Annotated in this window: 99 protein-coding genes (1 of these 99 only partly in view); 39 read left to right on the forward strand and 60 right to left on the reverse strand. The window is 73.2% G+C overall.

Translation table 11 applies throughout. The annotated features are described in order from the left end of the window. Positions 1 to 82: 82 nt before the first annotated feature. On the forward strand, positions 83 to 334 hold the full coding sequence (locus ADK52_RS12930) for a DUF6332 family protein (RefSeq protein WP_053689922.1): 252 nt from the start codon (positions 83 to 85) through the stop codon (positions 332 to 334). Positions 335 to 371: 37 nt separating this feature from the next. On the opposite strand, the gene ADK52_RS12935 is transcribed toward ADK52_RS12930, so the two are convergent. Together ADK52_RS12935 and ADK52_RS12940 are read right to left on the reverse strand one after the other, a co-directional pair. After that, positions 372 to 1,304, reverse strand: coding sequence for a spherulation-specific family 4 protein (locus tag ADK52_RS12935; protein WP_078988283.1), 933 nt, complete (start codon positions 1,302 to 1,304; stop codon positions 372 to 374). Positions 1,305 to 1,467: 163 nt separating this feature from the next. Next, positions 1,468 to 2,166, reverse strand: a complete 699-nt coding sequence (locus ADK52_RS12940; RefSeq protein WP_053689923.1) for a TetR/AcrR family transcriptional regulator — start codon at positions 2,164 to 2,166, stop codon at positions 1,468 to 1,470. 144 nt (positions 2,167 to 2,310) lie between these two features. On the opposite strand from ADK52_RS12940, the gene ADK52_RS12945 reads away from it, so the two are divergent. After that, positions 2,311 to 2,769, forward strand: coding sequence for a nitroreductase/quinone reductase family protein (locus ADK52_RS12945; protein ID WP_053689924.1), 459 nt, complete (start codon positions 2,311 to 2,313; stop codon positions 2,767 to 2,769). A gap of 279 nt (positions 2,770 to 3,048) precedes the next feature. On the opposite strand, the gene ADK52_RS12950 is transcribed toward ADK52_RS12945, so the two are convergent. After that, complete coding sequence (locus tag ADK52_RS12950; RefSeq protein ID WP_053689925.1) at positions 3,049 to 4,308, reverse strand: geranylgeranyl reductase family protein; 1,260 nt, start codon at positions 4,306 to 4,308, stop codon at positions 3,049 to 3,051. Between the two features lie 299 nt (positions 4,309 to 4,607). On the opposite strand from ADK52_RS12950, the gene ADK52_RS12955 reads away from it, so the two are divergent. Both ADK52_RS12955 and ADK52_RS12960 read left to right on the forward strand, forming a co-directional pair. Further along, on the forward strand, positions 4,608 to 5,972 hold the full coding sequence (locus tag ADK52_RS12955; RefSeq protein ID WP_053689926.1) for a dipeptidase: 1,365 nt from the start codon (positions 4,608 to 4,610) through the stop codon (positions 5,970 to 5,972). 98 nt (positions 5,973 to 6,070) lie between these two features. Then, positions 6,071 to 6,772: an MBL fold metallo-hydrolase gene (locus ADK52_RS12960; RefSeq protein ID WP_053689927.1), complete on the forward strand. Its 702-nt coding sequence runs from the start codon at positions 6,071 to 6,073 to the stop codon at positions 6,770 to 6,772. Between the two features lie 120 nt (positions 6,773 to 6,892). Here ADK52_RS12960 and ADK52_RS12965 read toward each other — a convergent pair whose 3' ends face one another. Continuing rightward, a complete protein-coding gene (locus ADK52_RS12965; RefSeq protein WP_053689928.1) occupies positions 6,893 to 7,933 on the reverse strand; it encodes an NUDIX hydrolase in 1,041 nt (346 codons plus the stop codon). Positions 7,934 to 8,089: 156 nt separating this feature from the next. On the opposite strand from ADK52_RS12965, the gene ADK52_RS12970 reads away from it, so the two are divergent. Beyond that, positions 8,090 to 9,127, forward strand: coding sequence for a LacI family DNA-binding transcriptional regulator (locus ADK52_RS12970; protein WP_053689929.1), 1,038 nt, complete (start codon positions 8,090 to 8,092; stop codon positions 9,125 to 9,127). A gap of 38 nt (positions 9,128 to 9,165) precedes the next feature. Here the strand turns inward: ADK52_RS12970 and ADK52_RS12975 are convergent, their stop codons facing one another. Further along, positions 9,166 to 9,360 (reverse strand): hypothetical protein, encoded by a 195-nt coding sequence (locus ADK52_RS12975; protein WP_053689930.1) that lies wholly within the window; start codon positions 9,358 to 9,360, stop codon positions 9,166 to 9,168. A 199-nt stretch (positions 9,361 to 9,559) separates the two neighbouring features. On the opposite strand from ADK52_RS12975, the gene ADK52_RS12980 reads away from it, so the two are divergent. Beyond that, complete coding sequence (locus ADK52_RS12980; RefSeq protein WP_053689931.1) at positions 9,560 to 12,052, forward strand: WD40 repeat domain-containing protein; 2,493 nt, start codon at positions 9,560 to 9,562, stop codon at positions 12,050 to 12,052. Positions 12,053 to 12,118: 66 nt separating this feature from the next. Here the strand turns inward: ADK52_RS12980 and ADK52_RS12985 are convergent, their stop codons facing one another. The 6 genes from ADK52_RS12985 to ADK52_RS13005 form a co-directional block, all read right to left on the reverse strand. Beyond that, complete coding sequence (locus ADK52_RS12985) at positions 12,119 to 13,417, reverse strand: DUF6986 family protein (RefSeq protein WP_053689932.1); 1,299 nt, start codon at positions 13,415 to 13,417, stop codon at positions 12,119 to 12,121. Positions 13,418 to 13,570: 153 nt separating this feature from the next. Beyond that, the gene (locus ADK52_RS12990; RefSeq protein ID WP_053689933.1) at positions 13,571 to 14,533 is read right to left on the reverse strand and encodes an electron transfer flavoprotein subunit alpha/FixB family protein; all 963 of its coding nucleotides are present in this window, start codon (positions 14,531 to 14,533) and stop codon (positions 13,571 to 13,573) included. A 58-nt stretch (positions 14,534 to 14,591) separates the two neighbouring features. Then, positions 14,592 to 15,377: an electron transfer flavoprotein subunit beta/FixA family protein gene (locus tag ADK52_RS12995; RefSeq protein ID WP_078988286.1), complete on the reverse strand. Its 786-nt coding sequence runs from the start codon at positions 15,375 to 15,377 to the stop codon at positions 14,592 to 14,594. A 203-nt stretch (positions 15,378 to 15,580) separates the two neighbouring features. Continuing rightward, positions 15,581 to 16,105 (reverse strand): flavin reductase family protein, encoded by a 525-nt coding sequence (locus tag ADK52_RS13000; protein ID WP_053689935.1) that lies wholly within the window; start codon positions 16,103 to 16,105, stop codon positions 15,581 to 15,583. 71 nt (positions 16,106 to 16,176) lie between these two features. Next, positions 16,177 to 16,383: a putative leader peptide gene (locus tag ADK52_RS45000; RefSeq protein WP_420714854.1), complete on the reverse strand. Its 207-nt coding sequence runs from the start codon at positions 16,381 to 16,383 to the stop codon at positions 16,177 to 16,179. Further along, entirely contained in the window at positions 16,380 to 16,721 is a 342-nt protein-coding gene (locus ADK52_RS13005; protein WP_053689936.1) for a thioredoxin family protein, read from the reverse strand. Before ADK52_RS13005 ends, ADK52_RS45000 begins: the two co-directional genes overlap by 4 nt. A 236-nt stretch (positions 16,722 to 16,957) precedes the next feature. Between ADK52_RS13005 and ADK52_RS13010 the strand changes: the two genes are divergently transcribed. Further along, the gene (locus ADK52_RS13010; RefSeq protein WP_053689937.1) at positions 16,958 to 17,680 is read left to right on the forward strand and encodes a lysophospholipid acyltransferase family protein; all 723 of its coding nucleotides are present in this window, start codon (positions 16,958 to 16,960) and stop codon (positions 17,678 to 17,680) included. Positions 17,681 to 17,759: 79 nt separating this feature from the next. Here the strand turns inward: ADK52_RS13010 and ADK52_RS13015 are convergent, their stop codons facing one another. Next, the gene (locus tag ADK52_RS13015; RefSeq protein WP_053689938.1) at positions 17,760 to 18,974 is read right to left on the reverse strand and encodes an alginate lyase family protein; all 1,215 of its coding nucleotides are present in this window, start codon (positions 18,972 to 18,974) and stop codon (positions 17,760 to 17,762) included. A 120-nt stretch (positions 18,975 to 19,094) separates the two neighbouring features. Then, the gene (locus ADK52_RS13020; RefSeq protein WP_053689939.1) at positions 19,095 to 19,661 is read right to left on the reverse strand and encodes a CGNR zinc finger domain-containing protein; all 567 of its coding nucleotides are present in this window, start codon (positions 19,659 to 19,661) and stop codon (positions 19,095 to 19,097) included. Between the two features lie 83 nt (positions 19,662 to 19,744). Here ADK52_RS13020 and ADK52_RS13025 point away from each other — a divergent pair, with 83 nt between their 5' ends. After that, positions 19,745 to 20,995: a hypothetical protein gene (locus ADK52_RS13025; protein WP_053689940.1), complete on the forward strand. Its 1,251-nt coding sequence runs from the start codon at positions 19,745 to 19,747 to the stop codon at positions 20,993 to 20,995. On the opposite strand, the gene ADK52_RS13030 is transcribed toward ADK52_RS13025, so the two are convergent. From ADK52_RS13030 to ADK52_RS13050, 5 genes are all read right to left on the reverse strand, one after another. Further along, complete coding sequence (locus ADK52_RS13030) at positions 20,940 to 21,539, reverse strand: transglutaminase-like domain-containing protein (protein WP_053690017.1); 600 nt, start codon at positions 21,537 to 21,539, stop codon at positions 20,940 to 20,942. The genes ADK52_RS13025 and ADK52_RS13030 overlap by 56 nt on opposite strands. Before the next feature lie 72 nt (positions 21,540 to 21,611). Further along, positions 21,612 to 22,673 (reverse strand): threonine aldolase family protein, encoded by a 1,062-nt coding sequence (locus tag ADK52_RS13035; protein WP_030161907.1) that lies wholly within the window; start codon positions 22,671 to 22,673, stop codon positions 21,612 to 21,614. Continuing rightward, positions 22,670 to 23,434, reverse strand: coding sequence for an SDR family NAD(P)-dependent oxidoreductase (locus ADK52_RS13040; RefSeq protein WP_053689941.1), 765 nt, complete (start codon positions 23,432 to 23,434; stop codon positions 22,670 to 22,672). Before ADK52_RS13040 ends, ADK52_RS13035 begins: the two co-directional genes overlap by 4 nt. A gap of 26 nt (positions 23,435 to 23,460) precedes the next feature. Beyond that, complete coding sequence (locus ADK52_RS13045; protein ID WP_053689942.1) at positions 23,461 to 24,867, reverse strand: DUF6421 family protein; 1,407 nt, start codon at positions 24,865 to 24,867, stop codon at positions 23,461 to 23,463. Between the two features lie 226 nt (positions 24,868 to 25,093). Next, a complete protein-coding gene (locus ADK52_RS13050; RefSeq protein WP_053689943.1) occupies positions 25,094 to 26,215 on the reverse strand; it encodes an LLM class flavin-dependent oxidoreductase in 1,122 nt (373 codons plus the stop codon). 49 nt (positions 26,216 to 26,264) lie between these two features. Here ADK52_RS13050 and ADK52_RS13055 point away from each other — a divergent pair, with 49 nt between their 5' ends. Further along, positions 26,265 to 26,912, forward strand: coding sequence for a PadR family transcriptional regulator (locus ADK52_RS13055; protein ID WP_053689944.1), 648 nt, complete (start codon positions 26,265 to 26,267; stop codon positions 26,910 to 26,912). A 188-nt stretch (positions 26,913 to 27,100) separates the two neighbouring features. Further along, positions 27,101 to 27,790 carry a glycerophosphodiester phosphodiesterase gene (locus ADK52_RS13060; protein WP_053689945.1) on the forward strand — a complete coding sequence of 230 codons (690 nt, stop codon included), beginning with the start codon at positions 27,101 to 27,103 and terminating at the stop codon, positions 27,788 to 27,790. An 18-nt stretch (positions 27,791 to 27,808) separates the two neighbouring features. Here ADK52_RS13060 and ADK52_RS13065 read toward each other — a convergent pair whose 3' ends face one another. Then, positions 27,809 to 28,348, reverse strand: coding sequence for a GNAT family N-acetyltransferase (locus ADK52_RS13065; protein ID WP_053689946.1), 540 nt, complete (start codon positions 28,346 to 28,348; stop codon positions 27,809 to 27,811). 147 nt (positions 28,349 to 28,495) lie between these two features. On the opposite strand from ADK52_RS13065, the gene ADK52_RS13070 reads away from it, so the two are divergent. From ADK52_RS13070 to ADK52_RS13080, 3 genes are all read left to right on the forward strand, one after another. After that, positions 28,496 to 29,023 carry a DUF5134 domain-containing protein gene (locus ADK52_RS13070; RefSeq protein WP_053689947.1) on the forward strand — a complete coding sequence of 176 codons (528 nt, stop codon included), beginning with the start codon at positions 28,496 to 28,498 and terminating at the stop codon, positions 29,021 to 29,023. Between the two features lie 91 nt (positions 29,024 to 29,114). After that, positions 29,115 to 30,053, forward strand: coding sequence for a M56 family metallopeptidase (locus ADK52_RS13075; protein ID WP_053689948.1), 939 nt, complete (start codon positions 29,115 to 29,117; stop codon positions 30,051 to 30,053). 244 nt (positions 30,054 to 30,297) lie between these two features. Further along, a complete protein-coding gene (locus ADK52_RS13080) occupies positions 30,298 to 30,927 on the forward strand; it encodes a TetR/AcrR family transcriptional regulator (RefSeq protein ID WP_053689949.1) in 630 nt (209 codons plus the stop codon). 21 nt (positions 30,928 to 30,948) lie between these two features. On the opposite strand, the gene ADK52_RS13085 is transcribed toward ADK52_RS13080, so the two are convergent. Continuing rightward, positions 30,949 to 32,436, reverse strand: coding sequence for an LVIVD repeat-containing protein (locus ADK52_RS13085; RefSeq protein ID WP_053689950.1), 1,488 nt, complete (start codon positions 32,434 to 32,436; stop codon positions 30,949 to 30,951). 92 nt (positions 32,437 to 32,528) lie between these two features. Here ADK52_RS13085 and ADK52_RS13090 point away from each other — a divergent pair, with 92 nt between their 5' ends. Both ADK52_RS13090 and ADK52_RS13095 read left to right on the forward strand, forming a co-directional pair. Beyond that, positions 32,529 to 33,185, forward strand: coding sequence for a DUF305 domain-containing protein (locus tag ADK52_RS13090; protein ID WP_053689951.1), 657 nt, complete (start codon positions 32,529 to 32,531; stop codon positions 33,183 to 33,185). Between the two features lie 52 nt (positions 33,186 to 33,237). Next, entirely contained in the window at positions 33,238 to 34,599 is a 1,362-nt protein-coding gene (locus tag ADK52_RS13095) for an FAD-dependent oxidoreductase (RefSeq protein ID WP_053689952.1), read from the forward strand. Positions 34,600 to 34,649: 50 nt separating this feature from the next. Here the strand turns inward: ADK52_RS13095 and ADK52_RS13100 are convergent, their stop codons facing one another. The 3 genes from ADK52_RS13100 to ADK52_RS13110 form a co-directional block, all read right to left on the reverse strand. Next, positions 34,650 to 34,997, reverse strand: a complete 348-nt coding sequence (locus ADK52_RS13100; RefSeq protein WP_053689953.1) for an ArsR/SmtB family transcription factor — start codon at positions 34,995 to 34,997, stop codon at positions 34,650 to 34,652. Between the two features lie 99 nt (positions 34,998 to 35,096). Next, on the reverse strand, positions 35,097 to 36,248 hold the full coding sequence (locus ADK52_RS13105) for an NADH:flavin oxidoreductase/NADH oxidase (RefSeq protein ID WP_053689954.1): 1,152 nt from the start codon (positions 36,246 to 36,248) through the stop codon (positions 35,097 to 35,099). A gap of 80 nt (positions 36,249 to 36,328) precedes the next feature. Next, on the reverse strand, positions 36,329 to 37,717 hold the full coding sequence (locus tag ADK52_RS13110) for a wax ester/triacylglycerol synthase family O-acyltransferase (protein ID WP_053689955.1): 1,389 nt from the start codon (positions 37,715 to 37,717) through the stop codon (positions 36,329 to 36,331). Between the two features lie 212 nt (positions 37,718 to 37,929). On the opposite strand from ADK52_RS13110, the gene ADK52_RS13115 reads away from it, so the two are divergent. The 3 genes from ADK52_RS13115 (at position 37,930) to ADK52_RS13125 (ending at position 40,786) form a co-directional block, all read left to right on the forward strand. Then, positions 37,930 to 39,021: a WD40/YVTN/BNR-like repeat-containing protein gene (locus tag ADK52_RS13115; RefSeq protein ID WP_053689956.1), complete on the forward strand. Its 1,092-nt coding sequence runs from the start codon at positions 37,930 to 37,932 to the stop codon at positions 39,019 to 39,021. Positions 39,022 to 39,044: 23 nt separating this feature from the next. After that, positions 39,045 to 39,731 (forward strand): uracil-DNA glycosylase, encoded by a 687-nt coding sequence (locus ADK52_RS13120; RefSeq protein WP_053689957.1) that lies wholly within the window; start codon positions 39,045 to 39,047, stop codon positions 39,729 to 39,731. A gap of 134 nt (positions 39,732 to 39,865) precedes the next feature. Further along, the gene (locus tag ADK52_RS13125; RefSeq protein ID WP_078988287.1) at positions 39,866 to 40,786 is read left to right on the forward strand and encodes a sirohydrochlorin chelatase; all 921 of its coding nucleotides are present in this window, start codon (positions 39,866 to 39,868) and stop codon (positions 40,784 to 40,786) included. A gap of 123 nt (positions 40,787 to 40,909) precedes the next feature. On the opposite strand, the gene ADK52_RS13130 is transcribed toward ADK52_RS13125, so the two are convergent. The 6 genes from ADK52_RS13130 to ADK52_RS13155 all read right to left on the reverse strand — a co-directional run bounded on the left by ADK52_RS13130 (position 40,910) and on the right by ADK52_RS13155 (position 48,830). Then, entirely contained in the window at positions 40,910 to 41,989 is a 1,080-nt protein-coding gene (locus ADK52_RS13130; protein ID WP_053690018.1) for a lactonase family protein, read from the reverse strand. 122 nt (positions 41,990 to 42,111) lie between these two features. Further along, positions 42,112 to 43,248: a nitric oxide synthase oxygenase gene (locus ADK52_RS13135; protein ID WP_053689959.1), complete on the reverse strand. Its 1,137-nt coding sequence runs from the start codon at positions 43,246 to 43,248 to the stop codon at positions 42,112 to 42,114. Between the two features lie 237 nt (positions 43,249 to 43,485). Further along, on the reverse strand, positions 43,486 to 44,979 hold the full coding sequence (locus ADK52_RS13140) for an FUSC family protein (protein ID WP_053689960.1): 1,494 nt from the start codon (positions 44,977 to 44,979) through the stop codon (positions 43,486 to 43,488). A 274-nt stretch (positions 44,980 to 45,253) separates the two neighbouring features. Continuing rightward, positions 45,254 to 45,895 (reverse strand): class I SAM-dependent methyltransferase, encoded by a 642-nt coding sequence (locus ADK52_RS13145; RefSeq protein WP_324615911.1) that lies wholly within the window; start codon positions 45,893 to 45,895, stop codon positions 45,254 to 45,256. 91 nt (positions 45,896 to 45,986) lie between these two features. Continuing rightward, positions 45,987 to 48,188: an FUSC family protein gene (locus ADK52_RS13150; protein ID WP_078988288.1), complete on the reverse strand. Its 2,202-nt coding sequence runs from the start codon at positions 48,186 to 48,188 to the stop codon at positions 45,987 to 45,989. Positions 48,189 to 48,236: 48 nt separating this feature from the next. Beyond that, complete coding sequence (locus tag ADK52_RS13155; RefSeq protein WP_053689962.1) at positions 48,237 to 48,830, reverse strand: histidine phosphatase family protein; 594 nt, start codon at positions 48,828 to 48,830, stop codon at positions 48,237 to 48,239. A gap of 204 nt (positions 48,831 to 49,034) precedes the next feature. On the opposite strand from ADK52_RS13155, the gene ADK52_RS13160 reads away from it, so the two are divergent. Beyond that, positions 49,035 to 49,610, forward strand: coding sequence for an RNA polymerase sigma factor (locus ADK52_RS13160; RefSeq protein WP_053689963.1), 576 nt, complete (start codon positions 49,035 to 49,037; stop codon positions 49,608 to 49,610). On the opposite strand, the gene ADK52_RS13165 is transcribed toward ADK52_RS13160, so the two are convergent. The 3 genes from ADK52_RS13165 to ADK52_RS13175 all read right to left on the reverse strand — a co-directional run bounded on the left by ADK52_RS13165 (position 49,537) and on the right by ADK52_RS13175 (position 53,666). Further along, complete coding sequence (locus ADK52_RS13165) at positions 49,537 to 50,499, reverse strand: MerR family transcriptional regulator (RefSeq protein WP_053690020.1); 963 nt, start codon at positions 50,497 to 50,499, stop codon at positions 49,537 to 49,539. The genes ADK52_RS13160 and ADK52_RS13165 overlap by 74 nt on opposite strands. Before the next feature lie 135 nt (positions 50,500 to 50,634). Continuing rightward, positions 50,635 to 52,020, reverse strand: coding sequence for a cryptochrome/photolyase family protein (locus tag ADK52_RS13170; RefSeq protein ID WP_053689964.1), 1,386 nt, complete (start codon positions 52,018 to 52,020; stop codon positions 50,635 to 50,637). Continuing rightward, positions 52,017 to 53,666: an SDR family oxidoreductase gene (locus tag ADK52_RS13175; RefSeq protein ID WP_078988289.1), complete on the reverse strand. Its 1,650-nt coding sequence runs from the start codon at positions 53,664 to 53,666 to the stop codon at positions 52,017 to 52,019. Before ADK52_RS13175 ends, ADK52_RS13170 begins: the two co-directional genes overlap by 4 nt. Positions 53,667 to 53,797: 131 nt before the next feature. Between ADK52_RS13175 and ADK52_RS13180 the strand changes: the two genes are divergently transcribed. After that, positions 53,798 to 54,277, forward strand: a complete 480-nt coding sequence (locus ADK52_RS13180) for an Lrp/AsnC family transcriptional regulator (protein WP_053689965.1) — start codon at positions 53,798 to 53,800, stop codon at positions 54,275 to 54,277. 46 nt (positions 54,278 to 54,323) lie between these two features. Further along, complete coding sequence (locus tag ADK52_RS13185) at positions 54,324 to 55,001, forward strand: HAD family hydrolase (protein ID WP_053689966.1); 678 nt, start codon at positions 54,324 to 54,326, stop codon at positions 54,999 to 55,001. Between the two features lie 29 nt (positions 55,002 to 55,030). On the opposite strand, the gene ADK52_RS13190 is transcribed toward ADK52_RS13185, so the two are convergent. Both ADK52_RS13190 and ADK52_RS13195 read right to left on the reverse strand, forming a co-directional pair. Further along, on the reverse strand, positions 55,031 to 55,888 hold the full coding sequence (locus ADK52_RS13190) for a hypothetical protein (protein ID WP_053689967.1): 858 nt from the start codon (positions 55,886 to 55,888) through the stop codon (positions 55,031 to 55,033). Further along, positions 55,885 to 61,086, reverse strand: a complete 5,202-nt coding sequence (locus tag ADK52_RS13195) for a caspase family protein (protein ID WP_063783829.1) — start codon at positions 61,084 to 61,086, stop codon at positions 55,885 to 55,887. The genes ADK52_RS13190 and ADK52_RS13195 overlap by 4 nt, the downstream gene beginning before the upstream one ends. Positions 61,087 to 61,247: 161 nt before the next feature. Between ADK52_RS13195 and ADK52_RS13200 the strand changes: the two genes are divergently transcribed. After that, positions 61,248 to 62,360, forward strand: coding sequence for an FAD-dependent oxidoreductase (locus ADK52_RS13200; protein ID WP_053690021.1), 1,113 nt, complete (start codon positions 61,248 to 61,250; stop codon positions 62,358 to 62,360). 94 nt (positions 62,361 to 62,454) lie between these two features. On the opposite strand, the gene mltG is transcribed toward ADK52_RS13200, so the two are convergent. After that, positions 62,455 to 63,369: an endolytic transglycosylase MltG gene (gene mltG, locus ADK52_RS13205; protein ID WP_053689969.1), complete on the reverse strand. Its 915-nt coding sequence runs from the start codon at positions 63,367 to 63,369 to the stop codon at positions 62,455 to 62,457. A 63-nt stretch (positions 63,370 to 63,432) separates the two neighbouring features. Continuing rightward, positions 63,433 to 65,289, reverse strand: coding sequence for an ABC transporter ATP-binding protein (locus tag ADK52_RS13210; RefSeq protein ID WP_053689970.1), 1,857 nt, complete (start codon positions 65,287 to 65,289; stop codon positions 63,433 to 63,435). 112 nt (positions 65,290 to 65,401) lie between these two features. Between ADK52_RS13210 and ADK52_RS13215 the strand changes: the two genes are divergently transcribed. The 4 genes from ADK52_RS13215 (at position 65,402) to ADK52_RS13230 (ending at position 72,658) form a co-directional block, all read left to right on the forward strand. Beyond that, positions 65,402 to 65,863: a MarR family winged helix-turn-helix transcriptional regulator gene (locus tag ADK52_RS13215; RefSeq protein ID WP_053689971.1), complete on the forward strand. Its 462-nt coding sequence runs from the start codon at positions 65,402 to 65,404 to the stop codon at positions 65,861 to 65,863. Between the two features lie 80 nt (positions 65,864 to 65,943). After that, positions 65,944 to 68,892, forward strand: coding sequence for an FAD-binding and (Fe-S)-binding domain-containing protein (locus ADK52_RS13220; protein ID WP_053689972.1), 2,949 nt, complete (start codon positions 65,944 to 65,946; stop codon positions 68,890 to 68,892). Positions 68,893 to 69,026: 134 nt separating this feature from the next. Continuing rightward, positions 69,027 to 70,880 carry an ABC transporter transmembrane domain-containing protein gene (locus tag ADK52_RS13225; protein ID WP_053689973.1) on the forward strand — a complete coding sequence of 618 codons (1,854 nt, stop codon included), beginning with the start codon at positions 69,027 to 69,029 and terminating at the stop codon, positions 70,878 to 70,880. After that, positions 70,877 to 72,658 (forward strand): ABC transporter ATP-binding protein, encoded by a 1,782-nt coding sequence (locus tag ADK52_RS13230; RefSeq protein ID WP_053689974.1) that lies wholly within the window; start codon positions 70,877 to 70,879, stop codon positions 72,656 to 72,658. Before ADK52_RS13225 ends, ADK52_RS13230 begins: the two co-directional genes overlap by 4 nt. Before the next feature lie 94 nt (positions 72,659 to 72,752). Here ADK52_RS13230 and ADK52_RS13235 read toward each other — a convergent pair whose 3' ends face one another. Next, complete coding sequence (locus ADK52_RS13235) at positions 72,753 to 73,544, reverse strand: metal-dependent hydrolase (RefSeq protein WP_053689975.1); 792 nt, start codon at positions 73,542 to 73,544, stop codon at positions 72,753 to 72,755. Between the two features lie 145 nt (positions 73,545 to 73,689). On the opposite strand from ADK52_RS13235, the gene ADK52_RS13240 reads away from it, so the two are divergent. The 3 genes from ADK52_RS13240 to ADK52_RS13250 all read left to right on the forward strand — a co-directional run bounded on the left by ADK52_RS13240 (position 73,690) and on the right by ADK52_RS13250 (position 77,700). Further along, the gene (locus tag ADK52_RS13240) at positions 73,690 to 76,212 is read left to right on the forward strand and encodes a DEAD/DEAH box helicase (RefSeq protein ID WP_053689976.1); all 2,523 of its coding nucleotides are present in this window, start codon (positions 73,690 to 73,692) and stop codon (positions 76,210 to 76,212) included. 106 nt (positions 76,213 to 76,318) lie between these two features. Next, positions 76,319 to 77,221, forward strand: coding sequence for an acyl-CoA thioesterase (locus ADK52_RS13245; protein ID WP_053689977.1), 903 nt, complete (start codon positions 76,319 to 76,321; stop codon positions 77,219 to 77,221). A gap of 77 nt (positions 77,222 to 77,298) precedes the next feature. Then, entirely contained in the window at positions 77,299 to 77,700 is a 402-nt protein-coding gene (locus ADK52_RS13250) for a YchJ family protein (RefSeq protein WP_053689978.1), read from the forward strand. On the opposite strand, the gene ADK52_RS13255 is transcribed toward ADK52_RS13250, so the two are convergent. Beyond that, positions 77,664 to 78,527, reverse strand: a complete 864-nt coding sequence (locus tag ADK52_RS13255) for a DUF6397 family protein (protein WP_053689979.1) — start codon at positions 78,525 to 78,527, stop codon at positions 77,664 to 77,666. The two genes, ADK52_RS13250 and ADK52_RS13255, sit on opposite strands and share 37 nt — an antisense overlap. Positions 78,528 to 78,697: 170 nt before the next feature. Next, a complete protein-coding gene (locus ADK52_RS13260) occupies positions 78,698 to 79,096 on the reverse strand; it encodes a roadblock/LC7 domain-containing protein (RefSeq protein WP_053690022.1) in 399 nt (132 codons plus the stop codon). A gap of 107 nt (positions 79,097 to 79,203) precedes the next feature. Here ADK52_RS13260 and ADK52_RS13265 point away from each other — a divergent pair, with 107 nt between their 5' ends. Continuing rightward, positions 79,204 to 79,632 (forward strand): PPOX class F420-dependent oxidoreductase, encoded by a 429-nt coding sequence (locus ADK52_RS13265; protein ID WP_053689980.1) that lies wholly within the window; start codon positions 79,204 to 79,206, stop codon positions 79,630 to 79,632. A 35-nt stretch (positions 79,633 to 79,667) separates the two neighbouring features. Here the strand turns inward: ADK52_RS13265 and ADK52_RS13270 are convergent, their stop codons facing one another. The 5 genes from ADK52_RS13270 to ADK52_RS13290 all read right to left on the reverse strand — a co-directional run bounded on the left by ADK52_RS13270 (position 79,668) and on the right by ADK52_RS13290 (position 84,814). Then, positions 79,668 to 80,351, reverse strand: coding sequence for a GTP-binding protein (locus ADK52_RS13270; RefSeq protein ID WP_234343707.1), 684 nt, complete (start codon positions 80,349 to 80,351; stop codon positions 79,668 to 79,670). Further along, a complete protein-coding gene (locus tag ADK52_RS13275) occupies positions 80,351 to 80,731 on the reverse strand; it encodes a DUF742 domain-containing protein (RefSeq protein WP_030158072.1) in 381 nt (126 codons plus the stop codon). The genes ADK52_RS13270 and ADK52_RS13275 overlap by 1 nt, the downstream gene beginning before the upstream one ends. A gap of 17 nt (positions 80,732 to 80,748) precedes the next feature. Beyond that, a complete protein-coding gene (locus ADK52_RS13280; protein ID WP_053689981.1) occupies positions 80,749 to 81,192 on the reverse strand; it encodes a roadblock/LC7 domain-containing protein in 444 nt (147 codons plus the stop codon). Then, positions 81,192 to 83,864, reverse strand: coding sequence for an ATP-binding protein (locus ADK52_RS13285; RefSeq protein WP_053690024.1), 2,673 nt, complete (start codon positions 83,862 to 83,864; stop codon positions 81,192 to 81,194). The genes ADK52_RS13280 and ADK52_RS13285 overlap by 1 nt, the downstream gene beginning before the upstream one ends. A gap of 110 nt (positions 83,865 to 83,974) precedes the next feature. Next, positions 83,975 to 84,814 carry an MHYT domain-containing protein gene (locus tag ADK52_RS13290; RefSeq protein ID WP_053689982.1) on the reverse strand — a complete coding sequence of 280 codons (840 nt, stop codon included), beginning with the start codon at positions 84,812 to 84,814 and terminating at the stop codon, positions 83,975 to 83,977. Positions 84,815 to 84,972: 158 nt separating this feature from the next. Between ADK52_RS13290 and ADK52_RS13295 the strand changes: the two genes are divergently transcribed. Beyond that, entirely contained in the window at positions 84,973 to 85,572 is a 600-nt protein-coding gene (locus ADK52_RS13295) for a class I SAM-dependent methyltransferase (protein WP_053689983.1), read from the forward strand. A 66-nt stretch (positions 85,573 to 85,638) separates the two neighbouring features. Here the strand turns inward: ADK52_RS13295 and ADK52_RS13300 are convergent, their stop codons facing one another. Further along, a complete protein-coding gene (locus tag ADK52_RS13300) occupies positions 85,639 to 86,553 on the reverse strand; it encodes an oxygenase MpaB family protein (protein WP_053689984.1) in 915 nt (304 codons plus the stop codon). Positions 86,554 to 86,688: 135 nt separating this feature from the next. On the opposite strand from ADK52_RS13300, the gene ADK52_RS13305 reads away from it, so the two are divergent. Both ADK52_RS13305 and ADK52_RS13310 read left to right on the forward strand, forming a co-directional pair. Continuing rightward, positions 86,689 to 87,483 carry a hypothetical protein gene (locus ADK52_RS13305; protein WP_053689985.1) on the forward strand — a complete coding sequence of 265 codons (795 nt, stop codon included), beginning with the start codon at positions 86,689 to 86,691 and terminating at the stop codon, positions 87,481 to 87,483. Between the two features lie 23 nt (positions 87,484 to 87,506). Further along, positions 87,507 to 87,962 (forward strand): SAM-dependent methyltransferase, encoded by a 456-nt coding sequence (locus tag ADK52_RS13310; protein WP_053690025.1) that lies wholly within the window; start codon positions 87,507 to 87,509, stop codon positions 87,960 to 87,962. 13 nt (positions 87,963 to 87,975) lie between these two features. On the opposite strand, the gene ADK52_RS13315 is transcribed toward ADK52_RS13310, so the two are convergent. Continuing rightward, positions 87,976 to 88,158 (reverse strand): hypothetical protein, encoded by a 183-nt coding sequence (locus ADK52_RS13315; protein WP_053689986.1) that lies wholly within the window; start codon positions 88,156 to 88,158, stop codon positions 87,976 to 87,978. 325 nt (positions 88,159 to 88,483) lie between these two features. Here ADK52_RS13315 and ADK52_RS13320 point away from each other — a divergent pair, with 325 nt between their 5' ends. The 5 genes from ADK52_RS13320 (at position 88,484) to ADK52_RS13340 (ending at position 94,975) form a co-directional block, all read left to right on the forward strand. After that, positions 88,484 to 89,830, forward strand: a complete 1,347-nt coding sequence (locus ADK52_RS13320) for a GAF domain-containing protein (RefSeq protein WP_078988290.1) — start codon at positions 88,484 to 88,486, stop codon at positions 89,828 to 89,830. A 54-nt stretch (positions 89,831 to 89,884) separates the two neighbouring features. Then, positions 89,885 to 91,408, forward strand: coding sequence for an aldehyde dehydrogenase family protein (locus ADK52_RS13325; protein ID WP_053689987.1), 1,524 nt, complete (start codon positions 89,885 to 89,887; stop codon positions 91,406 to 91,408). Between the two features lie 236 nt (positions 91,409 to 91,644). Then, complete coding sequence (locus ADK52_RS13330; protein WP_420714855.1) at positions 91,645 to 92,850, forward strand: ATP-binding protein; 1,206 nt, start codon at positions 91,645 to 91,647, stop codon at positions 92,848 to 92,850. Next, positions 92,847 to 93,905: a tetratricopeptide repeat protein gene (locus ADK52_RS13335; protein ID WP_053689989.1), complete on the forward strand. Its 1,059-nt coding sequence runs from the start codon at positions 92,847 to 92,849 to the stop codon at positions 93,903 to 93,905. Before ADK52_RS13330 ends, ADK52_RS13335 begins: the two co-directional genes overlap by 4 nt. Then, on the forward strand, positions 93,905 to 94,975 hold the full coding sequence (locus ADK52_RS13340) for a tetratricopeptide repeat protein (protein ID WP_053689990.1): 1,071 nt from the start codon (positions 93,905 to 93,907) through the stop codon (positions 94,973 to 94,975). Before ADK52_RS13335 ends, ADK52_RS13340 begins: the two co-directional genes overlap by 1 nt. Positions 94,976 to 95,502: 527 nt before the next feature. Here ADK52_RS13340 and ADK52_RS43600 read toward each other — a convergent pair. The 8 genes from ADK52_RS43600 to ADK52_RS13380 form a co-directional block, all read right to left on the reverse strand. Then, positions 95,503 to 96,489, reverse strand: coding sequence for a helix-turn-helix domain-containing protein (locus ADK52_RS43600; RefSeq protein WP_078988295.1), 987 nt, complete (start codon positions 96,487 to 96,489; stop codon positions 95,503 to 95,505). 449 nt (positions 96,490 to 96,938) lie between these two features. Then, positions 96,939 to 97,535 (reverse strand): NADPH-dependent F420 reductase, encoded by a 597-nt coding sequence (locus ADK52_RS13350; RefSeq protein WP_053689992.1) that lies wholly within the window; start codon positions 97,533 to 97,535, stop codon positions 96,939 to 96,941. A 43-nt stretch (positions 97,536 to 97,578) separates the two neighbouring features. Continuing rightward, a complete protein-coding gene (locus ADK52_RS13355; protein ID WP_053689993.1) occupies positions 97,579 to 98,397 on the reverse strand; it encodes an inositol monophosphatase family protein in 819 nt (272 codons plus the stop codon). A 108-nt stretch (positions 98,398 to 98,505) separates the two neighbouring features. Continuing rightward, positions 98,506 to 100,014 carry a GMC family oxidoreductase gene (locus tag ADK52_RS13360; protein ID WP_053689994.1) on the reverse strand — a complete coding sequence of 503 codons (1,509 nt, stop codon included), beginning with the start codon at positions 100,012 to 100,014 and terminating at the stop codon, positions 98,506 to 98,508. Positions 100,015 to 100,538: 524 nt separating this feature from the next. Continuing rightward, a complete protein-coding gene (locus tag ADK52_RS13365) occupies positions 100,539 to 101,222 on the reverse strand; it encodes a hypothetical protein (RefSeq protein WP_078988292.1) in 684 nt (227 codons plus the stop codon). Positions 101,223 to 101,426: 204 nt separating this feature from the next. Further along, the gene (locus ADK52_RS13370; protein ID WP_234343709.1) at positions 101,427 to 102,941 is read right to left on the reverse strand and encodes a DHA2 family efflux MFS transporter permease subunit; all 1,515 of its coding nucleotides are present in this window, start codon (positions 102,939 to 102,941) and stop codon (positions 101,427 to 101,429) included. 276 nt (positions 102,942 to 103,217) lie between these two features. Beyond that, positions 103,218 to 103,766 carry a GlxA family transcriptional regulator gene (locus ADK52_RS13375; protein ID WP_063783831.1) on the reverse strand — a complete coding sequence of 183 codons (549 nt, stop codon included), beginning with the start codon at positions 103,764 to 103,766 and terminating at the stop codon, positions 103,218 to 103,220. A 132-nt stretch (positions 103,767 to 103,898) separates the two neighbouring features. Next, positions 103,899 to 105,968 (reverse strand): transcriptional regulator, encoded by a 2,070-nt coding sequence (locus ADK52_RS13380; RefSeq protein WP_234343710.1) that lies wholly within the window; start codon positions 105,966 to 105,968, stop codon positions 103,899 to 103,901. A 106-nt stretch (positions 105,969 to 106,074) separates the two neighbouring features. Between ADK52_RS13380 and ADK52_RS13385 the strand changes: the two genes are divergently transcribed. Beyond that, positions 106,075 to 106,893: an alpha/beta fold hydrolase gene (locus ADK52_RS13385; RefSeq protein ID WP_053689995.1), complete on the forward strand. Its 819-nt coding sequence runs from the start codon at positions 106,075 to 106,077 to the stop codon at positions 106,891 to 106,893. A gap of 109 nt (positions 106,894 to 107,002) precedes the next feature. Here ADK52_RS13385 and hisG read toward each other — a convergent pair whose 3' ends face one another. The 6 genes from hisG to ADK52_RS13415 all read right to left on the reverse strand — a co-directional run. Beyond that, positions 107,003 to 107,845, reverse strand: a complete 843-nt coding sequence (gene hisG, locus ADK52_RS13390) for an ATP phosphoribosyltransferase (protein WP_053689996.1) — start codon at positions 107,843 to 107,845, stop codon at positions 107,003 to 107,005. 42 nt (positions 107,846 to 107,887) lie between these two features. Then, a complete protein-coding gene (locus tag ADK52_RS13395; RefSeq protein WP_053689997.1) occupies positions 107,888 to 109,222 on the reverse strand; it encodes a hypothetical protein in 1,335 nt (444 codons plus the stop codon). Continuing rightward, a complete protein-coding gene (locus ADK52_RS13400) occupies positions 109,219 to 110,226 on the reverse strand; it encodes an ATP-grasp domain-containing protein (protein WP_053689998.1) in 1,008 nt (335 codons plus the stop codon). Before ADK52_RS13400 ends, ADK52_RS13395 begins: the two co-directional genes overlap by 4 nt. Before the next feature lie 97 nt (positions 110,227 to 110,323). After that, on the reverse strand, positions 110,324 to 111,508 hold the full coding sequence (locus ADK52_RS13405) for an ATP-grasp domain-containing protein (protein WP_053689999.1): 1,185 nt from the start codon (positions 111,506 to 111,508) through the stop codon (positions 110,324 to 110,326). After that, a complete protein-coding gene (locus ADK52_RS13410) occupies positions 111,501 to 112,703 on the reverse strand; it encodes an MFS transporter (protein WP_053690000.1) in 1,203 nt (400 codons plus the stop codon). The genes ADK52_RS13405 and ADK52_RS13410 overlap by 8 nt, the downstream gene beginning before the upstream one ends. Beyond that, a protein-coding gene (locus ADK52_RS13415; RefSeq protein ID WP_053690001.1) for an ATP-grasp domain-containing protein crosses the window boundary here: on the reverse strand, positions 112,700 to 113,112 show its final stretch. Its footprint extends 787 nt past the window's final position; 413 of the gene's 1,200 nt are visible here — the last part of the coding sequence; its start codon lies beyond the right edge, outside the window — the gene reads right to left on this strand; its stop codon occupies positions 112,700 to 112,702. Before ADK52_RS13415 ends, ADK52_RS13410 begins: the two co-directional genes overlap by 4 nt.

A 113,112-nucleotide genomic window follows, 5' to 3' on the forward strand; every position in this document is an offset into this window, starting at 1 on the left:
GGGGCGGGGGCGCCGCGCGGGCGGTCGAAGCGGGCTCTAGGCACCCTTGTGACGGTGCGGTACGGGCTGTGACAATGCGTGGATGGGGCAACGGACGCAGGCGGATCGCGACGCGATCACGATAGAGATCGGCTACGCGTTCGTGAGCGGGTGCTTCGCGGCCGCCCTCGTCTTCGGGGCCGTGTACGGCCCCGCCCAGGTCTTCGACGTCTCGCCCACCACCGACGCGGCGCTCACGGTGGCGGCCGGGGTCCTGGCGGGGGCGGTGTTCCTGCTCCGGATCACCCACGTCCTGTGGCGCTTCGCCCGCCGCCCGGAGAACGACGGCCGCTGACCCCGGACCCCCGGGCCGCCGCTGACCGCCTCGTCCGTCAGCCCAGGGTGGCGGCGTACAGCGTCTGGCTCCGGTATTTCCAACTCGGCGACTCGTCCCAGGGGTTCGGCATCTGCGTGCCGGTCGCGTACGCGTAGCCGGCGCCGCGGTCGAAGGCCGTGCGGAGCGTGGTGCGCATGGCGGTGGCGTCCGGGACGGCGTGGACCAGGTGCCAGAACGCGGTGCCGGTCGGGTCGAGTTCCGTACCGGCGCGGTAGCCGCCCGACTCTGAGAAAACGTTCCCTCCGAGCCAGCCGCTTCCGGTGTACGCGGCGTACGTGTCCTCGAAGGTGACGAAGACGTCCGCGGTGCGGTGGCCGGGCTCCAGGTAGCAGTCGGCGATGGCGGTGCCGGGGTTGTCGACCACGAGCTCGGCGGCCGTGGGGTCCGCGGCGTCCATGGTGTCCTGCACGTACGCGCGCAGCCGCGCGTAGTGGTCGCGGGTGGCGTTGCCGGGGCCGCAGTCGCGGCTGACGACGTCGAAGAAGATGCCGTCCACGTGCAGCCGGCCGTCGCGGGTCTTGAGGTAGTTGTCCACGGAGGCCTTGACGTCTGCGATGTCGCGGCTTCCGTGGTCCGTGTGGACGTAGCCGAGGACCTTCGTCTTCTCCCCGGTGGCGGTGGTCCCGGCCCGCAGGGCGTCGGCGCGGGCCTGCCAGCGCTCGTCGAAGGGGGCGTCGCCGTTGCCCGGGTTGAGGACGACCACGGACGCGGCGGGCGCGGTGGCGACGAGGTCGCCGAGCATGCGCTCCCCGGCCCATGCGTACGCGGGGACGCCGATCTCCAGGCCCCGCACACCGGCCGTCCGGGGTCTCGGGGCCGGGACGGCCTCTTCGGCGACGGCGCCGGCCGAGGCGGGCACGGCGGGCGCCGGGGCGGCCAGTAAGGAGGTGACCAGGACGGCGTACAGGGCCTTCACGGCGCGGGCCACGGCTGTTCCTCCGACAAGGGGCGGGGGCAGGAGCACGACCCGACGAACACTAGACGGGCGCCCGTTCGGTGAAAGCCCAACCACTCGTATTGATATGAGGAACAGACAAGCGATCCGTCACCTCATCATGTGAATCACGCGCGACACGCCTCCGTACGGGCCGTCATACGGCGGGCAGCCCGACCCCGTGGGCCAGTTGGCCCGCGGCGTGCGCGAAGAAGGTGGCACGGTCCTCCACGACCCGGTTGAACTGGCCGAACAACTCGAAGGAGATGAGGCCCACCAGCTGCGCCCAGGCCGCGACCAGGGCGGCGGTGACCTCCGGAGGCAGCCCTTCGGCGAAGTCCGCGGTCATCCGTACGGCTTCGGGGCGCAGGGCGGCGGGCAGCGGCGGCAGCGCGAGGCCGCGCCCGGCGTGGGCGGCCCGGACGATGCCGATGAAGGTGTTGCCGACACGGGAGGCGGGGGCGACCGTGTCCATGGGGGCGCTGTAGCCGGGGACCGGCGAGCCGTAGATCAGGGAGTACTCGTGCGGGTGGTCCAGGGCCCAGGCGCGGACGGCCTCGCAGACGGCCGTCCAGCGCTCGCGGGGCGCCGCACCGGCGGCCCGGGCGCGGGCGTCGGTCTCCTCGGCGGCGGCGCCGACGCTGTCGTAGGCGTCGACGATGAGGGCGGTGAGGAGCTCGTCACGGCTCGGGAAGTAGCGGTAGAGGGCCGAGGAGACCATGCCCAGCTCGCGGGCCACGGCGCGCAGCGAGAGCTTGGCGGCGCCCTCGGCGGCGAGCATGCGGCGCGCCTCGTCCTTGATGGCGGCGGTGACCTCGATACGGGCCCGCTCCCGGGCCCCGCGCACGGTACTCATACGAGCAGTGTGCCAGAGGGCAGAGCACTGCCCAAAAATAAGAGCGTCGCACCATTCAGAGAGCGGTGCTCTTGTTTTGGAGCGGCAATCCGTGCACACTGATCTCAAGCGAGAGCACCGCTCTCCCAACAGCCGGAGCAAGCCATGAACGCGCCCACCCCGTACTACGTCCAGGCAAGCCCGCTCGCCACCCGCTTCAACTCCCTCTTCGGGAAGCTGGCCCGACTCGGCATCAGCCTGGCCGGCTCCGCCGAGCTGTCCGTGCGCGGCCGCAAGTCCGGCCAGATGCAGCGAATCCCGGTCAATCCGCACACGTACGAGGGCGAGCAGTACCTGGTGTCGGCGCGCGGCCACTCGCAGTGGGTCCGCAACATGCGGGTGGCGGGCGGCGGTGAGCTGCGCGTGGGCCGCAAGGTGCGCACCTTCACGGTCACCGAGATCACCGACCCGGTGCAGAAGGCCGCCCTGCTGCGCACCTACCTGGAGAAGTGGGGCTGGGAGGTCAACCGGTTCTTCCAGGGCGTCACCGCCCAGTCCACCGACGCGGAACTCCAGGCCAGCGCCGGCGACCACCCGGTCTTCCGCATCACGCTGTCGAACTGACACACACGGCCATACCGGCCACACGGCCGCACCCGGCGTACTCCACACCCGACGTACGCAGCACCCGCGGGCCGCACCCCGCATCGCGCGCCGTGCCCCGCGCGCCGCGCGCCGCGCGTCCGCGCACAAGCGGCGGCGGCCTTGCCCGCACGCCCGGCAAGACCGCCACCATCCTCAGCACACCGCCCGGGGAGGATCCCCCCGCCGTGCCTGGCTCCGGCCGGACCTCGGCCCTGCCGTTCCGCCGGCCAGGCCCAGGGCCCGAGTACCCCGGGCCCGTTACGCCTTCTCCGGCTCCTGCCCCTGCTCCGGGCCCTGTGCCTCGGCCCGGTTCCGCGCCTGCCTGCCGTCCATGACGTGCAGCGCCTTGCGGGCGATCGGATACGTCCGCACCAGGTCCGGCAGCGTCGTCGCGCCCCGGGTGATGCGGGCGAAGGCCCGCCACGCCGGGCGGAAGCCGGTGATCGCCGCGTGCAGCAGCCCCGGCCGGGCCTCGAAGGCGGTCAGCATCCGCTTGCCGACGCTCATCTCCACACCCAGTCCGGCCTTGACCGCGAACGCGTAGTTCAGGGCCTGGCGGCGCGCGTCCACCGCGTCCTGCGCCTCGGAGATCTTCACCGCCCACTCTCCGGCCAGCCGGCCCGAGCGCAGCGCGAAGGAGATCCCCTCCCGGGTCCACGGCTCCAGCAGTCCGGCCGCGTCTCCCGCGACCAGGACCCGGCCCCGCGACAGCGGCGATTCGGGCTTGCGGCAGCGGGTCAGGTGCCCGGAGGAGATGGCGGGTTCGAAACCGGCGAGTCCGAGCCGGGCGATGAAGTCCTCCAGGTACCGCTTGGTCGCGGCCCCGTCGCCCTTCGCCGAGATGACTCCGACGGTCAGCGTGTCGCCCTTGGGGAAGACCCAGCCGTAACTGCCGGGCAGCGGACCCCAGTCGAGGAGCACCCGCCCCTTCCAGTCCTCTGCGACGGTCTGCGGAACCGGGATCTCCGCCTCCAGGCCGAGGTCCACCTGGTCCATCTCGACGCCGACGTGCGCGCCGATCCGGCTCGCGCTGCCGTCCGCGCCGACCACCGCGCGCGCCAGGACGGTCTCCCCGTCGGCGAGGACCACGGCGACCGTGCGCCGGTCGGGCACCGCCGCCCCGTGCTGCTCGACCCGCGCGACGGCCGTACCCGCACGGACGGTGGCGCCGGCCTTCTCGGCCTCGGCGACCAGCCCCGCGTCGAACTCCGGCCGGTTGACGAGCCCGAAGAGCATCTGCCGCGAACGGCGGGTCCGGGTCAGCTTCCCGTTCAGCGAGAAGGTGACCGCGTGGATGCGGTCCTTGAGCGGCAGGACGAAACCGGGCGGGAGGGCATCGCGCGAAAGGCCGATGATCCCGCCGCCGCAGGTCTTGTACCGGGGCAGGTCGGCCTTCTCCAGCAGCAGTACGCGCCGCCCGGCCGTCGCCGCCGCGAACGCGGCCGAGGCGCCGGCCGGCCCGGCCCCGACCACGACCACGTCCCACACCTCACCGGTGCCCCCGGGCACCCCGGCCACCCCGTCCTCCGCCCCCTGAGCGGCCTGCCCTGCTGCTGAGTCGGGTCCCCCGACGGTGCTGTCGTCGCTGCTCACGATGTGCTGCTGCTCCTGATCATGCGGTTGCTCCGATGCAGGGAAATCCTACGGCGCGAGCCCGGCCCATCCTGCTGTGCGAGGATCGGGACTGTCTTTCGCCGTACCCGGCATACGCCCACCACGCGGATGCGGGCGGCGTACACGTACCGCCGAGTACACATGCACGGCGTACGCGTACAGGCGTACACCTACACAACGTCGCACCCAAGAGGAGCGTGCCCATGTCCCAGAATCCGATCGCCGAGACCATCACCTCGCTGATGCCCCGCGCCAAGCAGGAGCTGAGCGAGCTGGTGGCCTTCCAGTCGGTGGCGGACTGGGCGCAGTTCCCGCAGAGCGAGAGCCAGGGCGCGGCCAACTGGGTGGCCGACGCGCTGCGCGCCGAGGACTTCCAGGACGTGGCGCTCCTCGACACCCCCGACGGCACCCAGTCGGTGTACGGCTTCCTGCCCGGCCCGGAGGGCGCGCCGACCGTCCTCCTGTACGCGCACTACGACGTGCAGCCGCCGCTGGACGACGCCGCCTGGATCTCCCCCGCCTTCGAGCTGACCGAGCGCGACGGCCGCTGGTACGGGCGCGGCGCCGCGGACTGCAAGGGCGGCTTCATCATGCACCTGCTGGCGCTGCGCGCGCTGAAGGCCAACGGCGGGGTGCCGGTGAGCGTGAAGGTGATCGTCGAGGGCTCGGAGGAGCAGGGCACCGGCGGTCTCCAGCAGTACGCCGAGGCGCACCCGGAGCTGCTGACCGCCGACACGATCGTCATCGGCGACACGGGCAACTTCCGGCTCGGCCTGCCGACGGTCACGGCCACCCTGCGCGGCATGTGCCTGATCAAGGTGAAGATCGACACCCTCGGCGGCAACCTGCACTCCGGCATGTTCGGCGGCGCCGCCCCCGACGCGCTGGCCGCGCTGATCCGGCTGCTGGACTCGCTGCGCGCCGCGGACGGTTCGACGACCGTGGACGGCCTGGCCTCGGACGCCGTCTGGGAGGGTCTGCAGTACCCGGAGGCGGACTTCCGCGCCGACGCGAAGGTGCTGGACGGGGTCGGGCTGATCGGCGAGGGCACGATCGCGGACCGGCTGTGGGCCCGCCCGGCCGTCACCGTGCTCGGCATCGACTGCCCGCCGGTCGTCGGCGCCACCCCCTCGGTGCACGCGGGCGCCGGCGCGCTGATCAGCCTGCGCGTGCCGCCGGGCGTGGACACGGCCGACGCCGTCAAGCTGCTGGAGGCGCACCTGGTGGCGCACACCCCGTGGCAGGCGCGCCTCGAGCTCGAGGTCGTCGGCCAGGGCCAGCCGTTCCGGGCGGACACGGACAGCCCGGCGTACGCGTCGATGAAGGCGGCCCTGCAGGAGGCTTACCCGGGCCAGGAGATGCAGATCAGCGGCATGGGCGGATCCATTCCGCTGTGCAACACGCTGAACTCGCTGTACCCGGAGGCGGAGATGCTGCTGATCGGGCTGAGCGAGCCCGAGGCGCAGATCCACGCGGTGAACGAGAGCGTCTCGCCGCAGGAGCTGGAGCGGCTCTCGGTCGCGGAGGCCCTGTTCCTGGTCAACTACGCGGAGTCCAAGCGCGTATGACCTGCGGAACGTCCGGCCCGTCGGCCTGCGCTACGGGCGAACTCCGCTCCCGGTGAAAGGCCGGCCGGGAGCGGAGTCGGCGGACGTACGTTCGGGGCATGGATCTTGTCGAAGTGCTACCGCAGCGGCTCCACATGCTCCGCTTCCCGATCGGCCAGGCGTACCTGTGGCGCGACGGTGAGGCCCTGACCCTGATCGACTCCGGCCACGCCGGCGCCGCGGAGGCGATCGAGGGGGCCGTCCGCTCCCTCGGGCTGGATCCGGAGCGGCTGGAGCGGATCGTACTGACCCACTGCCACCGCGACCACGTCGGCGCCGCGGAGGAACTCGCCGGGCGCTGGGGCGCGGAGGTGCTGGCGCACCGGCTGGAGGCTCCGGTGATCCGCGGCGAGCTCCCGGTCCCGGAGCCGGTTCTGCTGGATTGGGAACTTCCGCTGTACGCGCACGGCCTGACGGTGCCGCAGGCGCCGCCGACGCGGGTCGACCGTGAGGTCGAGGACGGGGAGGTGCTCCCGTTCGGCGGCGGCGCGGTGGTGGTCCACGCCCCGGGCCACACGCCGGGCAGTATCGGCATCCATCTGCCGGAACACGGAGTGCTGTTCGCGGGGGACTGCATCGCGGGGGTGGGGCAGGTGATGCTGGGCGTGTTCAACGTGGACCGGGCGCAGGCCCAGGCCTCGTTCCGGCGCCTGGCGGCGCTGTCCCCGGAGGTGGCCTGCCTGGGCCACGGCGACCCACTGACGAAGAACACCGCGGCCACCCTCCGTACGGCGGCGGCCGCAGAGCCGGTCCTTCCGTAGCCGCGGCCCTGCCGCCCCCGGCCGGGTGGCCGATCGGGGGCCGAGCCGGGGCGCCGATCGGGGGCCCAGCCCGGGTGGCCGGAGGCGCCCGCCGATGCGGCCGGCAGCCTCCCGGCCGGGCTACGGCGTCGGGCGGCCGGCCTCCAGGTAGAGGGGGCGGCCGCGCTCGCGGGCCCGCAGGGCCCAGCGGAGGCGCTCGTAGCGGACCGGCGGGAGCAGGCCGGCCGCCTCCTCCTCCGTGACGAACCGCCACGCCCGCAGCTCCGGACCCGGCAGCCGGAGTTCCGCCGCGGCGTCGGGCGAGAGGCGGCCCCCGTCGAACAGCAGCCGCAGTCCCCCGTACGCCGGAGCCACCGGCGGCTCCCAGTCCACGACCAGCAGCCCCGGTACGGCGTCCAGCGTCAGGCCCAGTTCCTCCGCGACCTCCCGCACCCCCGCGCCGCCCGGCGCCTCACCCGCCTCCACGACCCCGCCCGGGAACTCCCATCCCGGCTTGTACGTCGGATCGACCAACAGCACCCGGTCCTCGTCGTCGAACAGCAGCACCCCGGCCGCCACCGTCTCCCGGGTCGGCTCCGGCGTCTGCACGATGTCGCAGACCCGGGCCGCGTCCGTGCGTACGGCTTCGGCTATCCGCTCCGCCGTCTCCCGTACGCTCAGGGCGCCGTTGTCGATGACGTGCGCGTCCGCCGCCAGCCAGCCGCCCAGCGCCTGCTGGTAGGCGGGGATGTGGTCGTACGCCCACTGCCGTACCCGCACGTCCACGTCGGCGGGGTCGCCCGGCTCCTCCCGCGTCGCGATCCGCTCGCGCAGGATCGTTTCCTCCGGGGCGAGCAGCACGTGCCGCACCGGAATCCGGCGCGCCGCCAGCCCGCCGAAGATCTCGTCCCGGTACTCCTGCCGCAGCAGCGTCATCGGCACCACCAGCACCCCGCCCAGCTCCGCGAGCACCGCGGCGGCCGTGTCCACCACCAGGCGCCGCCAGCTCGGCAGGTCCTGGTAGTCGGAGACCTCCGCGAGGCGTTTGCGCGGCAGCAGTTGGCGTAGTGAGTCGCCGACGAGCTCCGGGTCGTACAGGGTGCTGTCCGGCAGGATCCCGGTCAGTTCGCGGGCCGTGCTGGTCTTTCCGGCGCCGAATGTGCCGTTGATCCAGACAATCACGTCTACCCCTCTCCCCATGGCTCGTCCGGAGCCCCCAGTGGCTTGCCCGCATCACCCTGCCACGGAAACCCGCTCCCCGGCCCAGTGCTTATCCTCAAGGTCGGAAAGGTCAGAGCCAGCCCCGCCCGCCCCGCCACCTCCGGAGGTTTCCGTCCCGTGCCACAGACCCGCCGCCCGTCCGACCCCCGCTACGGCAACCGGCCGACCATGAAGGACGTGGCGTCCCGTGCGGGCGTGGGCCTCAAGACGGTCTCGCGCGTGGTCAACGGCGAGGCGGGGGTCACCCCGGACACCGTGCGGCGGGTCCAGGAGGCGATCGAGGCGCTCGGTTTCCGCCGCAACGACAGTGCCCGCGTGCTGCGCAAGGGCCGTACGGCCACCGTCGGGCTGGTCCTGGAAGACCTCGCGGACCCCTTCTACGGACCGCTGAACCGGGCCGTGGAGGAAGTGGCCCGGGCCCACGGGGCACTGCTCATCAACGGGTCCAGCGCCGAGGACCCCGACCGGGAGCGGGAGTTGGCGCTGGCGCTGTGCGCGCGCCGGGTGGACGGGCTGATCGTGATCCCCGCCGGGGACGACCACCGCTACCTGGAGCCGGAGATCCGTGCGGGGGTGGCCACGGTGTTCGTGGACCGGCCGGCGGGCCGGATCGACGCGGACGTGGTGCTGTCGGACAGCTTCGGCGGTGCCCGCGCGGGCGTGGCGCATCTGATCGGGGGCGGCCACCGCCGGATCGGCTTCATCGGGGACCACCCGCACATCCACACGGCGACGGAGCGCCTGCGCGGCTACCGTGCGGCGATGGCGGACGCGGGCCTGCCGGTGGCGGAGCCCTGGGTCTCCCTCGGCTCGACCTCCCCGGACCGCGTCCGGGAGGCGGCCCGCGCGATGCTGACGGGCCCCGACCCCGTCACGGCGGTCTTCGCGGGGAACAACCGGGTGACGGTGACCCTGGTCCGGGTCCTGGCCGAGCACCAGCTGCCGGTGGCCCTGGTCGGCTTCGACGACTTCGAGCTGGCCGACCTGCTGCGGCCCGGGGTGACGGTGGTGGCCCAGGACGCGGCGGCCCTGGGCCGGGTGGCCACGGACCGCCTGTTCCAGCGCCTCGCGGGCGCCGCCCTCGACCCGGCCCGCATCGAACTCCCGACCCGGCTGATCCCCCGCGGCTCGGGCGAACTCCCGCCGGCCGGCTGAGACTCGGAGAACCAGCGGACTCGCCGGACTCGGCGGATTCAGCGGATCAGCCCCCGCAGTACGGGCACGGCCCCGCCGGCGCCGGTCAGCCCGGCGAGTACGGAGAGGGCGACGGGGACGCCGCCCATGAAGCTCAGCCCGCCGACGGCGCACCCGATCAGCAGGGCGATGACGAGCACGACGGCGGTGTGCAGGGACAGGAACGGCTGTTCCGATTCACGGGGAGTGGTCATGGCTCGATTGCACCCCCGGCCGGGCCGCCGGCAGGCACGTACGGAACGGACCCGGTCCGAGTCGATCGCCCCGGAAACCCCTTGAACGACACGGGTGTTCGGCGGAACGCGACGAGCGTTCCGAGCTGTTCGGGAAAGTTCGGGACTGTTCCGCCGACGGCGTTCTAACCTGGGCGGCCACACATGGCCGAGGGGGGACATGGGGGACATGGATCCGCAGCCGCGCGGCACCTTCACGAGCTTCGAGGAGGGACTCGCCGCGCTCGCCGGTGATCTGACGCGATTACGGATCGAGCGGGGCAGGCCCTCGTACCGCGATCTCGAAGCGCGCGCGGCCGGATCCGGTACCGAACTCCGGCTGCCGGTGGCCACGCAGAGCGAGATCTTCAACGGCAAGCGGCTCGTCCGGGCCGACACCTTCATGGCACTGATCCGGATCCTGCTGTCGTACGACGAGTACGGCCGGCGCACCTCAGTCCCCTCCCACACCGACCCCGAGGTCGCCGTCTGGCGGCGGCGCTGGCAGGAACTGGCCGCGCTGCAGCCTCCGGGGCACTCGCGCGCCCGGGCCCGCGCACGCGCCGGTGCGCCGCAGGCGGCCACCGCCACCGACGCGCCGGTCCGGGATGCCGCCCCGCACGGCACCGCCGCCCGATCCCACGAACCCGCCGGTCCGGCCGGACCCACCGGACCCCACGAACCCGCCGGACCCGACGAACCCCACGGACCCGCCGGACCCGCCGGACCCAGCGGCCGGCCCCGGCCCCCCTGGGATCCCGCACCGCCCGTCCGGCCCCTGCCCGACCCGGCTCCCGAGCCAGCGCCCGGGCCGCCTGCCGGGCCGGCCCCGTACACCCTGCGCCACCGCCTCCTCGGGCACCTCGCCCCGGTCCGGGACGTGGCGTTCTCCCCCGACGGCCGCCTGCTGGCCTCGGCCGGCGGCGACAGCGTCCAGCTGTGGGACACCACGACGGGCCTCGGCGCCATCACCCCCTTCACCGCGACGCATCCCCTCGCGTTCACCCCCGAAGGGCGGCTGCTGGCGGCCGACTCCCGAGACCCCTCCGTGCTCCACCGGATCGACCCCGCGACCGGCCGCCCCGACGGTCCGCCCCTCACCGGCCACGCCTCCCCCATCACCGGAATCACCTGCGCACCGACCGGAGGCATGGCCGCCACCCTCGAACTCGGCGGCACGGTACGGCTCTGCGACCTGTCCGTCGTCCGCCTCCCGGTCGTCGTGACGCACGGCGGCGGCACGGATCCGATCGACGCGGTGGCCTTCGCCCGCGACGGCCGGCTGCTCGCCGCCGCCCGCAGTTCACGGGTCTGGGACCTGCTCGGCGGGGGCGTGGCCGGTGCGCCCCGCGCCGCGGCCGCCGGAATTCCGGATGCGATCGCCCTCTCCCCCGACGGGCTGCTGCTCGCCCTCGGCTACCGCGACGGCCGGACCTCCGTGTGCGAGGCGGCCGGCGGACGTGACGCGCTGACCCTCCGGGGCCATGCCGGCCCGGTCTGCACCCTGGCCTTCTCCCCCGACGGCCGGCTGCTCGCCACCGGCTCCGACGACGCGACCGTACGCCTGTGGGACACGGCCACCGGCCTGCCCGTCGGCCCGCCGCTGAGCAACCACGCCGGCCGGGTCGAGGACATCGCCTTCTCGGCGACCGGACGGCTCCTGGCCACCTCGTCCTCCGACGAGACGGTCCTGCTGTACGAACGGGCCGCGACGCCCCGTACGGCATCGCTCGCCGCCAAGGCCCTGGCCGCCGCACTGGGAGAGCGGCTGCCGGTCCGGCTGCCACCCGTGCAGGCCGAAGCCGCCCTCGTCCGGGTGGCGTTCTCGCCCGACGGCCGCCTCCTCGCGGCGACCGACGCCGAGCGGTCCGCGCGGGTGTGGGACCCGGTCACGCGGTTCCCCCTCGGACCGCCCCTGGTCCGGGGCGCCGATCTGCCCTGGTGTCTGGCGTTCTCCCCCGACGGGACCGTGCTCGCCACGGCGTCCGGCGACCGGACCGTGCACCTGCGCGACCCGTCGAGCGGCGCCGTTCTCCGCGAGCTGCCGACCGGCCACCGCGGCCCGCTGAAGCGGCTCGCGTTCTCCCCCGACGGGCGGCTGCTCGCCACGGGGAGCATGGACTGCGCTCTGGCGCTCTGGAGCACGGCCTCGGGAACACACCTCGGCGAGTCCGTCGAGGGCCACGTCAACGAGGTCGTGGGAATCGCCTTCGCCCCCGACGGGCGGCGTCTGGTCAGCTCCGGCGCGGACGGGCGGGTGGTGTGGTGGGACGTCGGCACGCGACTGCGGTGGAGCGGCGCCTCGCGCGGCCACCGGGGCACGGTGTGGTCGGCGGTGTTCTCACCCGACGGAGCCGTCGTGGCCACGGCGGGCGCCGACGCCACGGTACGACTGTGGGAGCCGAACGGCGGCGGCCAGATCGGCGAGCCGCTGACCGGCCATTCCTCGGCGGTGTACGAGGTGGCGTTCTCGCCGGACGGGCGCCTGCTGGCCTCCGCCGGCGAGGACGGCCGGGTTCTGTTGTGGGACCCGTCGACCGGCCGGCCCGTGGGCGGTCCGCTCGAAGGCCACGACGATGCGGTCAACGCCCTGGCCTTCTCCCCCGACGGGAGCCTGCTCGTCACCGCGGGCCGGGACGGAACCCTGAACCGCTGGATCATCGGCCCGCTGTGAGACGCCGCGGGGCCCGGCCGGGGCGTCCCCCGCCGGGCCCCGTCCACCGTGCGGCGGATGGGCGGATCAGGCGGTCGCCGTCAGCGTCGCCGAGCGGCGCGGGATCGCGAACGCGTCCAGCTCGGCGCGGGTCAGGCCGGTCAGGGCGGTGACCTCCTCGGCGCCCACCGCGCCGCAGTCCAGGCCGCGGACCAGGTAGCCGGCCAGGGCCTTGGCCGTGGCCGGCTCGTCCATCACGTCGCCCTCGATCTTCGCGACGTACGCCTTGAGCCGCGCGGCAGCGGCTTCGAGGCCCTCGCGGTAGAAGGTGAACACCGCCGCGTAGCGGGTCGGCAGGTGGCCCGGGTGCATGTCCCAGCCCTGGTAGTACGCGCGGGCCAGGGCCCGGCGGGTGAGGCCGTAGTGCAGCTTCCAGGCCTCGTGTACGTGCTCGGTGCTGCCGATCGGCAGGACGTTCGTGGAGCCGTCGGAGACGCGTACGCCGGTGCCGGCGGCCGCGACCTGCATGATCGCCTTCGCGTGGTCGGCGGCGGGGTGGTCGCTCGACTGGTAGGCGGCGGAGACGCCGACGCAGGCGCTGTAGTCGAAGGTGCCGTAGTGCAGGCCGGTGGCGCGGCCCTTGGAGGCCTCGATCATCCGGGCCACGGTGGCGGTGCCGTCGGAGGCGACGATCGACTGGCTGGTCTCGATCTGGATCTCGAAGCCGATCCGGCCCGGGCGCAGGCCGCGGGCGGCCTCGAAGGCCTCCAGCAGCTTGACGAAGGCGCTGACCTGCTCGGCGTACGTGACCTTCGGGAGGGTCAGGACGAGGCCCTCGGGCAGCCCGCCGTGCTCCAGCAGCCCGGACAGGAAGATGTCGGTGGTGCGGATGCCGCGGTCGCGGACGTTGGACTCCATGCACTTCATGCGGATGCCCATGTAGGGGGCGTTCGTGCCGTTGGAGAAGGCTTCGGAGACGAGGCGGGCGGCGCGGGCGGCCGCCTGGTCCTCCTCCTCGTCGGAGCGGACGCCGAAGCCGTCCTCGAAGTCGACGCGGAGGTCCTCGATGGGCTCGCGCTCCAGCTTGGCGCGGACGCGGTCGTAGACCGGTACGGCGAGCTCGTCGGAGATGCCGAGGACCTTGGCGAAGGTGGCGGCGTCCGGGGCGTGCTCGTCGAGGGCGGCGAGGGCCTGGTCGCCCCAGGAGCGGATGGTGTCGGCGGCGAAGACGTCACCGGGGACGTAGACCGTGTGGATGGGCTGGCGGGTGCCGGGGTCGCCCGGGTAGTGGCGCGCGAGCTCCGCGTCCACCGGCGCGAGGGAGGCGCTGATCCCCTCGCTGACCACGCCGGCGAGGCTCGTCGCCACCTTCTCCTGCTGACCCATCGTGCACTCTCCTCTTTTTCCGCTTTACGGAAGCATAGATCCGCATAGCAGAATTTAATGAGGGGTTCTTGTCTAGTCAATGGTTGCAGGAAACACCTCGGGGCCGCGTGGTGAGTGTCACCACGCGGCCCCGGGTCAGAGCATCCGAGCAGGTCAGCCCTTGCGGGCCTTGATCTCCTCGGTCAGCTGCGGGACGACCGCGAAGAGGTCGCCGACCACGCCGTAGTCGACCAGGTCGAAGATCGGGGCCTCGGCGTCCTTGTTGATGGCCACGATGGTCTTCGAGGTCTGCATGCCGGCCCGGTGCTGGATCGCGCCCGAGATGCCGGAGGCGATGTACAGCTGCGGGGAGACCGACTTGCCGGTCTGGCCGACCTGGTTGGAGTGCGGGTACCAGCCGGCGTCGACGGCGGCGCGCGAGGCGCCGACGGCGGCACCGAGGGAGTCCGCGAGCTCCTCGATGATGTGGAAGTTCTCGGCGCCGTTGACGCCGCGGCCGCCGGAGACCACGATCGCGGCCTCGGTCAGCTCGGGGCGGCCGGTCGACTCGCGCGGGGTGCGGGAGACGACCTTGGTGCCGGTGGCCAGGGCGCCGAAGGTGACGGCGAGCGCCTCGACGGTGCCGGCGGCCGGGGCGGCCTCGACCGGAGCCGAGTTCGGCTTGACGGTGATGACCGGGGTGCCCTTGGAGACACGGGACTTGGTGGTGAAGGACGCGGCGAAGGCGGCCTGCGTCGCGACCGGGCCCTCGTCACCGGCCTCCAGGTCGACGGCGTCGGTGATGATGCCGGAGCCGATGCGGACCGCCAGGCGGGCGGCGATCTCCTTGCCCTCGGCGGAGGAGGGGACGAGCACGGCGGCCGGGGAGACGGCGTCGTACGCGGCCTGGAGCGCGTCCACCTTCGGTACGACGAGGTACTCGGTGAACTCGGGGGCGTCGGCGGTCAGGACCTTGACCGCACCGTGCTCGGCGAGCACGGCGGCGGTGGCCTCGGCACCAGCGCCGAGGGCGACGGCGACGGGCTCGCCGATGCGGCGGGCCAGCGTCAGCAGCTCGAGGGTGGGCTTGCGGACGGCGCCGTCCGCGTGGTCGACGTAGACGAGAACTTCAGCCATGGGACTGCTCTCCTGCGATTGCGAAGTATCTGGGGGCTAACAGAGGTGACCGAAGCTCTTAGATGAACTTCTGGCCGGCCAGGAACTCGGCCAGCGACTTGCCGCCCTCGCCCTCGTCCTTGACGATCGTGCCGGCGGTGCGGGCCGGGCGCTGCGTCGCGGAGTCGACCGCGGTCCAGGAGCCCTCGAGGCCGACCTCGTCCGACTCGATCTCCAGCTCCTCCAGGTCCCAGGACTCCACCGGCTTCTTCTTGGCGGCCATGATGCCCTTGAAGGAGGGGTAGCGGGCCTCGCCCGACTGGTCCGTCACGGAGACGAGCGCCGGGAGGGAGGCCTCCAGCTGCTCGCTCGCGGAGTCGCCGTCGCGGCGGCCCGTCACGGTGCCGTCCTCGACCTTGACCTCGGAGAGCAGGGTGACCTGCGGGACGCCCAGGCGCTCGGCCAGGATCGCCGGGAGCACGCCCATGGTGCCGTCCGTCGAGGCCATGCCGGTGATGACCAGGTCGTAGCCGGCCTTCTCGATCGCCTTGGCGAGCACCAGCGAGGTGCCCATGACGTCGCTGCCGTGCAGGTCGTCGTCCTCGACGTGGATGGCCTTGTCGGCACCCATGGACAGCGCCTTGCGCAGCGCGTCCTTGGCGTCCTCGGGGCCCACCGTCAGGACGGTGATCTCGGCGTCGTCGGCGTCTTCGGCGATCTGCAGCGCCTGCTCGACGGCGTACTCGTCGAGCTCCGACAGCAGACCGTCGACGTCGTCGCGGTCGACCGTCAGGTCATCGGCGAAGTGCCGGTCGCCGGTGGCGTCGGGCACGTACTTCACACAGACAACGATCCTCAGGCTCACGCCGGCTCTCCTACCGCATCGTCTTTTTTCTGATACCGCCTTGTGCAGGCAGCATAGGCGCCTTGTCGGGCGGATCCCGGTCGGGGCGGCCCGCGCTCCGAAGGGAATGTTACTCGTCAGTACACCGTGGGTGTCCCGCGGTGGCAAGGCCGGTGAACTGTGATCTGTCCAACGCCGCCCGAACCCGCCCCAGCAGGGACGATTCAGTCGCGCAGCGCGTTGAAGCGACCCTGGTGGTACAGGAGCGGCCGGCCTTCCCCGGCCGGGTCCCCGGCCACGGCCTCCGCGATGATCACGCGGTGCGCCCCGGCCGGCACGCGCGCCACCACCCGGCACACCAGCCACGCCAGTACGCCGTCCAGCACCGGCACCCCGTACGGACCCGGGGCCCAGCCCGTGCCGGGCCCGAACCGGTCGGCTCCGCTGCGGGCGAACAGGCCCGCGAGGTCCTGCTGGTGCTCGCCGAGTATGTGGACGCCGAGGTGCTCGGAGCCGCGTATCGCGGGCCAGCTGGAGGCCCCCGTGGCGATGGTGAAGGACAGCAGTGGAGGATCGGCGGAGACCGAGTTGAGCGAGGTCGCGGTGAACCCGACCGGGCGGCCGCCGTCCTCGGCGGTGATCACGGCCACTCCCGCGGCATGCCGGCGGAAGACGGAGCGCAGCAGGTCGGGCGAGCCGGGCCGGCCGGAGGCGGCGGTGGGGACAGTGGAGGCGGACGGGGCCGTCATGGAGGTGCTTCCTTCTGCCGCGGGGGCGGCGGGCACGGGCGCGGTGGGATCGGGTCGGGGACCGGGTTCGTTCAGTGGCCCCGACAACGCGCGCTCGCGTAGCGGACCAGGTCCACGTGGACCCGCCCGTAAAGCAGGAGTTCATACCGCATGCCGCCAGCCTGGCGATCTCCCGTGTACACAGTCAAGCCGCACCGGCCAGATGCGAGGCGCGTCACGCTGCGTGCGGGCGCGTGCACCGGCGTACCGGCCGTCGGGCCGGCCGCCGTACCGGTCATACCGCGGCGCCCAGCGCGGCGATCACATCCGCCTTGCGCGGCATCCCCACCGCGCGCCGCACGATCCGGCCCCCGGCGTCGAGGACCAGCACGGTCGGCGTCTTCTCGATGCCGAGGGCGCGCACCAGCTCGAGACGGGCTTCAGCGTCGATCTCGATGTGCTCGACGCCCTCGACCAGGCCGGCCACGTCGGCGAGGATCCGCCGGGTGGCCCGGCAGGGCTGGCAGAACGCGCTGGAGAACTGCACCAGGGTGGCCCGCCGCCCGAGCGGTGCGCCCAGTTCCGCCGCGCCCAGCCGTGCCAGGCCCGTGGCCTGCCCGTCCTCGTCCCCGTGCACCCCTGCTCCCGTCGCCGCGGACCTCGTTGCCGCATCATTGAATTGCGTGCGTACGGTGATCCGAGCGCCCCGGCTACGCGCTGCATTCCCGGCGTGACGAGAATCTCCTCGGGCACGGTCGTCTGGGCTGGCCAGCAGCCCGCGTATGGGGCACGATCCCCAAGGGCAGCGTACCTACGCAGCCGTAACTTCCGGCCGGGAGCACCTCCCCAGGCAGAAAGCGGGGTCTCCCCCTCATGGCTGAGCTCGTCTACCCTCCGGTGATCGGCGCCGCCCACACCCTCTTCAAGGCGCTGGACATCCGCATCGACATGAAGGGCACGGAGAACATCCCGCGCAAGGGCGGGGCGGTTCTCGTGTCGAACCACATCGGCTACCTCGACTTCATCTTCGCCGGCCTGACCGCGCGGCCGCAGAAGCGCCTGGTCCGCTTCATGGCGAAGGAGTCGGTCTTCCGCCACAAGGTGTCCGGTCCGCTGATGCGCGCGATGAAGCACATCCCGGTCGACCGCAAGCAGGGTGAGACGGCCTACCAGCACGCCCTCGACTCGCTGCGCGCGGGCGAGATCATCGGCGTGTTCCCGGAAGCGACGATCTCCCAGTCGTTCACCCTCAAGAGCTTCAAGTCGGGCGCCGCGCGCATGGCCCAGGAGGCCGGCGTCCCGCTGATCCCGGTGGCCCTGTGGGGCACCCAGCGGCTGTGGACCAAGGGGCGCCCGAAGAACCTCAAGCGCAGCCACATCCCGGTGACGATGCGGGTCGGCGAGCCCATCGAGGCGCCCACCGACCAGTACGCCGGGGCCATCACCCGCCGCCTGCGCGAGCGGGTGCAGGAGCTGCTCGACGCCGCGCAGAGCGCCTACCCGGGCAAGCCCAAGGGCCCCGAGGACACCTGGTGGGTGCCGGCGCACCTGGGCGGGACCGCGCCGACGGCCGCCCAGGTCAAGGAAGCGGGCTGATCCCGCACCACCAGGTCGGGTGATTCTGCGGCCCCGCCGTTCACGGCGGGGCCGCGTCTCGTGCCGGCCCCGCCGACGGTCAGTTGGGGTTCTCGGCGTGGGTCAGCGTCTCCCACGCCTCGAAGTGGTTCTCGGTACCCGCCGGGCGCCGCCCCTCGGTGAGCTTGCGGGTGTTCTCCATGCTGACGCCCAGACGCGTGTGCAGGGCGTTGTAGCCGACCTCGGTGGCCGGGCCGATGCCCTTCGCCACGCTCCCGCCGCACAGCCAGGACGGCACCTTCGCGCCGAGCTCGTACGGGGCGTGGAAGCCCAGCGCGTACCGGAACCGGTCCTTGAACTGCGGGTACAGGTCGCGGCCCTGGATCCGCGAGGTCTCGGCGACGTGCATGGTCGCGGCGATCGCCATCCCGGTGTGGCCGAAGTCCCGGCAGGTCTCCTGGGCCAGGCCGTCCACGAAGGTGCTCTGGCCGTGCCAGTAGTCGATCAGCTCGCTCTTCGTGTCGATGGTCGAGCGCGGCGGGTACGCGGGCTGCGCCCCGTCGGAGGCGAGGTAGAAGTACGCCGGGACCCGGCCGAGGTAGATCGCCATCGCCTTGTCGTAGCTCGCACGGTCGTCGAGGTGGACCGAGATGCCGATGGCGGCGTCCATCATGATCAGTTCCCAGTTGCCGTTGCTGTTCGGCTTCCCGTTGATGACCTCGGGCAGGTAGACGTCGCGCAGCATGGTGGCGAAGCGCCCCTGGCCCGGCCAGCCGCCGGTGTACGTGTGCTTGATGATCTCGGCGGCGCGCGGCCAGGTGGAGCCCGCCCAGCCGCTCTGCAGCGGGGCGTTGGTGTTCGTGTGGTCCTTGATCTTCGCGGACCAGGCGTCCATCAGCTCGATCGACTTCCTCGCGTACGCGGCGTCCCGGGTGATGTACCAGGCGAGGGCGTCGCTGTACGCGGCGATGGCGTCCTCGCGCTCCTCGGAACAGCCGTTGTCCGGGTTCGAGTACGAGCCGCACTCGACGACGGCGCGCGGTCGGGGCGTACGCGACTGCGAGCCGTAGGGGCTGGCGAGCATGGCGTCGAACGCCGACTTCCACGGTTCCTCCCCCGCCCGCACCTTCGTGCGTACGAAGTCCAGCTGGGCGCGGCTGTTGAGGACTCCGGGGTGTGCGAACTGCGCCGGGGCGGCGGCCGCGGCGGGGGCGGGAGCCGGCGGGGGCCCGGCCTGGGCGGTGGGGGTGAGGGTCAGGGCCGCGGTCAGGCCGAGTGCCAGGGCGGCCAGGCCTGCGGGAACTCCGTAGCGCATGGAGCACCTTCCGTTCGGGGGTGGGGGAACGGGGATGTTCTGCCGCCGAAAGTACCCATGAGCATGCCAAGTTGACAACGTTATCCAACAGGAAACTTTCCTATTGCCCCGCGCGGCTGCTCACGCCGACCCCGCCACCTCCGCACGCTTGCGCCTGCGGTGCGCGGCGACCCGCGCACGCGTGGCACAGGTGGCGGAGCAGTAGCGGCGGGCGCTGCCGGGCCCGGCGCCGAGGAAGAACCGCCCGCAGCCCCCGGCGGCACAGGCACCCCACGCGATCCGCCCGTACTCGGTGAGCAGTTGGGAGAGCGCCAGGGCCCCGGAGGCCAGGAACCACTCGCCCCACCCCGCCCGCTCCCCCCGGTCCACGTGCAGGTGCCAGGAGCGGCCGTCGTGCCGGGTCAGGCGGGGCCGGGTGCCGTACTGCGCAAACAGCGCGTTGAGGGCCTCCACCGCACGGTCCTCGTCGGTCTCGGCGAGGACCTCTCCGATCCGCCGGGCCGCGGCCCGCAGTTCGGCCGCGTCCGCCTCGGCGAAGGCCTCCTCCGTCAGGTCGGCGGGGTGCTCCCCGTGCCGCACGAGGACGGCCGCGAGTTCGGTCCGCGGGAGTCCGGGGTCCGTGCGGACGGCCTCGGCGAGATCGACCAGCCGCCGGCCCACCGAGAACCCCTGCATGGAATCCGTCATCCTCGGATCCTTTCGCCCTACACCCGCATCGCGTAACGTCTTGCGCCGGTATCACGTTACACACTGCGGGGAGGGTCCGGGGGATGCGCGCGTTCGGGCGGTACTTGGCAGCGGCACTGGCCGCACGGTTCGCCTCGGAGGGCATGAGCCTCGCGGTGGTCCTGCTGGCCCTGGAGCGCACCGGGAGCGCAGCGTACGGGGCCTTCGTCCTGACGGCCTGGCTGGCTCCGCACGTGCTGGCGGCTCCGCTCGCCGGCGCGGCCGCGGCCCGGACCCGCCGGCCCAGACCGTTCCACGTGGCCGCGCTGGCCGGGTTCACCTGCGCGGTCGCGGCGCTGTCCGTACTGCTGGGCCGGGCCCCGGAGCCGCTGGTCCTGGCGGTGGCGCTGCTGGGCGGCTGCTGCGGGCCGATGGTGACGGGCGGGATGTCCAGTCTGGTCGCCGGCCTGGTCCCGGCGGGGGCCGGGCGGGACCGGGCGTACGCCTGGGACGCGTCCACCTACAACGCCGCCGCGGTCACCGCCCCGGCGGTGGTGGGCCTGGCCGCCGCACTGGGCTCGGCCGCACCCGCGATGGCGGTGCTCGCGCTGGCCGGTGCGCTCGCGGCGGCGCTCGCCGCGACCCTCCCGTACGGAAACCGGCCGCCGGGCCCGGCGGCGAGCTCCGGGGCCGGGACGGGGACCCCCGCCGGCCTGGGCGCCGGGCTGGCGGCCCTGTGGCGGATCCGGGAACTGCGGGCGATCACCTCCGCCACGACGCTGGCGTTCGTCGGCATAGGCACCCTCACCACCACGTCGGTGCTGCTGGCGTCGCGGCTCGGCAGCCCGCGCGGCGGGGGCGTGCTGATGACGGCGTTCGCGGTGGGCGCGCTGGCGGGCTCCCTGACGCTGGGCCGGATCACGACCGTGGAGCCGGGGCGGCTGGCGCGCCGGGCCATGGCGGGGACCGGGGCGGCCCTGGCGGCGGCCGCGTTCGCCCCGTCCGTCACCGTCGCGGCGGTGCTGTTCGCCGCCGCCGGGGTGTGCGACGGACCACTGCTGACGGCCACCCTCCGGATCCGGTCGGAGTGCGCCCCCGACGCCGTGCGGACCCAGGTGTTCACCCTCGGGGCCGGACTCAAGCTGACCGCCGCGTCGGTCGGCGCCGCGCTCGTGGGCTTCGCGGCCACCGCACCGCCGCAGGCGCTGCTGGCCGGGATCTCCGCACTGATCCTGGCCGCCGCCCTGTTGCACGCACTGGTGGTCCGGCAGGGCGCGGCGCCGGCCGGAGCCGTCGCGGCTACAGGGCCGTCGGAAGGTTCCGCCACAGCTCCTGCCGGTCGGCGGACCCCTTGAGGGCCGCCAGCGCGGCGGGGTGCGGCACGGCGTACAGCTCGGGGTAGTCGACCTCGCCGAGCTCGGGGCGTACGCGGAAGGCGAGTTGCTCGGAGTCCAGCGCGAACCGGGCATCCACGCCGGTCTTGTTGCCCCGCGGGTCCTGGCGGGCCCAGTCCGCGGCCCCCGGCAGCCGGAGGGCGATCAGCCCGTGTACGACGGGGTTCGAGCCGTCGTCGTCGGCGAGCCGCTGGTAGCAGAGGCCGGCCGGGACGCCCCGGGCCCGCAACAGGGCGACCAGCGCGTGGGACTTGGCGTAGCAGATGCCGTTGCGGGTGCGCAGCACGTCCGAGGCGCGCCAGGAGACGCGCGGGTCCCCGGAGTCGCCGGAGTGCGGGATGGTGTCGCGGACGAACTCGAAGGCGACCTTGGCGTATGAGTATGCGTCGCCGGTGGCGGTCCAGAGGGCGTCGGCGGTCTCCCGTACGAGCGGGTGGCCGTGGTCGATGACCTCGTCTGCCGCCAGATAGGCGGGCGCATCCGGGTTCTGCGGGATCAGCTGCATGGCCCGGAGCATAGGCATACCCCCGACCGCGAATCAATGGATTTGCAGTCGGGGGTATATCTATTCAGATCTTCAGCGGGACAGCTCTTCCTTCAGCGCCTGGAGGAAGCCGTCCACGTCTTCCTCCTGGGTGTCGAAGCCGCACATCCAGCGCACGTGGCCGGCGGCCTCGTCCCAGAAGTAGAAGCGGTAGCGCTTCTGCAGCCGCCGCGACACCTCCTGGGGCAGCTTCGCGAACACCGCGTTGGCCTGCACCGGGTAGAGGATCTCCACCCCGTCGGTCTCGCGCACCCCCGCCGCCAGCCGCTGCGCCATCGCGTTGGCGTGCCGGGCGTTGCGCAGCCACAGGTCCTTGGCGAGCAGCGCCTCCAGCTGCACCGACACGAACCGCATCTTGGACGCGAGCTGCATCGACATCTTGCGGATGTGCTTCATCTGCCGGACCGCGTCCGGGTTGACGACCACCACGGCCTCGCCGAACATCATGCCGTTCTTGGTGCCGCCGTAGGACAGCACGTCCACGCCCACCGTGTTGGTGAACGTGCGCATCGGCACGTCGAGCGAGGCCGCGGCGTTGGCTATGCGGGCCCCGTCGAGGTGGACCTTCATGCCGTGGGCGTGCGCGTGCTCGCAGATCGCCCGGATCTCGTCCGGCGTGTAGACCGTGCCGAGCTCGGTGTTCTGGGTGATCGAGACGACCTGCGGCATCGCCCGGTGCTCGTCCTCCCAGCCCCAGGCCTGCCGGTCGATGAGCTCGGGGGTGAGCTTGCCGTCCGGGGTCGGGACCGTGAGCAGCTTGAGACCGGCCATCCGCTCCGGGGCGCCACCCTCGTCGACGTTGATGTGCGCCGTCTCGGCACAGATCACCGCACCCCAGCGGTCCGTCAGGGCCTGGAGGGCCGTGACGTTCGCGCCGGTGCCGTTGAAGACCGGGAAGGCCTCCGCGTACGGGCCGAAGTGGCTGCGGATGATCTTCTGCAGGTGTTCGGTGTACTCGTCCTCGCCGTAGGCGACCTGATGGCCGCCGTTGGCCAGGGCGAGGGCCTCCAGGATCTCCGGATGGACCCCCGCGTAGTTGTCGCTCGCGAATCCGCGCACCGCCGGATCGTGGTGGCGGTGGGCATCGGTCTTCACGGTTGCGGAGTGAGCCACAGACGCTGTCCGTTCACATCGATGGCGGGCCGCTCCCAGACGCCGGCGATGGCCTCGGCCAGCTCCTTGACGTCGGTGAAGCCCGCGAACTTCGCATTGGGGCGCTCGGCGCGCATCGCGTCGTGCACCAGTGCCTTGATCACCAGGATCGCAGCCGCGGCGCCCGGGCCCTCCTCGCCCCCCGCCTTGCGGAAGGAGTCGGCGAGGGCGAGCGTCCAGGCCTCGGCGGCCGCCTTGCCGGCGTTGTACGCGGCGTTGTTGGCGACCGGCTTGTGCGCGCCGGACTGGCTGATCAGGACGTAGCGGCCGCGGTCACTGCGCAGCAGCCCGTCGTGGAAGGCGAGCGAGGTGTGCTGGACGGTGCGGATCAGGAGCTTCTCCAGGAAGTCCCAGTCCGCGAGGTCCACGTCGGTGAAGGTCTTGCTGCCGCGCCAGCCGCCGACGAGGTGGACGACCCCGTCGATCCGGCCGAACTCCTTCTCCGTGCGGTCGGCCCAGGCCTTGGTGGCCTCCAGGTCGAGCAGGTCCACGGTGTCACCGGTGACGGTGGCGCCGCCGTGGGCGTAGCGGGCCGCGTCCACGGACTCCGCGAGGCGCGTCGGATCGGCGTCGGCCGCGACGACCACGGCACCGGCCTCGGCGAGGCGGAGCAGGGCGGCGCGCCCGGCGGGGCCGCCGGCCCCGGCGACCGCCACCACGGCACCGTGGAGCTTGCCGTTCCCGGAATTCCCAGCGCTGTTCATCTGTGCAGCCTCCTGTGGGCGAGCGCTCACGCGGCGACCCGCTCGGCCGAATCGGCGTTCACTGCAGTGATGCCCTTCGTGGAGGCGATCACTCCCTTGAGCTTCTTGGCGAGCGCCTCATAGAACATGCTCAGCGGAAACTCGTCGGGAAGCACGTCGTCGACGAGCTTGCGCGGCGGCTGCGTCAGGTCGAGGGCGTCGGGGCCCTTGGCCCACTTGGAGCCCGGGTGGGGGGCGAGGTAGGTGGAGACGAGCTCGTACGCCTTGAACCAGTGGACGAGCTTCGGGCGGTCGATGCCGGCCCGGTACAGGTCCTCGATCTCGGCGCACAGCTGGTTGGTGACCTGCGGGGCGCGCATCCAGTCGATCTTCAGCTTGTTGTCCGTCCAGCGCACGACGTCGTGCTTGTGGAGGTACGCGAAGAGCAGCTGGCCGCCGAGCCCGTCGTAATTGCGGTTGCGGTCACCGGAGACCGGGAAGCGGAACATCCGGTCGAACAGGACGGCGTACTGCACGTCGCGGCCGTGCTCGTTGCCCTCGGACTCCAGCTTCACGGCCTCCTTGAAGGCGGTGAGGTCGCAGCGCAGCTCCTCCAGGCCGTACATCCAGAACGGCTGGCGCTGCTTGATCATGAAGGGGTCGAACGGCAGGTCGCCGTGGCTGTGGGTGCGGTCGTGGACCATGTCCCACAGCACGAAGGCCTTCTCGCAGCGCTCCTGGTCCTCGACCATGCGGGCGATGTCCTCGGGCAGCTCGATGCCCAGGATGTCGACGGCGGCCTCGGTGACCTTGCGGTAGCGGGCGGCCTCGCGGTCGCAGAAGATGCCGCCCCAGGTGAAGCGCTCGGGGGCCTCGCGGACGGCGATCGTCTCCGGGAAGAGCACGGCGGAGTGCGTGTCGTAGCCCGGGGTGAAGTCCTCGAAGGTGATGCCGAGGAAGAGCGGGTTGTCGTACCGGGTGCGCTCGAGCTCGGAGAGCCACTCGGGCCAGACCATCTTCAGGACGACGGCCTCGAAGTTGCGGTCGAGGTTGCCGTTCTGCGTGTACATGGGGAAGACGACCAGGTGCTGGAGCCCGTCGGCGCGCTCGGCGGCCGGGTGGAAGGCCAGCAGGGAGTCCAGGAAGTCCGGCACCTTGAAGCCGTCGGCCACCCACTTGCGCAGGTCGGAGACGAGCGCGCGGTGGTACGCGGCGGCGTGCGGCAGCAGCGGCGACAGCGCCTCCACGGCGGCGATCGCCCGCTCGACGGCGGCGGCGACCTCGGTCGGAGCCGGGGCGGCCGCGGCCTCGAAGTCGATCGAGCCGTCCTTGGCCTGCCAGGGGCGGATCTCCTCCACGGCGGCCTTGAGCTCGGGCCACGCCGGGTGGTCGACCACCCGCGCACCGGCGGTTATCACCGCACCGCCAGAACCCGGCACAAGAATTTCCGTCATGTCACTTCCTCCACAGGAGAACCTCGCGTCAACACAGCGTATGCGTGCGGGCCTGTCCTGCTCAAGGGCCTGCGCGGGAAATTATCCTGCGCGACCCCTACTGACACCGTAATTCTTCCCGCCGTCCACGGGAGGAGCGAGCGCTTCGCCCCTTTCGCGCCCTGTCACCCCTACCCGCCGGCCCTTCGGGCGGCCACCTGAAGGGCCGGCGGGTGACGTCCGTCACTCAGGCGGCGCGGAAGTGCGGGATGACCTTCCCGCCCCACTGCCGCAGCGTTTCCAGACAGGCCTCCTGCGGCACCGTGCCCATCTGGATCAGGCACATGATCTCGTCCGCGCCCGCCTCCTTGAGCCGCTGCACGTACGCGATGGCGTCGTCGGCGCTCCCGTACGCGTGGTCGGCGTGGAAGGTCGCCGTCGACGTGGGCCGCACCGGGATCGCCTGCTCGTGCAGCCGGGCCACCACCTGCTCGGCCGCCGTGCGCATCTGCGCCGCCTCGTCGGCGCCCGCGACGACGGCCTCGTCCGGGACGCCGGCGCCGCCGTACCAGTGGCCGATGGACTGCGCGAAGAACCGCTGGCCGCGGATGCCGATCCGGCGCGCCTCGGCCGGATCGTCGAGCACGATGGTCGGGCAGAGCACCGAGAAGTGGTCGTTGACCGCGGTGGAGACGAAGCGCGCACCGTCCCGGCCGGCCACCGCCCCGTCGTACACGGCCCGCATCCCGGCGATGGACTCCGGCCCGGCGAAGCCCATCACCAGGGCCCCGACGCCCAGTTCGGCGGCCTGCACGAGGGTCTCGGCGCGGCTGCACGCCAGGAACAGCGGCGGATGCGGGGTCTGCCGCGGCCGCGGCAGGATCGGGTGCGGGTCGATGTCGATCAGCTCGCCGTGGTACTCCAGCTCCTCCTCGCGCCAGGCCTGGCCGATGATCCGCAGCGCCTCCTCCACCTCCTGCGCGGTGCGCTCCCGGTCGACCCCGCACAGGGAGGTCTCCTGCTCGGTGCCGCCGCGCCCGGCGCCCAGGTCGAGGCGGCCGCCGGAGAGCAGGTCGAGCATGGCGGCCCGCTCGGCCACCCGGACCGGGTGGTTGAAGTGGAAGGGCATGCAGACGACCCCGTGGCCGATGCGTATGGTGTCCGTCCGGGCCGCGACCCAGGTCAGGAAGACCTCGGGCGCCGACATGTGCGCGTACCACTTCAGGGAGTGGTGCTCGACGGCCCAGATCCGGTCGAATCCCATCTGCTCGGCGAGCACGGCCTGCTCCACGCAGTCGTGGATGACCTGGTGCTCCCGCTCCACGGTCGGGTCGGCGAGCTGAGCTTCGAAGATCACGGAGAATTTCACGATGCCTCCAGGGTTGCGTCCCGTGCCCGGCCTTACTTCAATTCGGAATATGACTAGTAGTCAGACGTCGAAGAAGCAAGAGCTACCGGCGACCGCATGGGCCGTGCTCGGGCTGCTGTCCTTCCCCGGGGAGCGCACCGGTTACGAGCTGAAGAAGTGGGCGGACTCCTCCCTGCGCTTCTTCTACTGGTCCCCGGCCATCAGCCAGATCTACGCCGAACTGCGCCGTCTGGAGGAGCTCGGGTACGCGGCCTCCGCACGCTCGGGACCGGAGGAGGCCCGGGCCAAGCGCCGCTACGCCATCACCGACGCGGGGCGCGCGGCCCTCGCCGGATGGGCCTCGGACACCGCGGAGGCCGGACCGCCGGTGCTCAAGCACGGGCTGCTGCTGCGGATCTGGCTGGGCCACCTCGCCGAGCCGGAGCTGCTGCGCGCGATGGTCGGCGACCACTTGGAGCGCACCCGGGGCGAACTGGCCGCCGTACGCGAGGCCATGGAGCAGGCGGGCGGCGTACCGCAGTGGGCCTTCCCCGCGCTCGCGCTGCGCTGGAGCGAGCGGCAGCACCTGGCCGAACTGGAGCTGGGCGAGGCCCTGCTGGCCGATCTCGCGGAGCTGGACGCGGCCGGTACGGGGTCCTCGGCCGGAGCCGCGGCCACCGATCGTCAAGGCGGCGGGGACGCGCCCACGCCCGGGTGACGCGACAGGGCCGCCACGGCGCGCGCGGCGGCGTACAGCCTTGGCGGGAACCGGCCGAAGGCCCCGTTCCGGGCGCTGCACGGGCGGTCCCATCGCATCCCCGGCGCACTAGCATGCGTCCTCACCGCCCGGCCGGTAGGGACACCGCGACCGTGCGGCGAGCCGCCGTCGACGGAAGCGAGAGAACCTTGACTTTCCTCACCATCGGTCACCGCGGGGTCATGGGTGTCGAACCGGAGAACACCCTGCGGTCGTTCGTCCGCGCGGAACGTTCCGGGATGGACGTCATCGCGCTGGATCTGCAGCTGAGCAAGGACGGCGTGCTCGTCGTCCTGCACGACGCCGAGGTGGACCGCACCACCGACGGCTCCGGAGCCGTCGCCGATCTGACCCTGGCCGCGCTGCGCGAGCTGGACGCCGGCCACGGCGAGCGCGTGCCGGTCTTCGAGGAGGTCCTGGACGCGGTCCGGACCCCGCTCCAGGTGTCGGTCCAGGACGGGCCGGCCGCGGCGGCGCTGGCGGAGCTGGTGCTGCGCCGTGACCTGAGCGCACGGGTGGAGGTGGCCTCCTTCCGCGACGAGGTGCTCGCCGGGACGGCCCGGCTGCTCCCGGGGGTGCGGACCGTGCTCCACTCGGATCTGGCCGGCGGGGCGCCGGGCGTCGTGGCCCGGGCCCGGGCCTGCGGCGCGCACGAGGTCGCCCTGAACATCCGCGAGCTCACCCTGGACACGGTCGAGCGCGTGCACGCGGCCGGGCTGCGGGTGACCGGCTGGACCGTCAACACCCTGCAACAGCTGCGGGTGGCGCGGGCGCTCGAACTGGACGGCGCGGCCACCGGCTTGCCGGAGATCCGCAGCACCGGCCGGTTCATCGCCTGACGGCGGCTCCCGCGCCCGCTACAGCGGCTTGACCAGCAGCTCGAAGGCCAGGTCGGCGCGGAGCGGGACGCCGAAGCGCTCGTCGCCGTAGGGGAAGGGGCTCAGTTCGCCGGTGCGCCGGTATCCGCGGCGCACGTAGTACGCGATGAGCTCCTCCCGTACGTTCACCACCGTCATCCGCATCTCCTTGGCGCCCCACGTCTCGCGGGCGCGGCGCTCGGCCTCGGCGAGTATCTCCTTGCCGAGGCCGCCGCCCTGCAGCCCCGGGCGGACCGCGAACATCCCGAAGTAGGCGTGGTCGCCCCGGTGTTCGAGCTGGCAGCAGGCGACGAGCTCGCCCGCGCGCTCGACGACGAGCAGGACGCCGTCGGCGGAGTCGATGATCGCGCGGACCCCGTCGGGGTCGGTGCGCTGCCCGTCCAGGTAGTCCGCCTCGGTGGTCCAGCCGGCGCGGCTGGCGTCCCCGCGGTAGGCCGACTCGACCAGGAGCACCAGTTCCGGTACGTCCGTCTCCACGGCGCTGCGGAAGTTCAGGGCGGTGGGGTGGGCGGTCGACATCGAGGGCTCCCGTTCTGCTCGGTGGCATATGACATGCCCGGTGCGGCAAGGAGAGCCTAACCCGGGGCGGCGTGCGGGCGTCCGGGCCGGGGCATCTCTTCCCGTGACGCCGACGAACCGGGAGGTTCCGCCGTGCACGGTCCCGCGATGTCCCTTTCCGCTTCCCTCTCCGCCTGGCTGCTCGTCCTGCTCTGCGCCGCGAGCGGTGCGTACTGCCTGTGGCGGGTGCGCAGCGCGGAGCGGGAGGCGCGCGGCGGGGCGGCGGGCGAGGCGCTGATGGGGTTCGGGATGGCGGTGATGGCCGTGCCCCCGGGCATCGGGCCGTGGGGGCCCGGGATCCTGCTGGCCGTCTTCTGCGGGGCCGTGCTGCACGCGCTGTGGCTGCTGCGGGACGGGGTGCACCACGCGCACCACCTGGTCGGATCGCTGGCCATGGCGTACATGGCGCTGACGATGACCGGCGGGCACGGGCACGGCGGGGGCCCGCCGCTCGTCACCGGGGCACTGCTCCTCTATTTCGCGGGGTACGTGCTGCTCGGCGGGGCCCGGCTGGTGACGGCGGGCGGGGGTGCGCCGCCGGTCGCGGGCGGGCCTCCCGCGAAGGCGGCGGAGCTGACGCGGGCGTGCCGACTCGCCATGGGGATGGGGATGTTGGCGATGCTGCTGAGCCTGTGAGGCTCTGGGAGGCGGAGGGCAAACGTGTCCTGCGTCACCAATCACGAAAGGCCGTACCCGCAGGTAGCCCCGCGCTCATAGGCTGGCGGACATGATGGTCCCCGCCGCACTCCTGTTGCTCGGCGCCCTGACCGCGGTGCTCGCCCCCCGTCTGCTGGCCCGGGCCGAATGGCCGGAGCGGGAGCCCGTCGTCGCCCTGTGGGTGTGGCAGTGCGTGGTGGGCGCGGTGCTCCTGTGCTTCGCCCTGTCGATGCTGCTGAGCGCGGCCGCCGCCTGGCTGGCGGTGCGGGGCCGGCTCTTCGCGGCGGCCCCGCACGGGGTGGTCGACGCGTACGCGCTGGGCCCGACCGGCGGCCCGTGGGCGGTGGGGACCGCGCTGGCGCTGGCGGGCGGCGGGCTGTGGACCGGGGCCCGGCTGACCCGGGAGGTGCTGCGGGCCCGGTCCCGGCGCCGGGCGCAGGGCGCCGAGCTGCTCGTACGGGCGCCGCTGCTGCCCGGGGAGGACCCGGCCGGGGCGCGGCTCGTCGTCCTGGAGGGGACGCGGCCCGACGCGTGGTGGCTGCCGGGCGCGGCCCCGCAGCTGGTGGTGACCACGGCCGCGCTCGGACGGCTCAAGGGGAGCCAGCTGGACGCCGTACTGGCGCACGAGCAGGGGCACGCGCAGGCCCGGCACGACTGGCTGCTGCACTGCTCGCGGGCGCTGGCGGGCGGGTTCCCGCAGGTGCCGGTCTTCGCGGCGTTCGAGGCGGAGATGCACCGGCTCGTCGAACTGGCCGCCGACGACGTGGCCTCGCGGCGGTTCGGGAGGCTGACGATCGCGCTGGCGCTGGTCGGGCTCAACGAGGACCGGGGGGTGTTCGGGCCCTATCCGAGCCCGCAGCCGCACGTGTCGGAGCGGGTGCGGCGGCTGCTGTCGGCGGCGCCCCGGCTGTCGGCGGGCCGCCGGCTTCGGTTGACCGCACTGGCCACACTGGTCCCGGCGGTCCCGCTGGTCGTGGCCCTGATGCCGGGTCTGAGCGCACTCGCCTGAGCCCACTCGCCTGACCGTGCCGGCCTGAGCACTCCGGCCTGAGCGCGGACGCCTGGGCGCGGACGTCTGGGCGCACCCGGCTGATCGCACCGGAGCTGACACCGCCCGTCCGGGCGGCAGGCCGGAATCCGTCGCGCCCCGAGGTGTGGAAGTCCCTGCTCTGGGTGATCCCCCGCGTCACCCAGAGCAGGCGACCCCGTGCGCTGAGTATATTGGCTGGGAGCCAGTCAACGCAGGAGTAAGCATGTCCCCGCGCAGCGCATCGGTCAATGAAGAATTGCGCAGACGTTCCCGGGAGCGGCTGCTCCAGGCCACGGTCGAACTCGTCGCCGAACGCGGCTACGAGGCCACGACGCTCGGCGACATCGCCGACCGGGCGGGCAGCGCCCGCGGCCTGGTCTCGTACTACTTCCCGGGCAAACGGCAACTGCTCCAGTCGGCCGTCCACCGGCTGATGCACCTGACGCTCGGCTCGGCCCTGGAGCGCGAGCCGCGCAGCGACGACGGCCGCGAGCGGCTCGCCCGCGCGGTCGACGCGATCCTGGGGCTCGCCCGGGACGAGCCGCTGCTGATGCGGACCCACATGGCGGGCATCCTCCAGGCCGAGGGGTTCGTCCAGTGCCCGGAGCAGCAGCGGCTGGCGGAGCTGCTCCGGGACACGGTCACGCGGTACGGATCGGCGGACGTGGACACCGACTACCCGTTGCTGCGGGCCCTGCTGATGGGCGCGGTGGTCGCGGTCCTGCTGCCGGGGGCCCCGATGCCGCCGGCGCGGCTGCGGGCGGAGCTGTTCCAGCGCTACGGGCTGGACTGGGAGCTCGGCTTCCCGCCGGACGGCGGACCGCCCGGCGGAACGTTTCCCTCAGCGGGTTAGGGGGCGTCCGGCGGATCGTGCTCAGTGGTACTCGGGCTGGGTCTGCACGTTGAGCCGGTCCATCCACACCCGTTTCGCGCTCTCGGTGCGCCAGTCGTCGATCCGCAGCACGTCGAGGCCCTTGGCGATGTCGTTCGAGTAGATGTTCCCGTTGTAGTAGTACGCCGACCAGGACCCGCCGAGTCCGAGCTGGTCCGTGGTGAGCGGGCCGCGCTCGAAGTAGCCGATCTCCTTGGGCCGGGAGGAGTCGGTGAAGTCCCATATCGAGACGCCGCCCTGGTACCAGGACTGGACCATGATGTCGCGGCCGCCGCCGACCGGGATCAGCGAGCCGTTGTGCGCCACGCAGTTCTCGGTGTCGGCCTGGAGGCGCGGGATCTTGAAGTAGCTGCGGAAGACGAGTTTGCGCTGGTCACCGCGGCCGGTGATGTCGTAGATGCCGTCGGCCCCGCGGTTCGGGCCGGTGGCCTCGTTGCAGGTGGCGCCGCCCCCGCCGCCCAGCTCGTCGGTGAACACCACCTTGTCGGCCTTCTCGTTGAAGGTCGCGGAGTGCCAGAACGCGAAGTTCACGTTGTCCTGCACCCGGTCGATGACCCGCGGCTGCTCGGGCTTGCTGATGTCGAAGAGGATGCCGTCGCCCATGCAGGCGCCGGCGGCCAGCTTCTTCGACGGCAGCACGGTGATGTCGTGGCAGCCGGTCGTCTTGGAGACGCCGGGGTTGGCGGGCGCGCCCGGGTTGCCGCCGTCCGGGAAGAGGACGGGGAAGGCGACGACCGCCGCCTGCGTCGGGTTCTTCTTCGGGACCTTGATCACGGAGATGCCGTCGTGCGGCGGCTGGCAGTCGGGGAACGCCTCGTTCGGGGAGTACGAGGCCACGTAGAGGTAGATGTCGCGCTCGCCCGGCACCAGCGTGTGGGTGTGGGAACCGCAGTTGGTCTCCACGGACTTGATGTATTTGGGGTTCTTCTTGTCCTTGATGTCGAAGATCTTGATGCCCTCCCACGAGGACTTCTCCGTCGCGGGCTGCGAGACGCTGTTGCAGGAGTCGTCGCTGCGCGAGGAGTCGGTGGAGAGGAAGAGCAGGTCCCCCTGGACGGAGACGTCGTTCTGGCCGCCGGGGCAGAGCACCTGGCTGACCGTCTTCGGGGCCTTCGGGTTGCCGATGTCGTAGATGGTGAAGCCGTTGTAGTTGCCGGCGTAGGCGTACTTGCCCTGGAACGCCAGATCGGTGTTGATGACGCCCGGATAGGTGCTCGGGATGTTGGTCAGGTGCTTGACGTTGGCACTGTGCACGATCTCGTCCTGGCCGGGGATCTCGCCCGGGGCGAGTGCGCGCCCGCCCGCCGCCGGCTCGCCGCCCCGCGGGGCGGACCCGCCGGGCGATAAGTCCCCGGGATCGGGGGTGGCGGCGGCGGGACCGGCCGCGAACAGCGTGGCCAGCAGCCCGGCCGCGGCCACGGCCGCCCCCAGACTCCTGCGCCGCACTCTGGTGGTGTGCTTCGAGGTCACTGTGCCCTCCCATGGGAGCCCGATCGGTCCCGCTCGTGGTGTGAACGTGCCCGCCGGGGTACTGGAGCGGTCCCCGGCAGTATGTTCTCTTCATGGACATGGCAAAAGGGTTACTCGGCCGGACGACCGCGGCGGCCGTGGCCGCCGGGATCCTGCTCGCCCTGGCCGGCTGCGGCGGCGGGGACGGCGACGACGGGGCGAAGGAGGGCGGCGCCGCGGTCATCGCCCCCGGCAGACCTGGCGAGAAGGCCCGCACCCTCTCCCCCGAGGAGGCCGCGAAGCGGCAGCCGGACGACAGTCCCAACGCGGCCGACCGGGCCTACGTACGGCACATGGTCGAACACCACCGGCAGGCCCTCACGATGAGCGCACTGGCCCCGGACCGGGCCTCGGCGGATGCGGTCAAACGGCTCGCCGAGCGGATCTCGGCCGCCCAGCAGCCCGAAATCGGGGCGATGGAGAAGTGGTTGGCGCGCTACCCGGCACCCTCCGGGGCCCCCGCGGCCGGCCACGACCACGGCGCGATGCCCGGCATGGCGACCGAGCAGCAGCTCAAGGAGCTCGCCGGGGCGAAGGGCGCGGACTTCGACAGGCTCTTCCTCACCCTGATGACGGCCCACCACGAGGGCGCCGTCACGATGGCGGGCGAGGCGCTGGCCGCCGGAAACAACGGCGCGGTGGAGGAAATGGCCAACGAGGTGGTGGCCACCCAGACCGCCGAGATCCACCGGATGCGCGCGATGGGCTGACGGCCGCCGGGCCCGGTGGCATGCTGGGAGCACCTGCGGGAGGAGCTCCGCCGTGCTTCGTGTCGCCGTCGTCGGTTCGGGCCCCAGCGGGGTCTACGCCGCTCAGACACTCGTACAGCAGCGCGAGGTGCCGGGCGTGCGCGTCGACGTACTGGACCGGCTGCCCGCGCCGTACGGGCTGGTGCGCTACGGGGTGGCCCCCGACCACGAGAAGATCAAGTCGCTCCAGGGCAGCCTGCGCACCGTGCTGGAGGACGAGCGGATCCGCTTCCTCGGCAACGTCGAGGTCGGCGGGGCGCAGCTGTCCACCGCACGGCTGCTGGAGCTGTACCACGCGGTGGTGTACTGCGTGGGCGCCGCCCGCGACCGGCTGCTCGGCATCCCCGGCGAGGAGCTGGCCGGGGTGCACTCCGCAACCGCCTTCGTCGCCTGGTACAGCGGCCACCCGGACGCCGTGGCCGAGTCCTTCGACCTGCCCGGGGTGGGCTCGGCGGTGGTCGTCGGGGCGGGCAACGTGGCCGTGGACGTGACGCGGATGCTGGCCCGGGGCGAACCGGAACTGGCCCCTACCGACATGCCGCAGCCGGCGCTGGGCGCGCTCGCGGACAGCGGGGTGGAGTCGGTGTCGATGGTGGCCCGACGCGGGCCCTCGCAGGGCAAGTTCACCACCAAGGAGCTGCGGGAACTGGGCACGCTGCCGGGCGTGGCCGCCGTGGTGGACCCCGCCGAGCTGGCCCTCGACCCCGCGTACGCCGACCAGGACGCGGCCGCCGCGCTGCCCGCGGTGGCCCGGCGCAACCTGGAGGTGCTGCGCGGGTGGGCCGGACAGGACCCGGGCGGCGCACGGCGCCGGATCGGCCTGCGGTTCTACCTGCGCCCGGTGGAGGTGCTGGCCGGCCCCGGCGGCCGGGTCGCCGGGATGCGCTTCGAGCGGACCGCCCCGGACGGCCGCGGCGGGGTCACCGGGACGGGCTCGTACGAGGACGTCGAGGCGCAGCTGGTGCTGCGCTCGGTGGGGTACCAGGGGGTTCCGCTGCCGGGTCTGCCCTTCGACCCGGTGAAGGCCACCGTTCCGCACGCCGCCGGCCGGGTCCTGCGGGAGGGCCGGGCCTCGGTGGGCGAGTACGTGGCGGGCTGGATCAAGCGCGGCCCGACCGGGGTGATCGGCACCAACCGGCCCTGCGCCAAGGAGACGGCGTCCTCACTGCTCCAGGACGCGGCGGTGCTGGCCCGGCGGGAGCTGCCGGGCGACCCGCTGGACGCACTGCGGGCGGCCGGGCTGCACCCGGTGGAGTGGCCGGGCTGGCTGGCGATCGAGACGGCGGAGGCCGCTCTCGGGCGCTCGCTGGGCCGCCGCTCGGTGAAGATCCCGGACTGGCCGGGCCTGCTGGCCGCGGCGAACGCGGGCGCCTGAGCCGGAGCCGGGGCCGGGCCGGAACCCGACCGGCTGGTGCGCTCACGGCACTAGCCGGCCCGGCGCGCCTCTTCCGCGGCGGCCGCCGCGAGCACGCTGTCGAGGAGCCCCGGGAACAGGTCCTCCAGCTCCGCGCCGCGCAGGCCGTTCATCTTCGCCGTCCCCCGGTAGGTCTGGCGGACCACACCGGCCTCCCGCAGGACGCGGAAGTGGTGCGTGGTCGTCGACTTGGTGACCGGCAGGTCGAAGTACGAGCACGCCAGCTCGTCCGGCGTGGCCGCGAGGTCCCGCACGATCGACAGCCGGATCGGGTCCGAGAGTGCGTGCAGCACCGCTTCGAGCCGGATCTCGGCGAGCCCGGGGTGGGCGAGCGTACGGGTGGTGGCCGTATCCGTCACGTCTGCCCTCGTCTCGTCCGGCTGCCCTGTTCGTACGAGAACCACCGTAGTACATCGGCTGCCACCGGAAGGGACGCGCACCCGCGCTCCCGGCAGCGGCTACCAGGCACGGTGGTACGAGACGGGCACCCGTACCCCGGCGCCCGGTTCGGCGGCCCGCTCGGCTCCCAGTGCGGCGGCCGCGGTGCGGGCCCAGTACGGGTCGCGCAGCAGCTCGCGGCCGAGCAGGACCGCGTCCGCCTGCCCGTCGGCCAGGATCGCGCCCGCCTGCTCCGGATCGGTGATCAGCCCGACGGCGGCCACCGGAAGGCCGGTCCGGGCCTTGACCTCGGCCGCGAACGGCACCTGGAAGCCGGGCCCCGCCGGGATGTTCGCCTTCGGGGCCATCCCGCCGGTGGACACGTCCAGGAGGTCCACCCCGCGGCCTTGCAGCAGTGCGGCCAGCCGGACCGTGTCCTCGGAGGTCCAGCCGGACTCCTCCAGCCAGTCGGTGGCGGAGACCCGGAAGAACAGCGGCAGCTCCTCGGGCCACACCGCCCGTACGGCGTCGACGACTTCGAGCGCGAAGCGGGCCCGGTTCTCGAAGGAGCCGCCGTACGCGTCGGTGCGCCGGTTGCTCTCGGAGGAGAGGAACTGGCCGATGAGGTAGCCGTGGGCGCCGTGGATCTCGACGACCTCGTAGCCGGCGGCCAGCGCGCGCCGCGCGGCGGCCGCGAACTGCCCGGTGATCTCGTGGATCTCGGCGGTCGTCAGCTCGTGCGGCACCGGGTCGCCCTCGGCGAACGGCACCGGGCTCGGGGCGCTCGGCAGCCAGCCGTCCGCCTCGGGGCCGACGTATCCGCCGCCCTCCCAGGGCCGGCCGGTCGACGCCTTCCGCCCTGCGTGGGCGATCTGGATTCCCGGGACGGCGCCCTGGGCCTTGAGGAAGGAGGTGATCGGGCGCAGCGCCTCGACCTGCGTGTCGTTCCAGATGCCGAGGTCGTACGGGGAGATCCGGCCCTCCGGGGAGACGGCGGTCGCCTCCTGGAGGATCAGGCCGGTGCCGCCCACCGCGCGGGCCGCGTAGTGCGCGAAGTGCCAGGCGTGGGCCGCGCCCGCGTCCGGACCCGAGGCCGCTGCGACGTACTGGCACATCGGCGCCATCCAGATCCGGTTCCGCGCGGTGACCGAGCGCAGGGTGAGCGGCGCGAAGAGGGCCTCGGCGTGGGTGGCGGGGACGTGCGGGGCGGGGGCGATGGGGGCAGCACTCATGAAGGACTCTCCGGAGGTGGCCGGGCACGCCGCGGATCGGCGGCTTGTACGAGAGTCAGCGTACTACGATTCATCACGTACTACGAGACCTCTCGTACAAGCTCGTCGAGCTCGGCGCGCAGCGCCTCCGCGAGGGCCGCCAGGTCCGGCACGGCGGCCGCGTCCGCGACCAGGCCGTAGTGGACGGTGCCCTTGTACGTGGAGACCGCGACCGCGAGGGAGTGGCCGCGGGCGAGCGGGGCCAGGGGATAGACCTCGCGGACCCGGCTGCCACCGAGCGAGAAGGTGAAGCCGGGCAGCGGGACGCTCGTGACCAGGATGTCGAAGAGCATCCGGGCCGCCTGGGCGACCAGGGGGCCGCCGAGCCGGTGGCCGAGGGGGTGGACGTGGTCGGCGAGCAGGGCGACGGCCCCGGCGCCGCGGGCGGGTCCGGCCTCCTTGTTGCGGTCCATGCCGAGCCGCACCCGGTCCAGGCGCAGCAGCGGGTCCGGTTCGGCGAGCGGGAGACGGAGCAGGTAGCCGGAGAGCCGGTTGCCGTACTTCGCCGCGCCGCCGGGCCGGCGTCGGGATACCGGTATCAGGGCGCGCGGACCGGGCCCCTCGGGCTCCGGGTCGCCGCGGCCCAGCAGCCAGCGCCGCAGGGCGCCCGCGACCAGGGCGATCAGCACGTCGTTGACGGTGCCTCCGGCGACCTTCCGGATGCGGTTGACGTCGTCGAGGTCGAGCGCCAGGCCGGCGACCGCGCGGGTGCCGGTCTGCGCCGGGACGGCGGTCAGGGCCGCCGGGACCCCGAGGGGCAGTCCGGCGCGGGCCACGGAGGCGCCGATCTCCAGGGCCTGGCCGACGTCCTGGACCCGGGCGGCCAGCATGCCGGGGAGGTTGCGCAGGGCGGAGCCGGCGGCCGGCCGCGCTGCCGGGACCGGTCGCGCGGGACCCCGTACGGTCGGGCCCTCGTCGAAGAGCAGGGCCGCCAGCGCCAGGGCCCCGAGCCCGTCGGCGAGGGCGTGGTGGAACTTGAAGAGCACCGCGAACGAGCCCGGATCGGGCCCGGCCAGGACGTGCGCCTCCCAGGGCGGCCGGCCCCGGTCCAGCGGCCGCGCCATCAGGGGCCCGGCGGCGGCTCGCGGGTCGGGGGTGCGGACGAGGAACACGTGCCGGGCGGGATCGAAGTCCGCGTCGGGCGACCAGGCGGCGGCGCCGATGGGCAGCAGCACGTCGTGGATGCGGCGGCGCAGGCCGGGAACGGCCGCGCAGCGGGCGGTGAGCAGTGCGGCGGCGCGGACGGCGGGGTCGGGGCCGGGGTCGGGGTCGGCGCCGGGGCGTGCGCCGGGGCCCGCCTCGGGGTCGATGCCGGGAGTGTCCCGCGGGGCGGCTTCGAAGACCGCGAGGGCGCCGAGGTGCATGGGATGGGCGGCGGATTCGATCCGCCAGAAGGCGAGGTCGAGCGGTGACAGGTGCTCGGTGGCCACGTATTGCCTCTCGCGTGCGGTGGCAGAGGTGGAAGTCAACCCCTTACGGCCTCCTACGATCAAGTAGCCACCCTTTGGATACGCCTGTTGATCGATGGCGACCGACTGCTCGGCCCAGCGGAACGGCGGACCGGCCGCTGTCGGCGGCCGGGTGCAGACTGGCTGGAAACGGTACGCGGAGACCGGGACGACGAAGTCCGGAGGTGTCGGCCATGTCCGAGGTGATCCTGCTCGCGGGGACCCGCAAGGGCCTGTTCATCGGCCGCAGGCGGGGCGGCGGCGCCTGGGAGCTCGACGGTCCCCATTTCAACGCCCAGGCCGTCTACGCCGTCGCGGTCGACCGGCGGGGACCCGTGCCCCGGCTGCTCGTCGGCGCCGACAGCTCGCACTGGGGGCCGTCGGTGTTCACCTCGGACGACCTGGGGGCGAGCTGGCACGAGCCCGCCGCCCCCGCCGTGAAGTTCCCCAAGGACACCGGGGCCTCGCTGGAGCGGGTCTGGCAGCTGCATCCGGCCGGCCCCGAGGCGCCGGACGTGGTGTACGCGGGGACGGAGCCGGCCGCACTGTTCCGCTCGACGGACCGCGGGGAGTCCTTCGAGCTGGTCCGCCCGCTGTGGGAGCACCCGAGCCGGGGGAGCTGGGTGCCGGGAGGCGGCGGCGAGGGCCTGCACACGGTGGTGACGGACCCGGCCGACCCCGCCAGGGTGACGGTGGCGGTGTCCACGGCAGGGGTGTTCCGGACCCTGGACGGCGGTGCCCGCTGGACCCCGTCCAACGACGGCGTATCGGCGGTGTTCCTGCCGGATCCGCATCCGGAGTTCGGCCAGTGCGTGCACAAGATCGCCCAGGACGCCGGGGACCGGAAGCGGCTGTACCTGCAGAACCACTGGGGCGTGTACCGCAGTGACGACGCCGGGGCGCGGTGGACCGACATCGGCGCCGGCCTGCCCTCCGACTTCGGCTTCGCGGTGGCCGCACACCCGCACCGGCCGGACACCGCGTACGTCTTCCCGCTCAACGCCGACTCCGACCGGGTTCCGGCGGAGCACCGTTGCCGGGTGTTCCGTACGCGGGACGCGGGCGCGAGCTGGGAACCGCTCACGCGCGGGCTGCCGGCCGGGGACCACTACGGGACGGTGCTGCGGGACGCCCTGTGCACGGACGACGCGGACCCGGCGGGGGTCTACTTCGGCAACCGCAACGGCGAGTTGTACGCCAGCGGCGACGACGGGGACAGCTGGCAGCTGCTGGCCGGGCACTTGCCCGACGTCCTGTGCGTACGGGCGGCGGTCATCGCTCACTGAATCGGCCAGTAGAGTGACTGGCTGTGGCAGCACGACCGTTGAACGAGATCGTCGAGCCGGGCTGGGCCCGGGCTCTGGAGCCGGTGGCGGCGCAGATCGCCGCGATGGGCGACTTCCTGCGCGCCGAGATCGCCGCGGGCAGGACGTACCTGCCCGCCGGGGCGAACGTACTGCGCGCCTTCCAGCAGCCCTTCGACGAGGTGAAGGTGCTCATCGTCGGCCAGGACCCGTACCCCACCCCGGGGCACGCGGTGGGCCTGTCCTTCTCGGTGGCGCCCGACGTCAGTCCGTGGCCGCCCAGCCTCGACAACATCTTCCGCGAGCTGTACGCGGACCTCGGGGTGCCCCGGCCGGCGAACGGCGACCTGACCCCGTGGACGCGGCAGGGCGTGCTGCTGCTGAACCGTGCGCTGACCACCGCCCCGCGCAAGACCGGGGGTCACCGCGGCAAGGGCTGGGAAGCCGTCACCGAGCAGGCCATCCGGGCGCTGGCCGCGCGCGGGAAGCCCCTCGTATCGGTGCTGTGGGGCCGGGACGCCCGCAACCTGCGGCCGCTGCTCGGCGAGCTGCCGGCCGTGGAGTCCGTCCACCCCTCCCCCATGTCCGCCGCCAACGGGTTCTTCGGGTCGCGGCCGTTCAGCAGGACCAACGACCTGCTGGTCCGCCAGGGTGCCCAGCCGGTGGACTGGCGGCTTCCGGCCGCCGGTTGATCTCTCGCTTTGACCGCTCGGTTGATCTTTCTGTTGAACGGTATACGACATTCCACGGATAAATACGGACAGAAGCCGCCCGTTGAGGCCCTGCCCGAACACTCGGTTCCGATAAGCCAGTAGCATGCGGCGCCATGAGCTCCCCCACTGGGCCCGCGAATGGCCTGCCCGTACGAATGCCGCGACCCCGCCCTGCCGGACGGCACCGCCGACCCGAGCCCGCGGTGGCGCCCGAGGGCGCGCCCGCGCTGGTGCTCGCCGTGCCCGGTGCCCCTTCCGCCGCCTCTCGGGGGCTCGCGGAAGAGATCGTCAGCATCGGCCGCTCCGAGCTGCCGGGCCTGGACGCCCGCATCGGCTTCCTCGAGGGCGATGACACCGAGGGGTCCGAGTTCCCGGCCCTCTCCCGCGTGCTGACCTCGGTCGCGACCGAGCGCATCGCCCGCGCGGAGTTCGCCCGCGCCGCCGGCCACGAGGTACCCGCGCCGACCGGCCCGGACGCCGTGGTCGTCCCGCTGCTGGCCGGCCCCGACGCCGACCTGCTGCGCCGGATGCGCCAGGCCGTCATGGACTCCTCGGCCGCAGCCGAGCTGGCCGAGGTGCTCGGCCCGCACCCGCTGCTCGCCGAGGGCCTGCACGTGCGGCTCTCCGAGGCCGGACTGGCCCGCGCCGACCGCGCCCGGCTGTTCACGGTCACCACCGCCGCCGACGGCATCATCGTGGCCACCACCGGCGGCGAGGAGGCCGTCCAGGCCGCCGCGGTCACCGGCATGCTGCTGGCCGCGCGCCTCGCGGTGCCCGTCAAGGCCGCCGCCCTCGACCAGGAGGGCTCGGTGGCCGCGGTCGCCGAGCAGCTGCGCAGCGAGGGCTCGACGCAGCTCGCGCTCGCCCCCTACCTGATCGGCCCGGAGGCCGCCGAGGGGCTGCTGGACACGGCCTGCAAGGAGGCCGACTGCGCGGCCGCCGAGGTGCTCGGGGCCTACTCGGCGCTCGGCAAGCTGGTCGTCACCCAGTACTCCGCGGCGCTCGGCATCACCCAGGGCGCCGCTGCCCACTGATCCCGCACAGATCCGCTCGTACGAGGGCCCGTGCCCCGAGGGTTCAACCCCCGGGGTACGGGCCCTCGTCCGTGCGTACGCGGACGGCGGGCAGGGCGACGGCAGCGGGCAGCGGGCAGCGGATCAGGCGAAGACCACGCAGGTCGCGGCCGGCACCGCCACCGATCCGGCCCGGCGCGGCTGCCCGGTCAGGGGGTCGACGTCGAACCAGGTGACGTCCCCGGAGCGCTCGTTGGCCACGTACAGCCGGCGCCCCGTAGGGTCGGCGGCGAGGTCCCGCGGCCAACTGCCGCCACACTCCACGCCGCCCACCAGCCGCGGCTTCTCGGCCCCGTCGGCGAGCGAGAGCGTGGCGATCGCATCGGCGCCGCGCACGGCCGCCCACACGAAGCGGCCGTCGGGCGAGGCCACCACGGCCGACGGGTAGGCCCGTACGGCCCCTGGAGCGGCCGTGGACGCGACCGGAACCTCATCGATCGGTTCCAGTTGCCCGGAGCCGGCGTTCCAGCGGCAGACGGTCAGCTGCGGCTCCAGCTCGTGCAGGACGTAGACCACCTCGCCGCCCGGATGGAAGGCGAGGTGGCGCGGGCCCGTCCCGGCACGCAGCACGGTCTCGCCGTGCAGGCGCAGCGCCCCGGTGGCCGGGTCCGGCGCGCAGACCCGGACCGAATCGGTGCCGAGGTCCACGCTGAGCACCCAGCGGCCGCTCGGGTCGGGCAGCACCTGGTGGGCGTGCGGCCGTTCCTGGCGGCTCGCGTCGGGGCCGGAGCCCTCGTGCGCGAGGACCGAGGCGGGGCCGGAGAAGCCGCCGTCCGCGGCGAGCGGGAGGCTGCTGACGCTGCCGGAGGTGTAGTTGGCGGTCAGCAGCCGGCGCCCGGCCACGCTGAGGTGGGTCGGTCCGGAACCGCCGACGCGGACGGCGGGGCCGAGGGCGGTCAGGCCGTCGGGGGTGGGGCGGAAGGCGGCCGCCGCGCCCTGCTCCGTCTCGCTCACGGCGTAGAGCACCCGGGTGCCCCGGTCGAGGGCGAGGTACGAGGGGTCCGCGACCGCGTCGGTCGTGGAGAGGAGGTTCAGCGCACCGGTCGCCGGGTCCACGGCCGCGGTGGTGATGCCGCGGCCGCCCCCCGAGGTGAACGAGCCGATGTGGGCCCGCGGTCCGCCACTCCGGCCGCCCCCGTCGCTCCTGCCGTCCGCCCTGTCCACGCCTGCCGCGCCGTCCGTGCCCGCCGTGCCGTTCACCAGATCCGTACCGTCCGCGCCGCCCACGGGATGCCCCTCTCCACCGTTCCGGATCGATCCGTGCGGAGCCGACGGTAACAGAAGGTCTAGACCAGATCCCGCCCTTGGGCGCGTTCCTGCGCGCCCGGGTGGTGCACGTACGCCGTCGAGCTCGGCCGGTCGTCGTACGTGCGGTGGAAGACCGGGGTCGCGGAGCCCGAGATCGGCGGCACGATCCAGGACCAGTCGGCGCCCACCTCCCGCCCCTTGCGCTCCTCGCGCTCCATGTGGCTGAGGAAGCGCCGGGATTCGGTGTGGTGGTCCGCGATGGTGACCCCGGCCCGGTCGAAGGAGTGCAGTACGGCCCGGTTGAGCTCGACGAGCGCGCGGTCCTTCCACAGCGAGCGGTCGCTGGCGGTGTCGAGGCCCAGGCGCCGGGCGACGGCGGGGAGGAGGTTGTACCGGTCGGTGTCCGCGAGGTTGCGGGCGCCGATCTCGGTGCCCATGTACCAGCCGTTGAAGGGCGCGGCCGGATAGTGGATGCCGCCGATCTCCAGGCACATGTTGGAGATGGCGGGGACGGCGTGCCAGCGCAGCCCCCAGTGCGCCCACCCGGCGTCGTCGGGGTGCTCGATCGGGACTTCCAGGACGGCGTCCGCGGGGGTGTCGAACCAGCGGGGCTTGTCGTCGACGCCCTGGACCACCAGCGGCAGCAGGTCGAAGGGGGTGCCCGCGCCCCCGGTCCAGCCGAGGCCGAGCAGGGCACTGGTGAGCGGTGCGTTGCGGGCGTCGCCCACGGTGACGGAGTGGTGGTCGCCGTATCCGGCGTACCGGACGAGCTGCTCGCTCCAGATCAGCGGGCCGGGGCGGTTCGGGGCGTCCGGTGCGAAGACGGTGATGGTGGGTCTGACCCGGCCGCCGTTGGTCGCGTCGCGCAGGTGCTCGAAGCACTCGGCGGCTATGTCTTCGGCTTCGGTGAGCTCGCGGCGGTCGCGCACCCGCAGCGAGTTCCAGTACAGCCTGCCGATGCAGCGGTTACTGTTGCGCCAGGCGACACGGGCCCCGTGGACGAGCTCCTGCGGGGTGTGCCGGTAGCTTCCGGTGTCCGCGAGCTCGGCCCGCACGGCGGCGAGCCGGGCCCGCGGATCACCCGCCTGCGGATTCTCCCGGTGGAAGAGTCGGATGAACTCCTCGGCCGCTTCCCACACTTGGGCTGTGGTCGAGCGCTGTTGAAGTATTTCCATCCCGGGCGGTTACCCCCTGTCCGACCAGATCCACCCTGTACGTGCCGGATGAATGTGCTACCAACAACCACCCGTTGTACATGCCGCAGGTCAGCGGCATACGGCACGCACGTCCGGAACAACTCCACCGGGTGATCTTCGGGCCATTGCCCTGCGGAGCGGCCCTGACGGGGCGTAGGATCCGCCGCCATGGGGCCGTGACCTCGTGGATCTCGTGGATCAGGCCGCGGGGACGGATCAGGCGCCGACGGCGAGGGGCGCGCGCGGGTCGGTGCGCAGGGGGGTGTGGAGGGCCGCGAGGGCGTGCTCCAGGCCGTGCAGGTGCACGAGGGCCGGCTCTGCGGCGGCGGGCCGGGGATGGGCCGGAACAGCGCGTTCCGCCGCGGCCCGAGGGGCGGTCAGCGCCTCCACGGCGCTCTCCACCCGCCAGCACGCGGCGGCCAGCCGGGCGTCGTGCGAGGCCTGCGGGTCGGCGGCGACGGCCACCAGTCCGCGCACCTCGCGGGCGCAGTCGTCGAGCAGCCCGAGGACCTGCCGGGCCCGGGCCTTGCGGGCGCGCAGCGGGCTCAGCGGGTGGACGAGGGGCGCGAGGGCCATCCGTACGCGGGCCAGCAGCAGTTCGAGTTCGGCGGCGTGCGGGGCGGGGTCGGCGTCGGGGTCCCCGGCGAGGCGGTCGAGGGCGGCCGCCGTGGAGGCCCGTACGCAGTGCAGGGCGCGCTGGATCCAGGCGTCGTTGGCGGCGTGCGTGGTCACCGGGAGGACGAGCACCACGGCGAGGGCCGCGCCCAGCGCGCCGATCGCGGTCTCCTCGAAGCGCAGGAGCAGCAGGCCGGGGTGCAGGACGCCGAGGAGCCCGTAGAGCAGTCCGGCCATGACGGTGACGAAGAACATCATCCAGGAGTACGAGGGCGCCGCGGTGTAGAAGATCCCGAAGACGCAGACGGCGACCAGGGCGGCGGTCGGCGCGGGCGCCCCGTGCAGGGGTACGGCGATCAGCAGCCCGGCGGCGATGCCGACGACCGTCCCGAGGACCCGGCGGAACCCGCGGACGAGGGTCTCGCCGCGGGAGGCGGTGTTGACGAAGATCCACCAGGCGGTGCCGACGGCCCAGTACCAGCGGTCGTCGGAGAGCGCCTGGCCGATGCCGAGCGCGAGCGCGCAGGCGGCGGTGGCCTGGAAGGCCTGCCGCGTGGTCGGCCGGGCCAGGCCGGTGCCGGGCAGGCCGGGCGGCGCGGCGGGCGGCGGGGTGCGCCGCTCGATCGGCCAGAGGACGAACCGCACCGCTCCGGCGGAGAGCAGCGCCAGCCCGACGGCGGCGTACAGCTCGGGCAGCTGGCCGGGGACGGCGTGCAGGAACTGCGTGACGAAGAACATCATGAAGCCGAAGATCCCGAGGGCGTGCCCGCGCGGTCCCCAGCGGCGGGCGTAGACCCCGGCGAACACGACGGCGAGGAAGGCGGCGTCCCGGGCGAGCGGCGTCCCGTGCAGGGTGGTGGCCAGCGCGAGGACGGGGAATCCGGCGACGGGCAGCAGGGCGCTGGTCACGCGCTGGGCCCGCACGGTCGCGTCGAGCACGGTGAACAGGGTGAGCAGGGCCGCCAGTCCCCCGGTGATGGAGGCGGTGAGGGAGAGACCGCAGAGCTCGGCCACGGTGACGGCGAGCCCGACGCCGAGCACGGCCCGCAGCGAGTTCCTCAGTCTCAGGCGCCCCGGATCCGGAGCCACGAACATCCTCTTCACGGCGGTGTGCCGCCCCCCTTGCAGTGGTGCGCGCCGGTCCGGCGTCCGCCCGGGGGTGGTGGGCGGCAGGCGGGCACGGCGAAGGCACCGCGCTCCGGTCCGGCCTCGTTGCCGCCCGGCGCTGCGCGGCGCCGTAAGTACATGGATACGACACAGATAAGCATCCGAAGGCCCACTGGCTCAACACAGCTCCTCTTCACTGGGCCATTGGCCCAGTACCGGAGGGTATTTTTCGGCCATCTGCGGCCAACGGACCAGCGCCCGGTCAGGCGGGGCGGCGGGCGTGGCAGAAGAAGTGCTCCTCGGGCTCGGCCCCCTCGGGCCGGAACAGCGCGGTGTGGTGCTCCAGCACCTCCAGCCCGGCCGCGCCCAGCAGCCGCAGGTGCTCCGCCGGGGACAGGCTGCTGACGGTGACCTCGTGCCCCATCCACACGATGTCGAGACCGCTGATGTCCCCCGGCACGGTGGCCAGTACGAAGTACCCGCCGGGCGCCACCCACGAGGCCATCCGCTCCAGGGCAGCGGCGATCTCCCGCTGGTCCATCACGAGCAGCGGGAAGAAGGAGCACACCGCGTCGAAGGGGCCCTCGGCGGGCGCGTACGTCCGGACGTCGGCCTGCTCGAAGCGGGCCTGCGGGACCCGGGAGCGTGCGAGGTCGACCATGTGCGCCGAGACGTCGATGCCGGTCACCGCGCAGCCGGCGCGCGCGAGCGCCTCGGCGGCCGGCCGGCCCGTACCGCTGCCGACGTCCAGCACGCGGGCGCCGGGGGCGAGGCGGGCGGTCAGCCAGTCCAGTGCGGCGAGCTGTCCGGGGACGTGCCCGAACACCTCCTCGTACCGTGCGCCGACGTCGTCGAAGACCTCTGCCGCGGACGTGCCGCCCTTCATCGGCTCCCCCACCGTCACCCTCGATTCGTGTGCGCGGCCGTCCGGCCGGTCCGGACGCCGTGGAGGTTCTGCCCGGCCCCGCGGCCGGGAAACGGCGGGGTCCCCGCGCTCACCCCGGGGACCGGGCCGCGGCGCTGCCCGACGCGAGGGTCTGGAGGTCCGATGTCAGGGAGTCCAGCCAGGCCGTCGTGGCGAAGTACGCGAGCCCGGCATCGGGCGGCGCCGCGTCGGTGGGCGCGGGCAGGGTGTCGGGAAGGAGGGCTTCGGGGGTTTCGGGCGCTTCGTGGGCTTCGTGGGCTTCGTGGGCTTCGTGGGCTTCGTGGCCGACCGGCGGGCCGTGCCGGGTCTTGCGCGGGGCGTCGGCCGCTGCCGCCGCGCGGCGCAGTCCGGCCGCCACCCGGGCCGCGTACTCCCGCAGTCCCGCCGCCTCGCCGCGCGCGAGCGGGGTCCCGTCGGCGCTGCCCAGCACCCGCCCGCCGCCCCAGAGCACGTGGTGCCCGGTCATCACCGCGGCCTGCCAGTCGGCGCCGGGCCCGACGGGGCGCTGCGTCTCGCTCTGGTACTGGGCGTACGCCGACTCCGCCATCGTCAGCGTGATCCGGACCCGGTGCTCCTCGTCCCCGGTGGGTTCCGGGAGCCGCCCGGGCGCCGCGACGACGGCGGTGGTCGACTCGACGTCGTCGGCGCAGGCGCGCAGCAGCCCGGCCACCGCCCGGCGCAGTTCGTCGTGGGCCCCGCGCGGCCAGGCGAACAGCCCGCACACGATCCCGATCGCGCTGCCGATGAGCACGTCCAGGAAGCGGACCTCGGCCAGCTGCCAGGTGACCGGGGACAGCTGGGCGAAGACGATGGCGACGACCAGCGTGAACAGGGCCTGCGCCCAGCCCACGCCCCGTACGGGACCGAGGGTGAAGGTGAGCAGCATCAGCGGCGCGAGCACGATCGCGTACAGGGTCGTCTCCTCGCGGGCCAGTGCGAGCACCGTCCCGGCGGCGAGCGCGCCCACGCAGGTGCCGATCAGCGCACTGCGCACGGTCTCCCGGGTCTGCACGGCGGTGGTCCGGGTGAGGCTGATGACCGCGAGCATGGCCCAGAAGCCGTGCGGCAGGGAGTCGAGCCCGGCCACGGTGCGGGCCACGGCGAGGGCCACCGCGATCCGTACGGCGTTCTGGAAGTGCACGGAGCGCGGCCCCGTGTGCGCGGCGAGCCGGTGCCACCAGAGGCGGGGGGCGCTCTGCCGGACGTACCAGAACCGGTCCGCCGCGTCCGCGTCCGGGTGCGCCCCGCGCCCCTCCACGGCGATCTCCGCCGACGTGCGGAGCGCCACGGCGGCGTCCGCGACCTCCAGCAGCGCGGCCTGCCGGCGGCGGGACTCGGGCAGTTCGGCCGGGGTACGGGCGTTGCGGGCGCGCAGGCGCAGCAGTTCGGCCGAGTCCGTCGCGGGCGGGCGCCCGTCGCGGAGCAGGGTGGAGGTCCCGGTCGCCGACTCCCGGACGGCGCCGAGGAGGTCGAGCCCGGCCCGTCTCGGCTCCCGCCCGGCCGCCGGTGCCGGCAGGTTCCGCAACCGGGAGAGCAGGGTGCGCGCGGCCAGCCCGGTGTGCGCCATGGCCCGCTCGCGCAGGCCCGGCCCGGCGGGCCGTTCCGCCTCCGGGACGTGGGAGGGGCGCAGCGCCTCGGTTGCCGCCCGGGCCCGGTCGGCGGCCGGAGCGGCCAGTACGTGGGGCGGCTGCCCCAACGCGGCGGCGCACCGGGCCGCTTCGGCAGCGGCGCCCGCGGCCCGCTCCGCGTACGTCACCGGGCGGGGGTCGGGCAGGATCCAGGCCTCGGCGAGGATCAGCAGCAGGAGGCCGGTGAGGGTGCCGACCAGCCGCTCGCCGAGGGTGTGCGGGAGGTACGGCGGGAAGCTCGGCAGGATGTACAGCAGTTGGAGCCCGGGCGCGGCACCGGCCGGCCGGGGGCCGGCCGCCGCCGAGAAGGCCAGGCAGAAGCCGACGACCGCCATGCCGAGGACCGCGGTCCAGGTCCGTACGGCGAGGATGGTGCCCAGGGTCACCAGGAAGCAGACCACCGGGAGCAGCTTGACCATGACGGCGGCCCGCTGCCGTCCGGTGCCCGGGATCCGGGCGAGCCCGGCCAGGGAGACGGCGGAGAAGAGGGCATAGGTCGCGCCGACGGGCCGGTCGAATCCGTACAGGAACACGAAGAAGGCGCCGCAGGCGGCGAGCGTGGTCCGGACGGCCCGGCGTGCGGCCGCCGGCACCGGGCCGGTGCCCGTCCGGAGTTCCCGTTCGAGTTCCCCAAGGGCTCGCACGTTCTCAGAATCCCACGGGGACGGCCGCACGACCTGGGGACGCGGGACTCAGGGGTGGGTGTTCCAGCCCGCGATCACCGGGAGGCCGTGTTCGGTGGACAGGAAGCTGACCGTGCCGGTGCGCAGCAGGAAGAGCCGGCCGTCCTGCGGGGGCAGGCCCAGGTAGCGGGCGGTCAGGACGCGCAGGAAGTGGCCGTGGGCGACGAGGACGACATCGCCGCGGTCCTCGGCGAGGACCGCGGCCGCCCGGGCCAGGGCCCGGTCCGCGCGGGCGCCGACCTGTGCGGCGTCCTCGCCGGGGTGTTCGGCGTCGCCGGGCGGGACGCCGTCGGTCCACAGGGACCAGTGCGGCCGGGTCTGCTTGATCTCGGCCGTGGTGATGCCCTCGTAGCCGCCGTAGTCCCATTCGTACAGGTCGGGGTCGGTGACGCCGCCGCCGAGTCCGGCGAGTTCGGCCGTGGCGACCGCCCGGCGCAGCGGGCTGGTCAACACCTGGGCGAAGTGCCGGTCGCGGAAGTACGGGGCCAGCGAGATGGCCTCCTCGACGCCGGCGGCGGTCAGCGGGATGTCGGTCCGCCCGGTGTGGCGCCCGTTGGCGCTCCATGCCGTCTCACCGTGTCTCACCAGCAACAAGTCGCTCATTCTCCGGACCATAAACCCTCCGGCATGTCGGCGCCGGAGGATTCCGGCCGTTCCGGGGCGGGACGGCGCGTCCGGGTACGGGCTCGGGTACGGGCGGGGCACGGCTCGGGTACAGGCGCGGGCACGGCTCGGGTACGGGCGGGCGAAATCGATGCGCAAACGCTGCGAGTGGCTCGTTCCGTACGTGCTCGCGAGGCTCGGGGCATGGACGAGAGCGAGCGCGAGGAGTGCGTCGCGGCGGGTTTCGCGGCGGGCGACGAGCGGTGCATGGAGGCCGTCTACCGGCGCTGGCGGCCGCTGGTGCACTCGCTCGCCCACCGGTGCCTGGGCGACGAGCGGGAGGCCGAGGACGTCACCCAGCAGGTGTTCCTCGCCGCCTGGCACGGCCGGCGCCGCTACCGGCCCGGGCCCGGCGGGCTCGGCGCCTGGATCACCGGCATCACCCGCCACAAGGTGGCCGACGCCCTGGAGGCGCGGACCCGGCGGGCCCGGGCGGCCGCGGCCGCCGCTCGCGCCTCCCCTGGTGCGGCCGAGCGGCCCGGGGGGCCGGCGCGGCAGGAGGCGGAGCAGGTCCTGGACCGGGTGCTGGTCCTCGGGGAGTTGTCCAGGCTGCCCTCCGAGCAGCGGCGGGTGCTGCACCTCGCCTTCTACGCGGACCTGACCCAGACGCAGATCGCGGACCGCACGGGGCTCCCGCTGGGCACCGTCAAGAGCCATATGCGAAGGGCGCTCCACCGGCTGGGCCGGTCGCTGCCCGCGGCGGCGCGAGCGACTCGATGACCGCGAGGCCCGAGCGCAGCCCGTACAGCCGCTCGGTGCGCGGCGCCGGTGCGTCCGCGCCCCAGCCGGGGCCGGCGAGCAGCAGCGCCGGACGGGCCCGGGCTCCGCGCAGTCCCCACTCGATGCCCGCCACCGACCGGGCCAGGGCCGGGTCGGCGGTCGTACGGGACTGCGCCCACAGGACGACGGTCCGCGGGCCGGTGCGCCGTACGGCGTCGTGCAGGGCCCCGGCGGGCAGGGCGGCCCCGAACATCCGGGCGGGCACGCCCCGCTGGCCGAGCGCCGCGGTCAGGGCCTCGATGGGCAGGCTGTGCTGCTCGCCGGGGACGCAGGCGAGGAGCACCGGCGGGCTCCGGGGCGGCTCGGGCAGGGGCCGGATCCGGTGCAGCGCCGCGGAGATCTGCCAGGACAGCAGGTGTTCGACCTCCACGTAGCGCTCGCCGGCGGTGGCCCATTTGCGGCCCACGGCGTGCAGCGTCGGCGCGATGACCTCCTCCCAGGCCGTGACCAGGCCGTCCTCGGCCAAGGCCGCCTCCAGCAGTTCCGCCACGGTCGGCGCGTCCAGGCGTACGGCGGCCCGTGAGAGCCCGCGGCACTCCGGACGGACCGCGCCGAGCGGAAGGGCGTCGGGCCCGCCGGGAGCAGTCGACGGCGCCTTGGCGCGGCGCGCTCCGGGGGCGCCGCCGAGCGCGGCCCGGGCCGCCTCGGCCGGCGGCACCCCGTCGGCGGTGAGCCGGCACATCAGCTCCAGCCGGGCGATGTCCCCCGGGGTCCAGCGGCGGTGCCGGCCGGGCTCGCGGCGGGCCGGGCCGATCGCGTACCGGCGCTCCCAGGAGCGCAGCGTCGTCGGCGAGACCCCGAGGCGGCGGGCGACCGCCCCGGTGCTCAGTGCGGCGGCGGGCCGGGGCGGCGGTGGCGTCTGGGAGTGGGGCTGGGGCTGGCGTGGTGTCTGGGGCGGCGGTGGTGTCTGGGGCACGCGGTCCACCCGCTCACGATAGGGCTCCGGGGCGGCCGGTACCGCCGTTCACCGCGCTCCCCGTCCGCTGCGGAACCGGTCGAGCCCGTCGGCGAGTTCCACGATCCGGTCCGGGTAGGCGTACCGGGCCCGCTCGGGCGCGGGCAGCCGCCAGGGTTCGTGCACCCTCGGGGCGTCCAGCCCGGCGAGCTCCGGTACCCATCGGTGCACGAAGCGGCCCGCGGGATCGTAACGCAGGCCCTGGCGCACCGGGTTGAGGACCCGGTTGGGCCGGGTGTCGGTGCCCGTCCCGGCCACCCACTGCCAGTTGAGCTGGTTGTTGGCGAGGTCCCCGTCCACCAGGAGGTCCAGGAAGTGCCGGGCGCCGATCCGCCAGTCCACGTACAGGGTCTTGGTGAGGAAGCTGGCGGTGAGCAGCCGGCCCCGGTTGTGCATCCAGCCTTCGTGGCGGAGCTGGCGCATGGCCGCGTCGACCACCGGGTAGCCGGTGCGGCCCTCCTTCCACGCTTCGGTCTCCTCGTCGGCGGCGGCCCCGGTGCGCCAGTGGTCGTGGCGGTCGCGGTAGTCCCGTACGGCGGTCTCGGGGCGGGCGGCGAGCACTTGGTGGTGGAAGTCGCGCCAACAGATCTGCCGGACGAAGGCCTCGGCTCCGGGGTCGGCGGCGGGGCCGGCCGTGGCGCGGGCGCGGTGGACCGCCTCGGTGGGCGAGAGCGTGCCGAAGTGCAGGTGCGGGGAGATCCGGGAGGTGGCGTCGCCGGCCAGGTCGTCGTGGGAGTCCGCGTAGCGGGAGAGGCCCGCGCGCAGCCAGCGCCTGAGGAGGTCGCGGGCCTCGCGCTCGCCGCCGCGGGCGAGGCCCGGGGAGACCCCGGTGACGTCCGCGCGCCGCGGCAGCGGGTCGGAGCCGATGCCGTCGGGCACGCGGACGGAGCGCGGTGCGGGGGCGACGGCGCGGGGCGGCAGTTCGGACCAGCGGCGGAAGTACGGGGTGAACACGGCGAAGTGGTCGGAGCCGGCGGGGAGCACGGCCCCGGGGGCGGCGACCGTGACCACCGCCTCGTGCACGTAGAGCCGCACGCCCTCGGCTTCGAGGGCGGCGCGGAGCCGTTCCTCGCGGGCGTGGGCGTAACCGCTGACCCCGGCCGCCATGTGGACCTCGTCAGCGTCGCACTCCCGGACGAGGGCGCGGACTTCGGCGACGGCGTCGCCGGAGCGCAGCACCAGGCGGCCGCCGCGCTCGCGCAGTCCGGCGTCAAGGTCGGCCAGGCAGTCGGCGAGGAAGGCGAGCCGGTTGGGCGCGGCGAAGCCGGCCGCGTCCACGGCGCGGTCGCGGACGAAGAGCGGCACCACCCGGTCGCAGGAGGAGAGGGCCGCGCGCAGCGGCGGGTGGTCGTGCAGGCGCAGGTCGGAGGTGTACAGGACCACCGCGACGTTCATGGGTTCTCTCGCTCCGCGTCGGGACCGGGGGGACGGCTGTCGTCCGGTACTTCGGCGGACGGGGGCCGGCCGGATGCGGGCCCGTCGGATGCGGGCCCGTCGGACGGAGCGCCCCGGCTCGCGGCTGCCTCCTCGTCCAGGCGGCGCGCGGCGCGGGCGATGTTGCGGGCCATGCCGCCGAAGACGACGGCGTGGAACGGCGACACGCTCCACCAGTAGAGGTGGCCGAGCAGCCCGTGCGGGTGGAACAGGGCCCGCTGCCGGTACCGGGCGCCCCGGACCGCACCGCCCGGGTCCCGGCCCGGCGGCGCGGCCGGGTCCGCGTACATCTCCAGCCAGGCCAGCCCCGGCAGCCGCATCTCCGCGCGCAGCCTCAGCAGGCGGCCCGGTTCGATCTCCTCCACCCGCCAGAAGTCCAGGGAGTCGCCCACCCGCAGATGGGCCGCGTCGCGTCGGCCGCGCCGGATGCCGACACCGCCGACGAGCCGGTCGAGCCAGCCCCGTACGGCCCAGGCCAGGGGGAACGAGTACCAGCCGTTCTCCCCGCCGATGCCCTCCACCACCCGCCACAGCGCGGCGGGCGAGGCGTCGACCGCGCGTTCGCGCCGGTCGGCGTAGAGGCTGCCGCCCGCCCAGTCGGGGTCGGTCGGCAGCGGGTCGCTGGGCGCGCCGGGCAGGGAGGCGGAGGACCAGCGGGTGGTCACGTCCGCCTCGCGCACCCGTCGCAGGGCCAGGGACACGGCCCGGTCGATGCCGATGGGGGCGCCGGGCGGGTCGGGGACGTACCGCGCGATGTCGTGTTCCGCGCACACGACCTCGTGGCGCAGGGATTCGGCGAGCGGCCGGGCCAGGGCCGGCGGAACGGGCGTGACCAGGCCGATCCAGTGGCTGGACAGCCGTGGGGTCAGCATCGGCACGCGCAGGATGAGCCGGCGGGGCAGGGCGGCGACGGCGGCGTAGCGGCGCATCATCTGCTCGTACGTGAGCACGTCGGGGCCGCCGATGTCGAAGGCGCGGCTGACCTCGGGCGGCATGGCGGCGCTGCCGACGAGGTAGCGCAGGACGTCGCGGACGGCGATCGGCTGGACGCGCGTGCCGACCCAGCTGGGGGTGACCATGACGGGGAGCCGTTCGGTCAGGTAGCGCAGCATTTCGAAGGAGGCCGAGCCGGAGCCGATGATGACGGCGGCGCGCAGGACGGTGGTCGGCACTCCGGAGCCGAGGAGGATCTCGCCGACCTCGGCGCGGGAGCGCAGGTGCGGGGACAGGTCACGGACCGGGATCCCGGCCGGGGTGAGCCCGCCGAGATAGACGATGCGGCGGACGCCGGCCGCACGGGCCTGTTCCGCGAAGATGCGGGCGGCGGTGCGGTCGCGGTCCTCGAATCCGGATCCGGCGCCGAGGGCGTGGACGAGGTAGTAGGCGACGTCGATCCCGCTCAGGGCCGCCGCGACCGACTCGGCGTCGACGACGTCGCCGCGGACGACCTCGGTGTTCCCGGCCCACGGGTGGTCGCGCAGCTTCTCGGGGGACCGGGCCAGGCACCGGACGCGGTGTCCGGCGTCGAGGAGCTCGGGCACGAGGCGGCCCCCGATGTATCCGGTGGCCCCGGTGACCAGGCAGTGCAGACCGGTGGTGGCCTTCATCGCTCTCTCCGTTCCTCGTAGGTGTCCGACCGGCAGTCCCGTAAGGGATTCCCGCGGACCGGTGCCCGCGGATGCACCTCGGCCGCAGTCGACGGAAGGGCATCGCACTGGGCCATTGGTACAGTCGCGGCATGGCGGTGGACGAGCTCGACACCCGGATCCTGCGTCTGCTGATCGAACAGCCGCGCACCAGCGTGCGCGAGTACGCCCGGATCCTCGGGGTCGCGCGCGGCACCCTTCAGGCCCGGCTGGACCGGCTGGAACGCACCGGGGTGATCACCGGAACGGGTCCCTTCCTCTCCCCCGCCGCACTCGGGCATCCGGTGCTGGCGTTCGTGCACATCGAGGTCACCCAGGGGCACCTGGACGAGGTGGGCGAGGCCCTGGCCGCCGTGCCCGAGATCATCGAGGCCTTTTCGATCACCGGCGGCGGGGACCTGCTGACCCGCGTCGCGGCCCGGGACAACGCGCATCTGGAGGACGTGATCCAGCGGCTGATCCGGCTGCCGGGCGTGGTCCGCACCCGTACGGAGGTGGCGCTGCGCGAGCGCGTCGCGCACCGGCTGCTGCCGCTGGTGGAGTCCGTGGGACGGGCGGCGCGCACATCCTGACAGGATGGCCGGGAAAGGTATGCAACCGGCAGAACGGTCAGAGCGGATGATTTCCGTCATATTCGATCTCGATGGCACCCTCGTGGACAGCGAGCCGAACTACTACGAGTCCGGGCGCCGCACCCTGGCGCGGCACGGGGTCCCCGATTTCACCTGGGAGCAGCACGCGCGCTTCATCGGCATCGGCACCCTGGAGACGCTGGAGAGCCTCAGGGACCGGTACGGGATCCGGGCCCCGGTGGAGCAGCTGCTGGCCGAGCAGAACGCCGCCTACCTGGAGCTGGCCCGGACCGGGACCGAGTCCTTCCCCGAGATGCGGAAGTTCGTGGAGCGGCTGCACGCGGAGGGGGTCCCGATGGCGGTGGCGTCCGGGTCCTCGCGCGAGGCGATCGACGCCGTGCTGGCGGGGACGGGCCTGGACGCGCTGCTGACCACGGTGGTCTCCGCCGAGGAGGTCGAGCACGGCAAGCCCGCCCCCGACGTCTTCCTGGAGGCGGCCCGCCGCCTCGGCGCGGACCCCGCCGACTGCGTGGTCGTCGAGGACGCGGCGCCGGGGGCACGGGCCGCCCACGCGGCCGGCATGGCCTGCGTGGCGATCCCGTACGTGCCGGCCACCGCAGCCGACCCGGCGTTCGCGACGGCAGCCCTCCTCTTCCCCGCCGGCCAGCCGGAATTCACCGCGGACACGGCCTACGAGTGGCTCTGCGAGCACCCGGCCGCCTGAATCACCCGCCTGAATCACCCCCGCCGGAGTCACCCCCGGCCGGTCAGAGCTCCGGCGATCGCCCGGCCGGTCGGTGCCGCGGTCAGATAGGGGCGTACGTCGTGCGCCCGAGCCCCGTTGTGGATCGACAGGTCGCGCACCCGCTCCCCGAAGCTCGGCCCGAGCTCCTTGGCCAGCGCCACGAGGTCGCCCCGGTCGGCGATGTTGATCCACTGCCGCACGGGCGCGGGCCAGCGGCCCCGCCCCCGGGAGGGCTCCGGCCGGAGCCGGTCGAAGATCAGGTTCCGCACGCCGAGCGGGGATCCCAGGGTCACCAGTGACAGGCCCGGCCGGTCCGGGCTCGCGCACAGGGTCTCGTACGCGACGACCGTGCCGAGGGAGTGCGCGACGATCACCTCGGTCCGGTCGGTGAGGGCCGCGGCGAGGCGCCCCTGGATCTCGCCGCGCAGTGCGGGCTCGGTGAAGTACCGGCGGACCTGGCGGACCGCGCCGATCATCAGGCGTTCGCCGATCCCGGCGAAGAAGGCGGAGTGGCTGAGCGCGTCCAGGGCCCGCTGGACCAGGTGCGGGGTGCGCAGCCGCGTGCGGTCGCCCGGTCCGGAGACCCGGGTCTCCAGGGCTGCGGCCTGCTCCCACCACCGGAGCAGGAGTTCGCGCTCGATGCCGTCCTCGACGTCGCCCGCGTCGAGCTCGGGGGTACCGGGGCCGCGGTGGCCCTTCGGCCGGAAGAGGTCTCCGTAGAAGGCCATCGAGACCTCCTCGCGGGGGACGCCCGGATGCCCGGAGAGGGTGAGGCCGTCGGCGAGGGCGGGGCGCCACTCGGTGAGCAGCGTCTCGGGGCCCAGGACCTCCTGGGCGATGCCGTGGACGAGGACGATGCGGCTCACGGGCGGACCTCCGTCAGGCTGAGGGCGACGACGCCCATGTCGGTGGCGACGCAGACGCGTCCGGCGCGGTCGACGGTCAGCCCGTTGATGCCGCTGCCGATGTGGATCTCCGTCGTCCAGTGGCCTGGGCGGGCCATGTCCCACACCCGCATCAGACCGTGCTGGTCAGCGGCGATGAGCGTGGCGACCCCCCGGACGTCCATGACGCGGATGGCGGCGACCACGGAGGAGAACGGCGGCAGCTCAGTGCGCAGCCGCCACCTGCCCCGGTGGGTGTGGACGCGCAGGCTGCCGTCCCCCGATCCGGTGACGACGAGGTCCTCGCCCGCCACCCGGGCCAGTTCGAGCCCGGTGGCACCGAGCTCGTGGCCGCCGAGCGGCTCGGCGAGCGGGCGTCCCGTCTCCAGGTCCCAGAGCCGGACGGTCCCGTCGTAGGAGCAGCTGGCGACGGTGTGCGTCCCACCGACGAGAGCGGTCCGCAGCCCGACGATGTGGGAGGTGTGGCCGGTCATGGGGACGCCGAGCGGCGACTGGGTCCCCAGGTCCCAGGCGTGCAGGGCGAAGTCGGCGGAGACCGAGACCACGATCCGGCGCTCGCCCAGCACGTACGTTTCGGCCCGCAGCGAGGTACCGGGCCGTTTCACCAGCCGGCGGCGCGGCCGCAGGGTCCACACGTCGGTGTACAGCCAGCTGCTGCGGACCATCACGGTGTCCCCGCCCAGGCGGGCCGCGGTCACATGGCTGAGGGACAGTGTCTCGAACGTGAGCTGCGGCGCCACCTGCCGGCCGTCCGCCAGGTCGTGCACGCGGACGGCGCCGTCGAGCCCTCCCGTCACGACGAGGTCGCGGCCTTGCTCACCGGGGACGATGTCGGCGGACACCAGGGTCTGTTCCACTCCGCAGAGCGGCTCTCCGATCGGGTGCAGGGCGGCGAGGTCCCATACCCGCACGTCCAGGGAGCCCGCGGTGATGACGACGGGCACTCCGTCCGCATGGCCGAAGACCGGAGGGGTGTCGGCGCCGAGGGGGCCCCGCGAGCAGAAGACCTCCAGGGGCGGTCCGAACGGCTCCCCCGTCTCCACGGTCCAGATCCGCACCGCGTTGTCGAGCCCGCTGGTGGCGAGGACCGGCTCTCCCCCGATCTGCCCGAGGGCGCCCGCCACCACGAATCCGGTGTGACCACGGAAGGGTCCCGCCAGCAGCTTCCCGTCGGCCACGTCGTGGACGTGCACGTTGTTCCCCGCGAGCGAGGCCAGGACGACGGCGCGCGAGCGGTGGAAGGCCACCCCCACGATCCGGGCGGACAGGGTCAGGTCCATGACTTCGAAGTGGGCGGCGGGTCGCCGGGCGGCCGGGGCGGCCCCGTCACCTGTGAGCCGCCACAGGTAGGCGTGGCCCAGGGAGGTGGAGAGCACGATCTCCATCCCGCGCCCCGCCCGGCGCACGGCCAGCCGGCGGATGCCTCCCACGTGACCGGCCAGCGGGGAGCCCACGGGCGCGCCGGAGGCGGCGTCCCAGACCCGGGCCGTGCCGTCCTCGCTCCCGCTGACCACGACGGACCTGCCGTCCAGCTCACCGAAGGCCAGGCAGCGCACCGCGTTGGTGTGCCCGGTCAACACCAGGCTCGCGGCGGGACCGCGCAGCGGGTCCCACAGGCGGACGGTGGTGTCGGAACCGCCCGTGGCCACCCTCGGGCGGCCGTGGACCATCTCGCAGGCCACCGCCGCGACCTGCCCCGTGTGACCCTCCATCGGGGCGCCGAGCTGCTCACGGGTGTGCAGGTCCCAGACCCTGGCCGTGCCGTCCTCGCTCCCGGTGACGGCCAACGGCCGACCGGGCCCGGTACAGAAGGCGGTGGCGCAGACGGGCTGGGTGTGGTCCTCCGGCGGCTGGTCCGCCGTCAGGTCCCAGATCCGGGCGGTCCGGTCGTCGCCCACCGTGACGGCGAGCGCGGCCTCGCCGTGGTGGGCGAGCGCCGTCGCCCTGATGTCCTCCACGTGGCCGCGCAGCTGGTGGGCGAGCGGTTGCAGGGTGCGCAGGTCCCACACGCGGGCGCTGCGCGTGCCGCTCGTCAACGCCACCGGCCTGCCCCGGAGTACGCCGACCGAAGCCGAGAAGACCCCGCTGCGGGTGATGTGGACGTGTGCCATGACCGGCTCGCCGATCTGGCGGCGCTCGGCGAGGTCCCAGCGGCTGAGCATGCCCGCCTCGTCGCCGACCAGCGCCACGGTCCGGCCGTCCAGCTCCGTCGCGCACACCGCCGTGACCGCCATGGCGGGCCCGATCAGCGGGCTGCCGTCGAGGCGGGCGTCGCCGCCGTCGAGGATGCCGGAGAGGTCCCACACGTGAACGGCCTTGTCCTCGCCACCGGTGACGGCGATGGGGCGGCCGTCGAGCTCGCCCAGGTCCGCGGCGCGCACGGAGCGCCGGTGGGCGCTGAGATCGCGGCCGAGCTGGCGCCGTTCGACCAGGTCCCAGACCCGGGCGGTGCCGTCGGCGCTCGCGGTGAGCACCACCGGGTGCCCGCGCACGGTGCCGACCACGATGGACTCGACGCGGTTGGTGTGGCCCGTGAGCGGCGCACCGTACTCCTGGCCGGCGGAGAGGTCCCAGACGCGGACGACTCCGTCGTCGCCTCCCGTCAACGCCACCGTGTAGTCGCCCAGTTCGCCGATGGCGATCGCGCTCACCGCGATCCCGACCGGCAGCGGGTCCCCGATCTGGCGCTGCGCCTGGAGGTCCCAGACGAGGGCCGTACGGTCCACGCTCCCCGTGACGGCGATGGGGCGGCCGTCGAGGCGGCCCACCGCCACGCAGACCACCGTACGGGTGTGCCCGGCCAGCAGCCGGTGGACCCCGCTCGTCGACCACCAGGCCCAGCGCGCCGACCAGGGCCGGATGACGGCAAGCTCCTCGACCCGGTCGGCGAGCCGGTCCGCACCGCAGCGCCGGGCCGACAGCTGGAGGTCGGCGGCGCGTTCCCCGAGCGGCCGGTCAGCGGTGAGCCGGTGGGCCACCTGTTCGTAGGCGCCCCGGATCCGGCGGGCCCCGTCGCCCTCGATGGTGGCGAACGCGCGCAGCAGCGAAAGGGGTTCGCCGGCCAGCAGGAAGCCGGGGTCCTCGACCAGTTCGGCCAGCCGGCCCGCTTCGGCGGCGTGCGTGGCCAGGTGCTGGCGTACGTAGGCCACCGCGGCGAACCAGTCCGGGTGCCCCTCGGCCGCCCCGGGGACCAGCGACCTCAGGGCGTCCACCACCGACTGCTGGATCTCGGCGGGCGGCCGGTCGGCGGTGGCGCGCAGGTGCTCGGCCAGGGCCTTGTGGTAGAGCCGGTACACGGAGCGCCGGTCGTCGTCCACGACCTCCGCGATGTAGGCCTCGGCGACGTCGAGCAGCCAGCTGACGTCCTGTTCCTCGCACGGCACCCCGGAGATCACCGAACTCAGCGCGGTCCACACCCGACCGCGGGGCAGCCCCTTGCCCTCCGAGAAGGCCAGTGCCAGCAGCATCCGCCGGACCCGGGGCTCGTCGGGGCCGAAGCGGGCCAGGTAGTCGTCGAAGGCCTCGCCGACCTCGCTGGGCAGCGCCTCGGCCCAGCCCGGCTTCGTGATGTCGACGGCGGTCTCGTCGGAGCGCAGCGTACGGGCGGTGGTGCGCGCGTACAGGTAGACACCGGCGGCCTTGTCGGCCACGCCGCGCGCCACGGCCCGGGCCAGTTCGGGACGGCCGCGGTAGGGGGTGCGTACGTCGGCCTCCTCGGCGGCGAGCAGCACGCGGGCCACGTACCCGGTGACGTCCTCGCGCCCGGCGCGGTACTCCTCGTGGTCCAGGTCCAGGCAGACGAAGGTGGGTCCGAGCGGGGTGACGAGTTCGTGCCGGGTGCCGACGAGGAGGCGCACGCCCTGGATCTCCGACATCGGGCGCAGCAGCTCGCGGGTGATCCGGCGGGGCTCGCCGTGGCCCCCTGCGTCCGCGGCGGTGTCGGATCCGGCCTCGTCCACGGCGTCGACGACGATGATCAGCGGCGGTCCCTGGCGGCCCCGCCGGGTGAGTTCCTGGAGCAGGGCGGCCGCGCCATCGGCCTCGGTGCCGAGCGCGGCGGCGATCCGGTCCACGATCTCTTCGAGGCGTTTGTGACGGGCGTGCACGGCGGCGGTGACACAGCCCTCGGGGACGACGGTGCGCGGATCCCCGCCCGTGAGGTCCAGCCGGGCCCGGTACGCCGGGTCGGACAGGGCGACGATCCGGCCGAGGACGGCGGACTTGCCGCATCCCGGGCTGCCGGTGACGACCCGGCCCCGGCAGTCGCCGTCGGGGGCTGTCAGCCAGCCCACCAGCTCGGACAGCACGCTCACCCGGCCGCTGAAGTAGAGACCCTGCTCGGACTCGAACTCCACGCCGCGCGAGCGGGGGCCGAAGTGCTCGGTGAGGTCGCGGGCGACGACGCGGCGCTGGACCTCCAGGTCGGTGCCGAGCGGCGGTAACTCCTCGCGGTAGCCGGAGTTGGCGAGGAAGGGGGCGAGGCCGGTGACCAGGCCACTGGCCAGTTCGGCGCGCTGGCCGCGGCCGTCGGCCTCGAAGCGTTCGTTGACGGCCTTCACGAGCTCGGTCAGGTCGAGGTACTGCTGGCGCTGCCCGGTGCGTCCGGTGGTGGTCGTGATCGCGCCGCTGAGCGCGGCCACGAAGGCGCCGTCGTCGGCCACGTCCTTGCGGCGGGCCGAGGCGAGGAACCAGAGGCCGGCGGAGGCGTCGGCGGCCGCGCCCCGGTACACGATGGTCTGCAGCGCGACGGCGGAGGCGTCCGCGCTGCCCGCGCCGGCGGAACAGGTGTCGAGTACCAGCAGGAGGTGGCGCAGGCCGCCGTTGCAGAGGATGCGGACGAGGTCCTCGGTGGCCAGGGCCGTGGCGGCGAGGTCGGTCTCCTGCGAATCCCAGCAGAGCAGGTAGTGCCGGTCGCGCTCCTCGACGGCGCCGTGGCCCGCGAAGTAGACCACGACGACGTCCTCGCCGGTGAGCGCGGTGTCGGCGGACCAGTGGCGGAGCTTCTGGCGCAGCTGTTCGGCGCCGTCGTACTCACCGAGTCCCGCGAGGACGGGGGCGTAGCCGAAGGATCCGAAGAGCGCCGACATGTCGCGGATGTCGCACGGGACGGAGGCGAGTTGTTCCTCGGGGGGAAGGTGCAGGTACCTGCCGCTGCCCATGCCGATGAAGAATCGTCGCCCCACCCGGCCGCCCCCGCCGCTCGCCGCACTCGCCCCTGACGTCCCCCGACCTTAGCGAGCACTCCGCGCTCGCGCAGGGCCATCGGCCCGACGGGAAGATCCCGCCGGGTCCCCGAGTTGGTAGAACCGTGAACGATTTCATGCGGGATGCGGCGGACGTCGACGTGGTGGTCGTCGGGGGCGGTCAGGCGGGGCTGTCCAGTGCGTACCACCTGGCCCGGGCCGGGATCGGGTACGTGGTGCTCGACCACGCACCGCGTCCCGGCGGTGCGTGGCAGTTCCGCTGGCCCTCGCTGACGTACGGCAAGGTGCACGGGATGCACGCACTGCCCGGCATGGAGCTCACGGACGCCGACCCGCTGCGGCCGTCCTCGGCGGTGATCGGGGAGTACTTCACGGCGTACGAGGAGCGGTTCGGGCTGCACGTGCGGCGACCCGTACACGTCACGGCCGTACGGGACGGGGGCGGCGGGCGGCTGCGGGTGGAGTCCCCGGCCGGGGTCTGGACCGCTCGGGCGCTGGTCAACGCGACCGGGACCTGGGACCGGCCGTTCTGGCCGCGCTACCCGGGCCAGGAGACCTTCCGGGGCCGCCAGCTGCACACCGCGAACTATCCGGGGCCCCAGGAGTTCGCCGGGGCCCGGGTCGTCGTGGTGGGCGGCGGCACCTCGGCGGTGCAGCACCTGCTGGAGATCGCCGAGGTGGCCGCGGAGACCACCTGGGTGACCCGCCGGCCCCCGGTGTTCCGCGACGGGGGCTTCGGTGAGGCCGAGGGCCGGGCCGCGGTGGCCCTGGTCGACGAGCGGGTGCGCCAGGGGCTGCCGCCGCAGAGCGTGGTCAGCGTGACCGGGCTCCCGCTGACCGAGGCCGTCCGGGCCGGGCTGGCCTCGGGGGTGCTGGAGCGACGGCCGGTGTTCGACCGGATCACGGCGACGGGGGTCGCCTGGGCGGACGGGCGGCGGGTGGAGGCCGATGTGATCCTGTGGGCCACCGGCTTCCGGGCCGCCATCGAGCACCTGGCCCCGCTGCACCTGCGCGAGCCCGGTGGCGGGATCCGCGTCGAGGGCACGCGCGCGGTTCGTGACGAGCGGATCCACCTGGTCGGCTACGGCCCGTCGGCGTCGACGATCGGCGCCAACCGCGCCGGAGGCGCCGCGGTCCACGAGATACGCCGCCTGCTGGCCCGCGGCACGGACGGCACGGACCGTACGCGCGACACGGACGGCACCCTCGAACCGGCCGCCGTCCGTTGAGGCTCCCGGTTACCGGACGTCCTCGGGTGCCCCGACAACGCGGCGAGGTGCGGTGCCGGGCAGCGCGGGTCAGGCAAGATCCGGAAGGGACGGCCTAGCCGGCGCGGGAGCCCGCCCGGACGCGCCCGGCGGCGGCCTCGCGGGTTCCCGATCCGGTCTCCGGCGCCGTACTCGCACCGGCACCGGCACCGGCCCGGATCCGGTTGAACTCGGCGACGTGCTTCTTGTGCTCCTCGTACGTCGCCGAGAAGCGGGTGTCGCCCGGCTTCACGGTGACGAAGAACAGCCAGTCGCCGGGCGTCGGCGCGACGGCCGCGGCCATGGCCTCAAGACCCGGGCTGTCGATCGGCGTCGGCGGGAGCCCCTGGCGCTCGTAGGTGTTGAAGGGGCTGTCGATCCGCGTCTCGCTCAGCTTGGTGTCCACCGTGCTGCGGCCCAGCGCGTAGTTGATGGTGGAGTCCATCTGGAGCGGCATCGACCGCGCCAGCCGGTTGTGCACCACCCGGGCGACCTTGCCCCGGTCGCCGCGGGATTCGGCTTCCGCCTCGATGATGCTGGCGAGCGTGGCCGTCTGATACGGGGTCATGCCGTGCGCCTTGGAGCCGTCGGCGACGGCCCTGGTCGCCAGCTTCCGGTTGGCCGTGTCCACCATGTACGCGAGCAGGGCGGCCGGCGTGGACTTCGAGGTCACCGGATACGTCGCCGGGAACAGGAAACCCTCCGGATTGCCCTTCGCCTCCGCGGGCAGGGCCAGTCCGGCCGTGGGGACCGCCGCCTTCGTGGAGCCGGCCGGGAGCTTCAGCTCACGGTCGATCGCGGCGTACACCTGGGGTGCCCGCCAGCCCTCCGGGATGGTCAGCTGGCGCGGCTTCTCGGGGGCTCCCCCGCTCCGCAGCAGCGGGAGCAGAGCGGCCGCACCGATGGCGAGCAGCATGCCGAGGAAGAGCGCCAGACGGCCCCGGCGGGTGAGCCGGGAGCGACGCCGTGGCGGCTGGTACTCATGGCGCATGCGGGCACGCTAACCCGCGAAACGCCAGATTCCCGGCATAACGCCCGCATTGTGGTCATACGATCACACGTTTACCGGTGCGGGTTGCGCGACCTTCTCCGGCAGGAGCGCGGCTTCCCGGTCCCGGCGGACCAGGGCCGCGTACCGGCCGTCCGCCTCGAGCAGTTCCTCGTGCGTACCGCGCTCGGCGATGCGGCCCTTGTCCAGGACGACGATCTGGTCGGCGTCGCGGACGGTGGAGAGCCGGTGCGCGATGGTGATCGTGGTGCGGCCCTGGGACAGGTTGTCGATGGCCCGCTGCACGGCATGCTCGGTGCGGGTGTCGAGCGCGCTGGTGGCCTCGTCGAGGATGAGCACCGGCGGATCGCGCAGGATGGTGCGGGCGATGGCGAGGCGCTGCTTCTCGCCTCCGGAGAAGCGGTAGCCGCGCTCACCGACCAGGGTGTCGTACCCGTCGGGCAGGGACTCGATGTGCTCGTGGATCTGGGCCGCGCGGGCCGCCTCGGCTATCTCCTCGTCGGTCGCGTCCGGCTTGGCGAAGCGGAGGTTGTCGGCGACCGAGGCGTGGAAGAGGTAGGTCTCCTGGGAGACCACGCCGATGGAACGGGCCAGCGAGTCGAAGTCGAGATCGCGGACGTCCACCCCGTCGAGGGCGACCCGGCCGCCGGTCACGTCGTAGAGCCGGGGCACGAGGTAGCTCAGCGTGCTCTTGCCGGAGCCGGTCGGGCCGACCACGGCGAGCGAGCCGCCCGCCGGGACGGTGATGTCGATCCCCGTCAGCGTGGGCCCGTGCTTGGCGTCGTACGCGAAGTGCACGTCCTCCAGCCGGATCTCGCCCCGGGCCCGGTCCAGGCGTACCGCGTCCGCGCGCTCGGTGATGTCCACCGGCAGGTCGAGGTACTCGAAGATGCGGCCGAACAGGGCGAGCGAGGTCTGGATCTGCACGCCGGTCGACAACAGGCTCACGGCGGGCCGGAACAGGCCCTGCTGGAGCGTGACGAAGGCGACGAGGGTGCCGACCGAGAGCGAGGGGGCGCCCGACTGGAGGGCTATGCCGGCGGCCCAGTAGATGAGCGCGGGCATGGCGGCCATGACGATGCCGATGGTCGACATCCGCCAGCGCCCGGCCATGCTGGAGCGCACCTCGAGACCGACGAGCTTCTCGGACTCGTCGGAGAAGGACCGGGTCAGCGAGTCCGCGCGGCCCATGGTGCGGCCGAGCAGGATGCCGCTCACCGACAGCGACTCGGTGACCGTCGCGGCCATGGCGGCCATCTGCTTCTGCCGCTGCAGGGTGATCTTCTTGCGCTCGCGGCCCACGCGCCGGCTGATCCACACGAACAGGGGCAGCAGGAGCAGCGAGACGAGGGTGAGGCGCCAGTCGAGCGCGAGCATCGCGACGATGGAGGCGATCACGGCCGTCAGGTTGGAGACGAGCGAGGTCGCGGTGGAGGTGACGGTCGCCTGCATGCCGCCGATGTCGTTGGCTATGCGGGACTGCACCTCGCCGGTCCGGGTGCGGGTGAAGAAGGCCAGCGGCATCCGCTGGAGCTGGGCGTACACCGCGGTGCGCAGGTCGTGCATGACGCGCTGGCCGACGGTGGTGGAGATCAGGGTCTGGAGCACGCCGAAGACGCTGGTGACGACGGCGATGAGGATCATGCCGAACGCGAGCAGGCTCAGCAGCCCCGTGCGCCCCTGCGGGATGGCGACGTCCAGGATCTCCTTCAGCAGGAACGGCGAGGCCACCGCGACCAGGGAGGAGGCGCAGACGAGCAGCCCCACGACGGCGAGGCGGCCGCGGTAGGGACGGAACAGACCCACGATCCGGCGCAGCTCACGCGGCTGCTCCGCGGGGGCGGGGCGGGTGGGATCGAGGGCTTCTTTCGATGGGATCCATTTCGGCTCTTCGGGGCGCATGGGCCTCCTTCTGGCGAGACCTGACTGAGTACAAGACCTATGAGACTCGAATGAGCATAGCTCATTGTTACCTATACTCACAATGAATGGGGTCCTGGTACTGTTTCCCAGTATGAGGACCGCTTCCGAAACCGACAGCACGGACGGCGTGCTCGCCGAGCAGCTGCTGCGGCTGACCCGCCGCCTCCACCGGATCCAGAAGCACCACTTGGAACCGCTCGGCATCACCCCCGCCCAGAGCCGGCTGCTGCGCCTCGTCTCGCACTACGACGGCGACCGGCCGCCCCGGATGGCGGACCTCGCCGCCCGCCTGGAAGTCGTGCCCCGCGCCGTGACCACGCTGGTGGACGGCCTGGAGGCCGCCGAGTGCGTGCGCCGCGCCCCCGATCCGGCGAACCGGCGGGTCATAAGGATCGAGCTGACCGACACGGGCCGCGCCACGCTGCGCCGGCTGCGCAACGCGCGAACCGACGCGGCAGAGGAGATCCTGGCTCCGTTGACCGCCGAGCAGCGCGAGGTGCTCGGCGGCCTGCTGAACGCTCTGACGGACGCCCCGGCGGAGCACGGCTGCTGAGAGGGCCGCCCCGGGGGCCGGAGAGGGTTCCTCGGACCGGGCCGAACGAGTAGGCCGAACGAGTAGGCGAGGGGTCGCGCATGCCGCTGCTGGAACCGAAGCCCGGAGCCCTGCGGCCGCACGGCGTCGGCGGCCCCGCCCCCGACCGGGTCCCCGACCACCGCGCCGCCGGCACCCCGGAGCCGCTGCGCACCGAGCTGACGGAGCTGCTGGGCGCCGAGAAGGTGCTGTGGAAGGTCTCCGACCTGGTCCGCTACGCCTCCGACGCCTCGCCGTACCGCTTCGTGCCGCAGGTGGTGGTGGTCGCCGAGGACATCGACGACGTCTCCGCGGTCCTCTCCTACGCGCACGGACGCGGGCGCGAAGTCGTCTTCCGCGCCGCCGGGACCTCGCTGAACGGCCAGGCCCAGGGCGAGGACGTCCTGATCGACGTACGCCGCCACTGGGCCGGCGTCGAGGTGCTGGAGGAGGGCCGCCGCGCCCGGATCCGGCCCGGCACCACCGTGGCGCGGGCCAATGCCGCCCTCGCCCGGCACGGCCGCGTCCTCGGCCCCGATCCGGCGAGCGCCATCGCCTGCACGCTCGGCGGGGTCGTCGCCAACAACGCGTCCGGCATGACGGCGGGAACCACGAGGAACGCGTACCGCACCCTCGCCTCGCTCACCTTCGTGCTGCCCGGCGGGACCGTTGTGGACACCGCCGATCCACAGGCGGACGAGGAGCTGGCGCGCGCGGAACCGGCGCTGTGCCGCGGGCTGATGGAGATCAAGGGCGAGATCGAGGCCGACCCGGAGCTCGTCGCCCGTATCCGGGCCAAGTACGAGATCAAGAACACCACCGGCTACCGCCTCGACGCGTACCTGGACGGCGCCACCCCCGTCGAGATCCTGCGCGGCCTGATGGTCGGCTCGGAGGGCACGCTCGGCTTCATCGCCGAAGTCGTCTTCGACACCGTGCCGCTGGACCGCCACCTCACCAGCGCGCTGCTCTTCTTCCCCTCGCTGCCCGCCGCGGCGGCTGCCGTACCGCTGTTCAACGAGGCGGGCGCCCTCGCCGTGGAGGTCATGGACGGCAACACCCTGCGCGCCTCGGTCAGCGTCGAGGGCGTCCCCGCCGACTGGGCCGGACTGCCGAAGGACACCACCGCCCTGCTGGTGGAGTTCCGCGCCCCGGACGAGGCGGGCCGCGCGGAGTACGAACGCCGCGCCGCGGAGGTCCTCGCGCGCCTGGACCTGGTCGCTCCGGTGGCCTCGATCACCAACACGTTCACCCGCGACGCGAGGACGGTCAACGGGTACTGGAAGGCCCGCAAGGCCTTCGTCACCGCCGTCGGCGGAGCCCGCGCCGCCGGCACCACCCTGATCACCGAGGACTTCGCGGTGCCGCCCTCCCGGCTGGCCGAGGCCTGCGAGGCGCTCCTCTCGCTCCAGGCCGAGCACGGCTTCGACGCGGCCGTCGCCGGCCACGCGGCCCACGGCAACCTGCACTTCCTGCTCGCCTTCGACGCGGCGAAGCCCGCCGACGTCGAGCGGTACGCGGCGTTCATGGACGCCTTCTGCCGGCTGACGGTGGAGCGGTTCGACGGCTCGCTGAAGGCCGAGCACTCCACCGGCCGCAACATGGCCCCCTTCCTGGAACTGGAGTGGGGGCACAAGGCCACCGAGCTGATGTGGCGCACGAAGCGGGTCGTCGACCCGGACGGGCTGCTCGCCCCGCGCATCCTCCTCGACCGCGACCCGGCCGCCCATCTGCGCGGGCTGAAGACGATCCCGCGGGTGGAACGGGTGGCCGACCCGTGCATCGAGTGCGGCTTCTGCGAACCGACCTGCCCCAGCGAGGACCTGACCACGACGCCGCGCCAACGGATCGTGCTGCGCCGGGAGATGATGCGCCAGCAGCCGGGCTCCCGGGTGCTGGACGGACTCCTCGACGCCTACGGCTACGACGCCGTGGACACCTGCGCGGGCGACTCCACCTGCAAGCTGGCCTGCCCCGTGGGCATCGACACGGGCGCGCTCATGCGGGACTTCCGCCACCGCCGGCACGGCCCGCGCGAGGAGCGCGCCGCCGCGCTCGCCGCGCAGCGGTTCAAGGCCGTGGAGCGCTCCGCCCGGCTGGCCGTGGCCGCCGCCGACAAGCTGGTCGACCGGCTCGGCGCCGGGGTCGGCGACCGGCTGCTGGAGGCCGTCACCGGGGCCGCGCGCAAGGCCGTACGTCCCGACCTGGTTCCGCAGTGGCTGCCGCGGCTGCCCGGCGCCGCCGCCGGGAAGCTGCCCCGGACCGAGCGGGTGGGCGCGGCGGCCGTGTACTACCCGGCCTGCGTGAACCGGATCTTCGGCGGCCCGAAGGGCCGACCCGGCCCCTCGCTGCCCGAGGCCGTGGTGGCGGTGTCGGAGCGGGCCGGGAAGCCGGTGTGGATCCCCGGCGACGTCGCGGGCACCTGTTGCGCGACGATCTGGCACTCGAAGGGCTACGACGCCGGCAACCGGGTGATGGCCAACCGGATCGTGGAGGCCGCCTGGGGCTGGACCGCCGGCGGGCGGCTGCCGCTGGTGGTCGACGCCTCTTCCTGCACGCTGGGCATCGCGCACGAGGTGGTCCCCTACCTGACGGACGACAACCGGGCGCTGCACGCGGAGCTGACGGTCGTCGACTCCCTCGTGTGGGCGGCCGACGAGCTGCTCCCGCACCTGGAGATCCGGCGCACGGTGGGCTCGGCCGTGCTCCATCCGACCTGCTCGATGCACCACTTGGGCGACGTGGCGCAGTTGCGGGCGGTGGCCGAGGCCTGTGCGACGGAGGTGGTGGTTCCGGACGATGCGGGCTGCTGTGCCTTCGCGGGCGACCGGGGCATGCTGCATCCGGAGCTGACGGCATCGGCGACGGAGCGCGAGGCGGCGGAGGTGACCTCGCGCCCGTTCGACGCGCATCTGTCGGCGAACCGGATGTGCGAGGTGGGCATGGACCGGGCCACCGGCCGCAGTTACCACTCGGCGCTGCTGGAACTGGAGTGGGCGACTCGTCCTTGACCCGGCGGTCCGCGCTCGGACGCGCCGCACACCCCGCTGCGTAGGGCCTTGGCCAACGCAAAATCGATTGCCCGGAACCGGTCCGGAAGGCGAACCTTGCACGGTTTGGACCACTCGACCAGTCATGGGGCGTCATGCAGATCAGCGATCTTCCGTATCCGGATCCCGGAGTACCCGACGCCCGCTCCGGCCCGCGCTTCCTGGTGTGGCTGGGGCGCGGCCAACTCGGCGGACAGGTCAGGAGCCTGTGCTGGGGACTGGTGCACTTCTGCGGCATCGCCGGGCTGCCGTACGCGGTGGGTCTGGGCGTCGACGCGGTCGTCCGGCGTGACGGCACCCGGCTGCTGCTGGTCGGCGCGCTGCTGGCACTGATCGGCGTCGCCATCTCGGTCGGCGACGCGATGCTCCACCGGACCGCCGTCACCAACTGGATCACCGCCGCCGCGCGGGTGCAGCAGCTGCTCGCCCGCAAGACCGCCGAACTGGGCTCCGCCCTGACCCGGCGGGTCGCGGCGGGCGAGGTGGTCGCGGTCTCCACGGGCGACGTGGAGAAGATCGGCTGGTTCGTCGAGGCGGTCTCCCGCTTCCTCGCCGCTGCCTTCGCCGTCGTCGCCATCTGCGTCGGCCTGCTGTTCTACGCGCCCGCGATCGGTGTGGTCGTCGCGATCGGCGTCCCCGTGCTGGCCCTGTCCGTACTGCCGCTGCTGCCACGCGCCACCCGGCGCGCCGACGTCCAGCGCGAGAAGGCCGGCCAGGCCACCGAACTCGCCTCCGACACCGTCGCCGGCCTGCGGGTGCTGCGCGGCATCGGCGGCGAGGAGCTGTTCCTGGGCCGCTATCGCGAGGCCTCGCAGGAGGTCCGCAAGGCGGCCGTGCGCAGCGCCCGGATGTGGGCGCTGATCTCCGCGATCCAGGTGCTGCTCCCGGGCGCCCTGCTGATCACCGTGGTCTGGTACGGCTCCGTGCTGGTGCTGGACGGCCGGCTGGAGGTCGGTGAACTCGTCGCCGCCTTCAGCGCGGTGGCCACGATGCTCTACCCGCTGCGGCACTTCGAGGAGATCGCCATGGCGTACTCCTTCTCCCGGCCCTCCGCCGCGCGGGCGGCGCGGGTGCTGGCGCTGACGCGTACGGACGCCCCCGAGCCGCAGGCGCCGGACACCGGGTTCCCGCAGGCTCCGGCCCCGGGCGGGGACCTGTACGACCCCGCGACGGGACTGCTGGCCCCGGCAGGCCGGTTCACCGCCGTGGTGTGCGGGGATCCGGACCTGGCGGGCCGACTCGCCGAGCGCCTCGGCGGGCATCCGGCGGACGACGGCCCGGCTGCCGAGCGGGTCTCGGTGCTGTTGGGCGGGGTCGCCCTGGACGAGCTCGCGCTGGACACCGCGCGCACGCTGGTCCTCGTACAGGACAAGGATCCCGTGCTGCTGTCCGGGACGCTGCGCGAGCTGTTCGCCGTACCGGCGTCCGGAGCGGTCGAGCCGGGGGCGGCGCTGGCCGCCGCCCAGTGCGCGGACGTCCTGGACGCGCTGCTGCAGTCGGCGCCGGACGGGGTGGAGGACCCGATGGACGCGCGGATCACCGAGCGCGGCCGGTCCCTCTCCGGCGGGCAGCGCCAGCGGCTCGCGCTGGCCCGGTCCCTGGCCACCGACCCGGAGGTGCTGGTCCTGGACGAGCCGACCTCGGCGGTCGACTCGCACACCGAGGCACGGATCGCGGACGGGATCACCGCCCTGCGCGCCGGGCGCACGACGGTGGTACTGGCCTCCTCGCCCCTGCTCCTGGACCGCGCCGACCGGGTGGTCCTGATCCACGAGGGCGCGGTCGCGGCGACCGGTACGCACCGCGAACTGCTGCACGGCGAACCGCTCTACCGGGCGGTCGTCACCCGCGAGACCGACGAGGAGCAGCGGGTGGCCCGTATCGAACTGACCCGGCTGGAAGAAGACCGGCTGGAAAATGCACTGACAGAGATCGAGGAATCCGCATGATCGGCGTGGCACCGCCGCAATACGATCCGGCGGCCCCCGCATCGGCCGCCACCCTGCCCGTGGGCACGACGGCGACCGTACGGGGCTACGTGCGCGGCCTGTTCCGCCGCCACCGGCGGGCCTTCGTGGTGCTGGTGACGGTCAACGCGGCCGCGGTGACGGCCTCCATGGTCGGCCCGTACCTGCTGGGCCGCGTCGTGGACCAGCTGGCGGCGGGGGCGCGCGAGCTCCATCTGGGGCGTGTGGCCCTGCTGTTCGCGCTGGCCCTCGTCGCCCAGACCTTCTTCGTCCGGCTGGTCCGGCTGCGCGGCGCGATGCTCGGCGAGGAGATGCTGGCCGACCTTCGCGAGGACTTCCTGGTGCGGTCCGTGGGCCTTCCCCCGGGCGTGCTGGAGCGGGCCGGCACCGGTGACCTGCTGTCGCGGATCACCACCGACATCGACCGGCTGGCCAACGCGATGCGCGAGGCCGTGCCGCAGCTGGCCATCGGCGTGGTCTGGGTCGCACTGCTCTTCGGGGCGCTCACGGTGACCGCGCCTCCGCTGGCCCTGGCCGCGCTGGTGGCGCTGCCGGTGCTGGTGGTCGGCTGCCGCTGGTACTTCCGGCGGGCGCCGTCGGCGTACCGCTCGGAGGCGGCCGGCTACGCGGCGGTCGCGGCCGTGCTGACCGAGACGGTGGACGCCGGGCGCACGGTCGAGGCGCACCGCCTGGGGCCGGACCGGATCGCACTGTCGGAGCGGCGGATCAAGGAGTGGACGGCGTGGGAGCGGTACACGCTGTACCTGCGGACGGTCCTCTTCCCCGTCATCAACGTCACCTTCGTGACGATCCTCGGCTCCGTGCTGATGATCGGCGGCTACTGCGTGCTCCAGGGCTGGATGTCCGTGGGCCAGCTGACCACCGGCGCGCTGCTGGCGCAGATGATGGTCGATCCGATCGGCCTGATCCTGCGCTGGTACGACGAGCTGCAGGTCGCCCAGGTGTCGATCGCCCGCCTGGTGGGCGTACGGGAGATCGAGCCGGACGCGGGTGACGCGGGCGTCTCCCCGGCGGGGCGTGACGTGCGGGCCGACGAGGTGCGCTTCGGTTATCGGGAGGGCGTGGACGTGCTGCACCAGGTGTCCATGTCCGTGCCGCCGGGCACCCGGATGGCGCTGGTCGGCCCCTCGGGGGCGGGCAAGTCCACGCTGGGCCGGCTGCTGGCGGGCATCTACGCGCCGCGGACCGGCGAGGTCACCCTCGGCGGGGCGCAGCTGTCGCGGATGCCCGCGGAGCGGGTGCGCGAGCAGGTGGCGCTGGTCAACCAGGAGCACCACGTCTTCGTGGGCTCGCTGCGGGACAACCTGCGGCTGGCACGCACCGGGGCCGGTGACGCCGAGCTGTGGGCGGCGCTGGGCGCGGTGGACGCGGACGGCTGGGCCCGGGCGCTGGAGAGCGGCCTGGACACCGAGGTGGGCTCGGGCGGTGCGGCGCTGACCCCGGCGCAGGCGCAGCAGATCGCGCTGGCCCGGCTGGTGCTGGCCGACCCGCACACGCTGGTGCTGGACGAGGCCACCTCGCTGCTGGACCCGCGGGCCGCACGGCATCTGGAGCGTTCGCTGGCCCGGGTGCTCGACGGCCGTACGGTGATCGCGATCGCGCACCGGCTGCACACCGCGCACGACGCGGACGTGATCGCGGTGGTCGAGGGCGGCCGGATCAGCGAACTGGGCTCGCACGACGAGCTGGTCGCGGCGGACGGCGCGTACGCGGCGCTGTGGCGCTCCTGGCACGGCTGACCGGCCCGCGCCGCCCTCCGCACGAGGCCCCGGTCCCCCGCCGCCGCGCGGGGGCCGGGGCCTCAGCCGTGCCGGACGAACTCCGTGGCGGGTCCTAGATGAAGCCGAGGGCGGAGGCTCCGCCCATGCCTCCGAGCAGCATGAACACGGGCATGAGCACCTTGAGCTCGACCCAGCTGCCGGCCCGGAAGCGCATGCCCTTGGGCGGGCCGATGGGGTACCAGCGCTTCCCGGCGATCGGGAGGGGCCACAGGATGGGGCAGCCGGAGACGGTCAGCGCGTCGCCGATGTCGTGGACCAGGGCGCCGAGCAGGATCGGCAGGCCGAGCCAGAGGTATTCCTGGCCGGGGTCGGTGAACAGCCATCCGGAGCCGTTGCCGGGCTGGTCCAGGACGCCGGCCAGGATCCAGGCGCTGGTGGCGCCCAGCAGCCAGACCAGGACGTCGCTGGACATCCGGGCGGCCCGCCACAGCAGGCCCTCGACGGCCAGGACCAGGTGGACGAAGAGCAGGACGAGCACGCCCCAGCGGTCGGTGGTGACCGCCAGCGCGGAGGACCCGCCACCGATCAGGACGGCCCACAGCCAGGTGTGCGTCAGGGTGCGGTGGCCGCCGGTGCGGCGGGCGTCCTTCGGGGCGCGGGTGGCCTTGTAGACGGCGTAGGAGATCTTGTCGACCACCTCGCACAGCCCCTTGGAGAGCGGGCCGAAGGCGCGCGAGATCGTCGCCGACTTGTGGTCCAGGTCGGGGGCGAGGGCCGCGCCGGCACAGATGAGCGCGCCGACGACGAGGACCGGCCAGGGCATCGGGTGCCCGGCGGCCGCGGCCGCCGCTCCCACCCCCAGCCAGGCTGCCGCCCCGGACAGTGAGTGCGCCGGACCCATCATGGTCGTTCCCCGCCCCAGTCGTGTGGTGGTCGGGCCCTGTTGACGGTTTCGTTCGGGCCCGGTCAACGGCACAGCGTACCGGCGGTGATCTTCGATCCGTCCGCCGGTTCCCTTTTCCGGCGGGAAGCCAGGCAAGATGGGGGGTGTGACCCTCATTGATCAGCTCCCGCCGAACGCCGACCCCGACGCCCTCTTCGAGGCTTTCTCCTCGTGGGCGGAGGATCAGGGCATCACCCTGTACCCGGCTCAGGAGGAGGCACTGATCGAGGTCGTCTCCGGGGCGAACGTGATCTTGTCCACGCCGACCGGCTCCGGCAAGAGCCTCGTCGCGGCGGGCGCGCACTTCACCGCCCTCGCCCAGGACAAGGTGACCTTCTACACCGCCCCGATCAAGGCGCTGGTGTCGGAGAAGTTCTTCGACCTGTGCAAGCTCTTCGGCACCGAGAACGTCGGCATGCTGACCGGCGACGCCTCCGTGAACGCGGACGCCCCGGTGATCTGCTGCACCGCCGAGGTACTGGCGTCCATCGCCCTGCGCGACGGCAAGTACGCCGACATCGGCCAGGTCGTCATGGACGAGTTCCACTTCTATGCCGAGCCTGACCGCGGCTGGGCCTGGCAGATCCCCCTGCTGGAGCTCCCGCAGGCACAGTTCGTCCTGATGTCGGCGACGCTCGGCGACATGAAGCGGTTCGAGGAGGACCTGACCCGGCGCACCGGCCGGCCGACCTCGGTGGTCCGCTCCGCGACCCGGCCCGTGCCGCTGTCGTACGAGTACGTCACGACGCCGATCACCGACACGATCACCGAGCTGCTGGAGACCCGGCAGGCCCCGGTGTACATCGTGCACTTCACGCAGGCCCAGGCGGTCGAGCGGGCGCAGTCGCTGATGAGCATCAACATGTGCACCCGCGAGGAGAAGGACAAGATCGCCGATCTGATCGGCAACTTCCGCTTCACCACCAAGTTCGGCCAGAACCTCTCCCGCTACGTCCGGCACGGCATCGGCGTCCACCACGCCGGCATGCTGCCCAAGTACCGGCGTCTGGTCGAGAAGCTGGCCCAGGCCGGCCTGCTGAAGGTGATCTGCGGTACCGACACCCTCGGTGTCGGCGTCAACGTCCCCATCCGCACGGTGCTGTTCACCGCGCTCACCAAGTACGACGGCAACCGGGTCCGCACGCTGCGCGCCCGCGAGTTCCACCAGATCGCCGGCCGCGCGGGCCGGGCCGGCTTCGACACGGCCGGCTACGTGGTCGCCCAGGCGCCCGAGCACGTCATCGAGAACGAGAAGGCCCTCGCGAAGGCCGGTGACGACCCGAAGAAGCGCCGCAAGGTGGTGCGCAAGAAGGCTCCCGAGGGCTTCGTCGCCTGGTCGGACACCACCTTCGAGAAGCTCATCGCCGCCGACCCGGAGCCGCTCACCTCCCGGTTCAAGGTCACCAACATCATGCTGCTGTCGGTCATCGCCCGTCCGGGCGACGCCTTCCAGGCGATGCGCCACCTCCTGGAGGACAACCACGAGCCTCGCAAGGCGCAGCTGCGGCACATCCGCCGGGCCATCGCGATCTACCGCTCGCTGCTGGACGGAGGCGTCGTCGAGAAGCTCGACACCCCGGACGCGGAGGGCCGCACCATCCGGCTCACCGTCGACCTCCAGCAGGACTTCGCGCTCAACCAGCCGCTGTCCACCTTCGCGCTGGCCTCCTTCGAGCTGCTGGACCCGGACTCCCCCTCCTACGCGCTGGACATGGTCTCCGTGGTCGAGTCCACCCTGGACGACCCGCGCCAGATCCTGGCCGCGCAGCAGAACAAGGAGCGCGGCATCGCCGTGGGCGCGATGAAGGCCGACGGGATCGAGTACGAGGAGCGGATGGAGCGTCTGCAGGACGTCAGCTATCCCAAGCCGCTCGAAGAGCTCCTCTTCCACGCCTACGACGTGTACCGAAAGAGCCACCCGTGGGTCGGCGACCACCCGGTCTCCCCGAAGTCGATCATCCGCGACATGTACGAGCGCGCGATGACCTTCACCGAGTTCACCTCCTTCTACGAACTCGCCCGCACCGAGGGCATCGTGCTGCGCTACCTGGCGAGCGCGTACAAGGCGCTGGACCACACCATCCCCGACGACCTCAAGTCCGAGGACCTCCAGGACCTCATCGCCTGGCTGGGCGAGCTCGTCCGCCAGGTCGACTCCAGCCTGCTCGACGAGTGGGAGCAGCTGGCGAACCCGGAGGTGGAGACGGCGGAGCAGGCCCAGGAGAAGGCCGACCAGGTCAAGCCGGTCACGGCGAACGCCCGCGCCTTCCGCGTCCTGGTCCGCAACGCCATGTTCCGCCGGGTGGAGCTGGCCGCCCTGGACCACGTCGACCAGCTGGGCGAGCTGGACGCCGAGTCCGGCTGGGACGCCGACGCCTGGGGCGAGGCCATGGACGCGTACTGGGACGAGTACGACGACCTGGGAACCGGCCCCGACGCCCGCGGCCCGAAGCTGCTCCAGATCGAGGAGGACCCGGCGCACGGCCTGTGGCGCGTCCGCCAGACCTTCGCGGACCCGAACGGGGACCATGGCTGGGGCATCAGCGCCGAGGTCGACCTCGCGGCCTCCGACGAGGAAGGCCGTGCGATCATCCGGCTGACCTCGGTCGGTGAGCTCGGCGCGCTCTGACCTCCCCCTGGACTCCGTCCGGGGGGACCCCCACCCGCAAGCGACCGGCCCCGCCGACGCCGGTTTCCCACCGGCTCCGCCCAGACCCGACAGGGGAGAACCTCTGATGACGAATCCCGCCGAGAGACTCGTCGATCTGCTCGACCTGGAGCAGATCGAGGTCAACATCTTCCGCGGCGCCAGCCCGCAGGAATCCCTCCAGCGGGTCTTCGGCGGGCAGGTCGCCGGCCAGGCCCTGGTGGCTGCCGGCCGCACCACCGAGAGCGACCGCCCGGTCCACTCGCTGCACGCGTACTTCCTGCGCCCCGGCATCCCCGGGGTGCCGATCGTGTACCAGGTGGAGCGGGTGCGCGACGGGCGGTCCTTCACCACGCGGCGCGTCACCGCGGTCCAGCAGGGCAAGACGATCTTCAATCTCACCGCCTCCTTCCACCATCCGGAGGAGGGCAGCATCGAGCACCAGCTGCCTCCCCGACTCGACTTCCCCCACCCGGACGCGCTCCCGAAGGTCGCGGACGAGATCCGCGAACACCTGGGCGCGCTGCCCGAGGCGCTGGAGCGGATGGCCCGCCGCCAGCCGTTCGACATCCGGTACACCGACCGGCTCCGCTGGACTCCGGAGGAGCTCAAGGACGCCGATCCGCGCAGCGCGGTGTGGATGCGCGCCGTCGGCCCGCTGGGCGACGACCCGCTGGTGCACACCTGCGCCCTCACCTACGCCAGTGACATGACCCTCCTCGATGCCGTGCGCATCCCCGTGGAGCCCCTGTGGGGCATGCGCGGTTTCGACATGGCGTCCCTGGACCACGCCATGTGGTTCCACCGGCCGTTCCGCGCCGACGAGTGGTTCCTGTACGACCAGGAGTCGCCCATCGCGCACGGCGGCCGGGGCCTGGCCCGTGGCCGCATCTACGACCTGGAGGGCAGGCTGCTGGTCTCCGTGGTCCAGGAAGGCCTCTTCCGCCCGTACGCCGAGAACGCGGCCAAGCCGCCCGTGTCACCCCAGTAGCCCACCGCCTTCCGGCAGTCCGCAGGACTCCGCCGGTCCGGCAGCCCGTCCCGTCCACGAAGAGCTGAGCGCGCCCCATGCCCACCCCGGCCCTCCCCTGCCCCTGCGGGCTGCCCGCCGCCTACCCGGAGTGCTGCGGCCGCTTCCACTCCGGTGCGCAGCAGGCGCCCACCGCCGAGCTCCTGATGCGCTCCCGGTTCAGCGCGTTCGCCGTCGGCAACACCGCCTACCTGCTGCGCTCCTGGCATCCGAGCACCCGGCCCAGCCGGCTCGACCTGGACCCCGGCCAGCGCTGGGAGCGCCTGGAGATCCTCGCCACCGAGCGCGGCGGGATGTTCGAGACGGAGGGTTCGGTGGAGTTCCGGGCGCACTACCGCGAGGGCCGGCACGCCGGTTCCCTGCACGAGCACAGCGCCTTCACCCGGGAGGCCGGGGCCTGGGTCTACGTCGGCCCCCTGTCCCCCGTCGACTTCGACTGACCGCGGGCCCCGGTCAGCGCGAAGTCCAGGCTGGTGCGGTACCAGTGGACCTCGTCCGGCGGCTGCGCCCGCAGCAGCCGGAGGGCCACGGCCGCCGCGGCCGGGATCTGCGGGTGTCCGTACGGCGGGGGCGGGGCGAGCGCGGCCAGCACGAGCCGCTCCGCGGGATCGGGCACGGCCTCCCGCAGTTCCTCCTCCGGGAGGACGGAGGCGAGCACGGCGGCCCGCTCCCAGGGGTCGGCGGTTCGTCTCAGCAGCAGCCCCACATGCCGTCCGCGCCACTTCCGCGGCCGCAGATCCGCCTTGGCGGCCAGCAGCTCCCGGTCGGCCGGGGGCGCGCTCCCGCGCAGCATCCCCGGCTCCCGGTCGGCGAACTCCCGTAGCTCCGCGACCAGATAGAGCCACACCACCACCCGGTAACGGTTGATCCGGTAGCCGACCGGGGTGATGTGCCCGCAGCGCGCGAGCCGGGTGAACCGGCCCGGACTGACACCCAGCACCACGCCGGCGGCCTCGGCTCCGGCCACGGTCTCGACGCGCTCGCGCAATGCGTCCGGAAACCCTTCGGCCGACCGGATCCGCTCCAGCTCGGCCCGCGTGTAGCGCGCGGCCCCGCCCAGCGCCGGCGGCCCGGCCCGTACGATGCCCAGCTGGACGGCCCGCGCGAACTCGGTCCGGGTCAGCCTCAGTTCACCGGCCGCCCGGGCTCCGCCCACCGCCGCATCCGGCAGTAAGTCCGCCCGTACCACCCCCGAGGGCAGGACCGCCCGTACCACCGGCAGGGCCCACCCCCGCACCTCCGACAAGACCTGCGTCGCGCCCTCCATGACGGCCTCCCCCACACGAGATGATTACTCTGCGTGAAGACCGTAACCCAGTGCTACGACACCCCGCGAGGCCTGTGGATAACTCCAGGAACCCACCCCGGCACCCTGGCAACCTGACGATCCACCGGTCGGCCGGTCCGCCGGTCCGCCGGTCCGCCAACCCGGAAGGCTCAGCCCCCGGTGACCCGCCGCTCCGCCACTCCCAGGTGCTCCCCCACCCGGTTGACCAGCAGCGTCATCTCGTACGCGACCTGGCCGATGTCGGCCTCGGCGGCGCTCAGCACGCACAGCGAACTCCCCGCACCCGCCGCCATGACGAACAGGGCGCCGTCGTCGTACTCGACCATCGTCTGCCGTACCTCGCCCGCCCGGAAATGCCGGCCCGACCCCTTGGCCAGACTCTGCAACCCCGCCGCCACCGCCGCCAGATGCTCCGCGTCCTCCCGGGCCAGACCCGCGCTCGCGCCCGTCACCAGGCCGTCGTTGGAGAGCACCACCGCATGCCTGACCTGCTGGACCCTGCGCGTCAGATCGTCGAGCAGCCAGTCGAGTTGCTTGTCCAGTGCCATTTCGAGCCCCTCCCCGTTGACGCCGCCGGCATGGCCGCGCCCCACCCCTCGTAGTAAATGCCGCCAGCCTTCCCCACCAGTGCCTTTCGGGCAAGGAGGATGTCCCCATGGCGAAGAAGATGACTCAAGAGGAATGGCGGGCATTCGTCTCGCACGGGACCCGCACCGGCAAGCTGTCCACCGTCCGCGAGGACGGCAGCCCACACGTCGCACCCGTCTGGTTCGTCCTCGACGGAGATGCCTTCGTGTTCAACACCGGCAAGGACACGGTGAAGGGGCGCAACCTGGTGCGCGACGGCCGGGTCGCGCTCTGCGTGGACGACGACCGTCCGCCGTACTCCTACGTCGTCCTCCAGGGGCGCGCCGAGATCGGCGAGGACCTGGACGAGATGCTCCCCTGGGCGACGCGTATCGCCGCCCGCTACATGGGTGAGGAACGCGCCGGGGCCTACGGCCGCCGCAATGCCGTCCCCGGCGAACTCCTCGTCCGCGTCCCCATCGACAAGGTGATCTCCGTCGACGGCATCACCCACTGACGCGCGCACCCCCTCCCCCGCCGCCGGCCCGCCCCTCACACGGAATCGGCCTGCGGTTCCACCGAGTCCAGCAGCCGGGCGGTGTGCACCCGCCCGGCGTACTCGACCAGCCTGATCAGCACTTCCTTCCCCGAGTCCTTGTCCCGCGCGTCACACAGCACCACCGGAGTCCCCGTCTCCAGGTCCAGTGCACGCGCCACCTCGTGCGCCCCGTACCGCCGCGCGTCCGTGAAGCAGTTGACGGCCACCACGAACGGGATGCGCCGGTGCTCGAAGTAGTCCACCGCCGGGAAGCAGTCCTCCAGCCGGCGCGTGTCCGCGAGCACCACCGCGCCGAGCGCCCCCTGGGACAGTTCGTCCCACAGGAACCAGAACCGGTCCTGCCCCGGCGTCCCGAACAGGTAGAGCGACAGCCCGGACCGGATGGTGATCCGCCCGAAGTCCATGGCCACGGTCGTGGTCGTCTTCTGGGCGACCCCGCCCGTGTCGTCGACCAGTTCGCCCGCCTCGCTGAGGAGTTCCTCCGTCCGCAGCGGCCGGATCTCGCTCACCGCGCCGACCAGCGTCGTCTTGCCGACCCCGAACCCGCCCGCCACGAGTATCTTCAGCGCGAGCGCCGCCAGTTCCCCGTCGGCCTCGGGGTCCGCACCCGGATCGAGGTCCGTCTCCGGGTCGGGCGCCGAGCCCCGTCCGCCGGTTCCGTCGTGGTGTTGTCCCATCACAGCGCTCGCAATCCCTCGATGACTTCACGCAGAATCCGCTCGTCCGGCAGACGGGCCGGTGGCACCGGCCGGCTCACCTTGACGTGCCCGCCCTCCAACAGGTCCCCGAGCAGCACCCGCACCACGCCCACCGGCAGGTCCGCGTCCGCGGCGAGCTCCGCCACCGACTGCGTCTCTGACCGGCAGAGCCCGAGCAGCGCCCGGTGTTCGGGGCCGAGCAGCGACTCGGCCGCCGCGTCCCCGCCCTCGCCGTCCACGACCACCAGCGCGATCAGGTCGAACCGGACCCCGTGGGGTCCCGGCTTCGTACGCCCGCCCGTCATGGCGTACGGACGGACGAGCGGGCCCGCGTCGGCGTCGTACCACTGGCCGTTCATGTACCGGACCGCCGCTCTCAGCCCGCGGCCGGCGGCCGCGCAGCGAACCGGGGCGGGGTGTACAGGTGCTCCCCGACCCGCTTCACGAGCCGGGCCATCTCGTACGCGATCAGCCCGATGTCGGCGCTCCCCGCGCTCAGCACGGCCAGACAGGAGCCGTCCCCGGCGGCCGCGACGAAGAGGAACCCCTCGTCCATCTCCACCATCGTCTGGCGCACGCCCCCGGCGTGGAAGTGCCGGCCCGCGCCCTTCGCGAGACTGTGGAAGCCGGAGGCAACGGCGGCCAGGTGCTCGGCGTCCTCCCGGCTGAGCGCGCTGGACGCGCCCACCGCCAGACCATCGTTGGACAGGACCACGGCGTGCCGGACCTCGCGGACCCGGACCACCAGATCGTCCAGCAGCCAGTCCAGTTCGCCTGACCTGCGGATTCCGTCGGGATTGAATCTCTGGTGCTCGATCATCACACTTCTCCTTCGCTGCCTGCGTGGGCGCCGCTCTCGTGGGGGCCGGTCTCCTGGGCGCCGCGGACCCAGCCGGCCCGGTAGGACGCCATCCGGTCCCGCGCCTCTTCCGGGCTGCGTCCGGGCGGGTCCTCGGGCAGGCCCACCCCGGCCGGGGCCTTCGGGACGGGGGCCTCGCGCAGCTGCGGCACCAGGCTGGCCTGGCGTACGCGGCGCGGCAGTTCGGTGACCGCCGCGCCCGCGGGACCCCGCGCCCGCAGGGGGGCCACCGGCGCCGGGTGCGGCTGCTCCTCCCGTACGGGGCTCCGCTCCGGCGCCGGGATGCCGCGCGGTTCCTCCCGTACCGCCGAACGGCGCGCGTCCTCCCGTACGACGGTCATCGCGGGCGGCGTCGGCGCCGGCGCCGGCTCCGGCTCCCGCGGTTCCACCGGGGGCTCGAAGAGCTCCTCCGGAGCCGGGGCCGGGGCCGGAGCCGGGGCCGGGGCCGGAGCCGGGGCCGGAGCCGGGTTCGGGGCCTTCGCCGGCATGGAGCCGGTCTCGATCGCACCCTGGAGCAGGGAGTTCGGCAGGAGCACCACGGCGGTCGTGCCCCCGTACGGCGACGTGCGCAGGTGCACCCGCACACCGTGGCGGGCCGAGAGCCGGCTGACGACGAAGAGGCCGAGGCGGTCGCTGTCGAAGAGGTCGAGGGCCTCGGACTGCTCGATGCGCCGGTTGGCCTCGTGGAGGGACTCGCGGCCCATGCCGAGTCCGCGGTCCTCGACCTCCAGGACGTATCCGGCGCCGACGGGCTCGCCGCTGACGCGGACCTTGGTGTGGGGCGGGGAGAACTGGGTGGCGTTCTCGATGAGTTCGGCGAGCAGGTGCGTGAGGTCGGCGACCGCGCCGCCGAGTACGGCGGCCTCGGCCAGCCGGCTGACCTCGACGCGCGGATAGTCCTCGATCTCGGAGACTGCGGCCCGTACGACGTTCGTCAGCGGGACCGGCATCCGCCAGGCCCGCCCCGGGGCGGCCCCGGACAGGATGATCAGGCTCTCGGCGTGCCGGCGCATCCGTGTCGTGAGGTGGTCGAGGCGGAAGAGGTCGCCGAGTTCGCCGGGGTCGTCGGCGCGCCGCTCCATCGAGTCGAGCAGGGTGAGCTGCTTGTGCACCAGGACCTGGCTGCGGCGGGCGAGGTTGACGAAGACGCCGCTCACGCCGCTGGCGAGCTCGGCACGCTCGACGGCGGCACTGAGGGCCGCCCGGTGGACGGTGGCGAGGGCCTCGCCGACCTGGGTGATCTCGTCGTCGGCGGGCGGCGGTGGCGGGGTCTCGGCCTCGACGTCGATGTCCCGGCCGGCCCGCAGCCGGTCCATGGCGTGCGGGAGCTTGCGGTGGGCGATCTCCAGGGCGGTGTTGCGCAGCGAGACGAGCTCCACGACGAGGGCCCGGCCGATGCGCACCGAGATGACGAGGGAGGCGGCGACCGCGGCGAGGCCCAGCAGGACGGCGGCTCCGGCCGGGCTGAGGCCGCCCTGCGCGAGGGGGTCGGTGCGGTCGACGGCTCCGGCGTGTGCGGCGGCGCCGATCTCGCGCATCGAGGTGCTGATGCCCGTGTAGGCGGCGTCCCAGCCGGCGGGTGCGCCGCGGGCCGTGTCTTTGGCCGGTCCGGTGGCGGACCCAGTGGCGGATCCGGCGGCGGATCCGGCGGGGGATCCAGTGGCCGCCCCGGCCGCTAGCACCCGGTCCTCGGCAGCGGTCAGCTCGGCGTAGGCGGCGCTCTTCGCGACGGACTGCCAGGCGGCCTGCTGGGCGGCCGGCAGGTCGTCGGCGCTGCCCGCGGTGAGGGTACGGCGGGTCTCGATGACGCCGGTGAGGCGCCGAAGCGTTTCGGCGGTGCGCGGTCCGGGCGCGGCGATCAGCGCGTCCTCGCGGGAGAGGAGCTCCCCGGCGCGGTCGAATTCGAGCAGGACGCGTGCATCGGGGCCGAGTTCGGCCTCCGCGCCGCCGGTGAGGGAGCCGTCGACGGCGAGGGCGCTGTCGACCACGCGCGTGTAGGTCTCGTACGCCGCGTCCTGGGTCGCCCGCCGGTCCGTGACGTCCTTGCGGGTGGCGCCGAGTCCCTCCGCCGCGGCCACGAAGGCGCCGACGCGGACCACGACGTCGCTGCGGTGGTCCCCGGACTCGGCGACGGTGTGCCGGTCGCCGAGCCGGAGCCGCCGGACGGCGGCGTCGGTGCGCCGCGCCTGCTGTTCGAGCGCGGAGCCTTGGTCGGAGGCGGGGTCGGCCAGATAGCGGACGGCGGCGCGCCGTTCGGCCTGGAGCTCGGTGACGGCGGCCGCGACGGGGGTGCGTATCTGCTCGTCGACCCGCTGGGCGCGGGTGAGCCGGGCGATGTCCTGGGCGGTGCTGACGGTCGCGAAGCCCCAGAGGGCGAGGAGCGAGACGACCGGGACCATCAGGAGGGACACGATCTTCGCGCGGACGGAGGCGGGGCGCAGCCTCGGCCGCAGCCCCGGCCGGCGGGTCCCGCCGTCGGCGGCGGCCGCCGTCGCCGGGCCGGGTCCGCCGGGCCGCCCCTCCTCCGGCGCCGCCGGTTCCTCGGCGGGCGGTCCGGCGTGCGCCCGGCGGCCGCGCGCCGGGGGCGCGGGCAGCTGCGGCGCCGCTGCCGGTGGTCTGCGGGGTGTGCGCATGGGCTCCTCGTTCCGGGTGCGGTCCAGCGGGGTGGTTCGGGACAGGTCGGCGGATCCGCGAGTCGATGGATCGGTAGATCGGCAGATCGGCAGATCGACGGGCCGGCGGATCAGCGGGCCGCAGCGGGCGGCACCGCGGACGCCGCCGGAGCCGGTGCCGGGGCGGGTGCCGATGCGGATGCCTGCCCGGCCAGGTGGCGGGCGGCCCACGCGGAGGCGGCGCGCTCGTCGGCGGTCGGGGAGAGCGCGACGAACGCGGAGGTGATGAACAGGTACGAGCCGAGCCCGACGGCGAGCGGGAAGATGAACTGCATCGCGGTGGCGCCGGGCAGGGCCTGGTCCGAGGGGACGACGTGGACGGCGACCGCCAGCATCCCGGTGTAGTGCATGCTGCTGACGGCTGCGCCCATGACGAGCGAGGCGACGGCCACGGCGACCGGTGCCTTGATGTTCAGCGCGGCCCACAGCGCGGCGGTGGCCGCGACGACGGCGATGGCGACCGAGAGCCCGACCGTGAGCGGGTCGTACGAGATGCTGCCGTGCAAGCGCAGGGCGGCCATCCCGAGGTAGTGCATGCTGGCGACGCCCAGGCCGGTCGTGAGGCCGCCGAGGACCAGGGCGCGGCCGCGGGCCCTGCCGTAGCCGACGGCGAACACCCCGGCGCCGACGACGAGCACGGCGACGAGGAGGCTGAGCATGGTCAGCGGCACGTTGTAGTGGATCTCGGTACCGGTGACGTTGAAGCCGAGCATCGCGACGAAGTGCATCGTCCAGATGCCGGTGCCGATGGCGGAGGCCGCGGTGAGGAGCCAGTTGCGGCGGGAGGATCCGGTCGTCGCGGCGAGCGCGCGGACGGTGCAGCGCAGCCCGAGGGCGGCGCCGATGGATGCCATCACATATGACAGTACGGGTGTCAGCCAGCCATAGGCCGCGTGGTCGAGGTGTCCCATGGCCCCGGGACGCTAGTCCGGGTGAGGGCGCGAACAAGGGGCGCATTTCGAAAGCAGCTGGAACTGCTGGAATATGACAGAGCTACGTTCTTCTTCGATCACGCCACGTGCCACCTTGCACACGCACCGCGCGGAACCCCATGGGGGATCATGTCCACATGAGCGAAGACCACACGCACGTGCAGGAGTTCTTCGGGACGCGCGCCGCCGACTGGGACCGGAAGTTCCCGGCGGACGGGCCCGCGTTCACCGCGGCCGTGGCCGAATTCGGCCTGCGCCCCGGGGACCGCGTCCTCGACGCGGGCTGTGGGACCGGGCGGGCGCTGACGGCGCTGCGCGCCGCCGTCGGCCCGGCCGGCACGGTGCTCGGCGCGGACCTCACCCCGCAGATGCTCGCCGCCGCACGGCGGGCCGGGCGGGACGCCGAGGGCACGCTGCTGCTCGCGGACGTGGCCCGGCTGCCGCTGCGCGACGGGGTGCTCGACGCCGTGTTCGCCGCCGGGCTCATCGCGCACCTGCCCGATCCGGAGGCGAACCTGCGCGAGCTCGCCCGCGCCGTCCGGCCCGGCGGCCGGCTCGCCCTGTTCCACCCCATCGGGCGGGCCGCCCTGGCGGCGCGGCAGGGCCGCGCGCTGACCCCGGACGACATGCGGGCCGAACACAACCTGGGCCCGCTGCTGGCCGGTTCGGGCTGGGACATGACCTCGTACGCCGACGAGGACGCCCGCTTCCTGGCGCTCGCGCTGCGCCGCGCCTGACCCACCCCTCCCCTGGCACATTTCGTACGTCGGCACCCGGCCCGGGACCCGAGGAGGCGCCCCGGATCACGCCGGGGGCTGAGCCTCGGCCCCGGCCGGTCGGCGGGGATGCGGTACGGGGCATCCCCCCGAGCCGGGCACCGGGAACGTGCCGAGCTCGCCCACGTCATAGCCGTGGGGGTAGCCCCTGATCTCCGGGTTCTGCCGGGCGTGGTGCGGGACCTTGCGCGGCGGCAGCAGCCGGACGGCGCGCCCGCGCAGCTTGAGGGCGCCCCGGAACAGCCGCTTGACCTGCGGGCGGGGGCTCTCGTAGCGGAACGCGGCCAGCAGTGGCTCGTCGAGGAGGGAGAGGGCCAGGGCGCGCGCCGCGGGGGCGAGCGGCGCCGGGTACCAGGAGGCCATCAGGCCGATGGTGGAGTCGGCGACCTCACGGCCGCCCTGGTCCCAGCCGAAGTGGGCGCCTTCGTACGCGATCAGGGTCTCCTCGAACTCCTCATAGGAGCCCGGAATATCCTTTATGCCCATGTGTCGGCCGAGTTCGGCGTAGTAGTTCGCGCTGGCGCGGCGCTCGTGGTGGGTCAGCGGACGCCAGCCGTAGGCGTCCATCCAGCGCACCGGAATCACCACGAACGTGCACAGGACGTAGCGCATGTCCTCGTTGCTGATGTCGTAGGCGCGGTGCATCTGGTTGACGCGACGGATCGCGGTGCGTGCGGTCTCGCTCTCGAACCCGTGCTCCACGACGGCGTCGAGGAGCAGCGAGGTGTCGTCGTAGCGCTTCTGCGGGCGCTCGGTGAACTCGGCGGTCTCGGCGAGCAGCCGGCCGATGCTGGGGACGGCGTACGTCCGCAGGAGGGCGAGCTCCAGGGCGCGGGTGAAGTCCCAGGGGAACTCGTAGGTGGTGGTGAGCCGGTAGATGGCGAGGAAGTCCTTGTCGGGGTCAAGACGGAGGATCTCCCTCAGCCGGTCGTAACGCTGCACCGGGTGTCCCTTTCTGTGGCGGGTGGTCAACTCTACGTGCAGGTGGCGGGCTTGGAAATCGACGGCCGCAGGCTCTCGACGCGGGGGTTACCCGCTGGTTAGGGTGCGCCGACGAGAGAGCGACCGGGAGGCCACGTGACGGACGAGGAGGGGGGCGGTTCGCTCTATGTGCTGACCGCCGTACTGCTGACCCCCGCGCAGTTTCCGAGCATCCTGGGCGACGATTTCCCGGAGGCCTGCTCGCTGCTGGGCGTGAAGCCGGCGGCGCGGGGATACGGGCTGGTGCTCGGCCAGGACGAGGAGGGCGCGCGCTGGACCGTCGTCGTGGACGACGTCTCGCTCGTGGCCATGGCGATCGCCTCCTGGGACTGCGGCATGGAGTACGACCTGTCGCCCGACGAGCGGTCGATCGTGGTCTCGCTGGCGGGCTGGCCGCTGGCCCTGTCGGTGGCGGCGCCGGGCATCCCGGAGCCGCACGACCCGGAGCAGGGCGCCGACGGCACGGGGCGGGTGCCGCTGGCACCGCCGTCCGCCGAGGTGTGGGGGCCGGTACAGCGGCGGATGGGCGCGGACCAGATCGCCCGGGAGTGGACCGACTGGCACGAGCGGGTCGCGACGGACGGCGGCGCGGCGGCCGCGGCGCACCCCGGGCTCGCGCGGGCGCTCCAGGAGGCCCTGGAGTACACGCAGAGCCCGCCGCCGCCCGGCCGGGTCCGGTCCTCGTTCGCGGGCGAGGGGGTGCGGACGCTGCGGGTGGACGGCCCCGGGTGGTCGCTGGTGGCGCGGACCGGCGACACGGCTTTCGTACTGCTGGACGAGGAGCCGAGCGAGGTCCTCACGGTCCCCCTCGACGGGGATCCCGATCTCGGCCTGCCGAAGCTGCCGGAGCTGCTCGCGGCGCTGGACCGCGTCGCCGTACGCCCGGCCTGAACCGAGGGAGAGACGCTGTGCTGGTGGAATCGGAGCCGGTGGCCGTGGTGGTGGGCGGCCGCGCGGAGGCGGTCGACGACGACTGGGGGCGGGAGACGGCCGTGATCCGCCTGGACGCCGGACGCTTCGGCCCGGAGGCCCTGTACGGGCTGGCGGAGTTCTCGCACCTGGAGGTCGTCTACCACTTCGACCGGGTCCCGGCGGAGAAGATCGAGACGGGCGCGCGTCACCCCCGGGGCAACCCCGACTGGCCGCTGGTCGGCATCTTCGCCCAGCGCGGCAAGAACAGGCCGAACCGGCTGGGCGTCTCCCGGTGCCGGATCCTGAAGGTGGACGGCCTGGACGTGCACGTGGAGGGCCTGGACGCGGTGGACGGCACCCCGGTCCTGGACCTGAAGCCGTACATGGCCGAGTTCGGCCCGCGCGGCGAACACCGCCAGCCCCCGTGGGCCACGACCCTGATGCGCGACTACTACTAGGCCCTGCCGCGCGTCAGCGGCCCAGCTGCTTCCTGGATATGCCCCGCAGGCGACGGCGCTGGGAGGAGTCCAGCAGCAGGTAGGCGGCCGCCGGCACACCGATCAGGACCAGCAGTCCCGCCCAGAACCCGACCGTCCAGAACAACACGATGGCTGCCGCGACTCCGGCAACCGCGACCTTGCCGCGCTTGGTCATCTGCGGACACCTCCACCTGTCGTCGTCCACTACCCCCTCAACGCACCGCCGCGACCACGCGTTCCCGACCGCACGCTCCGGGCGAGACCCCGTACGCCTGCGGGTCGGGGCCGCCCCGTCCGGGCCCGGGCGCCGGGCCCGGTCGCCGGGCCCGGGAGCCGGGACGGGCCGACCGTCCGGCCCATGTGCGGCCACCGTGCGCGACCGCCCCGCCACGCCGTGGCGGCGTTTTCGGGCGCCGTGTGGCCGACGCGGCGCTTGTCGGGACCCGGTACCGGCACGACGATGGGGGCGCTCCGGGTACCGCGGCACCACGGGAGGGTGAATGGGCGATCCGTCGGTGGCGCTGCCGGGCGGGGCCGATCCCGCCGAGCGCACGCGCGTACTGCGCCGGGCGCACACCGCCTTCACGCAGAACGGGCGGGTCGAGGCTCCGGTCCGGGCGGTGATCGCGAATTCCTGGCGGCGGTGCGCCCGGGCCCGCGTCAGCCCGGAGTGCACGCCCCGGGTGGAGCTGGCGGAGGCGGAGCTCCGGTCGTACCGGGCGCAGCACCCCCTGGCCCGCGTGATGCCGGTGTTCCGGGATCTCGTGGGGGCGTTCGCGGCGCACGGGGCCCATCTGCTGGCGGTGTGCGACGCGCGGGGCAGCCTGCTCTGGGTGGAGGGCGAGTCGGCCACGCTGCGGCGGGCGGAGGGGCTCGGATTCGTGCCGGGCGCCCGCTGGGCGGAGACGGCGATGGGCACCAACGCGCCCGGCACGGCGGTCGCCGTCGGGGAGCCGGTCCAGGTCTTCGGCGCCGAGCACTTCAGCCGCCGGGTCCACCCCTGGACGTGCGCCGCGGCCCCGGTGCGCGATCCCCGGACGGGCCGGCTGCTCGGCGCGGTGGACATCACCGGCGGGGACGGCCTGGCCCATCCGCACTCCCTCGCCTTCGTACAGGCGGTGGCCCGCGCCGCGGAGGCCCAACTCGCGCTGCTGGACCCGGTCCCGCCGGCCGCCGGGGACACCCTCGGCGCCCTCGGCCGGGACGAGGCGCTGCTGGTCGGCGGGGGTGCCGGGGTCCGCCTGGGGAGGCGGCACAGCGAGATCATGGCGCTCCTCGCGCACCACCCGGCGGGCCTGACGGGCGAGGAGCTGGCGATCGCGCTGTACGAGGACGAGTCGGTGTCACCGGTGACCCTGCGCGCCGAAATGTCACGGCTGCGCGGAGTGTTGGGGGGCCGCGCCCCGCTCTCGCGCCCGTACCGTACGGCGGCGCCGCTGGAGGCGGACTTCACCCTCGTGACCCGCCACCTGGCGGCCGGCGCCGTTTCGGCGGCCCTCCACCACTACGCGGGCCCGCTGCTCCCCGGCTCGACCGCGCCGGGCATCGTCCGGCTGCGGCGCCGGATCGAGGACCAGGCACGGGCCGCGGTGATCGCCCGGGCGGACGCGGGGCTGCTGACCGACTGGGTGTGCACTCCGTGGGGCGCGGACGACGCGGCGGTGTGGCGGGCTCTGGCCGCAGCGCTGCCGCCGGAGGGCCGCCCGGCCGCGCTGGCCCGCGTACGGGCCCTCGACGAGGAACTCGGCGCCGAGCCCGCCGCCCCCGTACGCCCGGAGCCGACTCCGGCTCCTCCCCCGGGAGCGGGCCCGCGGCGTGCAACCTATCCGCAACCTGCCCGCTCCTAGCCTCCCCCCGAGCGCTGTCCGACGGCGGCCGGCGCCCGGCAAGGGGAGGACACCATGGCCCGTTACGCTGCGCCCGGTACCGAAGGCGCGCTCATGTCGTACGCGTCCCGCTACGGGCACTTCATCGGCGGCGAGTACGTCGAGCCCGCCCTCGGCGGCTACTTCGCCAACCCCTCCCCCGTCAACGGCCAGACCTTCACGGAGGTCGCGCGCGGCACGGCCGAGGACGTGGAGCGGGCGCTCGACGCGGCGCACGCGGCGGCGCCCGCCTGGGGCCGCACCTCGGTCACCGAGCGGTCCACGATCCTGCTGCGCATCGCGGACCGGATGGAGCAGAACCTGGAGGCCCTGGCGGTCGCGGAGACCTGGGAGAACGGCAAGCCGGTCCGGGAGACCCTCGCCGCCGACATGCCGCTGGCCATCGACCAGTTCCGGTACTTCGCGGGTGCGCTGCGCGCCCAGGAGGGGGCGCTGAGCCAGCTCGACGACGACACCGTCGCCTACCACTTCCACGAGCCGCTGGGCGTGGTCGGGCAGATCATCCCGTGGAACTTCCCGATCCTGATGGCGGTGTGGAAGCTGGCTCCGGCGCTGGCGGCCGGGAACACGGTGGTGCTGAAGCCGGCCGAGCAGACCCCGGCCTCGGTCCACTACTGGCTGAGCCTGGTGGCGGACCTGCTGCCGCCGGGTGTGGTGAACATCGTCAACGGCTTCGGCGAGGAGGCGGGCAAGCCGCTGGCGTCCAGCCCGCGCGTGGCGAAGATCGCGTTCACCGGGGAGACCTCCACCGGGCGGCTGATCATGCAGTACGCGGCCGAGCACCTCAAGCCGGTCACCCTCGAACTCGGCGGCAAGAGCCCCAACCTCTTCTTCGACGACATCTGGACCACCGACGACGACCTGCGCGACAAGGCGCTGGAGGGGTTCACCATGTTCGCCCTGAACCAGGGCGAGGTGTGCACGAGCCCCTCGCGCGCGCTGATCGAGCGGGGCCGGTACGGGGACTTCCTCGACGCGGCCGTGGCCCGTACCGAACGGATCGTGCCGGGCCACCCGTTGGACACGGACACGATGATCGGCGCGCAGGCGTCGGAGGAGCAGTTGCGGAAGGTCCTGTCGTACGTGGAGATCGGCCAGCAGGAGGGCGCGAAGATCCTGACGGGCGGCCGGCGCATCGAGCAGGACGGTGAACTCGCGGGCGGCTTCTACGTAGAGCCGACCATCTTCGAGGGGGACAACCGGATGCGGATCTTCCAGGAGGAGATCTTCGGCCCGGTGGTGTCCGTGACCTCGTTCCAGGACTTCGACGACGCCGTCCGGATCGCCAACGACACGGCGTACGGGCTGGGCGCGGGCGTCTGGACCCGCGACATCAACACGGCGTACCGCGCGGGCCGCGCGATCCAGGCGGGCCGCGTCTGGACGAACTGCTACCACGCCTACCCGGCCCACGCCGCCTTCGGCGGCTACAAGCAGTCGGGCATCGGCCGCGAGACCCACAAGATGATGCTGGAGCACTACCAGCAGACGAAGAACATGCTGGTCTCCTACTCCCCGAAGAAGCTCGGCTTCTTCTAGGCCCACGAGAAGCGGCGCCTTGGGCGAGGCGCGGTGGTACCCCCTGTGGGTCCTGGCGCTGTCGACGCGGGTAACGGCTCCGCGGCGCTGACGGCGGCGGGGGGGGGGGGAGGCGCCCCCCCCCCCCCCCCGGCCCAAACCCCCCCCCCCCCCCTCCGTCTTTTCCCCCCCCCCCGTCCGACGAGTCACCTCTCATCCGTAGCCTGCGGGCCGCTGTCGCCGCCGCTCCCGAAGACGTGCCGCTGCGGCTGCACTTCACCGAAATGCTCCTCGCGGAGGGGAAGCACGACGAGGCCGTCACGCAAGCCGCGGTCGCGCTGCAGCACGCGCCGGGCGACGAAGCCGTACGGGACCTGATGGTCCGCGCCATGCAACTGCCCACGGTCGGCACGCCGCCCCCCGCCTTCGACTGGGCCGCCGCCGAGCAGGAAGTCGCCGGCGTCGTCGGCCCCCGCTTCGCCTCCGGCTCCACCGATCCCGCTGACCCCGCCGACGCGGGCGACGCCACCGAGGCCCCCCTGACCGCGGACGGCAGCGGCGACCCGGCCGATGCGTCCGCCTGGGACATCGACGCCCCCGGAGACGTAAGCCTCGCCGACGTCGGCGGCATGCAGCAGGTCAAGGACCGGCTCGAAGCCGCCTTCCTCGCCCCGATGCGCAACCCCGAACTCCGCAAGCTGTACGGCAAGTCGCTGCGCGGCGGCCTGCTCCTCTACGGCCCGCCCGGCTGCGGCAAGACGTTCATCGCGCGGGCCGTCGCCGGCGAACTCGGTGCCGGCTTCATGTCGATCTCGCTCTCCGACATCCTCGACATGTACATCGGCACCTCGGAGAGGAACGTCCACGACATCTTCGAGGCCGCCCGCCGCCAGGCGCCCTGCGTGGTCTTCCTCGACGAGCTGGACGCGCTCGGCGCCAAGCGCTCGCGCATGCACCACAGCGGTCTGCGCAACGTCGTCAACCAGCTCCTCACCGAGCTCGACGGCATCAACGCCGCACAGAACGAAGGCGTCTTCGTGCTCGCCGCGACCAACGTCCCCTGGGACGTGGACCTCGCCCTGCGCCGCCCCGGCCGCCTGGACCGCACCCTGCTCGTGCTGCCGCCCGACGCCCCGGCCCGGGAGTCGATCCTCCGCTACCACCTGCGCGAGCGCCCCATCGAGTCCGTCGATCTCGGCAAGATCGTCAAGGTCACCGAGGACTTCTCGGGTGCCGACCTCGCCCATCTCTGCGAGAGCGCGGCCGAGTACGCGCTCCTGGACTCCGCCCGTTCCGGCACCGTCCGCATGATCGGTACCAGGGACCTCCTGAACGCGGCCAAGCAGATCAAGCCGTCCAGCGAATCCTGGTTCGCCTCAGCCCGCAACGTCGCCATGTTCGCCAACGACGGCGGCATCTACGACGACCTGGTCACCTACCTGAAGAAGAAGCGCAAGCTGTGACGACACACCCACAGGTCCAACGGGCCCGGATGCTCTACGAGATGATGCGCCCGGAGGAGGCGCGCGAAGCGGTCGGCCGCCGCCTCGCCGAGGACCCTGACGACCACCAGGCGTGGAGCCTGCTCGGCCAGTGCCAGCTGACCCTGGGCCGGTACTCCGAAGCCTTCGCCGCCGCGCTGGAGTCCCTGCGGCTCGAACCGGGCTTCCTCGATGCGCACTTCGTCCGCGGCTACGCCCTGCGCCACCTGGGGCGGCTCGAGGAGGCGGAGGCGGCGCAGCGCTTGGCGATCCGCATCGATCCGTATGCCTGGGGCCCCCGACGGCAGCTCGCCGAGCTGCTGTTGGAACTGGCCCCGGACCGCCCGGAGGAGGCGCTCGAGCACGCCGAGGTCGCGGTGCGGGAGGGACCGGAGGAGACCTACACGTGGGCGACCATGCACAAGGTCGCCACGTTCCACGAGCGGACAGAGCTGGCCGACGAGGCCATCCGGCAGATCCTCCGCGTCGACCCCACGCACACCCTCGCCGTCACCGTGTCCACCGAGCGCGAGGCCGCCAAGGCCGGCACCTCCGCCGCCCGGGCCGCCGAACTGTACGCGGGTGGGCTCGCGGCCGCACCGCACTCCGACGCGCTCCGCAAGGACCTCGACAGGGCCGTCTACCGGATGCTCCGCGGCACCCGATGGCTCGCCCTGCTCTGTCTGGTCATGGCCGCCGTCACCGTCGACGTCTTCCCCGCCGGGGGCGAGGCGAAGGAGCTGCCCGTCCATCTCGGCACCCGGCTGTGGGCGCTCACCCTGATGGCCGCGGTGTGGGGCTTCGGAGCCTGGCGCCGCTACCGGCGGCTGCGGACCGGGGCACGGCTCACCGTGTTCGCGCTCGTGCGCCGCTCGTTCTGGCCCAGGGTCGTGCTCGGCCAGGCCACCTGGGCCACCCTGTGCGCGCTGTTGCTCGTCGCTCTTCCGTGGAGCGAGCGCACCGTCCCTCAGGTCCTGTTCTGGCTGGCACTCGTACCGAACCTGCTCAGCATCACCCACGACCGGGACAAGGTCTGATGAGCCGGGCCCTGCAACAGGCCGAAGCCCTCTTCGACCTGGGGCGCCACGAGCAGGCCGCCGCACTCGCCGCCCGGCACCTCGCCGGCGCCCCCGACGACGCCGCCGCACTCGTGCTGCTCGCCCGCTGCCGGCACCGCCTCGGCGACGAACGGCAGGCGCTCACCACCGTCGAACACGCCCTGCACGTCGCACCCGAGTCGGTGAGCGCCCGGCTGGTGCACACCCACGTCCTGCTCGCCCTGAAGGAGCACAAGCAGGCCGAGGAATCCGCCCGGCGCGCCGTCGAACTCGCCCCGCAGTTCTGGGCGAGCCACTACACCCTCGGCATCGTCCTCGACCGCGGCGGCCGCAGGAAGCGCAAGCGGGCCGCATACGAGTCGGCCCGCACGGCCGTCGCCCTCGCCCCCGAGGAGAGCGACGCGTACGTCCTCCTCGGCCTGACCGCCCACCGCACCGGCAACCACCGCGTCGCCCGGCAGGCCTACGAGACGGCGCTGCGCCTCAACCCGGACAGCAGCGCGGCCCACAACAACCTCTCGCTGCTCCATCTGCACCGCCATTGGCTCCGTCCCGGCTCGTGGACCCGGGCCGCCGAGGGCTTCGTCCAGGCCGCTGCCCTCGACCTGGACGACCGCCATGCCCGCTACAACCTGGAGAATTTGGCCTGGGAAACGTTGATGGGCTCCCGCTGGGTGGCCTTCGCCGGAACCGTCGCGGTGGCGTTGGGCTCTGCACACCTGCGTGCGGGCGCCGCCGGCACCGACGCCCTCGTCACCTGCCTGGCGTGCGCGGCCGTGCTCGTCGGCGGCTGGGGAGGCTGGCTGCTGTGGCAGGCCCGGCGGGTCCCGCCCCACCTGCGCCGCCCCCTCCTCCTGGTGGCGCGCGGCTGCCGGGAGGTCCTCGGGATGGCGCTCCCCGTCGCGCTGCTCATCCTCCACGCGGCCTTGGCGCTGGTGCTGTGGCGCAGCGCCCTGTTCTCCGGTCTGGCGATTCCGCTGGTCTTCTTCGCGCTCGTCATGTCCGTGGCCGGCCGCACCGCCCTCCAGCAGCGCGCGCCGAAACAGTAGGAGGCGACCCCGTGGACGCATTCGGCGACACCGCCCACTCCACCGGCGACGCCCGCCGGACCCTGGAACGCGCGTGGCACCGGCTGCTCCTCAGGCCCGCCCTGCCCGCAACCTCCGCCGACTGATCGTCCTCGGACCACCCGCACCGGCGGTGCCCGGTGCCTCGGCCTTGTGCCGTCGCATCGGCGCGGGCGATCACGGTGCCGTCGTCGTGCTCGACGATCAGCCTGCGGCCCGCCAGGGTCAGCGCACCCAGGCACCCTGGCGGTAAGACGACCACAGCCTCGGGCCCGGGTCGTCCGCTCACCCTCAATGCGGACGTGACCGGGTCCTCGGCAGCCTGATGGATGTCAGAGAAGGGGGCGAAGATCCCGAGCGTCTTGTGGGACAGACCGTCTCGCGTCTTCGGCCGGCGAGCGCCGGGGACACGCTGGGCACCCCAGGACCGTCCGGACCAAGATCCGGACCGTTCTCGGACCAGCCCCCTCCAAGGGAGCTACGAGATGCGGAGCACTGTGTCGTTCCGGTCACGCGCTTTCGGCCGGACCGCGGCCCGGCGGGTGCCGGTTCGGCGAGAGCGAGGCTGCTCCGGTCGAGCGGGCGTACTCGGTGGGAGTCTGACCGTAGTGCTTCTTGAAGGCTCGGGTGAAGTGACTGCCGTCCGCGAACTGCCAGTGTGCGGCGAGTTCCGAAATGCTCAGGCGCCCTGACGGCGAGACAAGGGCGAGCCGGGCCTCATGCAGTCGCCGGTGGCGGATGTAGGTGCTCACCCGCTCACCCACCGCGGCGAACGCCCGGTGCAGCGTACGGACGGAGACGTTGAGTTCACGCGCGAGCATCGCCGGGGAAAGTTCGGGATCAGCGAGCCGACGGTCCGCGAGGTCCTTGGCTGCCTGGGCGAGCGCGGGAGCCAACCGGGGTTCCACGTCGTCGAACCGGCCCTTCACCACCGCCTTGGTCAGCTCGATCAGGGTGCCTTGGGCAGCTGCCACACCGGCCGCGCCGAGCTCGGCCACGGTCATGTGAATCATGTCTGCAAGGGTCGTCAGCAAGCGCATCTCGGCCGAGTCCGCCGGCCCGGTGATGACCCGGTTCCCGAGCAGAGGTCTGAGCTCGCCGGGGGGCAGGACGAGGAACTTCGCCGTGAGGTGCGCCGTCGTCTCGAAGGCCGTCAGGCTCCCGAGGTGCCGCACGAGGAACTGCCCGGCAGACACGGTCCGGTCGCCGTGACCGGACGGGCCTCCCAGAGTCCATGCGCCGCTCCGCACGACGTACATGGCGACCAGATCCTGATCGCCGCCCGGGACGTCCGCGGTCCGGGTTGCCGACGCGGCGTGGAGATCGGCGATCGCCGCGCCGTGCACCTTGGCAACGTTGCCCTTGACCCGGAAGTCACCGATCGTGTCCGGGCTGAAGGCCGGCAGTTGGAAGACATCGTCGCCGACCTGCGTCTGCCACCCGCGCCGGAAAACGTCGAGTCCCCGCGGTGCGGAGTCCGGGGCGGTCGAGTCCACTGCGAACGCCCCGCGCGCGCCGTCGACCTCCGCTCCAGTACCGTGCATCCCTCTGCGATCCTCTCGTCTTCATTGCTCCAACGCCGTCCTGTGGTGATCGTGTTCCGCAGGACGGCGCCATGACCCATGTGGACACCGTGCCAATCTTCCTATGGACGGCTCGCATTGCAGCGCCCGAGAGGCAGAGCTGATGCTTCTGGTTCGGCGAGATGAGCTGATCACCCGAGTACGCGCCGCGGTGGTCGGTTCGCCCCCGTTCCGTGGCCGGCGCGCAGTTCGCGGTGTGGGCCGATGGCGTCGGCCATGCCCAGGCAGGTGCTGCCCGGGCCATGCCGATCGTGCTTGCACATCCGTCTCGGCCCAGATCAGCCCGTCGCGATCGTGTCCCACCGGGAACCCATCCGTGCCGGTGCCGGCTCCGGTCACCTGCAGCTTGTGCGGCTCGACGGTCAGCGGGCGATCGAGATCGCGAAGGGGGCGAATCCCCCGGACCGGATCACGTGGGGCACGAAGAGGATGGCGGCCTCTGTGGCGCGGGCGGTCCGGATCCCGCCGAGGTCGGTGATCCACTCCTTGTGCCAGCCGAGGTCGGTGAGCAGTTCGCCGACCGTCTGCTTGGCCAGCGGGTCCTCGCCGGAGAGGAACGCGGTCGGCGCCTGGGTGAGCGTGGCCGGTGCGGTCATCACCGGGAAGAGCATGGTGTTGAGGGTTTTCACGACCTGTGTTTCGGGGAGCGCTGCCTGGAGTTGCTCGGCGAGGCTGGAGCCGGGGTACATGAGGTCGGCGGGCAGTCCGTCGGGTCCGTCGACCGTGGCGTTGGAGACGTCCACGAGGATCTTGCCGTACAGCTCTTCGCGCAGGGCGGCGAGGCGTTCCAGGGAGCCGGCGCCCGGGGTGGCGTTGATGACGATCCGGGCCGCCCGGGCGGCATCGGCGGCGGCCCCCTGCGCGCGGTCCGCGACGGTCACCTCGTGCCCTGCCCGGATGAGGGCTGCGGCCAGGTTGCCGCCGACGCGGCCGTTTCCGAGCACTGCGATCGTGGTCATGATGTTCTGGTCCTTGCGTGGGTGCGGGTTGTGGTGTGCGGGGTCAGCGGGAGAGCGTGGCGACGGCTTCGGCGTGGACGCCGGGCGCGGCGGCCAGGAAGCTCTCGCTCTGCGGGGTCCAAGGGCGGCCCTCGGCGTCGGAGATCCGTCCGCCGGCCTCGGTGACGAGCAGCGCCCCGGGCAGCAGGTCCGCCCGGGCACCGGCGAACTGCCAGAAGGCGTCGATCCGGCCGGCGGCCACGTTCGTGAGGTGCAGGGTCGCGGGTACGGCGGTGCGGACGACGAGCGCGTCGAAGAGCATCGCGGTGATCGAGGAGCCGACGCGCCGTACGACCGTCTCGTCCTCGTCCGGCCGGGCCTGGCTGGTGGCCACGATGCCCAGGGCGAGGTCCGCGGTCGGGGAGACGTGCAGCGGCCGGCCGTCGAGGTAGGCGCCCGCGCCGGTGAGGGCGGTGTAGGTCTCGCCGGTCAGCGGCAGGTGGACCACGCTGAGCACCGGCCGGTTCTCCCGCACGAGGGTGGCCGTCACCGCCCAGTCCGGCAGGGCGTGCAGGTGGTTGACGTTGCCTTCGGCAGCGTCCACGACCCACCATTCGCCGCTCGGCAGCGCCCCGCCGTCCAGCTCGTCCTCCACCCAGCCGGCCTCCGGGCGCAGGCTCGTGAGGCGGGGGCGCAGGATGTCCAGGGCCGTGTCGTCGTTTGCGGCGAGCGCACGCATCAGCTCTTCACGGGTCTCGTAGCGGACCACATCGCCGAAACGCTCGCGCAGCGCCGCACCGGCGGCGCGCACGGCGCTCGCGGTCCGGTCGAGCAGGTCGGCGTCGGAGGTGACGACGTCAGTGGCCTGAAGCGTTTCGGACATGGTGGTGCTCCTGTCTGAGGAGGGGTGATGAGGCCGGTCGGGGCCGTGTTCGACGCACGACGGGGGGATGAAGCGCGTTGTGGAAGCGCCGTGGGCGCAGAAGAAGGCTCAGTCGAGCAGTTCGGCAGCCCGTTCGGCGATGGCGTAGACGGTCGCGTTGGTGTTGGCCGAGGGGATGGACGGCATCACCGAGGCGTCGGCGACCCGCAGCCCGGCGATCCCATGTACGCGAAGGTTCGCGGGATCGACGACGGCATCGGCGTCGGTTCCCATGCGACAGGTACCGGTGAAGTGGAAGTAGGGGCCGGAAGCCTTGCGGATGAACTCTTCCACGGATTCGCCGCTCGTCTCGGAGCCCGGCACCGCCTCCTGCTTGCGCCAGTCGGCGAACGCGTCGGCCTCGCCGATGCGGCGTGCCACTGCCAGGCCCTTGCGCATGACCTCCAGGTCACGGTCGTCGCTCAGGTAGCCCGGGTCGACGACGGGAGCACTGGCGGGATGGGCGTCCGCCAGGCGCACGGTGCCGCTGCTGTGCGGAGCCATCGCGGAGAAGGCTATGGAGTAGCCGTCGGCCGGCGGCCGGCCCCACGCCGACGGGAGCGGTGCGGCGACGACGTAGACCTGAAGGTCCGGCCGGTCCGCGGCGGGGTCGCTGTACAGCAGGCCCATCATTTCGGCCGGTGGGTTGGCAGGAACGAACGGTACGGGCCGGCGGGCCTCGTACACCACTGCCGCCATCGGATGGTCCTGCAGATGGGATCCCACTCCCGGCAGGTCGGCGACGACGCCGATGCCGTGGTCGCCAAGGTGTCGTGCCGGGCCGATCCCCGACAGCATCAGGAGGTGCGCGGAACCGATGGCCCCCGCGGTCAATACGACCTCGGTGCTCTCGACGGACAGGTGCTCGCCACCCACGGTGTACTCGACGCCGGTGCAGCGGCCCGCGGTGATGCGCAGCCGCTGTACGGTCGCGTCCGTGACGACGTCCAGGTTCGGCCGGTCGAGGAACGGACGGATGTAGGCGTCGGCCGCGCTCTGGCGGGCGCCGCCGGGCAGATTCATGTCACTCCACCCGAACCCGGTCTCCAGCCCGCCGCCGATGTCATCGGCGCGTGTGAACCCGGCCTGCACCGCGGCGTCGACGCCCGCCGTGGCCAGGGGATGGGGTTCCGCGACCGGGGCGACCACGACCGGCCCGTCCGTGCCCCGCACGGAGGCATCACGACGGCGAGTGCTCTCGCTGCGGCGGAAATAGGGCAGCAGATCGTCGAAACCCCAGCCCGGAGCGCCGAGTCCGGGCCATTCGTCGTAAGCGGAACGGTGCCCCCGCAGGTGGTAGAGGCCGTTGATGCTCGACGATCCGCCGAGCGCCTTACCGCGCAGCACGTCAGCGGCCCTGCCTGTACCGGCCTGCACGGTCGAGGCGCCCAGCCAGAGGGATGACGGGTCGAACCCCAGGAACCCCCAAGGAGATGCCATCACCTCGGTCGCGTCCCGGGCTCCCGCCTCCAGCAACAGCACCCGCACGCCCGGGCGTTCCGAAAGCCGGGAGGCGATCACGCACCCCGCTGTCCCCGCTCCCACAACGACATGGTCATAAGGACTCTGGCCCATCATGTCTCCGCTTCCCACGGCAGCACTGTCCGACCACCGGGTTTCAGGAAAGGCTCCTCGACGATCGAAGAGCCGATTGCTTGCATGTACTCAAGGGGCCGAGAAGTCGGGATGGTTCTCGTCAGGCCGGCCCTGTACCTCGCTCGGCCGCCTCCGAGCTCGGCGCGCAGAAGGCGTGGAACCGGCTGATCAGCCGCGAGCGGGCTCCAGTTGTCCTCGGTGCGTACCCATCCCGGAACAGCCCGGGTTTTCCATCTGCCGTCGAATCCTAGGAATACCGACACGGCGCGTACTTGAACCTCCGCGACGTTCGTTCGGAACCTCAGCGCCATACGAGTGGCGAGAGGGCGTCCACCGGGGACAGATCGCGGCAGGGAGCCCCGCACGGTGGCCGCTCCCCGATGCCCTCACCGTCGCGGACCAGCTCCGGACCGACCCAGACCAAGGGGGCGCATCGACTGACGTTTCCGCTGGTCAGCGTGGGTGCCGTCGCTGTACCACCAGGAGACGAAGAACTTCCTGGTCTCCTAGTCCGGCCGTGCGGGTCCGAAGGCGGGCGGCCTCTGGCCGTCCCCGGCAGGGCCGACGTCGCCGTTCTTCCACTGCGGGTCGTAGGCGCAGGGCATGCCGGCGCTGCCGGTGAAGTACTCCCGGTCCGGGTACCAGGTGAAGGACATCCGCTCGTCGCCGTCGTCCCGCTGGACGAACAACTCCCAGTCCCTGCCCTGCTCGCCCTCGCCGTAGGACGTGACCTTCCAGCCGTTGTCCTTGAAGAACCGGCGCAGTCGGCGGAGGCCGGGGACCGCCTGGCTCGCCGGCACGTGGTCCAGTGCCCACCTGTGGCTCATCGAGTAGGCGCCGTCGACGGTCTTGTCGTCCAGCCCCAGCAGGCCCCCGTCGTAGCAGAAGCTGGAGCCGTACGTGTTCTCCGTGCTGACGCCGATGTCCTCGACTCCGGGTTCTATGGTGCGCTTGAACCCCATGACCTCGTAGGCCTTCTGGGAACTCTGGAGGGCGCGGTCCGCCATCTTCTCGGGTGCGACACGTCGGTAGTCCGTCGACCCCCATGAGCCCCATGCGAGCGTGACGACCAGAACGAGTACGCCGACGAGCGCCGCGCCTGCGCATCCCAGGGCGCCGAGGAGGCAAGAGGAGGCCTTGGACCGGCTCGGGTCAGGGGCGGCGGCGCTTGGCACTGTCTCGTGGGGCATACGAGGACGCTATGCGAGCGGGATACGCGGCGGATGGGTGCGATGGCCGGTCTCGGAGTGAGTACGCGTACTCACCTGACCTGCGCTCGTACGGTCGAGGGGAGATGGCGGCACCGCAGACAGGGGCACGACCGGACGGGCCGTCGGCCGCAGTCGAACCGCGCCCCCTTCGTCGCGGCGGACACCGGGCCGGTCACCAGGGCGTCAGGTGGGTGTGTGGGCGGTTTTGTCCGTCGTGGTGCCGTCTTCGTCCTGGGCTTCCGGCGCAGCGGGCTGTTGCGGAGCCGGCGGGGTGCGGATCAGCAACGCGACCAGCACGGCCAGGGCGCCGAGCACGGCGCCGATGCCGAATCCCCACCGGATGCCGGTGGCGAGGGCGCCGGTGGCGTCGGCGCCCTCGGAGGCTGCCGTGGCGGCGTGTCCCGACATGACGCTGATGACCAGGGCGGTGCCGGCGGCGGCCGCGACCTGTTGGAGGGAGCCCAGGATGGCGGAGCCGTGGGGGTAGAGGTGCGGCGGCAGTACGGACAGGCCCGAGGTGAAGACGGGGGTGAAGACGAGCGCCATGCCCGCGCTCAGGGCCACGTGAAGGGCGAGCACCAGCCACGGCGAGGTCCGTTCGCCCGTGAGAGCGAACAGCGCGAGGCAGAGCGCCGTGAGTACGGCTCCGGGTACGACCAGGCGTGGTGCGCCGAGTCGGTCGTAGAGCTTGCCGACCTGTGGTCCGAGCAGGCCCATGGTCAGACCGCCGGGGATGAGGAGCAGCCCGGTCTGCAGTGAGGTCAGGCCGCACACCTCCTGCAAGTAGATCGGCAGCAGGATGAACGCACCCATGAGGGCCATGAAGGACAGGCACATCAGGGCCAGGGCCACGGAGAAGTGACGAAACGTCAGTGCGCGCAGGTCCAGCAGCGGTGCGGACGAGCGCTGCAGTGCCAGCTGTCGCCATACGAACAGGCCCACGAGCACGGCGCCGACCAGGGTGATCGCCTCCGGGGGCACGGGCGCCTGGGCCGCGTTCCCGGCACCGAGCCCGCTCAGGCCGTAGACCAGGGCGCCGAAGCCCGCTGCCGCCAGGGGGACGGACATCCAGTCGATGGGGACGGCCTGCGGCTCGCCGATGTTGACCAGGTTGCGCCGACCGAACACGGCCATGGCTCCGGCGATGGGAAGCACGGCCAAGAACAGCAGGCGCCATGACCCCAGCTGGAGCAGCACACCGGAGACGGCGGGGCCGAGGGCGGGTGCGACGGAGATGACGAGGGTGATGTTACCCATGACGCGGCCGCGGTCGTGCGGGGGCACGAGGGTCATGAGCGTCGTCATGAGCAGCGGCATCATGACCGCGGTGCCGCCGGCCTGGATGACGCGGGCGGCCAGCAGTACGGAGAAGGCGGGCGCGGCCGCGGCCAGGGCCGTGCCGGTGAGGAACAGTGCCATGGCGAGGGAGAAGGCGGTCCGAGTCGTCACTCGCTGGAGGAACCACCCCGTCACCGGGATGACGACAGCCATGGTGAGCATGAAGGCCGTGGACAGCCACCCTGCGGCTGCCGCGGTGACCTCGAAATCGCGCATGAGCCGCGGGATCGCGTTGACCATGATCGTCTCGTTGAGGAGGACGACGAACGTGGACAGCACGAGGATCCGCAGCACGGCGGTGACGCGGGCGGGCGGGAGGGTGGGCGTTGCGTGTGGCGCGGGCATGGTGCCTTCCGTCATCTGAGTGTCCTCCGCAGGGGGGCGGGTCACACTGACAGACCGCGGCGCCGGGAAGAACTCATCGGTGTTCCCCGATCCTGTCGGTGCGGCCGCCCGAGCTCAAACCATTTTGCCGACCCGAAACCCCAGAGGGGTGTCTGCGGAGTCGAGTACCACAGCGTCCGGGGTCGTTGCGTGACAACGGGATCGACGCCTTGCCGAAGGGGCGGCCGGACTCGGCACCGCGGCGACCGGCCGCGGGGATCGCGTCCCGTGCGGTCGTCGACTTTGGCGGCATCAACGGTCGCTCAGAGCAGGGGAATGGAACGTCCCGCAGTAGGTGCGCGGCGGAACCCCGACGTGTGCCTTGAAGAGGGTCCGGAAGGTGGCCGGCGTGCCCGGGCCGCAGCGCCGGGCGACGGCTTCGACCGTCAGGTCGCTCGATTCCAGGAGCTCCCGTGCGAGGCCGAGCCTTGCGTCGAGCAGCCAGCGCATGGGGGGCCGGCCGGTGTCGGCGTGGAAGCGACGGATGAGCGTGCGGCGGGACACGCCGGCCCGGCGCGCCAACTGGTCGACGGTGAGCGGCCGGTGCAGGTGGCCGAGGGCCCACTCGTACACCGTCGCCGGTCCGTCGGAGGCGGACACGGTCACCGGCAGGTCGGCGAACTGGGCCTGACCGCCGGCGCGGTGGGGGGCCGTGACCAGCAGGCGGGCCCGCTGGTTCGCCAGACGGGCGCCGTGATCGCGGCGGACGAGGTGCAAGGACAGGTCCAGGCCCGCGGCGACGCCGCCCGAGGTCAGTACCTGGCCTTCGTCGATGTACGGCTCCTCCGGCTCCACCGTCACGACGCCGGCAAGGCGGCGGCTGGGTCCACGTCGTGGACGACCCGTTCTTCGGCCGACCTTCTCGGGCGGCCCGCGTCCGGGCGCTCAGGGCGGGCCACGGCCCCCGCTCCGACGGCCGCCCGCGTTCACCCATCAGATGGACCACGGGGAAGATGCGCGCGGGTCGGGGACGTAGACGCAGTAGGTCCCCGTGCGGATCGTGCGGTCGAGGTGGTCACCGAGGGCCGGAGAGGCTTCGCGGAGGCGGCCGATGGCCTTGCGCACGGCCTGGGTGACGGCGGCGCGGGCCCGTTCGGAGGCGGCGCCGGCGTGCCGGTCGCGCCCGCCGAGCCCGACGGCCCGGGCGAGTTCGTCGATCAGGAATCCGCGTTCGAATGCGGCCTGTTCCCTTCTGGCGATGTCGTTGTCGGCGCGGGCCTCCTCCATGTCGTCCTCGATCTCGGCGAGCCGCCGGCGGTACATCTGCTTGGCGCGGTCGTCCAGGAGGGGACCGGCGTCGCCGGCGCGGGCGAGCCCGGCGGCGGCGACGGGGTCGGCGGTGTCCGCGGCGGTGAGGTCGAGGACGTGGATCTCCCGGCCCGGCGCGGCGAGCAGCCGGGCGAGGTGGTGCATGCCCTTGCTGTCGCGGACGGTCACGCGCCGATCGTCGAAGACGACCTTCCAGTACTCGCCCTCCCGGACGAACGTGTCCGGCTCGGCCGGGAGCGGCTCGGCCGCATCCGGCTCAGCCGAGTCAGCCGAGTCAGCCGAGTCAGCCTGCGGCTCGACGGCCCCGGGCGCGCGGGCCATCCGAGCGAGCTCGGTACGCGCTGCCTCCCGCTCAAGGCTCTCGGCCTGGAGGTTGCCCAGGGCGCCCTGCGCGTCCGCGAGGCGAAGACGGCACTCGGCCGTCTCGTAGGGGGCGCCGACCTCGCTCCAGCCGCGGACGGCGTCGGCGAAGGACGCCGACGCGCCTGCCGCATCGCCCTCGGCGAGCAGGACCTCCCCGCGGGCTCGCAGGGCCGACGCGGCGAGCGCCTTGCTTTCGAAGCGGACCGCCACCTCCTCCAGCTCGCGGGCCGCGACCCGCGCCGTCTCCGGGTCGGCGCGGGCAACGGCGATCCTGACCTGTGCGTCGAGCAGCGGTGCCCGGCGCAGCTCGGAGGTGGGGGGCAGTTCCTTCGACGGCACCGGCAGCGGCCGGGCCAGCGCCTCCCGGATCGCTTCGGCCGCGGTGTCGACGTCGCCGCCGGCGAGCCGGACGAGCGACAGACCGGGTTCGGGATCCCACCCGAGGCGATGTGCGGCGCGCAATGCCTCCTCGGCACCGGTCAGGTTGCCGCGCCGCAGCCGGATCCGGCCCAGTTCCGTCAGCGGCCACCCCATCTCGCGCCGCACGTACGGGCGCAGCTCGTCGCAGGCCGTCAGCACCTGCTGCTCGGCGCTCGCGCACTGGCCCCGCAGGCGCAGGATCTCGGCCCGGTGCACCCGGCACCGGCCGTGCAGGCTGCCGATCGCGTTCGTGCGCGCCCACCGCTCCATCGCCTCGGTCCACTGCTCGGCCAGGTCGTACTGGGCCAGGCCCTGGAGTGCGCAGACCACCTCGCAGTAGACGACTCCGGTCGACAGCGGGTCGAGGTCGCCGGACATCGCCGCGGTGCCGGCATCGCCCAGGAGCTCCAGACCCCGTCCGACGTCGCCGTCGAGGATCACCAGCCGGGCCTGGGCCACGCGCCCGACCGCCGCTGCCGCCGGATCGGTGTGCGAGCCGGTCTGGATCGCCCGCTCCGCCCAGTCCCGTGCCGCTTCGAGGTCGCCGCTGAGGCAGCGCTCGAAGGCGCGCACCGCCGCGAACCAGGCGTGCGCTCCGGTCACCGGCGTGGGGTCGAGGAGGCGCTCCGCACGGCGCAGCCAGCCCCGTACGGGTGCCATGAGGGCGGTGTCGAACAGCAGGTGCATGGCGACGCGTACGGCGGCCCCGGCCGCGGCGGTGTCCTCGCCGAGCCGGGACAGTTCGCCGTGGAGCTGCTCCCAGGTCTCGATCGTGACGTCGAGGTGTCCGGCGGCGTACGCGACGTCGGCGAATTCGGCGAGCTCCGCCGGACCGAGGCCGCCCGCTTCCCGGGCCTCCAGATACCCGGCGTAGGCGTCCGCCCACGCTCCGCGGGCGGAAGCGTTCCGCGCCCGCTCCAGGGCGTTCGCGTCCCCGGTGGCTTGGATCACGGGCAGTCCCTCGATCCCAGGGTGGTCGGTCGCGGCGGTACCGGTTACGGCGGTAACCGTCCCGCTTACGCCTCCATGGTGAGCCACAACCGCACAGGAGGTCATCATGGACACCGTCACGGTCAACGACATCCGGCTGGCGCACGAGATCCGCGGAACCGGGGAGCCGGTCCTGCTCATCAGCCCGGTCCTCGCCGACGGGTTCGTCCCGCTCGTCGCCGAACCGGCACTCGCCGAGCGCCACCAGCTCATCCGGTACCACAAGCGGGGCTGGGGCGGCAGTACCCACACCCCCGGGCCGGTCGCCATCGCCGACCACGTCGCCGATGCCATCGGGCTGCTCGACCACCTCGGCATCGAGCGCACCCACGTGGCCGGGCATTCGAGCGGCGCCGCCGTCGCCGCCCAGATGGCCCAGGACCACCCCGACCGCATCGCCACGGTCTCCCTGCTGGAGCTCTCCCTGCTGTCGGTGCCGGCGGGCGCGGCGTTCTTCGCCCAGGCGGCGCCAGCCTTCCAGGCGTACGCTGACGGGGACGCCGAACGCGCCCTCGGGCTGTTCCTGTCCCTGGTCAGCGGAATGGACCGGGACCGCTGCCGGGCCCTGCTCGACGAGCGCCTGCCGGGCAGCATCGAGCAGGCGGTCAAGGACGCCGACACGTTCTTCGGGGTCGAGCTCCCCGCCCTGGCCGAATGGCGGTTCGGCCCCGACGACGCCGCGGAGATCCGCCAACCGGTGCTTTCCGTACGGGGAAGCGACACCCGACCGCTGTGGGTCGAGGTCGCCGCGTTCCTCGGCTCGAACGTCCCCGATGTCGAGGAGCGCGTCATCGACGGAGTGGGACACCTGCTCCACATCGAACGGTCCCGGCCGGTCGCCGAGGCCCTGGCCGGCTTCCTGGCCCGCCACCCGCTCACGCGCTGACTTCCGGCGCCGCGCCGCACCGCGATGCAAATCAACGCAAAGCAAAGCAAAGCGATGCGATGCGATGCGATGCGAAGACCCTCACCCGGTGCGCACGTCCGGCGGTTCCTCAGAGCCGGCAGGCGTGGATCGCCGTGGTGAGGATCGCGCGGGCGCCCAGTGCGTAGAGGCCGTCCATGATCTGCTGCGCCTCCTTGGCCGGGACCATGGCCCGGACGGCGACCCACCCCTCGTTGTGCAGCGGGGAGACGGTGGGCGCTTCGAGCCCGGGGGTCAGGGCGACCGCGTCCTCCAGGTGTTCGGCGCGGCAGTCGTAGTCCATCATCACGTAGGAGCCGGCCACCAGGACGCCCTGGAGGCGCCGCAGGAACTGCAGGGCCCTGGGATCCTCCGTCCCCGGCCGGCGGACGAGGACGGCCTCCGATTCCATGATGGGCTCGCCGATCACTTCGAGACCGGCGTTGCGCAGCGAGGTTCCGGTCTCGACCACGTCCGCGACCACCTGGGCCACGCCCAGCTCGACGGCGGTCTCCACGGCGCCGTCGAGGTGGACGACCGAGGCCTGGATGCCGCTGTTCGCCAGGTGCTTGGCCACGATGTTCTCGTACGAGGTGGCGATCGTCAGGCCGTCGAAGTCGGCCGTGTCCCGCGCCGATCCTGGCTTGACCGCGTAGCGGAACGTCGACCGGGCGAAGCCGAGCGCCAGGACCTCCTCGGCGTTGACCCCCGACTCCAGCAGCAGGTCGCGGCCGGTGATGCCCAGGTCGAGCCGCCCCGCGCTGACGTACACGGCGATGTCCCGGGGGCGGAGGTAGAAGAACTCGACCTGGTTCACGGGATCGACCAGGACGAGCTCCTTGGCCTCCTTGCGCTGCTGGTAACCGGCCTCCCTCAGCATGTCCGAGGCCCGCTCGGACAAGGAGCCCTTGTTGGGAACCGCGATCCTTAGCATCCGTCAGAACTCCTTGTGTGCGAACGGGGGGTGGGGTGCCGGCTAGGGGGTGTCGAAGGTCAGGACCCCGGCCGCCTCCGCGCCGCTGGAGGCGTTGATCGCCGAGGCGGACCTCGGCGGGGCCTGGCGCAGGAAGGTCCCGGCGAAGCGGCCGCCGAAGACCAGGGGTGCCAGGACGACCTCGCGCCCGGCCGGGTCGGCTCCGGGCACGTCGACGACGGCGGGTCGCAGCCGGCGCTGGAGGACGTAGGTCTCGCGCGGGTCGGCGAGGCGTTCCTCCAGCAGGGCGCGCCACTGACCGTCGTCGTGGGTGAATCCGAAGGCCAGGTCCTTGCCCCCGTAGGCCGAGGCGGGTTTGCAGATGAGCTCCTCGCGCTCCGCGAGGGCGCGGCCGAGGGTGTCCGCCCGCAGCCGGAAGGTCACCGGGACGTGCGCCCGTGCCAGGTCCCGCTCCTTGTCGGTGAGGAGGTGGTCGAACTCCGGCTCGGTGAGCAGGGCCAGGTTGGCCTTGTTGTCGTGGAGGGCGGTCGCCGGGGCGCCGATGAAGTCGATCTTCTCGGCGATGTCGAGTTCCATCAGCCTGCGGGTGAGGGCGGGCGGGACGTACTTCTTGGTCTCGTGCCAGGTGTACATGGTGACGACCACGTCGACCCGCTTGCCCTCGAACGAGGCTCCCTCCTCGTCGAGTTCCAGGTCGGTGACGAGGCCGCAGCTGATCTCGTACCCGCCCGAGCGGATCATGTCGACGAAGAAGCGCCGGCCCGAGTCGGAGTCCGCGGGGTTCGCGATCGCCTCGAACACGTGGAGCGGCCGCTCCGTGTCGTGGTCCCGCAGGAGGCCGACGAACATGTCCAGCCAGACGTGCGAGGTGGCGGCGGCGGCCGGGGTGAGGCCGCGCTCCGCGAGGAAGCGGGCGTAGTCCGAGTCCAGCGTGGCCTCGGCGTAGGGGGCGATCGTGCTCATGCCGCCCATCGGCGTGGAGACGTTCAGTTCGACGAGCTGGAGTCCGTCGTCGGTCACCACCAGGTCCGGCCGCATGACCGCCGTGGCCGTACGGCCCGTCCGCGGGTGGCGCAGCGCGCTGATCATCAGCTCCGCGTCATCGGCGGGGACGCCGAGGTACCCGGCCCAGGCCTCCAGGTCGTCGCCGAAGACGCGGCGCGGGAAGTCCGAGACCAGCTCGGCGAGGCTCAGGCCCAGGTCGGTGACCTCGTCGGCGGCGGCCCCGTGGAAGACGACGGGCGGGTACGCGTGGACCCAGCCGGGGCGGTGCAGTCGCTTCTGGAATCGCTCGTTGTCCGCGTCGGCCGCGCCGGTGGCGGCGAACTCCCTCCAGGCGGCGGTGGCCCGCGGGTCGAGCGAGGACCAGGCGGTCACGAGATCTTCCCGGCGGCGCGCAGGGCGGCGAGCACGGCGTTGACGGTCTCGGAGGACTGGTCGACGCCGGTGGCCCGGAAGGAGTAGTTGAGCCCGCCCGGGTTCACCAGGTTGAACTCCATGATGTACGGGTAGGCCATGTCGATGCCGGAGTAGAAGATGCCCAGGTCCATCATGCGCTTGCCGAGGGCCCGGACGAACTCGTCCTCCTCCGGGGTCAGGGTGAGGCCCTCGAACTTGGTGCCGAGCGTGACGTTGGCGCGGTCGTCGTTGTCGAAGTGGAAGCGGCGGAAGCCACAGACCGGCACGTCGCCGGCGATGATCACGCGCTTCTCGTTGCTGCGGACGTTGGGGATGTACTCCTGCACGGCCGTGTACCGCTTGGAGAGCCCGATGATGTTGCGGCTGTACATCTCGTAGCGCGGCACGGCGTTGCCGGTGGCGGCCTGGAGCAGGGCGGGGCGGTTGCGCTCGTTCTTGTTGACGAAGTACACGCCCGCGCCGCAGCCCTCGTTGGTGGGCTTGAGCACCCAGGTGCGGTTCTCGTCGGACTCGACCAGCTCGGTGAGGTACTCGAAGTCGTTCGACACGTAGGAGGAGGGCAGGTGCTCCGCGGGGACCGCCGCGCCCAGAGTGATCTTGGAGTTGAGGTAGAAGAGGGCGGAGGCGTCGTTGACGAAGGGGACGCGCTGGTTGAGCAGCCAGAGCAACTGGAAGGAGTCGGCGAGCGCCTCGGGGTGGGTGCCGGTGAGGACCCAGACCAGGTCGAAGTCCTCGGCGGAGGCGTAGGACTCGCTCAGCGCGGGGAAGTCGTGGCCGGTCAGGTACTCCTCGCTGAGCCGCACCCGGTCGACGACCACGGTGTTGTCGTGCAGGCAGAGGGTGTCGATGTCGCCGATGTGGACGTCGTGCCCCTCACGGTGGAGCGCGCTGGGAATGATCGAGTGGTTGTCGAGCCGGAATTTCGCAGCCTCGGAGACGAGGACCAGGATCTTGTACGACATGGGAAGTGCCTTTCGGGCGCTGGCCTGTTGGCGTGCTGGTGCGAGTGGATGGGGGGCTGGGGTCGAGGGGCGGGAGCGGCGGAGCGGACGGGGAGGCTCAGCGGCCGGCGGTGAGGGTGCGTACGGCGAGGTCGAGACGGCTCTCCAGCTCCTCGCGGTTCGCGCCGTGGGCGACCACGAAGCCGTGCCGGTCCCCGGACCGGTGCACCTCCGGGGGGAGTTGGCCCGCCGGGACGGCGACGGCGACCTCCGTGACCCCGGGCAGGGCGGCCACCTTCGCGGCCTCCGCGTCCGTGACCGTGACCGGCGCCGTACGGTCGAAGGTGACGTAGCGGATCCCGGCGACCCGGTCGCGGGTGGGGGCTCCCGGGACGGGCAGTCCGAGGCCGTCGGCCATCGCCTGTTCGAAGACGTCCTCGCCGAGGGCCAGGTCCAGCATGTCGCTGATGCGGTCACCTCCGGGGCGGCCGTGCGACTCGATGAGGCGGGGCCCCTTGGCCGTGAGCATGACCTCGGTGTGCGAGGGGCCCGTACGGTAGCCCGCCGCGTCCAGGGTCGCGGTGACCAGGGCGGCGACGGCCTCCTCGTCCTGCGGGGCGAGCCGTACGGGCAGGGTGTGGCCGGTCTCGACGAATCCGGGGGCGCCGGTGGTCGCCTTCTCCGTGATCGCGAGGATCCGGTGGCCCGCGGACGAGCTCGTCGCCTCCACGCTGTACTCGGTCCCCACGAGGAACTCCTCGACGAGGTGCGGGGACGTGAAGTCCAGTGCGGCCAGGTAGGTGTCGAGCTCCCGCGGCTCCGCGAGCTGCCGCACCCCGGCGCTGCCGGTGCCGTCGGCCGGCTTCACGATGCAGGGGTAGCCGATGTGCTCCACGGCCGGGCGGATCTGGCTCTTGTCCGTGCACAGCCGGTACGCGACGGGCGCGCCGGCCCGGTCTCCGACCGCGGACCTCAGCTTCGCCTTGTCCTTGAACGCCTCCATGGCCTCGGGCGGGTTGCCCGGCCAGCCGAGGCGCCGGTTGACCAGCGCGGCCACGACGCAGCCGATTTCGCCGAAGCCGAAGCAGCTGACCGGGGCCGGCAGGTCCAGGGCGCGGAGCCGGTCGATGAGGTCCTCGGGATCGGTCGTCCACGGGGAGTGGAAGGCCAGTCCCGCTCCGTCCGCGGGGAGCGGCCTGCCGGGTTCGGGGACGGTCACGGTGGCGGCGCCCAGCTTCCGGGCCGCGGTCAGGACATGGCTGCGGGGGTTGAGCAGCACGACGGTCGGCTGTGTGTCAGGCATGGCGCGTACGCACTTTCGGTAGGAGGAGACAGATCGCCGCGGCGGCGAGGGAGGACCCGACGAGCAGCAGCCACACCTCGCTGCCGCCCCGCGCGCTCTGCAGCAGGTAGCCGCCCGCGCTGGAGCCGAAGAGGCTGCCCAGGGCTCCGGCGGCGCTCATCGTGCCGAGTGCGAGTCCGGTGCGGCGGGTGGCGGCGGCGTTGACCGCCTGCTCGTCGAGGCTGGGGCCGATCAGCATCTCCGCCAGCGTGACCGGCACCACGAAGGCGAGCAGCGAGTACCACCCGGCGAGCGGTATCAGCGTGGCGTAGGCGCAGGCGAAGGCGAGGAAGCCGAGGACCAGCAGGGTGCGGGCGGTCGCGCGGCGGAAGACGTGGCGCAGCAGGGTGTACTGGAACAGCACGACGAGCAGGCCGTTGGCCGTGAAGACCACCGAGATCGCCGCGGTGCTGCCGGTCATCTCGTTCGCGGTGATCGGGAGCAGGACGTTGAGCTGGCTGTAGATCGCCCAGTACGCGACCCCCAGCCCGCACAGGGGCAGCCACTGGCGCAGTGTCCCCGGCGTGCTGGGCGCACCGTCAGCCGCCCGGGCGGGGGCGGGGGCCCGTCCCGCGGCGGGCCGTGACCGGGAGGCCGTCACGGACCGTCGCAGGAGCAGGCAGGTGCCGAGGACGAGGTGCGAGAGCACGCAGGCCGCCAGGATCCAGCCGAACCCGAGCGGGTACACCGCGGCGCCCAGCGCGGGCCCGGCCACGACGCCGACGTTCACGAACGTCGAGCGCAGCGCGAGCATCGTGCGCGGATCGGCGCCGTCCTGCGAGACGAGCAGCGTCTTGGTCGACAGGCCCAGCAGCGAGCCGCCGACCCCGACGGCGACGATCCCGGCGACGAGCGGCGCCGGAGCGCCGGCGCCGCCGAGCCCGAGGAGCACGTAGCCGAGGACGCGCAGCAGGAAGCCGGCGGACATCACCCGGTGGGCGCCGAACCGGTCGACCAGCAGCCCGGTCAGGAGCGAGAACGCCTGGCCGGAGAAGGCGAGCAGACCGACCAGGAAGCCGGTGCGGCCCGCCGGGATGCCCTGCGCCGTCAGTTCGATGGCCAGCAGGGGCAGGAACATGAAGGTGGTCAGGCCGGTGAAGAGCACCGCCACCAGCAGGAGGCGCGCGGTGGGCGACGCCTCTCGCCAGGCGTTCACGGCGCGGGGAGCCGGGCGGGTCCGTCGGCCTCGATCAGGTTGTCCAGGATCCACTCCTCGGCCTGGAGCAGGCGCTGCTCCACCTCGGCGGTGTCGGCTCCGCGGACCAGGGCGAAGCAGAGGTGGGAGGTGCTGTTCTGGGCCACGGCGCCGAGCGCGAGCTGCTCGTTGACCTGGTAGTGCTCGACCCAGTCGAACGGCAGGGTCCGCGGTGCGCGCACCGGGCGGCCCTGGGGGACGATGCCGATGGAGCCGCGGAGTTCGGCCGGTGGGGCGGTCGGCGCGGGGTCCACCGGCAGACCGCAGGACAGCCGCAGCCAGGTGGCGTGCAGATCCAGGCCGTAGGTCAGGCGGGTGAGGGCGGGGATGCGGGAGCCGCCGACGCGCGAGGCGATCTCGCACAGCACGA

The organism is Streptomyces sp. WM6372 (assembly GCF_001279655.1).
Lineage (GTDB): Bacteria > Actinomycetota > Actinomycetes > Streptomycetales > Streptomycetaceae > Streptomyces.

Coding starts and splice junctions, on each gene's coding strand:
- ADK52_RS13075 (WP_053689948.1), top strand. CDS start 29,115: ATGATGGTCCCCGCCGCACTCCTGTTGCTCGGCGCCCTGACCGCGGTG.
- ADK52_RS13065 (WP_053689946.1), bottom strand. CDS start 28,348: ATGTCGACCGCCCACCCCACCGCCCTGAACTTCCGCAGCGCCGTGGAG.
- ADK52_RS13405 (WP_053689999.1), bottom strand. CDS start 111,508: ATGCCTGACACACAGCCGACCGTCGTGCTGCTCAACCCCCGCAGCCAT.
- ADK52_RS13045 (WP_053689942.1), bottom strand. CDS start 24,867: ATGACGGAAATTCTTGTGCCGGGTTCTGGCGGTGCGGTGATAACCGCC.
- ADK52_RS12930 (WP_053689922.1), top strand. CDS start 83: ATGGGGCAACGGACGCAGGCGGATCGCGACGCGATCACGATAGAGATC.
- ADK52_RS13355 (WP_053689993.1), bottom strand. CDS start 98,397: ATGTCCGAAACGCTTCAGGCCACTGACGTCGTCACCTCCGACGCCGAC.
- mltG (WP_053689969.1), bottom strand. CDS start 63,369: ATGCGCCATGAGTACCAGCCGCCACGGCGTCGCTCCCGGCTCACCCGC.
- ADK52_RS13200 (WP_053690021.1), top strand. CDS start 61,248: ATGCGGGATGCGGCGGACGTCGACGTGGTGGTCGTCGGGGGCGGTCAG.
- ADK52_RS13175 (WP_078988289.1), bottom strand. CDS start 53,666: ATGAAGGCCACCACCGGTCTGCACTGCCTGGTCACCGGGGCCACCGGA.
- ADK52_RS13135 (WP_053689959.1), bottom strand. CDS start 43,248: ATGGAAATACTTCAACAGCGCTCGACCACAGCCCAAGTGTGGGAAGCG.
- ADK52_RS13015 (WP_053689938.1), bottom strand. CDS start 18,974: ATGCGCTACGGAGTTCCCGCAGGCCTGGCCGCCCTGGCACTCGGCCTG.
- ADK52_RS13370 (WP_234343709.1), bottom strand. CDS start 102,941: ATGACGGAAGGCACCATGCCCGCGCCACACGCAACGCCCACCCTCCCG.
- ADK52_RS13090 (WP_053689951.1), top strand. CDS start 32,529: ATGGACATGGCAAAAGGGTTACTCGGCCGGACGACCGCGGCGGCCGTG.
- ADK52_RS13000 (WP_053689935.1), bottom strand. CDS start 16,105: ATGACGGCCCCGTCCGCCTCCACTGTCCCCACCGCCGCCTCCGGCCGG.
- ADK52_RS13350 (WP_053689992.1), bottom strand. CDS start 97,535: ATGACCACGATCGCAGTGCTCGGAAACGGCCGCGTCGGCGGCAACCTG.
- ADK52_RS12945 (WP_053689924.1), top strand. CDS start 2,311: ATGAACGCGCCCACCCCGTACTACGTCCAGGCAAGCCCGCTCGCCACC.
- ADK52_RS13280 (WP_053689981.1), bottom strand. CDS start 81,192: ATGATCGAGCACCAGAGATTCAATCCCGACGGAATCCGCAGGTCAGGC.
- ADK52_RS13250 (WP_053689978.1), top strand. CDS start 77,299: ATGCCCACCCCGGCCCTCCCCTGCCCCTGCGGGCTGCCCGCCGCCTAC.
- ADK52_RS12960 (WP_053689927.1), top strand. CDS start 6,071: ATGGATCTTGTCGAAGTGCTACCGCAGCGGCTCCACATGCTCCGCTTC.
- ADK52_RS13365 (WP_078988292.1), bottom strand. CDS start 101,222: ATGCCCCACGAGACAGTGCCAAGCGCCGCCGCCCCTGACCCGAGCCGG.
- ADK52_RS13105 (WP_053689954.1), bottom strand. CDS start 36,248: ATGAGTGCTGCCCCCATCGCCCCCGCCCCGCACGTCCCCGCCACCCAC.
- ADK52_RS13230 (WP_053689974.1), top strand. CDS start 70,877: ATGATCGGCGTGGCACCGCCGCAATACGATCCGGCGGCCCCCGCATCG.
- ADK52_RS12980 (WP_053689931.1), top strand. CDS start 9,560: ATGGGGGACATGGATCCGCAGCCGCGCGGCACCTTCACGAGCTTCGAG.
- ADK52_RS13185 (WP_053689966.1), top strand. CDS start 54,324: ATGATTTCCGTCATATTCGATCTCGATGGCACCCTCGTGGACAGCGAG.
- ADK52_RS13020 (WP_053689939.1), bottom strand. CDS start 19,661: ATGACGGATTCCATGCAGGGGTTCTCGGTGGGCCGGCGGCTGGTCGAT.
- ADK52_RS13215 (WP_053689971.1), top strand. CDS start 65,402: ATGAGGACCGCTTCCGAAACCGACAGCACGGACGGCGTGCTCGCCGAG.
- ADK52_RS13040 (WP_053689941.1), bottom strand. CDS start 23,434: ATGAACAGCGCTGGGAATTCCGGGAACGGCAAGCTCCACGGTGCCGTG.
- ADK52_RS13265 (WP_053689980.1), top strand. CDS start 79,204: ATGGCGAAGAAGATGACTCAAGAGGAATGGCGGGCATTCGTCTCGCAC.
- ADK52_RS13030 (WP_053690017.1), bottom strand. CDS start 21,539: ATGCAGCTGATCCCGCAGAACCCGGATGCGCCCGCCTATCTGGCGGCA.
- ADK52_RS13055 (WP_053689944.1), top strand. CDS start 26,265: ATGACTAGTAGTCAGACGTCGAAGAAGCAAGAGCTACCGGCGACCGCA.
- ADK52_RS12990 (WP_053689933.1), bottom strand. CDS start 14,533: ATGGCTGAAGTTCTCGTCTACGTCGACCACGCGGACGGCGCCGTCCGC.
- ADK52_RS13295 (WP_053689983.1), top strand. CDS start 84,973: ATGAGCGAAGACCACACGCACGTGCAGGAGTTCTTCGGGACGCGCGCC.
- ADK52_RS12975 (WP_053689930.1), bottom strand. CDS start 9,360: ATGACCACTCCCCGTGAATCGGAACAGCCGTTCCTGTCCCTGCACACC.
- ADK52_RS13285 (WP_053690024.1), bottom strand. CDS start 83,864: ATGCGCACACCCCGCAGACCACCGGCAGCGGCGCCGCAGCTGCCCGCG.
- ADK52_RS13195 (WP_063783829.1), bottom strand. CDS start 61,086: ATGGGCAGCGGCAGGTACCTGCACCTTCCCCCCGAGGAACAACTCGCC.
- ADK52_RS13070 (WP_053689947.1), top strand. CDS start 28,496: ATGTCCCTTTCCGCTTCCCTCTCCGCCTGGCTGCTCGTCCTGCTCTGC.
- ADK52_RS13315 (WP_053689986.1), bottom strand. CDS start 88,158: ATGACCAAGCGCGGCAAGGTCGCGGTTGCCGGAGTCGCGGCAGCCATC.
- ADK52_RS13010 (WP_053689937.1), top strand. CDS start 16,958: ATGGCTGAGCTCGTCTACCCTCCGGTGATCGGCGCCGCCCACACCCTC.
- ADK52_RS13260 (WP_053690022.1), bottom strand. CDS start 79,096: ATGGCACTGGACAAGCAACTCGACTGGCTGCTCGACGATCTGACGCGC.
- ADK52_RS13320 (WP_078988290.1), top strand. CDS start 88,484: ATGGGCGATCCGTCGGTGGCGCTGCCGGGCGGGGCCGATCCCGCCGAG.
- ADK52_RS13155 (WP_053689962.1), bottom strand. CDS start 48,830: ATGAGCGACTTGTTGCTGGTGAGACACGGTGAGACGGCATGGAGCGCC.
- hisG (WP_053689996.1), bottom strand. CDS start 107,845: ATGCTAAGGATCGCGGTTCCCAACAAGGGCTCCTTGTCCGAGCGGGCC.
- ADK52_RS13275 (WP_030158072.1), bottom strand. CDS start 80,731: ATGAACGGCCAGTGGTACGACGCCGACGCGGGCCCGCTCGTCCGTCCG.
- ADK52_RS13400 (WP_053689998.1), bottom strand. CDS start 110,226: ATGTCGTACAAGATCCTGGTCCTCGTCTCCGAGGCTGCGAAATTCCGG.
- ADK52_RS13080 (WP_053689949.1), top strand. CDS start 30,298: ATGTCCCCGCGCAGCGCATCGGTCAATGAAGAATTGCGCAGACGTTCC.
- ADK52_RS13170 (WP_053689964.1), bottom strand. CDS start 52,020: ATGAACGTCGCGGTGGTCCTGTACACCTCCGACCTGCGCCTGCACGAC.
- ADK52_RS12955 (WP_053689926.1), top strand. CDS start 4,608: ATGTCCCAGAATCCGATCGCCGAGACCATCACCTCGCTGATGCCCCGC.
- ADK52_RS12940 (WP_053689923.1), bottom strand. CDS start 2,166: ATGAGTACCGTGCGCGGGGCCCGGGAGCGGGCCCGTATCGAGGTCACC.
- ADK52_RS13270 (WP_234343707.1), bottom strand. CDS start 80,351: ATGGGACAACACCACGACGGAACCGGCGGACGGGGCTCGGCGCCCGAC.
- ADK52_RS13360 (WP_053689994.1), bottom strand. CDS start 100,014: ATGATGGGCCAGAGTCCTTATGACCATGTCGTTGTGGGAGCGGGGACA.
- ADK52_RS13025 (WP_053689940.1), top strand. CDS start 19,745: ATGCGCGCGTTCGGGCGGTACTTGGCAGCGGCACTGGCCGCACGGTTC.
- ADK52_RS12985 (WP_053689932.1), bottom strand. CDS start 13,417: ATGGGTCAGCAGGAGAAGGTGGCGACGAGCCTCGCCGGCGTGGTCAGC.
- ADK52_RS13340 (WP_053689990.1), top strand. CDS start 93,905: ATGAGCCGGGCCCTGCAACAGGCCGAAGCCCTCTTCGACCTGGGGCGC.
- ADK52_RS13235 (WP_053689975.1), bottom strand. CDS start 73,544: ATGATGGGTCCGGCGCACTCACTGTCCGGGGCGGCAGCCTGGCTGGGG.
- ADK52_RS13160 (WP_053689963.1), top strand. CDS start 49,035: ATGGACGAGAGCGAGCGCGAGGAGTGCGTCGCGGCGGGTTTCGCGGCG.
- ADK52_RS13180 (WP_053689965.1), top strand. CDS start 53,798: ATGGCGGTGGACGAGCTCGACACCCGGATCCTGCGTCTGCTGATCGAA.
- ADK52_RS13115 (WP_053689956.1), top strand. CDS start 37,930: ATGTCCGAGGTGATCCTGCTCGCGGGGACCCGCAAGGGCCTGTTCATC.
- ADK52_RS13125 (WP_078988287.1), top strand. CDS start 39,866: ATGAGCTCCCCCACTGGGCCCGCGAATGGCCTGCCCGTACGAATGCCG.
- ADK52_RS13140 (WP_053689960.1), bottom strand. CDS start 44,979: ATGTTCGTGGCTCCGGATCCGGGGCGCCTGAGACTGAGGAACTCGCTG.
- ADK52_RS13290 (WP_053689982.1), bottom strand. CDS start 84,814: ATGGGACACCTCGACCACGCGGCCTATGGCTGGCTGACACCCGTACTG.
- ADK52_RS13255 (WP_053689979.1), bottom strand. CDS start 78,527: ATGGAGGGCGCGACGCAGGTCTTGTCGGAGGTGCGGGGGTGGGCCCTG.
- ADK52_RS13385 (WP_053689995.1), top strand. CDS start 106,075: ATGGACACCGTCACGGTCAACGACATCCGGCTGGCGCACGAGATCCGC.
- ADK52_RS13245 (WP_053689977.1), top strand. CDS start 76,319: ATGACGAATCCCGCCGAGAGACTCGTCGATCTGCTCGACCTGGAGCAG.
- ADK52_RS13210 (WP_053689970.1), bottom strand. CDS start 65,289: ATGCGCCCCGAAGAGCCGAAATGGATCCCATCGAAAGAAGCCCTCGAT.
- ADK52_RS13325 (WP_053689987.1), top strand. CDS start 89,885: ATGGCCCGTTACGCTGCGCCCGGTACCGAAGGCGCGCTCATGTCGTAC.
- ADK52_RS13220 (WP_053689972.1), top strand. CDS start 65,944: ATGCCGCTGCTGGAACCGAAGCCCGGAGCCCTGCGGCCGCACGGCGTC.
- ADK52_RS13225 (WP_053689973.1), top strand. CDS start 69,027: ATGCAGATCAGCGATCTTCCGTATCCGGATCCCGGAGTACCCGACGCC.
- ADK52_RS45000 (WP_420714854.1), bottom strand. CDS start 16,383: ATGACCGGTACGGCGGCCGGCCCGACGGCCGGTACGCCGGTGCACGCG.